The organism is Maledivibacter halophilus (assembly GCF_900167445.1).
GTDB classification, from domain to species: domain Bacteria; phylum Bacillota; class Clostridia; order Peptostreptococcales; family Caminicellaceae; genus Maledivibacter; species Maledivibacter halophilus.
In genome coordinates, this window is record NZ_FUZT01000011.1 from 1 (window position 1) to 115,343 (window position 115,343).

General features: G+C 30.0%; 103 protein-coding genes, 1 pseudogene and 1 riboswitch (1 of these 105 running past the window's edge). Of the genes and pseudogenes, 19 read left to right on the plus strand and 85 right to left on the minus strand.

Features of this window, described 5'->3' with window-relative positions; translation table 11 throughout:
- A partial coding sequence (locus B5X81_RS19285; RefSeq protein WP_170917516.1) for an IS256 family transposase occupies window positions 1–549 on the minus strand: 549 nt, incomplete at its 3' end.
- A 139-nt stretch (window positions 550–688) separates the two neighbouring features.
- Between B5X81_RS19285 and B5X81_RS19290 the strand changes: the two genes are divergently transcribed.
- Window positions 689–1,864: an ISL3 family transposase gene (locus B5X81_RS19290; protein WP_079494085.1), complete on the plus strand. Its 1,176-nt coding sequence runs from the start codon at window positions 689–691 to the stop codon at window positions 1,862–1,864.
- Window positions 1,865–2,216: 352 nt separating this feature from the next.
- Here the strand turns inward: B5X81_RS19290 and B5X81_RS19295 are convergent, their stop codons facing one another.
- From B5X81_RS19295 to B5X81_RS19330, 8 genes are all read right to left on the minus strand, one after another.
- Window positions 2,217–2,774 carry a DUF6648 family protein gene (locus B5X81_RS19295; protein ID WP_079494087.1) on the minus strand — a complete coding sequence of 186 codons (558 nt, stop codon included), beginning with the start codon at window positions 2,772–2,774 and terminating at the stop codon, window positions 2,217–2,219.
- Between the two features lie 83 nt (window positions 2,775–2,857).
- Entirely contained in the window at window positions 2,858–3,550 is a 693-nt protein-coding gene (locus B5X81_RS19300; protein WP_079494088.1) for a metallophosphoesterase, read from the minus strand.
- Between the two features lie 105 nt (window positions 3,551–3,655).
- A complete protein-coding gene (locus tag B5X81_RS19305) occupies window positions 3,656–4,462 on the minus strand; it encodes a GTP pyrophosphokinase (RefSeq protein ID WP_079494090.1) in 807 nt (268 codons plus the stop codon).
- 79 nt (window positions 4,463–4,541) lie between these two features.
- Window positions 4,542–5,231, minus strand: coding sequence for an HAD family hydrolase (locus tag B5X81_RS19310; RefSeq protein ID WP_170917502.1), 690 nt, complete (start codon window positions 5,229–5,231; stop codon window positions 4,542–4,544).
- 281 nt (window positions 5,232–5,512) lie between these two features.
- Window positions 5,513–6,520, minus strand: a complete 1,008-nt coding sequence (gene gap, locus B5X81_RS19315; protein ID WP_079494093.1) for a type I glyceraldehyde-3-phosphate dehydrogenase — start codon at window positions 6,518–6,520, stop codon at window positions 5,513–5,515.
- Window positions 6,521–6,782: 262 nt separating this feature from the next.
- Window positions 6,783–7,748: a TIGR01212 family radical SAM protein gene (locus B5X81_RS19320; protein ID WP_079494094.1), complete on the minus strand. Its 966-nt coding sequence runs from the start codon at window positions 7,746–7,748 to the stop codon at window positions 6,783–6,785.
- 132 nt (window positions 7,749–7,880) lie between these two features.
- Complete coding sequence (locus B5X81_RS19325; protein ID WP_079494096.1) at window positions 7,881–8,291, minus strand: universal stress protein; 411 nt, start codon at window positions 8,289–8,291, stop codon at window positions 7,881–7,883.
- Between the two features lie 137 nt (window positions 8,292–8,428).
- Window positions 8,429–9,700 carry a M14 family metallopeptidase gene (locus tag B5X81_RS19330; RefSeq protein ID WP_079494097.1) on the minus strand — a complete coding sequence of 424 codons (1,272 nt, stop codon included), beginning with the start codon at window positions 9,698–9,700 and terminating at the stop codon, window positions 8,429–8,431.
- A gap of 132 nt (window positions 9,701–9,832) precedes the next feature.
- Here B5X81_RS19330 and B5X81_RS19335 point away from each other — a divergent pair, with 132 nt between their 5' ends.
- Window positions 9,833–10,075 (plus strand): hypothetical protein, encoded by a 243-nt coding sequence (locus tag B5X81_RS19335; RefSeq protein ID WP_079494099.1) that lies wholly within the window; start codon window positions 9,833–9,835, stop codon window positions 10,073–10,075.
- Between the two features lie 60 nt (window positions 10,076–10,135).
- Here the strand turns inward: B5X81_RS19335 and B5X81_RS19340 are convergent, their stop codons facing one another.
- From B5X81_RS19340 to B5X81_RS19370, 7 genes are all read right to left on the minus strand, one after another.
- On the minus strand, window positions 10,136–10,546 hold the full coding sequence (locus tag B5X81_RS19340; RefSeq protein ID WP_079494100.1) for a hypothetical protein: 411 nt from the start codon (window positions 10,544–10,546) through the stop codon (window positions 10,136–10,138).
- A gap of 115 nt (window positions 10,547–10,661) precedes the next feature.
- Complete coding sequence (gene rlmN, locus B5X81_RS19345) at window positions 10,662–11,726, minus strand: 23S rRNA (adenine(2503)-C(2))-methyltransferase RlmN (RefSeq protein ID WP_079494341.1); 1,065 nt, start codon at window positions 11,724–11,726, stop codon at window positions 10,662–10,664.
- A gap of 353 nt (window positions 11,727–12,079) precedes the next feature.
- The gene (locus B5X81_RS19350) at window positions 12,080–12,985 is read right to left on the minus strand and encodes a DMT family transporter (protein WP_330397421.1); all 906 of its coding nucleotides are present in this window, start codon (window positions 12,983–12,985) and stop codon (window positions 12,080–12,082) included.
- 380 nt (window positions 12,986–13,365) lie between these two features.
- Window positions 13,366–14,103: an oxygen-insensitive NADPH nitroreductase gene (gene nfsA / locus B5X81_RS19355; RefSeq protein WP_079494102.1), complete on the minus strand. Its 738-nt coding sequence runs from the start codon at window positions 14,101–14,103 to the stop codon at window positions 13,366–13,368.
- Between the two features lie 70 nt (window positions 14,104–14,173).
- Window positions 14,174–14,923, minus strand: coding sequence for a phosphatase (locus B5X81_RS19360; RefSeq protein WP_079494103.1), 750 nt, complete (start codon window positions 14,921–14,923; stop codon window positions 14,174–14,176).
- Between the two features lie 57 nt (window positions 14,924–14,980).
- Window positions 14,981–15,922 carry a phosphoglycerate dehydrogenase gene (locus B5X81_RS19365; protein ID WP_079494105.1) on the minus strand — a complete coding sequence of 314 codons (942 nt, stop codon included), beginning with the start codon at window positions 15,920–15,922 and terminating at the stop codon, window positions 14,981–14,983.
- Window positions 15,923–16,008: 86 nt separating this feature from the next.
- Window positions 16,009–16,353, minus strand: coding sequence for a PilZ domain-containing protein (locus B5X81_RS19370; RefSeq protein ID WP_079494106.1), 345 nt, complete (start codon window positions 16,351–16,353; stop codon window positions 16,009–16,011).
- A gap of 419 nt (window positions 16,354–16,772) precedes the next feature.
- On the opposite strand from B5X81_RS19370, the gene B5X81_RS19375 reads away from it, so the two are divergent.
- Window positions 16,773–17,015: a hypothetical protein gene (locus tag B5X81_RS19375; RefSeq protein ID WP_079494108.1), complete on the plus strand. Its 243-nt coding sequence runs from the start codon at window positions 16,773–16,775 to the stop codon at window positions 17,013–17,015.
- Between the two features lie 24 nt (window positions 17,016–17,039).
- Here B5X81_RS19375 and B5X81_RS28630 read toward each other — a convergent pair whose 3' ends face one another.
- The 12 genes and pseudogenes from B5X81_RS28630 to B5X81_RS19425 all read right to left on the minus strand — a co-directional run bounded on the left by B5X81_RS28630 (window position 17,040) and on the right by B5X81_RS19425 (window position 27,473).
- Window positions 17,040–17,228 (minus strand): hypothetical protein, encoded by a 189-nt coding sequence (locus B5X81_RS28630; protein WP_330397432.1) that lies wholly within the window; start codon window positions 17,226–17,228, stop codon window positions 17,040–17,042.
- 27 nt (window positions 17,229–17,255) lie between these two features.
- A pseudogene (locus tag B5X81_RS28635) lies at window positions 17,256–17,612 on the minus strand (peptide-methionine (S)-S-oxide reductase); the annotation flags it as partial.
- A gap of 183 nt (window positions 17,613–17,795) precedes the next feature.
- Window positions 17,796–19,121 (minus strand): glutathionylspermidine synthase family protein, encoded by a 1,326-nt coding sequence (locus B5X81_RS19385; protein ID WP_079494111.1) that lies wholly within the window; start codon window positions 19,119–19,121, stop codon window positions 17,796–17,798.
- A gap of 5 nt (window positions 19,122–19,126) precedes the next feature.
- Window positions 19,127–20,440, minus strand: a complete 1,314-nt coding sequence (locus tag B5X81_RS19390; protein WP_079494112.1) for a glutamate--cysteine ligase — start codon at window positions 20,438–20,440, stop codon at window positions 19,127–19,129.
- Between the two features lie 22 nt (window positions 20,441–20,462).
- Window positions 20,463–21,161, minus strand: a complete 699-nt coding sequence (locus B5X81_RS19395; protein WP_079494114.1) for an MBL fold metallo-hydrolase — start codon at window positions 21,159–21,161, stop codon at window positions 20,463–20,465.
- Window positions 21,162–21,428: 267 nt separating this feature from the next.
- Window positions 21,429–21,806, minus strand: a complete 378-nt coding sequence (locus tag B5X81_RS19400) for a hypothetical protein (protein ID WP_079494115.1) — start codon at window positions 21,804–21,806, stop codon at window positions 21,429–21,431.
- Window positions 21,807–22,026: 220 nt separating this feature from the next.
- Window positions 22,027–23,991 (minus strand): methyl-accepting chemotaxis protein, encoded by a 1,965-nt coding sequence (locus B5X81_RS19405; protein ID WP_079494117.1) that lies wholly within the window; start codon window positions 23,989–23,991, stop codon window positions 22,027–22,029.
- A gap of 250 nt (window positions 23,992–24,241) precedes the next feature.
- The gene (gene larB, locus B5X81_RS19410; RefSeq protein WP_079494118.1) at window positions 24,242–24,988 is read right to left on the minus strand and encodes a nickel pincer cofactor biosynthesis protein LarB; all 747 of its coding nucleotides are present in this window, start codon (window positions 24,986–24,988) and stop codon (window positions 24,242–24,244) included.
- A gap of 30 nt (window positions 24,989–25,018) precedes the next feature.
- Window positions 25,019–25,822: an ATP-dependent sacrificial sulfur transferase LarE gene (gene larE / locus B5X81_RS19415; RefSeq protein ID WP_079494120.1), complete on the minus strand. Its 804-nt coding sequence runs from the start codon at window positions 25,820–25,822 to the stop codon at window positions 25,019–25,021.
- A gap of 1 nt (window position 25,823) precedes the next feature.
- Window positions 25,824–26,264, minus strand: a complete 441-nt coding sequence (gene larC2 / locus B5X81_RS28640) for a nickel pincer cofactor biosynthesis protein LarC2 (RefSeq protein WP_330397422.1) — start codon at window positions 26,262–26,264, stop codon at window positions 25,824–25,826.
- Between the two features lie 8 nt (window positions 26,265–26,272).
- Window positions 26,273–27,154, minus strand: coding sequence for a nickel pincer cofactor biosynthesis protein LarC (gene larC, locus B5X81_RS19420; RefSeq protein WP_330397423.1), 882 nt, complete (start codon window positions 27,152–27,154; stop codon window positions 26,273–26,275).
- Between the two features lie 139 nt (window positions 27,155–27,293).
- On the minus strand, window positions 27,294–27,473 hold the full coding sequence (locus tag B5X81_RS19425) for a hypothetical protein (RefSeq protein WP_079494121.1): 180 nt from the start codon (window positions 27,471–27,473) through the stop codon (window positions 27,294–27,296).
- Between the two features lie 285 nt (window positions 27,474–27,758).
- Between B5X81_RS19425 and B5X81_RS19430 the strand changes: the two genes are divergently transcribed.
- Window positions 27,759–28,913: an MFS transporter gene (locus B5X81_RS19430; RefSeq protein ID WP_079494123.1), complete on the plus strand. Its 1,155-nt coding sequence runs from the start codon at window positions 27,759–27,761 to the stop codon at window positions 28,911–28,913.
- Between the two features lie 155 nt (window positions 28,914–29,068).
- Here B5X81_RS19430 and B5X81_RS19435 read toward each other — a convergent pair whose 3' ends face one another.
- From B5X81_RS19435 to B5X81_RS19485, 11 genes are all read right to left on the minus strand, one after another.
- Window positions 29,069–29,815: a class I SAM-dependent methyltransferase gene (locus B5X81_RS19435; protein WP_079494125.1), complete on the minus strand. Its 747-nt coding sequence runs from the start codon at window positions 29,813–29,815 to the stop codon at window positions 29,069–29,071.
- Window positions 29,816–29,829: 14 nt separating this feature from the next.
- Window positions 29,830–30,690 carry a hypothetical protein gene (locus B5X81_RS19440; protein ID WP_079494126.1) on the minus strand — a complete coding sequence of 287 codons (861 nt, stop codon included), beginning with the start codon at window positions 30,688–30,690 and terminating at the stop codon, window positions 29,830–29,832.
- A gap of 17 nt (window positions 30,691–30,707) precedes the next feature.
- Window positions 30,708–32,720 carry a glycosyltransferase family 2 protein gene (locus B5X81_RS19445; RefSeq protein ID WP_139380397.1) on the minus strand — a complete coding sequence of 671 codons (2,013 nt, stop codon included), beginning with the start codon at window positions 32,718–32,720 and terminating at the stop codon, window positions 30,708–30,710.
- Between the two features lie 15 nt (window positions 32,721–32,735).
- On the minus strand, window positions 32,736–34,520 hold the full coding sequence (locus B5X81_RS19450; protein ID WP_079494128.1) for a glycosyltransferase family 2 protein: 1,785 nt from the start codon (window positions 34,518–34,520) through the stop codon (window positions 32,736–32,738).
- Between the two features lie 197 nt (window positions 34,521–34,717).
- Complete coding sequence (locus B5X81_RS19455) at window positions 34,718–35,458, minus strand: DUF6385 domain-containing protein (RefSeq protein WP_079494129.1); 741 nt, start codon at window positions 35,456–35,458, stop codon at window positions 34,718–34,720.
- 175 nt (window positions 35,459–35,633) lie between these two features.
- Window positions 35,634–36,494 carry a DUF6385 domain-containing protein gene (locus B5X81_RS19460; RefSeq protein WP_079494131.1) on the minus strand — a complete coding sequence of 287 codons (861 nt, stop codon included), beginning with the start codon at window positions 36,492–36,494 and terminating at the stop codon, window positions 35,634–35,636.
- 298 nt (window positions 36,495–36,792) lie between these two features.
- Window positions 36,793–38,169, minus strand: coding sequence for a SpoVR family protein (locus B5X81_RS19465; protein ID WP_330397424.1), 1,377 nt, complete (start codon window positions 38,167–38,169; stop codon window positions 36,793–36,795).
- Window positions 38,170–38,179: 10 nt separating this feature from the next.
- On the minus strand, window positions 38,180–39,361 hold the full coding sequence (yhbH, locus tag B5X81_RS19470; RefSeq protein WP_079494132.1) for a sporulation protein YhbH: 1,182 nt from the start codon (window positions 39,359–39,361) through the stop codon (window positions 38,180–38,182).
- Between the two features lie 29 nt (window positions 39,362–39,390).
- Entirely contained in the window at window positions 39,391–41,310 is a 1,920-nt protein-coding gene (locus B5X81_RS19475) for a PrkA family serine protein kinase (RefSeq protein WP_079494134.1), read from the minus strand.
- 291 nt (window positions 41,311–41,601) lie between these two features.
- Window positions 41,602–42,246 (minus strand): tRNA (guanosine(46)-N7)-methyltransferase TrmB, encoded by a 645-nt coding sequence (gene trmB, locus B5X81_RS19480; RefSeq protein ID WP_079494135.1) that lies wholly within the window; start codon window positions 42,244–42,246, stop codon window positions 41,602–41,604.
- Between the two features lie 37 nt (window positions 42,247–42,283).
- Window positions 42,284–43,900 (minus strand): putative manganese-dependent inorganic diphosphatase, encoded by a 1,617-nt coding sequence (locus tag B5X81_RS19485; protein WP_244282166.1) that lies wholly within the window; start codon window positions 43,898–43,900, stop codon window positions 42,284–42,286.
- A gap of 140 nt (window positions 43,901–44,040) precedes the next feature.
- Here B5X81_RS19485 and B5X81_RS19490 point away from each other — a divergent pair, with 140 nt between their 5' ends.
- A complete protein-coding gene (locus B5X81_RS19490; RefSeq protein ID WP_079494138.1) occupies window positions 44,041–44,454 on the plus strand; it encodes a C-GCAxxG-C-C family (seleno)protein in 414 nt (137 codons plus the stop codon).
- A 100-nt stretch (window positions 44,455–44,554) separates the two neighbouring features.
- Here the strand turns inward: B5X81_RS19490 and B5X81_RS19495 are convergent, their stop codons facing one another.
- The 4 genes from B5X81_RS19495 to B5X81_RS19510 all read right to left on the minus strand — a co-directional run bounded on the left by B5X81_RS19495 (window position 44,555) and on the right by B5X81_RS19510 (window position 54,346).
- Window positions 44,555–45,292 (minus strand): sulfite exporter TauE/SafE family protein, encoded by a 738-nt coding sequence (locus tag B5X81_RS19495; RefSeq protein WP_079494140.1) that lies wholly within the window; start codon window positions 45,290–45,292, stop codon window positions 44,555–44,557.
- A gap of 280 nt (window positions 45,293–45,572) precedes the next feature.
- Window positions 45,573–50,129: a glutamate synthase large subunit gene (gltB, locus tag B5X81_RS19500; RefSeq protein WP_330397425.1), complete on the minus strand. Its 4,557-nt coding sequence runs from the start codon at window positions 50,127–50,129 to the stop codon at window positions 45,573–45,575.
- 356 nt (window positions 50,130–50,485) lie between these two features.
- Complete coding sequence (locus B5X81_RS19505; RefSeq protein WP_079494143.1) at window positions 50,486–52,567, minus strand: ABC transporter ATP-binding protein; 2,082 nt, start codon at window positions 52,565–52,567, stop codon at window positions 50,486–50,488.
- A gap of 6 nt (window positions 52,568–52,573) precedes the next feature.
- A complete protein-coding gene (locus B5X81_RS19510; RefSeq protein ID WP_079494144.1) occupies window positions 52,574–54,346 on the minus strand; it encodes an ABC transporter ATP-binding protein in 1,773 nt (590 codons plus the stop codon).
- A gap of 765 nt (window positions 54,347–55,111) precedes the next feature.
- Between B5X81_RS19510 and B5X81_RS19515 the strand changes: the two genes are divergently transcribed.
- The 4 genes from B5X81_RS19515 to B5X81_RS19530 all read left to right on the plus strand — a co-directional run bounded on the left by B5X81_RS19515 (window position 55,112) and on the right by B5X81_RS19530 (window position 59,703).
- Window positions 55,112–56,278, plus strand: coding sequence for a quaternary amine ABC transporter ATP-binding protein (locus tag B5X81_RS19515; RefSeq protein WP_079494146.1), 1,167 nt, complete (start codon window positions 55,112–55,114; stop codon window positions 56,276–56,278).
- Between the two features lie 17 nt (window positions 56,279–56,295).
- The gene (locus B5X81_RS19520) at window positions 56,296–57,126 is read left to right on the plus strand and encodes an ABC transporter permease (protein ID WP_079494147.1); all 831 of its coding nucleotides are present in this window, start codon (window positions 56,296–56,298) and stop codon (window positions 57,124–57,126) included.
- A gap of 97 nt (window positions 57,127–57,223) precedes the next feature.
- The gene (locus B5X81_RS19525) at window positions 57,224–58,042 is read left to right on the plus strand and encodes a glycine betaine ABC transporter substrate-binding protein (protein WP_079494149.1); all 819 of its coding nucleotides are present in this window, start codon (window positions 57,224–57,226) and stop codon (window positions 58,040–58,042) included.
- 392 nt (window positions 58,043–58,434) lie between these two features.
- On the plus strand, window positions 58,435–59,703 hold the full coding sequence (locus B5X81_RS19530) for a [Fe-Fe] hydrogenase large subunit C-terminal domain-containing protein (protein WP_079494151.1): 1,269 nt from the start codon (window positions 58,435–58,437) through the stop codon (window positions 59,701–59,703).
- A 74-nt stretch (window positions 59,704–59,777) separates the two neighbouring features.
- Here the strand turns inward: B5X81_RS19530 and B5X81_RS19535 are convergent, their stop codons facing one another.
- Window positions 59,778–60,617: a CvfB family protein gene (locus tag B5X81_RS19535; RefSeq protein WP_079494152.1), complete on the minus strand. Its 840-nt coding sequence runs from the start codon at window positions 60,615–60,617 to the stop codon at window positions 59,778–59,780.
- 240 nt (window positions 60,618–60,857) lie between these two features.
- On the opposite strand from B5X81_RS19535, the gene B5X81_RS19540 reads away from it, so the two are divergent.
- Both B5X81_RS19540 and B5X81_RS19545 read left to right on the plus strand, forming a co-directional pair.
- A complete protein-coding gene (locus B5X81_RS19540; RefSeq protein WP_079494154.1) occupies window positions 60,858–61,556 on the plus strand; it encodes a YczE/YyaS/YitT family protein in 699 nt (232 codons plus the stop codon).
- A gap of 406 nt (window positions 61,557–61,962) precedes the next feature.
- The gene (locus B5X81_RS19545; protein WP_079494155.1) at window positions 61,963–62,967 is read left to right on the plus strand and encodes a calcium/sodium antiporter; all 1,005 of its coding nucleotides are present in this window, start codon (window positions 61,963–61,965) and stop codon (window positions 62,965–62,967) included.
- A 192-nt stretch (window positions 62,968–63,159) separates the two neighbouring features.
- Here B5X81_RS19545 and B5X81_RS19550 read toward each other — a convergent pair whose 3' ends face one another.
- From B5X81_RS19550 to B5X81_RS19570, 5 genes are all read right to left on the minus strand, one after another.
- Window positions 63,160–63,870: an SIS domain-containing protein gene (locus tag B5X81_RS19550; RefSeq protein ID WP_208985099.1), complete on the minus strand. Its 711-nt coding sequence runs from the start codon at window positions 63,868–63,870 to the stop codon at window positions 63,160–63,162.
- A gap of 229 nt (window positions 63,871–64,099) precedes the next feature.
- Window positions 64,100–65,377: a PTS ascorbate transporter subunit IIC gene (locus B5X81_RS19555; RefSeq protein ID WP_079494158.1), complete on the minus strand. Its 1,278-nt coding sequence runs from the start codon at window positions 65,375–65,377 to the stop codon at window positions 64,100–64,102.
- Between the two features lie 18 nt (window positions 65,378–65,395).
- Complete coding sequence (locus tag B5X81_RS19560; protein WP_079494160.1) at window positions 65,396–65,686, minus strand: PTS sugar transporter subunit IIB; 291 nt, start codon at window positions 65,684–65,686, stop codon at window positions 65,396–65,398.
- A gap of 17 nt (window positions 65,687–65,703) precedes the next feature.
- The gene (locus B5X81_RS19565) at window positions 65,704–66,147 is read right to left on the minus strand and encodes a PTS sugar transporter subunit IIA (RefSeq protein WP_079494161.1); all 444 of its coding nucleotides are present in this window, start codon (window positions 66,145–66,147) and stop codon (window positions 65,704–65,706) included.
- A 23-nt stretch (window positions 66,148–66,170) separates the two neighbouring features.
- Window positions 66,171–68,150 carry a BglG family transcription antiterminator gene (locus tag B5X81_RS19570; RefSeq protein ID WP_170917503.1) on the minus strand — a complete coding sequence of 660 codons (1,980 nt, stop codon included), beginning with the start codon at window positions 68,148–68,150 and terminating at the stop codon, window positions 66,171–66,173.
- Between the two features lie 493 nt (window positions 68,151–68,643).
- On the opposite strand from B5X81_RS19570, the gene B5X81_RS19575 reads away from it, so the two are divergent.
- Both B5X81_RS19575 and hydG read left to right on the plus strand, forming a co-directional pair.
- Entirely contained in the window at window positions 68,644–68,901 is a 258-nt protein-coding gene (locus tag B5X81_RS19575) for a TM1266 family iron-only hydrogenase system putative regulator (RefSeq protein ID WP_079494347.1), read from the plus strand.
- Between the two features lie 23 nt (window positions 68,902–68,924).
- Window positions 68,925–70,427, plus strand: a complete 1,503-nt coding sequence (gene hydG / locus B5X81_RS19580) for a [FeFe] hydrogenase H-cluster radical SAM maturase HydG (RefSeq protein WP_208985100.1) — start codon at window positions 68,925–68,927, stop codon at window positions 70,425–70,427.
- A 184-nt stretch (window positions 70,428–70,611) separates the two neighbouring features.
- Here the strand turns inward: hydG and B5X81_RS19585 are convergent, their stop codons facing one another.
- Window positions 70,612–71,634 carry an ornithine cyclodeaminase family protein gene (locus B5X81_RS19585; protein ID WP_079494164.1) on the minus strand — a complete coding sequence of 341 codons (1,023 nt, stop codon included), beginning with the start codon at window positions 71,632–71,634 and terminating at the stop codon, window positions 70,612–70,614.
- Between the two features lie 336 nt (window positions 71,635–71,970).
- Here B5X81_RS19585 and B5X81_RS19590 point away from each other — a divergent pair, with 336 nt between their 5' ends.
- On the plus strand, window positions 71,971–72,678 hold the full coding sequence (locus tag B5X81_RS19590; protein ID WP_079494166.1) for an AraC family transcriptional regulator: 708 nt from the start codon (window positions 71,971–71,973) through the stop codon (window positions 72,676–72,678).
- A gap of 118 nt (window positions 72,679–72,796) precedes the next feature.
- Complete coding sequence (locus tag B5X81_RS19595; protein WP_330397427.1) at window positions 72,797–74,035, plus strand: CD0519/CD1768 family membrane protein; 1,239 nt, start codon at window positions 72,797–72,799, stop codon at window positions 74,033–74,035.
- A 178-nt stretch (window positions 74,036–74,213) separates the two neighbouring features.
- Here the strand turns inward: B5X81_RS19595 and B5X81_RS19600 are convergent, their stop codons facing one another.
- From B5X81_RS19600 to B5X81_RS19615, 4 genes are all read right to left on the minus strand, one after another.
- Entirely contained in the window at window positions 74,214–75,362 is a 1,149-nt protein-coding gene (locus B5X81_RS19600) for a double-cubane-cluster-containing anaerobic reductase (protein WP_079494167.1), read from the minus strand.
- The gene (locus B5X81_RS19605) at window positions 75,363–76,151 is read right to left on the minus strand and encodes an ABC transporter ATP-binding protein (RefSeq protein ID WP_079494169.1); all 789 of its coding nucleotides are present in this window, start codon (window positions 76,149–76,151) and stop codon (window positions 75,363–75,365) included.
- Window positions 76,152–76,160: 9 nt separating this feature from the next.
- Window positions 76,161–76,994, minus strand: coding sequence for an ABC transporter permease (locus B5X81_RS19610; RefSeq protein ID WP_208985101.1), 834 nt, complete (start codon window positions 76,992–76,994; stop codon window positions 76,161–76,163).
- Between the two features lie 79 nt (window positions 76,995–77,073).
- A complete protein-coding gene (locus B5X81_RS19615; protein ID WP_170917504.1) occupies window positions 77,074–78,213 on the minus strand; it encodes an ABC transporter substrate-binding protein in 1,140 nt (379 codons plus the stop codon).
- 208 nt (window positions 78,214–78,421) lie between these two features.
- On the opposite strand from B5X81_RS19615, the gene B5X81_RS19620 reads away from it, so the two are divergent.
- A complete protein-coding gene (locus B5X81_RS19620) occupies window positions 78,422–79,543 on the plus strand; it encodes a threonine synthase (RefSeq protein ID WP_079494173.1) in 1,122 nt (373 codons plus the stop codon).
- Window positions 79,544–79,635: 92 nt separating this feature from the next.
- Here B5X81_RS19620 and bcp read toward each other — a convergent pair whose 3' ends face one another.
- Window positions 79,636–80,094 carry a thioredoxin-dependent thiol peroxidase gene (gene bcp / locus B5X81_RS19625; RefSeq protein WP_079494175.1) on the minus strand — a complete coding sequence of 153 codons (459 nt, stop codon included), beginning with the start codon at window positions 80,092–80,094 and terminating at the stop codon, window positions 79,636–79,638.
- 190 nt (window positions 80,095–80,284) lie between these two features.
- A complete protein-coding gene (locus B5X81_RS19630) occupies window positions 80,285–80,632 on the minus strand; it encodes a four-helix bundle copper-binding protein (RefSeq protein ID WP_079494176.1) in 348 nt (115 codons plus the stop codon).
- A gap of 301 nt (window positions 80,633–80,933) precedes the next feature.
- Between B5X81_RS19630 and B5X81_RS19635 the strand changes: the two genes are divergently transcribed.
- Complete coding sequence (locus tag B5X81_RS19635) at window positions 80,934–81,233, plus strand: Fe-Mn family superoxide dismutase (protein WP_330397428.1); 300 nt, start codon at window positions 80,934–80,936, stop codon at window positions 81,231–81,233.
- 71 nt (window positions 81,234–81,304) lie between these two features.
- Here B5X81_RS19635 and B5X81_RS19640 read toward each other — a convergent pair whose 3' ends face one another.
- From B5X81_RS19640 to B5X81_RS19660, 5 genes are all read right to left on the minus strand, one after another.
- Window positions 81,305–83,038, minus strand: coding sequence for a sigma-54 interaction domain-containing protein (locus B5X81_RS19640; protein ID WP_079494179.1), 1,734 nt, complete (start codon window positions 83,036–83,038; stop codon window positions 81,305–81,307).
- 225 nt (window positions 83,039–83,263) lie between these two features.
- Entirely contained in the window at window positions 83,264–84,358 is a 1,095-nt protein-coding gene (locus tag B5X81_RS19645) for an NAD/NADP octopine/nopaline dehydrogenase family protein (protein WP_208985102.1), read from the minus strand.
- Window positions 84,359–84,461: 103 nt separating this feature from the next.
- On the minus strand, window positions 84,462–85,841 hold the full coding sequence (locus tag B5X81_RS19650) for a YjiH family protein (protein WP_079494182.1): 1,380 nt from the start codon (window positions 85,839–85,841) through the stop codon (window positions 84,462–84,464).
- Window positions 85,842–86,250: 409 nt separating this feature from the next.
- Entirely contained in the window at window positions 86,251–87,171 is a 921-nt protein-coding gene (locus tag B5X81_RS19655) for a sirohydrochlorin cobaltochelatase (protein ID WP_244282167.1), read from the minus strand.
- A gap of 447 nt (window positions 87,172–87,618) precedes the next feature.
- Window positions 87,619–87,810, minus strand: a riboswitch (cobalamin riboswitch).
- Window positions 87,811–87,902: 92 nt separating this feature from the next.
- The gene (locus tag B5X81_RS19660) at window positions 87,903–88,886 is read right to left on the minus strand and encodes a lipoate--protein ligase (protein WP_079494184.1); all 984 of its coding nucleotides are present in this window, start codon (window positions 88,884–88,886) and stop codon (window positions 87,903–87,905) included.
- 506 nt (window positions 88,887–89,392) lie between these two features.
- On the opposite strand from B5X81_RS19660, the gene B5X81_RS19665 reads away from it, so the two are divergent.
- Entirely contained in the window at window positions 89,393–89,944 is a 552-nt protein-coding gene (locus B5X81_RS19665; protein WP_079494185.1) for a hypothetical protein, read from the plus strand.
- 154 nt (window positions 89,945–90,098) lie between these two features.
- Here the strand turns inward: B5X81_RS19665 and B5X81_RS19670 are convergent, their stop codons facing one another.
- The 18 genes from B5X81_RS19670 to B5X81_RS19750 all read right to left on the minus strand — a co-directional run bounded on the left by B5X81_RS19670 (window position 90,099) and on the right by B5X81_RS19750 (window position 108,040).
- Complete coding sequence (locus B5X81_RS19670) at window positions 90,099–92,576, minus strand: M56 family metallopeptidase (RefSeq protein ID WP_079494187.1); 2,478 nt, start codon at window positions 92,574–92,576, stop codon at window positions 90,099–90,101.
- Window positions 92,569–92,955 carry a BlaI/MecI/CopY family transcriptional regulator gene (locus B5X81_RS19675; protein ID WP_079494188.1) on the minus strand — a complete coding sequence of 129 codons (387 nt, stop codon included), beginning with the start codon at window positions 92,953–92,955 and terminating at the stop codon, window positions 92,569–92,571. The genes B5X81_RS19670 and B5X81_RS19675 overlap by 8 nt, the downstream gene beginning before the upstream one ends.
- Window positions 92,956–93,131: 176 nt before the next feature.
- Window positions 93,132–93,809: a fructose-6-phosphate aldolase gene (locus B5X81_RS19680; RefSeq protein ID WP_079494190.1), complete on the minus strand. Its 678-nt coding sequence runs from the start codon at window positions 93,807–93,809 to the stop codon at window positions 93,132–93,134.
- A gap of 69 nt (window positions 93,810–93,878) precedes the next feature.
- On the minus strand, window positions 93,879–94,646 hold the full coding sequence (gene srlD, locus B5X81_RS19685; protein ID WP_079494191.1) for a sorbitol-6-phosphate dehydrogenase: 768 nt from the start codon (window positions 94,644–94,646) through the stop codon (window positions 93,879–93,881).
- A 122-nt stretch (window positions 94,647–94,768) separates the two neighbouring features.
- A complete protein-coding gene (locus tag B5X81_RS19690) occupies window positions 94,769–95,128 on the minus strand; it encodes a PTS glucitol/sorbitol transporter subunit IIA (RefSeq protein WP_079494193.1) in 360 nt (119 codons plus the stop codon).
- A gap of 179 nt (window positions 95,129–95,307) precedes the next feature.
- Window positions 95,308–95,877, minus strand: a complete 570-nt coding sequence (locus B5X81_RS28645) for a PTS glucitol/sorbitol transporter subunit IIB (protein WP_170917505.1) — start codon at window positions 95,875–95,877, stop codon at window positions 95,308–95,310.
- 14 nt (window positions 95,878–95,891) lie between these two features.
- Window positions 95,892–96,260 carry a PTS sorbose transporter subunit IIB gene (locus B5X81_RS28650; protein WP_170917506.1) on the minus strand — a complete coding sequence of 123 codons (369 nt, stop codon included), beginning with the start codon at window positions 96,258–96,260 and terminating at the stop codon, window positions 95,892–95,894.
- Window positions 96,261–96,281: 21 nt separating this feature from the next.
- On the minus strand, window positions 96,282–96,842 hold the full coding sequence (gene srlA, locus B5X81_RS19700; protein ID WP_079494194.1) for a PTS glucitol/sorbitol transporter subunit IIC: 561 nt from the start codon (window positions 96,840–96,842) through the stop codon (window positions 96,282–96,284).
- Between the two features lie 39 nt (window positions 96,843–96,881).
- Entirely contained in the window at window positions 96,882–97,283 is a 402-nt protein-coding gene (locus B5X81_RS19705) for a transcriptional regulator GutM (protein WP_079494196.1), read from the minus strand.
- 18 nt (window positions 97,284–97,301) lie between these two features.
- Window positions 97,302–99,230, minus strand: coding sequence for a BglG family transcription antiterminator (locus tag B5X81_RS19710; RefSeq protein WP_079494197.1), 1,929 nt, complete (start codon window positions 99,228–99,230; stop codon window positions 97,302–97,304).
- 230 nt (window positions 99,231–99,460) lie between these two features.
- Entirely contained in the window at window positions 99,461–100,543 is a 1,083-nt protein-coding gene (locus B5X81_RS19715) for an FAD-binding protein (RefSeq protein WP_244282168.1), read from the minus strand.
- 311 nt (window positions 100,544–100,854) lie between these two features.
- A complete protein-coding gene (locus B5X81_RS19720; RefSeq protein ID WP_170917507.1) occupies window positions 100,855–101,088 on the minus strand; it encodes a DUF2442 domain-containing protein in 234 nt (77 codons plus the stop codon).
- Window positions 101,089–101,232: 144 nt separating this feature from the next.
- The gene (locus B5X81_RS28510) at window positions 101,233–103,713 is read right to left on the minus strand and encodes a LuxR C-terminal-related transcriptional regulator (RefSeq protein WP_079494200.1); all 2,481 of its coding nucleotides are present in this window, start codon (window positions 103,711–103,713) and stop codon (window positions 101,233–101,235) included.
- A 226-nt stretch (window positions 103,714–103,939) separates the two neighbouring features.
- Window positions 103,940–104,707: an SDR family NAD(P)-dependent oxidoreductase gene (locus B5X81_RS19730; protein WP_079494202.1), complete on the minus strand. Its 768-nt coding sequence runs from the start codon at window positions 104,705–104,707 to the stop codon at window positions 103,940–103,942.
- A 3-nt stretch (window positions 104,708–104,710) separates the two neighbouring features.
- Window positions 104,711–105,931: a UxaA family hydrolase gene (locus tag B5X81_RS19735; protein WP_079494203.1), complete on the minus strand. Its 1,221-nt coding sequence runs from the start codon at window positions 105,929–105,931 to the stop codon at window positions 104,711–104,713.
- Window positions 105,932–105,975: 44 nt separating this feature from the next.
- The gene (locus B5X81_RS19740; protein ID WP_079494205.1) at window positions 105,976–106,317 is read right to left on the minus strand and encodes a UxaA family hydrolase; all 342 of its coding nucleotides are present in this window, start codon (window positions 106,315–106,317) and stop codon (window positions 105,976–105,978) included.
- Window positions 106,317–106,982 carry an RraA family protein gene (locus B5X81_RS19745; protein ID WP_079494206.1) on the minus strand — a complete coding sequence of 222 codons (666 nt, stop codon included), beginning with the start codon at window positions 106,980–106,982 and terminating at the stop codon, window positions 106,317–106,319. Before B5X81_RS19745 ends, B5X81_RS19740 begins: the two co-directional genes overlap by 1 nt.
- A 44-nt stretch (window positions 106,983–107,026) precedes the next feature.
- Window positions 107,027–108,040, minus strand: a complete 1,014-nt coding sequence (locus B5X81_RS19750) for an alcohol dehydrogenase catalytic domain-containing protein (protein ID WP_079494208.1) — start codon at window positions 108,038–108,040, stop codon at window positions 107,027–107,029.
- A gap of 310 nt (window positions 108,041–108,350) precedes the next feature.
- Between B5X81_RS19750 and B5X81_RS19755 the strand changes: the two genes are divergently transcribed.
- On the plus strand, window positions 108,351–109,205 hold the full coding sequence (locus B5X81_RS19755; RefSeq protein ID WP_079494209.1) for a helix-turn-helix domain-containing protein: 855 nt from the start codon (window positions 108,351–108,353) through the stop codon (window positions 109,203–109,205).
- A 23-nt stretch (window positions 109,206–109,228) separates the two neighbouring features.
- Here the strand turns inward: B5X81_RS19755 and B5X81_RS19760 are convergent, their stop codons facing one another.
- The 6 genes from B5X81_RS19760 to B5X81_RS19785 all read right to left on the minus strand — a co-directional run.
- The gene (locus B5X81_RS19760; protein ID WP_079494211.1) at window positions 109,229–110,719 is read right to left on the minus strand and encodes a UxaA family hydrolase; all 1,491 of its coding nucleotides are present in this window, start codon (window positions 110,717–110,719) and stop codon (window positions 109,229–109,231) included.
- Window positions 110,719–112,164, minus strand: coding sequence for a tagaturonate reductase (locus tag B5X81_RS19765; RefSeq protein WP_079494212.1), 1,446 nt, complete (start codon window positions 112,162–112,164; stop codon window positions 110,719–110,721). Before B5X81_RS19765 ends, B5X81_RS19760 begins: the two co-directional genes overlap by 1 nt.
- Before the next feature lie 23 nt (window positions 112,165–112,187).
- Window positions 112,188–113,210: a zinc-binding alcohol dehydrogenase family protein gene (locus tag B5X81_RS19770; protein ID WP_330397429.1), complete on the minus strand. Its 1,023-nt coding sequence runs from the start codon at window positions 113,208–113,210 to the stop codon at window positions 112,188–112,190.
- Window positions 113,211–113,236: 26 nt separating this feature from the next.
- Window positions 113,237–113,878 (minus strand): GntR family transcriptional regulator, encoded by a 642-nt coding sequence (locus tag B5X81_RS19775; RefSeq protein WP_170917508.1) that lies wholly within the window; start codon window positions 113,876–113,878, stop codon window positions 113,237–113,239.
- A 112-nt stretch (window positions 113,879–113,990) separates the two neighbouring features.
- Window positions 113,991–115,280 carry a TRAP transporter large permease gene (locus tag B5X81_RS19780; RefSeq protein ID WP_079494215.1) on the minus strand — a complete coding sequence of 430 codons (1,290 nt, stop codon included), beginning with the start codon at window positions 115,278–115,280 and terminating at the stop codon, window positions 113,991–113,993.
- 2 nt (window positions 115,281–115,282) lie between these two features.
- A protein-coding gene (locus tag B5X81_RS19785; protein ID WP_079494217.1) for a TRAP transporter small permease crosses the window boundary here: on the minus strand, window positions 115,283–115,343 show its 3' portion. The gene runs 446 nt beyond the window's last position; only the last 61 of its 507 coding nucleotides appear in the window; its start codon lies off the right edge, out of view; it ends in the stop codon at window positions 115,283–115,285.

Consider the following 115,343-nt stretch of genomic DNA (forward strand, 5'->3'; position numbering starts at 1 on the left):
TGCTTTACTTACTACTCTATTTTCCTTTCTCACTTTAAAATGTATAGCATCCAGAAATACTATTGGATACACCCTTTCAAGTGGTCTAGATTGCCACTCTTGAATTTTGGGGATTATCTTATCGGTTATTTTACTAACCATTGTTGGTGACACATCTATTCCATAAATATCTTTCATGTGATCTTCAATATCTCTTGTAGACATTCCTTTTGCATACATTGCTATTATTTGATCTTCAATTCTATTAGTTGTTCTTTCATACTTTTCAATAATCTTAGGTTCGAATTCTCCGTTTCTATCCCTTGGAACCTTCAAATCAGTTTTACCAAAATTCGTTTGAATAACCTTTTTGCTATATCCATTCCTACTGTTACCTGAATTATTACCATTAGGATCATTTTTACTATAACCAAGATGATGCTCAAGCTCTCCTTCTAAGGCTTCCTGTATTGTTTCTCTAAATATTATCTTAATAGCTTCTTGTATTTCATCTACTGTTTTACAATTTTGTGCTAACTCTTTTACCGTTAAATTATTAAAGTTTTGCAGGTTCTATAATAAATGTTGGGGTGCATACAAACCTATGTACTTCAACATTTTTGTTTTTGAGCAAAAAAAAAGCACTTGCAGAATAAATCTGCTAAAATGTTAATTGGCAAAAAAACAAAGAAAGGAGATTTATTCACAAGTGCATAATAATTCTATCAATAAGTTACTAAATTTAAAAGGGGTAAAAGTAAAAAAAATTTCTCATGGAGATTCTTTTATTAAAATTTATCTTGAAACTAGACCAAGAGAACACACCTGTCCTTCTTGTGGCTCTTTAACTTCTAAGATTCATGATTATAGAGAGCAGGTAATTAAAGACTTGCCTTTTCACTTTAAGCATACATATTTAATACTTAAAAAAAGAAGATATGTCTGCTCATGTAGCAAGAGATTTTATGAATCCTATGACTTTCTTCCTCGATATCACAGAATGACTAATCGATTAGTACATTATATTTGTAAGGAGTTAACTAAGACCCTTAGTATGTCTGAGGTTGCTAGCTCTGCTAATGTATCTGTTTCTACAGTAATACGTATATTTAGCCTAATTAATTACAGCGCCCCTACTCTTCCAAAGGTTCTTTGTATTGATGAGTTTAAAGGAAATGCTGAAACTGGAAAGTATCAATGCATTCTTGTGGATGGCAAGAAAAATAGGGTGTTAGACATACTTCCTGACAGGTCTCAAAGTCATCTTATAAGCTACTTTAAAAAAGTTCCTCGTAAAGAAAGGCATAGTGTTAAATTTTTTATTTGTGATATGTGGCAGCCTTATGTAGATCTAGCAAAAGCCTTTTTCCCTAATTCTAAGATTATTATTGATAAGTACCATTTCATTAGACAAGTTACTTGGGCTATAGAAAAAGTTAGGAAGCGATTACAGAAGACTATGCCCTACGACCTTAGAAAGTATTATAAACGTAGCAGAAAACTAATTCTTACCCGCTACCATAAGCTTAAGGATGAAAATAAAAAAGCTGTTGACTTAATGTTATTATACAACGATGATCTTCGTGTTGCACATAAACTTAAAGAGTGGTTTTATCAAATCTGTCAGAGTGATAAATACTCTTATCAACGTAATGCTTTCAATGATTGGATTAAAGCTGCTCAAGACTCTGGTATACCAGAATTTCAAAAATGTGCTGCTACATATACAAGATGGTCTAAAGAAATAAAAAATGCTTTTAAATATGGCTATACCAACGGTCCAACTGAAGGTTTTAATAATAAAATTAAAGTCTTAAAAAGAGTGTCCTTCGGACTTAAAAACTTTCATAGATTCCGTAATAGGATTATTCATTGTACCAATTAAGTAATACGTAATTATTAATTAACTATCAATATAAAAGCCTACATTTTAGCTAGGTTTATTAAGTGCACCCAAAAACAAGTAGCTCCTTATCCTTACATTAAAACAGGCTCAAACGTAATAATGGAGCAGGATTACAAGAAATCCCACCCCAACTATTGACAAAGAGCCGTTTTGCATAAATAGTCATCTCCTTTTTATTCCTTATTATTGGAATTATTGACCATTTACACAAAACTTTATACATTCCCGACCAAAGGGGCTTGACCAATTTTGTGCTTCCTATTAAAGGTAAACAATTTTAAGTTTTAATAAATTTTAAATTATCAGCTTGGACACTTATATTAATAAAAGATTAATATTTTTGATTTATATAATCATCTATTAATGATTTCTTTATCTCTTCCTGGAAAACACCCTCATGTCTCAGTCTATTTAACATTGATACACTTTTTGAATGCAATATAACATCCTTAAAATCCTTTACTACTATTTCATAAAGCTTATTTTTTAGATTCTTAGATCTAACTTTAATAAAATAAGCTTCAACATTTTCAAACTTCAAATGTTCAAGTAATTTTAATGTTGACCAATCCTTCTGACTATAATAATATCCTGCTTTTTGCTTGTATTTCCATGCAACCTGAGGATGTTTCTCAATAAGTTTTCTATCCTTGGATTTCATATAGCAATACTTTGCAACCATATTATAATATTGATAATTATATATACCTTTTTCAAAAGAATCTATCCTATGCTTAAAGGGTTTTAAATTTAGTTTTTGTATAAAATAGTAATGTTCTTCAATAAATTCTCGTTTTGTAATATCACCATTGTTAAACTGTATAAATAATGAATTTCTATGCTGAAAAAATTTATCAAATACATCTTCAGGAACCTTACGTCTCAACATTATTACACCCAATCTAAATATGATTTTGTGGTATTTTCTAAATACCCTCTATGAATTAATAGTAAAAATTGTCAATAAATTAATCAATCTAATATCTTAACAGGGTTAAAATTAATATAGTCACCAGAAATTAGTATATATTCAATTTCTCTATGGATCCCTTTTAATCCTAATTTAAATGAATCTTCATCATGTAAATGCCCATAAATCACCTTTTCAACATTGAACTCCTCGTACATCTCCATAAATCTAGATTTTTCCATATCTTCATTGGTTGGAGGATAATGGGTCATAACAATATATTTTTTAAATCCATCATTTAAAGCTGCTTCTAAGGATAGTCTAAGTCTATGGAGTTCACGATCATATATCTTTTTATCATGCTCACTGAATTTTGTCTCATTAGGTGAAATCCATCCTCTTGTACCACATATAGCATAATCCCTGTATATATAATAATTATTCTGCAAAAAAAACATATTGTCAAATAAATTATTCATCTTTGATAAAGATGACCACCAATAATCATGATTTCCTCTAAGTAATATCTTTCTTCCTGGAAGAGAATCTATCCATTTTAAATCTGTCATAGCTTCCTTAAGCTTCATAGCCCATGATATATCTCCAGGAATTAAAATAGTGTCATTTTCTCTTATTTTATTAATCCAATTTCTTCTAATCTTCTCTTCATGATTTATCCATACATCACCAAATATATTCATGGGTTTATTGCTTTCAAAGCTCAAATGCAAATCTGCAATTCCATATAAAGCCATTCTATCACCATCAATCTCTTCCTTGTTTTAGTATATTTTCTATTTGATATTTGCATATTTATTCTCCAATATAAAAAAGCTTCTGTATCATTTTTCAGTTGTTTTCTAGTCAAAGGCGTGGTATTTTTGAATTGTAAATTTTATTGTTTCTGAAAGCTTTTGTAATTCTTCTAAGCTACCTGTTTTCCATATTTTATCAAACTTTTCCTGAAACTCCTTTGCTTCATCTTTATACCCAAATAAACTTAAAAGGTGTATATTATTTGCAATTTCATAAACGCTATTGGATTTCTCTTCAAATATTCTTTGGGCAGTAATTATCTCATTCCTGATCTTTAACATCTCCTTATCTAATTGATAAGCTGCCTCTGCTGCTTTTCTCAATCTTTCTCTAATATTCTCAGGAATATTCTTTTTATATTTATAGTTTAAAGAATGCTCAGCAGTTGCCCAAAAATTCATAGCTAATGTACGTATTTGTATCTCTGCCAGTATCTTCTTTTCCCCTAATGCAGTTTGTACAGGATATCTAATTATTACATGGTAACTTCTATATCCACTCTCTTTATTATTTTTAATATAATCCTTTTCATAAACAACTTCCAAGTCTTTACCACTTCTTTTTCTAATAAGCTTTACAACCCTATATATATCATCAACAAATTGACACATTATCCTTATTCCTGCTATATCTTCAATTTCTTCTTCTATTCTATCTTCAGGGATATTGCTTCTACTTGCTTTTTCCAATATACTGGATATTTTTTTCACTCTACCCGTTACAAATTCTATAGGAGAGTATTCATTCATATCTCTAAATTCATTTCTAATAGATTTTAACTTTACTTTAAGCTCCTCAACAGCTTGTTCGTAAGGCAACAATATCCTTTTCCATTCCCTTATTTTTTGCAATTATACCACCTCAATTGAAAACTCTAAATATGCAAATTTATATACCAAGAGTTTTAAAATACTTACAGCACTTTTTATTTTATTTTTCCAGTTTCCTTATTATTGACAGAAAATCTTCGAAAACTTCAAAGTTATAAAAAATATAATCTGGCTTACACCTGCTGAGTTCCTCATAGCTGTATCTACCTGTTGCCACAGCCACTGTTCTCACTCCTAAAATTTTTCCACACTCAACATCAAATGGTGTATCCCCTATGACATATATATTCTTTTTTTCAAAATCTATTTCATAAAAATCCTTAGCTTTCCCTATAGCTTTTTCAATGGCCTCCCATCTTTCAATATCTTCATCTCCAAAGCCTCCAATGTGGAAATATTTATCTAAACCTAAATGTGATAACTTTAGTCTTGCTCCTTTTTCACAATTACCGGTTCCTAAAATATGATATAAATTTTCTTCACTTGAAGTAATTTCTAATATTTCATCAATACCCGGTAAAATCCTTGAAGAAGTATTATCTTTAAGTTCCTCTTTTAACATTTCTTCGTATTTGTCAAAAAATCCAACAATATTATTATCTAGTATTTTATTTATCTCGAAGGCATTTTTTACTATTTGAAAATCCAATCTGCCTGCCATACTAACATCTTTAAATGCTTTTTCTTTTCTATAAAGATTTAAAAAAGCTTTGTCCATAGCTTTTCTTCCCAAACCTTTACAATCAATTAAAGTTCCATCTATATCCCAAATTAAAAGTATATTTTCCATGTTCCCTCCTATATTCCCCATTTTCCAATTATATTATAAACATTTTAAGGTATAAATTAAAGGGTTTGAGCTAATTTAGATGTAAAAAATCATATATTTAAATATTGCTGTTAAAATTTATTTCTTTTATATTCAACTATCTATACTATACCATATTTGAGTTTATCAATTCTATATAGAAATATTGGACTTTTTATTTTAAATCATTTTAAAAAAACTTCCTGTATTACCTACAGGAAGTCAAATTGTTTATAAACACAAAGAAGACAAAAGATTCAATTTTACATAAATTCCCCAATATAAGCAGCCAAATCAATAATTCTATTTGCATATCCCCATTCATTATCATACCATGAAATAACCTTTATAGTTTTTTCTCCAACTTGCATTGTAGATAAAGCGTCTACTATTGAAGAGTTTGAATTCTTTTTAAAATCAATGGAAACTAATGGTTCTTCACAATATTGTAATATTCCCTTTAGATATGATTCAGAGGCTTGTTTTAATTTTGAATTTACTTCTTCTACATCTACTTTACTATTCAAATTTGCTACTAAATCTACTACTGACACTACTGGAGTAGGTACCCTCATAGCCATACCATTTAATTTCCCCCTCATATCGGGAATAACCTTGGATATAGCCTTAGCTGCACCTGTTGTAGTTGGAATAATCGATTGAGCAGCTGCCCTAGCCCTTCTTAGATCCCTATGGGATAAATCAAGAATTCTTTGGTCAGAAGTATATGCATGAACTGTAGTCATCATACCATTCTCTATTTTAAATTCATCATTTAATACTTTGATAACAGGTGCTAAACAATTTGTTGTACATGAAGCATTAGATATAATATGATGCTTTTCAGGATTATATTCAAATTCATTTACTCCCATAACTATGGTTTTATCTTCATTTATTCCTGGTGCCGATATGATCACTTTTTTAGCCCCAGCCTCAATATGCTTTAAAGCCTTTTCTTTATTTCTAAATACTCCTGTTGACTCTATAACTATATCAACATTCATTTCTTTCCATGGTATCTCTGCAGGATCTCTAAAGGAAGTAAATTTTATTTCCTTTTCTCCAATTACAATGGCTTTTTCACTAGTTTCTACTTTTTCATTAAACACTCCATATAATGAATCGTATTTGAAGATATGGGCATGTATTTCAGGTCCACTAGTACTATTGATTGCTACTATTTCTATATCCTTATTCCCTTCAATCCACGCTTTTACCACATTTTTACCAATCCGTCCAAATCCATTGACCCCAACTTTTATAGTCATATTAATCCTCCTACACTTTATATAGTATGTTATATTTATTTATTTGTGATATTCCATTTATTATATTAACACATATATTACATGTTATTCAATATGAATTTTAATATATGATATATTAATATCCACAATATTTTTTAATATCAATGCAAAAAATAAGGGCATATGCCCTTATTTTTAAACTTTTTCTACATGAGTACTTCAAATGGAAAATCTACTCTATATGAAGCAAAAGTGGAATCCTCTACTTATATATTTTGCTATCTCAAAATCCGATAAATTTTTTTACGGATTTACCATTTAAATAATTATATTTTTTCCCTTGATATATATCTAATTTCTCTAATTTTTCTTCTATCATATCTTTAATTTTCCACCAGCTCATATTCCAATTGCAAAATAATGTATTCTCCTTAGGAGCTCTTCCTGCTATCCTCTGGATTACTATATCTGGATTCAGATAATTTATAAAACTTACAACTCTATCAACATAATCTTCAGCAGATATAATTTCTATTTCTCTTCTTTCAAACATTCTTCCCAGCTCTGTATTTTTTAATATATATAAAGAATGTAGTTTAATTTGATTTACTCCTAGGGCTGATACTATCTTTGAACCTTCAATAACATCTTCCATATCGTCCCAAGGAAGATTCAATATTAAGTGGCAGCAGCTTTCAAATCCATGATAATTAATATTTTTCATAGCATCAATAAATTCAGCAAGTGTATGTCCTCTTTTGATTTTTTTAAGGGTTTTATAGTTAACTGTTTGCAGTCCCAATTCTATAGTTATTTCTACTCCATACTTCTCCTTAAGCTTATCCAAAATCTGTAGATACTTTTCATGTATACAATCGGGCCTTGTGGAAATACATATTTCTACAATATTATCCATCTCAGCTGCCTCTTGAGCGTACTGCTTAAAAGTTTCAACAGCCATATATGTATTTGTAAAATTTTGAAAGTATGCAATAAACTTATTGGCTTTATATTTCTTACTTATATATTTTATATTTTTATTCAGTTGTTCTTTTACAGACAAGGAATTTTCTAAACTTTCAAAACCTGTTCCTATATCACCACAAAAAATACATCCTTCTTCTCCACATTCTCCATCTCTATTTGGACAGGTTACCGGAAGATTTACGGGAATCTTATAAACCTTTTCTCCATATTTTTCTTTAAGATAAGTTGAATATCTTCTATATCTCTCTTTTTTTGAATTCATGATTTCTTCCTTTCTCAATGATATACTAAAGAATATTATATTCTTTAGTATATCATTAATAAACATATCCAATTAAATTTTTATGCATTCAAAAATATTTAAGCAGGTGCAATATCTACACCTGCTTGTTTTTTAAACAGCTCTTTCATTAACTTCTTCTAAAGGTACAATTTCTAACATGATATTTCTATTTAATTTTTTCTTGAATCTTTCTATCATGTTTTGTTGTGCGGATTTTTCTAAAGATTCCCCCATTACTACTATTTGTATATTATTCTTGTCAGCAAAATCAATTAAAGTTTCTTCAATGTCTGGAGCCTTTATAACAGTTAAATCTGCTTCATAGGATTTTGATATATCAAATAAATATTCTAATGCATCAGATTCCTTTAACTTACCAAAATACTTCCATCCTTCTTTTACAACATGAATCACATGCAATTTACCATTAACCTTGTTTCTAACCTTAGCTCCCCTATTAATAAGCCTTTCACAAGACTTTTGCTGTGTAACACAAACCATTATATCTTTACTTTTCTTCATATCATACCCCTCTCGCGGTAGATTACTGTAAAATTAGGTTAAGTTAGTACTATTTATAAAAAATCTTCCTATATATATTATACTATAACTTTGATTCCTTTAAACACTTTTAAAAAATATTAATATATTGTTAATTTTCAGACTACAGAAGCCAATAATAACAGCTGCTCATTGTCATTATAAATATTATCAAATTGAGATATAGGTAAAGGATTTTTACCCCTACCTGCTTCTACAGTATATCCTGGTCTCCTATATTCTTGGATAAACCAATCCTTCATTCCTGCATAGGAGGCTATTCCATATACTTCCCCTAACCTATATCCACTTACCTCAGAAAATAACTCACCTATTCTCTTTGCTTCCGGAGGTTGTAAATCATTGAATCTCCAATATATTACTTCTCCCTGAGTATGATAGGCTAGAACTAATCTGAAATTATGATTCTTTACAAATTGAACTATTGCCTCTGTTTCTGGTTCTGATAAGGGAAATGGTCCTCCATATCTTGTTGGTCCTGGACCCAATATTCCAAGCTCTATTTCTGCTTCCCTTGATTCATCCCATTTAGCAGGATAATTATGATTCAAATCCACGCCCCTATTATTTGCCTGCCATACATTTGAAAAATCTGTACTACCATTATTCCATTTAATTAATTCTTCATAATAAGGATTCTCTCTATTAAGTCCATTTAGCACTAAATTGATGCCATCAGGATTAACCATAGGTATTATATATATACTGCTTTCCTTCCAAATTTTCTCCAAATTATATCCTCTTATGTTTCTCCCATCGGTATAACTTTTTAAGAAATTTTCAATGAATTTCATTAAAAGTGGAGAAGTTATCCATTCTAATGAATGGTGTGCGCCATTATAAAACACTTGATTTGGGCCAGTTCCTAGCCTAATATAGTATAATTTCCTCCCAAGAACACTCTCACCTGCAGAACCTACTTCAATAAATGGATATCTAGCTTTTAATCCCTCAATATCCCTTTCCATTATTTCATAGGTGTAATCAATATTTGTATCTACTACATCAATTCCATAGGGTACAATTATTTCCTGACCAATCTGTAGCTCATAGGGATTAATACCCGGATTAGCTGTGACTATTCTGTTAACCGTTGTATAGTAGTTTTTAGCTATTTCCCACAATGTATCTCCAGGTTGAATATAGTAGGTATCATATCCTCTTAACAAAACATTTATAATTTTATAAGTTTGAGGACCTATTATGCCATCAGCAGTTAAATCATTATCTTTTTGAAAGGCTATCACAGCATCCCTTGTTCCTGTTCCATAATAACCATCAATAGGGCCAGGACTATATCCTATTTTCTTAAGCAAGGCTTGTATTTCCATCACATCTGTTCCCTTAGCCCCTAGTTTTAAAACTCTCAAATAAATTCCCTCCTTAATTATCCCATCTTTTATACCATCATATACATTTAAAAAACATTATGTGCCATAAATGATTTTAAATGAAATTTATATGGTATACTAATGTATATGCATATAAATTGGAGGTATTATATGGAAAGATATACTAAGGTCATCGAACTTTTGGGATCATATTATACAAGGGAATACAAAAAAAAGAAAAATCATAAAAATAAAATAAGAGAAGTGAAAGAAAGTACTGTAGAAAAATTTTTTCTTCAGGGCAAAGCTGAAGTATTGGTTATAATGGAAGAACAAAATAAAGAAATACTCCTTGACATATATAGTGATAGAAAAGATATAAAGAAATACTTAGGAGAATCATTTCTCCCATAAACAATTTAACTTATGAAAAAGAGTAAAGAAATCACAAAATTTCTTTACTCTTTTAAAGTTTTATACTAAATATTTATGTAAATCTTCATGGAGATCATTTTTTAAACAGCTAATGGTCATGAAGAAATCGATTTCATACTTATTAGAGAGTTTTTCAAGCTTATTAACTAATTTAGGAATTTCATCACAAGTTGTATCCATTACTTTTAATAATCCATCAATATAAATTTTATCGATATCATGGTCATGGGATATTATTCCACATAAGAATCCAAAAAATTCATCCATATTTTTGGTTGGATACTCATCCATACTTATGAACCTTAACCTATGCTTAAGATCATAAATATGCCTTTTATCGTCATCTACAAATACTATATTCCCCTTTGCTTTTTCCACATCCTCATTTGCTAAATCAATTATCTTCTTTGTTTTCCCAGTCCCCTTTGAACTTGCCAATATACTTATCATCTTGATCTCCTCCCTTAAATTTGATAGAGAAAATATATAACATTAAAGAATATTCGAAATATTCTTTAGTAACTACTTCTATGACTTTCCTTATAATCCTTCAAAAACATTTATTTTATTTTAATTCACAATATTCGTTATTTTTTGCCCTCTCAATATAGCTTTTTCTTAATTGTCCACAAGCTGCATCTATATCACTGCCCATTTCTCTCCTGACTGTTGCATCAATACCATTTTTCTTTAATATCCTTTGAAACTCATAGGCTCTTTCTCTTGTAGAACCTTTTAGATTCCTCTCATTAACTTCATTTAATGGTATAATATTTACATGACAAAGCATTCCATTTAGTTTTTGTGAAAGCTCTAAAGCATTATCTAAACTATCATTAAAACCTCTTATTAAAGAATATTCAAAAGTTACTCTTCGATTAGTCTTTTTTATATATTTTTCACATGAATCTAAAAGTTTTTTAATATTGTACACTTTATTTATGGGCATAATTTTATTTCTCATCTCATCATTTGGAGCATGAAGAGATACAGCTAAAGTGATTTGAAGTTTCTTTTGGGCTAAATCTATTATCTTCGGTACTATTCCACATGTCGATAAGGTTATATTTCTCATTCCTATATTTAATCCTAAGGGATCATTAATAATTTCTAAAAATTTTATAACTCCTTCATAGTTGTCAAGGGGTTCACCACTACCCATAAGCACTACATTAGATATCCTCTCCCCGATGTCTTTTTGAATCGACAACACCTGACCTACTATTTCCCCTGAAGTTAAGTTTCTTACAACCCCATCGATTGTAGATGCACAGAATCCACATCCCATTTTACAACCTACCTGGGTAGATACACAAACCGTATTTCCGTGTTTATACTTCATCATAACACTTTCTATAATATTTCCATCTCTAAGGGCCATTAAATATTTTCTTGTTCCGTCCAACTTAGATTCCAATACTTTTAATATGTCCATATCGTTAGCATATGATACCTTTTTTAGTTTATTTTTGAAATTTTTGGATAAATTAGTCATTTCATCAATATCTTCAATTCCCTTTTGTATCCATTCAAAAATCTGTTTGCCTCTAAATTTCTTTTCTCCCAACTGAACTGATAACTTTTCTAGTTCTTCTATACTACAATTTCTAAGATCAATTGAATCACTCATAAAAGATTTCACACCTATCCTTCTCCTAAACAAATTATAAGAAATATAAAAATTTTTAATTTTTCCTATAAAAAAACCTAGGATTAATTATTTATTACCCCTTTTTTCTCTTTTTAATCTACATAAAATATATTTAGTAAAACTTAATTTATATATATCCAAATTTTAGGCAATTGTTAGAGTTTTTGATGTATATAAATTTAAAGTTTTTACTTGAGGAAATTGCATAATTCTAACTTGGCAAAATTGCATAATATATGTGGTTTATCTTTGTAGATTCTAAAGCTATATAGTAGATAGTTTTTACTGAAGGTAATTATGCAATTTGCTCACTTAAATTCTTATATAATTTTTTAAGCTGAAGCTTTTATTTCAATTTTCAATCTTGAATTTAAATATACCCCTGTAATTATTATTGCTACACTAAAAATTTTTATAATCGTAACTTCCTCTTTCAAAATAAGAAAAGAAAGAATAACAGAAAATACAGGAACTAAATTTATAAATACATTAGTTTTGCTTGGACCTATTTTCTTAATAGAAATTTGCTGAACAAGATATCCTATAACCGATGCAAAAACTGACATATATAAAACTGAAACCCATCCCTTCCACGTAACATTGGGAAGATATGTTAAAGGCTTTTCAATAAAAACAAAGGGAATAAGTGTTACTAAACATATTAGAAAGCTATAGGCAGTTATTATTAGTGGTGAGTACTTTGGCATAACTTTTTTGCTTATTACACTATATACTACCCAGCATATTACAGCAAAAAGCATAATTATATCCCCAATATTGAAGCTAATATCTTTTATAACCCCTATCTGACCATTGGTTATTGTTAATACTACGCCTGAAAAAGCTATCAATATTGTACCTATCCTTTTAATACCTAATCTCTCTTTTATCAATAATGAAGCCAATATAGATGTTAACATAGGATTAGTAGCAGCTATCATAGAAGAGTTAATAGCTGTTGTATATTTTAAAGCTGTAAAGAATAAAACATGATATCCAAACATCCCTACTATACCTAAAACAAGTAAAACAGGCAAATCACTTTTCTTTAATTTCCAATTTTTATCTTCATGTCTTATCATCATTGGGAAAACAATGATTGTGGAAAATAGGAATCTAAAAAATGCTAAAGAAAATGGAGGAAATTCATTCACACCTATCTTCCCTGCCACAAAGGCACCAGCCCAAAATAATGCACACATAACCATAGAAAAATAAATCTTTTTTTCACTCTTCAAAATAATCCCTCCAAATATAAATAAAGATGTTATTATAATTTAATTAACACCTTTAATTATACTACATAATATAGATATGTAATATTAAGAAATTTTGCTTGTTCCAGTATTCTCTGAGAATCCTTTTAGCCATGCTAATCAGGTTATTTAGTTATTGTAATTTAAAAGATTTTAATATTTCATTTGAGTAATTTTTATAACACATAGGAAATTATAATCTTACCAAATTATAAATAAATATAATTTTCGTCATGTGTTTCAAAAAAGTTTACCTTTAAAAGCTTTATAAAAGACTTTTTATAAACCTGTTTTTTCCTTCAAGTTTATATAAATTTTAAAGCCAGATCTGAGAAAAATAACTTTCAAATCTGGCTGCTTAATCATTTCATTTCAAAACCTTTATTTCTCAAAAATTCCTTCATATGGGGTCTTAATTCCTTCTCCATTTTTTCTGCCATTTGCTTAGACCATGTATCGTCTCTTTTCCCCTTTGTTCTTTTTAGATAATATTCTCTAGCTAATTTATCGTACTCTTTTATCCTATCCTCATCGCCACTAGTACTATATTTATCTTTTTTAAAAACAACATCTAAAGGTAATCGAGGCTTTATATCCGGATTATGGTTAGGATAGCCCAAGCACATTCCAAAAACAGGGTATACATTCCTAGGGATTTCTAACAAATCACATATTTCATCTGGATTGTTCCTAATTCCTCCAACATATACTCCTCCAAGTCCCATAGATTCAGCAGCTATCATTGCATTTTGAGCTACTAAGGCAGTATCTACAGTAGCTATTATAAAGCTTTCAGTAAAACCTTCCTTCATCTTTGAGCCTTCAATTTTACAAGCTAAGTCCAATCTGTTTAGATCAGCACAGAATACTAAAAAAACAGGGCATTGTTCTACATAAGGTTGATCACCACTTAATTTAGCAATTTTCTTTCTTACTTGCATATCGTCGACTTTAATAATAGTATAGGCTTGAACAAAGCTTGAAGTTGAAGCACATTGTGCCGCCTCAATAATAGCTTTTAACTTATCATCGTCAATTTTAGTTTCTTTAAACTTTCTAATAGATTTATGGTTTTTTAAAAGTTCTATAACTTTATTCATATCTTTTCCTCCCATCTGCTAGCTTATCTAAAAACTACAAAATATTGTAATAAAACTTGTAAAATAAAAGCTATTTTATAGGTACAATAGATTTATCTTCAAATTTTCTGCCCTTTGCCTTTAAATATTTTTTAAGCTTTTCCTTAGATGTATTCATTATAAGCTCCTCTGGCATTTCTACTAATTCAAATATTTCAATAGATTTCTCAAAATTGCCAACATCAAAAGATATATGGGCATCGCTTCCAGCAACAACAAATACACCTAATTCTTTTGCTTTTCTAGCAATTAATATACAATTTTCTTTGCTTCCACTTCTACTATCGTTTAAAAAAGTACTATTGTTTATTTCAATTATTTTATTTTTTTCTTTTGCTGACAACACAAATTTATCAATATCTATGGCAAATCTTGGATTTCCTGGATGAGCAATTATATCTACATATTCATTATCCATAACTTTTGTAATAGCTCTGGTATTTTCTTCCCTTGTACCCGATTCAATACAAACATCGTGCAAACTTGCAAGAACTAAATCCAATCTTTCAAGATACTTTTTAGGTATATCTATATTTCCTTCATAATCAATTATATTTGCTTCAACTCCCCTTAAAACCTCAACGCCCTCTATTTCCCTTGGTATTACTCTTTGATTGCCTATATGAAAAATATCGGGACCTCCAGGCATTTTGGGGCCATGATCCGTAAATGCCACTAACTTCAATCCCTTTTCCTTTGCTATTTTTATATAATCATGTATTGTGCTATATGCATGTCCGCTGGCAATAGTATGTGTATGGGTATCCAATACAAACTTCATTTCTTTTCCCTCCATATATTTTTTCATTATTAAAACATTTTCTGCAATTTTTTACCCTTAATAGCCTTTATTTAAATCAACCACATTAACGAGTTCTTCATGGTTTTTATACCTCAACATATTCTCATATATAGTCCTAAATCTTCTCTCGTTCCGCATTTCCGATATCCATGAATTATGAGGAGTTATATAGACATTGTCGAAATCCCATAAAGGACTATTCACTGATAAAGGTTCATTTTCAAATACATCTAAAGCAACTCCTCTAAACTTCTTTTCCTGGGTCTTTTTTATTAAAGCTCTTTCATCAATAATACTCCCTCTAGATACATTAACAAGTACAGACCCTTCTTTCATTTTACTTAGCCTTTCTTCATTTAATAGATGATGGGTCTCATTGGTATAAGGTATAGCAGATACTAATACATCACAAATTGGCAAGAATTTATTTATATCATCTATAGAGTAGCATTTATCAAAATATTTTTCATTCCTTCCCTTGGTGTTTAATCCAATTACATTTACTCCAAATCCCTGAAGCCGTTTTGCTCCTTCCTTTGCTATTGTTCCTGTTCCTAAAAACCCAACTGTTTTACCATATAGTTCCAAAAGATTCGTATTGATCTTCCATTCTTTTTCCTTTTGTTTTTCATAAAAATACTTACTACTTTTATATATCTCCAATATTTTTAATACTATCCATTCTCCCATAGGTATGCTATATCCACCTTTATTATTAGCTAATATAATGCCTTTTCCCTTTATATAATCCAATGGGACCTGGTCAATTCCTATACTTGACAATTGAATGAATTTTAAATCCTTTAGCCCTTTTATATCAAGATTGTCAAAGGGATTATAACAAACTAAAATATCTATATCTTCAATTACTTTACAATTAGAGATTTTTCTTTCACTTATGTATACAACTTCATATCCTAAATCACTAACCGCTTTCATCTTTTCTTCTCCATAGTGATGAGTAAATAATACCTTCATAATATCCCACTCCTTCTTTTAAAGAACTATTTTCTCCACAATATATCAATTCTTTAAAATAAGAAAGCTACTGGAATACAGTAACTTTATTTTATGATTTCTTTTTCATATTCATCAATATTATTACTAAGCACATTAGCTAATCCAACAAATTCACAACCAATAATATATCCTTCATTGATCTTCTGATTTCTTACAATTCTAAGGACGCTATAAAACATTTTTTCTTCATCAATAATGATCTTTGCATTAAAAAAATATCCTATAGGCAATTCTGTTTCACTGATAAAGCCTATACCTGTTTTAGAAAGATTTATAACCGTTACTTCATTGTCAACATCTTTAAGAGTTTCATCTCCCGATTTATATAAAGAATTAATTTTTATCTTTATATTTACAGGCAGTCTTTTACTTTTTCTTTTATTCTCCATATTAAATCCTCCTTACTATAGTTTAAACTTATATTAAATAATAAATAATTTTAAAGTATTATAAATTTCACAGAAAATACATAGGAGCATTTATTTCTCTCTATAAAATTAATATTGGTCTTTAATGTTCCTATCCATAGATAAAAGAACTTTCTATTACATATATAAAGATATTATATCATATGTACTCTATTAGATAAGTCATTAATTCTATTTATTAGACTATTAAAATTACATAAATTTACTTTCAAATTATTTCACTATATATTTACTATTTTGAATACTATTGTCAATAAAATATGTTTTGTCATAAACTATAGTAAAGAAATTAACTCTCCTACTTGCATCCATATTAAATATATCTAAGTTTTAAGCTATGTTTTCATTTCATATTTTTGTACAAGAAAAGAGGTAGTCTAATGAGAGATAATTCAAAAGAATTTTTTAGCATATTGAAATCTGAGATTTTTACAAATTTATTAAATACAGATAAGATAAAAATTGCTCAGTTAAATACAGCAATAGCCTTACTTATTAAATGTGACATTAGCTTTGATTTAGAATTCACCTCTGGTACTGAAAGGCTTCTTCCCCAAGCATTACTTACAGTTTTTATCAATCGTAAAACAAGCCTCCAATTCACTTTCTATTTTGATTGTTGATTATTTTACTAATTCATACATAGTTTATCGTCCATAACCTTTAACAATTTCAATCAATCTATTATTTGACTTCTCAGATAAACCCAAATCTTCTATTTCCTCCATCAACATTTTTATAGAGCCGCACCCCTTGATATATCCATTTACATGAGCAGCTGAAGTTGAATTTATAAAATCATTAAAATTTGAATACATAGAGCTGAATTCCTTCATTAATTCTCTAACTAATTGAAGATAGTACTTTTGATGATAATTTTCTGCTGGGAAAAACTTTATAAGTGGCAAAACTTCAGTACATAATTTTAAGTTTCCAGACTCTTCTTCTTTCTTTTTAGATTCATAAGCCTTTTTCTTTTCCTCTTCATTATTGTAAAAGATTATTGACATATATTGTCTCAGTGGTGGTTTATACTCTGGACTATGGCTTTTCCAAAAAATATCAAGAAGTTCTTCATATGAAATTATATCTGAATCATAATCTATTTGAACAGCTTCTGAATGGTCTCCTAAATCATGATAAGAAGGATTTTCCTTAGCTCCCCCTGAATAACCAACTCTTGTGCTAACTACACCTCTTGTAATCCCAAACTGGGCATCAGGACCCCAAAATCATCCCATTGCAAAGGTTGCTGTTTTAATATTTTGCCGTCTATTTAGATCTATAATAGGTAAATTGTTCATATATTATCTTCTCCTTAATTTTTTATATTATATATTATTTTACCCATACATAGATAATCAACACTATCACTTAAAATAAATTTCAGATAAAATAATAATTTAATTTTCTTTTACAATAAAAGTAGGTAAAGTATAGCAATCATGGAGTCCAGAAATGATAGGATTTTTCCCTACCCTTGAATAGAGACCATATAACTTTTCATTATACATGTAAATTCCTGTAATATTATTAAATTTACTTATCTTCACTTTACCATCAACAAATTCAACTAGATCACTTTGTCCAGGTGGATAATATTCTTGTATTAAATAATCCTTCCCGTCACACTGTAAAAGCTTTTTTTCCCATTCTTCATCATTGAAATCTCTTCCAGAGTATACTCCTCTAGAAGCGTATAAATCACTTGGCTTTAGAATGTAACTTTCTTTATTTTTTACTAGCTCTTTAATATCAAAATTTTCTTTTTTAAATTTAGCTGTAAATGGTATGTGTTCTTTTACAAAATTTCTTTCATCATCAGTAAGAAATTCCAAGGTATAATTATCATGTAAAATCTCAAAGATAATCTTATTATGAATAATTTGGGATTTAATTGGCCCAATTATACAAACTTTTCCTTCTTTTGCAGCCTCTATAAAATCAGGAATTTCATCTGCTCTTTCTAGTAAATCTCTTGTAACAAGTCTTCTATAGACAATATCAATTTTTATATCATCTATGTAAAGCTTTCCATCTAAGTATTTTAAATCTCTAGGATCAACTATTCTTGCATTATATCCCTTACTCTCAAACCTCTCCTTAAAAATCTTAAACTCATTTGGACTAGCTTTATCAATAAAGTCAACAATTGCCACATTGGGGTTTTGTATGTTTTTATTAAACTCTTTAAAAATACTTATAGATTCATTAACCCATGTATCAAAAAGCTCAAAGGATTTAATATCATATTCCTTTTCCATATCTTTAAAGGCTATAGATTCAGATAATATTCCTGTAAGCTCTCTATCCTCATTCATGGCCGATGATCCATCTGCATTCAACTCACAAAACTTAAAACTGCCATCTTCCTTATAAAAAATATCTATTCTAGCCATAGGAACTTTAGCATTATAACCATGTTCAATTAGAATTAAATCTTCTAGCTGTTTTGAAAAACCAAATTTTTCTCTGAAATTAGGATCTTCTATATATCTATCTATAATTTTTCTAAGAATTTTCATCAAAGTAGAACTGATTCTTTTAAATACTTGAAGGTCCTCTTCCGTATAAAATTTAGGCATATACAAAAACGGAACTGGCTGTCCTTTATACCTGGCCGTAGAGTTTTTTACTTTCTTTATAGCTTCTAAGTAATCTTTATAGCATATTTCTTCTTTTTCTTTAATAATATCAATATATTGTTTATCTAAATCTAATCGGTTCAAAACTTTCACTTCCTTAATAATATATTATTTAAAATACACTTTTCTAAAGCCAATTTTTTTCCTAAATGAAGATTATTTTTTATTTGAAGAGATAGGGTGATTTCATTATAAAGGAACTCTTTAAGGGGAAGAAGATATTTACTTTCTTTATCCTCTAGTCCTTTTTCTGCAATATAGATAATTTCCTTACAAATACTAATTAAACTTTGATTTCCTATTATTGCATCCTTTCCCATTTCAATAATATCCTTTTTAATATCTTTAACCTTATCATTAGTTAAAAAACTAAATTTTTCATATAAGTAATTTAAATTTTCTTCATCATATAAAAGACCCTTCCAAAGTGCTATTGCCGCAATATTTAGAGGATATGGCAGAGAATCAGCCATCCTAATCTCAATGAAATTTTTTGTTCTTACATCTGGGAAATACATTGTCATAACATGTTCTAGTTCTTCCCTTGAAAAATCATCGGGATAATAAAGCTCTTTAAACAATTTATCTTTGGTAAATTCAAATTCATTATTTCTTTTTATAAATATTGGCGGTGCGTTTAAAATATAATTTGCATAATCTTCATACCCAAAGACTTTATCTAAGGAATTTGGAACTAGCATAGATCTGTCATCGTCACAATTATTCCATATATGCACTCTTAATATGTTTTTATCCCAAATATCTCCTTCAAAGAAAGGTGCATTATCAAACATATAGGAAATAATGGGTGATAATGTATTAGCAACTCTAAACTTCTTGATATAATCTTCTTCATCTTTATAGTCAACTGTTACCTGCAGGGAAGCTGTTCCCTTCATCATATTATGGGCAAGCTTACCCCTTGTTTTGAAATACTCTGACATGTATTTATATCTATTTTTAGGAATAAAAGGAATCTCTTTTATCTTGCTTTGAGGATGATATCCAAGGGCTATTATTAGTTGATTTTTAGCATCTAAAATGGGAATTACATCATCTAAAAAATTTAAATATTCATTTTCAATCTCTTCAATATTTTTACAGGGTCTCGTACTAAGCTCTATTTGGGCTCCAGGTTCAAGGGTAATATTACTGCCATTTTTAGTCAAACCCATTAAATGATTTTCTTCATACTTGCCTTCCCATCCTTTGCTCAAAAGCTCTTTTAATGTAGATTCAACTCCTTTGTCACCATAATAAGATATAGTTTCTAATGTTTCTTTATTTACAATAAAATGCTCAAACTCACTACCTATTTTAAATTTTTCTCTATTTTTTTCACTTTCTCTAAAATAACTTACAATTTTATCTTTTTGATAATTTAATTCATTATCATTATTCAATTATATTCCTCCTCTATCTTTATCAGATTATATGTTTAGAATCAATATTAAACTCTTGCCCTTTTCTATTAATTTCTAATATCTTTGTATCATAAGAATTAAGTTTATCTTTAATTTTCTCGGTAATATAAAAGTCATGTCCAAAATGCATAGGTATCAAAATCTTTGGATTTACTCTTTGAACAAAGTACTTAGCAGAAAGATAATAATACTCATCAAGTCTTGGGTCAACAGGCACAAAGGCTATATTAATCTGTTGTCCTATTAATTTATCCACTTCAAACTTAAAATCTCTTTCTTCCTTTTTCTGTTCTTCTATTGAATCATTTTTCCAATGCCACCAATTCAAATCGCCAGCATGAAAAACATTAATTCCATTAATATTAACAAGAAAAGATATTCCACTATCGGTTGATCCAAAACTTTGAATTTTCAAATTATCAACCTTCAAAGTTTTATATTTATCCATAAAATTATAATTATGCTTAATTTTTTTTACCTTTATATCATTGCCAAGGAAATATTGTATACCAGGATTTGTTTTTTCCCAATCAAAAATGCAGGTAGAAAAGTGATCCGAATGACTATGACTCACAAATACATAAACATTGTCCTCCACAGAAAAATATTTATCTGTATCGTGATCTATGGAATCAAATACTAAAACAGTGTCATCAAGTCTTATTATAAACCCGCTATGAAAAATGTGAATAATTTTCAATTTAAATTCCTCCTTTAAAGTTTATCTATATTTGAAATTAACTATAAGTAAGATGGAAATTCATATTAAGCATATATAGATATTCTAGTAAAATAGTTAATTTAAGATAGTTGTATAAAGTAATTATGTAATTTCTTAAATCAAATATTTTGTCTTCTCTCATTTATATTTATTTTATTATATAACTATACCCTTTTTTTCTTTTTTTTATCTTATATATTGATATTTAAGCAAAAAAAAAGTGCCTTAAAGACACTTTGATTATATTTATTGACAAATAAAAGATTCAATATTTCTAAGATCTGTCCCAAAGTAAACCCACCTAAATCCTATCCATCTAAATCCAGAAACTGATCTGCGTCCTACATAGGTTAAATATGACCAAAATTCCTGACCATTTTCCAACCATAAATAAGTATATCTATATCTGCATCGTCTTATGGCTCCTGGATCCACAGCTCTAATCCCTGGAGCCCTCTCGGGAGTATACGACGGTGGTCTGCCAGGGGGCATTGATGCATCTGAAGGCCCTCCCGGTCCAACTGGTGGCATTCCTGGTCCTCCAATAGGTGGTCTAAAAGTAGGTCCCGGTTGAAATAAAAATGGTGGTCCACCAAAGGGTGGCCTAGGAAATCTATATAACATTCTACAATCACCTCATCTAAAGATAACTAATATTAGAATTTATAATGTCTAAATTTAGTTATCTTTAATTAAATATTATGTTCAAAACCCGTATTACATAATATTCTCAAAAGAAGGAAATTGTGAATAGTATTATTTATATTATTTCTAAAGTTTAAAACAGTTTATTAAACACTATATAGAATATATGGTTTTATCAGAAGGTAATTATGTAATTTGCTTAAATATTAAATTTTTGAATTGAGTTTTGTAATTCAATTGATATATCAGCAAGTTGTTCAGCAGATGCAGCAAGCTGCTGTAGTGCAGCTGTTTGTTCTTCAGTAGAAGCCGCCACTTCTTCAGTTGCAGCAGCATTTTCTTGCGTAATACTAGAAATATTTTCAATATTTTCTCCAACTGAAAGGGAGCTTTTATTTAAGATTTCGCAGGCCTCAGCTGCTTGTTTTGTATCCTTTGTAATAGTTTCTACTGCCTTTAATACATTATTAAATACCTCAGCTGTTTGTTCAACTGCCTTTTCCTGATCCATTACAATATTCTCCGTATTCTTCATTTCTTTAACAACCTTGTCTACATCCACCTGTATTTCATTTATAAGTTCACTAATATTTGAGCTTGCTTTACCTGATTCTTCGGCTAATTTTCTCACTTCATCAGCAACTACTGCAAAACCTCTACCTTGATCTCCTGCTCTAGCTGCTTCAATAGCTGCATTAAGTGCAAGCAAATTAGTTTGTTCTGCAATATTACTTATTAATTCTACTATCTGACCTATTTGTCCTGATTTATTTGACAATTCCAAAACTTCATTTCCAACGTTTATTGTGGCTTCTTTACTTTCCAACATTTTATTTTTTTGATATTCAATTATTTTGATTCCTTCATCAACTGTCTCCTTTGCTTTAATTGTAAGATTTTGAGAATTGTTTGCACCATCCCGCACCTGTCCTATGCCTTGAATTAATTCATTTACCATATTACTTCCCTTTGCAGTAGATTGAGCTTGTTCTGTAGCACCCTTTGCCACTTCAGAAATAGTTTGGGCCACTTGTTCAGATACTTTACTAGCCTCTTCTGTTGAAGCTTTCATCTGCTGAGAAGTAGATGCCACACTAATTCCCATCTCATTCACATTTTCTAACAGTTTTTTCATATTTTCAATCATATTATTAAAATTTTTAGCAAGTGTGCCTATTTCATCATTACTTTTTAAATCTACTTTAACTTTAAGATTACCTGCAGCTACTTTCTTAGTAATATTAGCCATTTCTACAATAGGTTTAATACTTTTACTAACAATAAAAAATATCATTCCACCAATTAAAATTACAGCCACAAAGCCTATTAACATTACTATATACCTTAATATAGTTACATTGTGAGTTATTTCCTTATAATCTGCTATCATTGCTATAGACCAGTTTATAGAATGAAGAGGGGCATAAACAGCTATTTTCCTCTCTTTTCCTTCCTCATAATTATCTTTCCCAGCTTCACCTTCTATCATTTTCTTTGTTATATCTACTAAACCCTGATTATCACTTTTTGTGAAATTTTCATTTAAAATATAATCCTTGTTTTTATGGGCTATAATTGTACCATTTTTATCAATCATATAGGCATATCCATTATCTCCTAATTTTTCTGAATTTATAGTATCTGTTATATTCGATAAATTTATTGTTGCTGCCATCAACCCAACAATACTGTTATTCTCTTTAATAGGTGCTGCAACTACTATTACTGGATTCCCACTTGATTTTGATATTACAGGCTCTGAGACTACAACTCTATCCATCATTGCCTTAGAAAAATAATCTCTATCCTTTACATTACCTTTCTCTCCATTGATTCCATGATAATTTCCATTTAAATCCGAAATAAAAGCTAATTCAAAATCTTGAAACAATTCTTTTTTCTGGGAAGCTAGTTCTTCAAAACTGCTATAATCCAGTGTTCTTGCTTCTTCCATTAAAGCAAATAATTTCACCTTTTCCTCCCATTCATGAATCTTTTCATCTGAAAAATTTACAAGTTTACTAACCTTGCTTTCTGCTATTTTCTCAACATCGTCAAGAATTATTCTTTTAGCTTGAAAATATGTTGTTCCAGCAATACCTAATATTCCAATTACAGCAAATATTAATACAGGTATCATTATTTTGTACTTTAAACTTTTCAAAATTTAACCCCCTCAATAAAATATGTATTAGTAAAAATACTACTAAATATATTTTCGACAAATTTCGATGTTTTCCTTAACGTTTTGTCGAATTTTTTAAAAATTAACAATATATTAATATTTCCTTTAATATATTCTACCTTTATATATTACAAGAGGTTAATTTATCAAAAAATAAGAAAATAGCCTTTGAAATACTTTAAGACTATTTTCCTGTTCTAATAATTTATTATTTTTAAACTCCGTATATTTAAAGCTTATTTATAATGCTAGCACTGTATGCGGCTCCAAATCCATTGTCTATATTTACCACACTTACTCCGCTTGCACAGCTATTGAGCATAGTTAGAAGTGATGATAAACCTCCAAAATTGGCACCATACCCTACACTTGTAGGTACTGCAATAATAGGTTTATCTACTAATCCACCTAGAACACTGGCCAGAGCTCCTTCCATTCCTGCCACAACTATTATAACCTTTGCTCCCCTAATCAGATCAAGCTTAGCTAATAATCTATGTATCCCCGCAACTCCAACATCTACAATCTTTATTACCTTATTCCCCATAGCACGTGCAGTTTCATATGCTTCTTCTACTACAGGTAGATCCGATGTTCCAGCAGACACTATTGCAATATAGCTTTCAGTATATTTTTCTTTTTCTTTTTTGATAGTAATAATTCTCCCTAATTCATTATAATTTGCATCTTCACATATACTTTTTACAGCTCTATACATTTCTTTATTAGCACGGGTAGCAATTATATTCTTTTCTTTAGTCAACATGAACTCCACTATTCCTTTTACTTGTTCAACAGTTTTTCCTTCACAATATATGACTTCAGGATGGCCTACCCTCAGTTCTCTATGATTATCTATTGTGGCAAATCCCAGTTCTCTAAAGGGAAGATCTTTAAGCTTTTTAAGGGCTTTATCTATTCCTACCTCTCCAGACTTAACGCCTTCTAATAGCTTTTTCATATCTTCAGAATTCATTGGAGTTCCTCCTCGCAGTTTATCATTTGTTTATTTCTCTATTGTCTCATTGAAGCTCCCTGTTCTATAGCCTTCCATGTCTAAGGATACATACTTAAACCCAAGCTCCTTAAGGCTTTTTGAAATATTATCCATAAGTTTTTCATCAAATAATTTTTTTCTTTCTTCTTTTTTCACTTCTATTCTAGCCAAATCCCCATGGGTTCTTACCCTCACAGCTCTAAATCCTATACTCATTAAATACTTTTCGGCCTTCTCAATTTTTTCAAATTCCTGGGTCTTTAGTTCCTCTCCATAGGGTATCCTAGTAAGAAGACATGCATATGCTGGTTTATCCCATGTTTTCAATTTAAGCTTTTTTGAAAGCTCCCTTATTTCCTTTTTAGTCAATTTACATTCCATTAAAGGACTTTCAATATTAAGTTCATTTAAAGCCACCAGTCCAGGTCTATAATCCTTTGTATCATCAAAGTTTGAACCATCAATTACATGTTTATATCCTTCCTTTAGGGCAATATCCTTAATTCTGGTAAAAATAAATTTTTTACATAAATAGCATCTATTCTGGGGGTTATTTCTTATTTCCAGGCTTATTGGTACTTCTATAATATCATGATTAACACCAATTTCATTTGCAAGCTCCCTTGCTTCCTTTATTTCCCACTTAGGTATATATGGTGAAGCTATTGTAATAGCCTTCATATTATTACCTAATGCCTCTTTAGCAGCCGCAAGTAAAAATGTACTATCAACTCCCCCTGAAAAGGCAATCAAAACACTTTCAAGATTCTTAAGATATCGTATGAGGTTAGAATATTTAGTATTAATGTTCATTTTAACAACCCCTTATTTTATCATTTATTTCATTGTATACTTCATTTATGGAAATATTGTTTTCCTTTGCAATTCTCTTGCAGTCTTCATATTCGGGCTTTGATTTAATTATTTTTTCACCATAATATGAAGTTTTTACTGTAACATCCCCATATTTTGTTCTAAATTTTGAAAAATCTCTGCTGAGCATAGTCTTATTAACTTTATATTTTCTAATTCCAATTGATGTTGTTTCCTTAAATACGACTTCTTCTATTGAACTTGTATTATGAACTTTAGTTAATATACTCAATTTTATTGCAGGTCTACCCTTTTTCATTATTATTGATGTCTTATATACGTCCAAAGCTCCTGCCTCAAAGAGTTTCTCCTCTATATAGTCGTATAATTCAGGATTCATATCATCTATATTTGTCTCTACTATATACTGCTCATCTTCCAATTCTCTATTTATTGTTTTTTTTTACCTTGCCTTGCAATATATACCCTAAGAACATTGGGAATATCCAACTCTCTTGTTCCTAATCCATATCCAATTTTCTCTATTATAAAATTAATTTTGTCTTCATATTCATCTACATTTGCTGCTAATATTGCAGCCCCAGTAGGGGTTGTTGTTTCAAAGGGTACTATACCAGATCTAATAGGAACACCCTTTAGTATCTCTACTGTGGCCGGTGCTGGTACAGGAATAAGTCCATGGGCACATCTTACAAAGCCTCCTCCAACTTCAACCTGGGATGCCACTATTCTATCGGGCTTTAAATAATCTATACAGATAGCCGCTCCAACAATATCTATTATAGAATCAATTGCTCCAACTTCATGGAAATGAACATCATATAAATCTTTACCATGAACCTTTGCTTCAGCCTTTGCCACCTCCATAAACATATCTAAGCTGAGCCTTTTAACTTTATCATTTAATTCACTCGAATTAATTATTGTTTCTATATCCTTTAAGTTTCTATGAATATGCTCATGGCCTTGTTTATGGTTGTGGTGATGATGTTTATGTTCATGGCAATTATTGTCATCATGGTCATGATTATGATGGTCACTATGCTGATGTATATGGTCGTGAGAATTTGATTCATGCTCATGATGATTTTCCTGATTATCTAAATCACCATCATTTAATATTACATCCACCTTTGTTCCCTGAATTCCACTTTTATTTCTTTTCTCTACTCTTATTTTATATTCACTATCTATTTTTAGCTTCGCTAATTCATTTATAAGGTATTCCTTATCCACCCCTAAATCAATCATAGCTCCTAAGTTCATATCTCCACTTATACCGGCAAAACAATCATAATATAATATTTTCAATGATTATCACTCCTAAGTTTTTATAATTGTATTTATTAGTCTATAACTCTCCACAAAAACTATATATAGAAACAAGTTTATATCATGAACGAAAAGCAAATATTAATACTCCCTAAGCTATATTTTAAAACAAAAAATTTTATTTACTAGCACAACAAGTTAAATTATGTAAAGTATAAACATCTATACAGTCAAAATTAAGTCTTTTAATTTCTTCATAAATCTCAAGATTTTTTCCATTTATAGTTGGAAATCTCATTGTTCCAAAGCCTAAAAGAGATGTTTCAAAATTTTCTTTCCCAAATTTTCTATATTTCATAATCGAACCTCCTAGTTAAAACTATTTAGCTTATATTTTAACACATTTCTTTAATTGAGGAAATTGCATAACTCTAACTTGGCAAAATTGCATATGCGAATATTATCCTTAATTTAATTATTTACAATAAAATATATTTTGATGGTATAGCTTCGAAGATTTTAAAACAATATATAGTAGTTAGTTTTTTGGAAAGGTAATTATGCAATTTGCTCAATTGAATAAATGAAGTCAATTTATAAAATACTTTAGATTAGTGATAATAATATATGGGGTGAATTATAAATGAAAAATTTAACTAAACCAGCTATTCTTTCTATTTCTTTACTTATTATAATGACTGGAAATGCTGTATCTCCTGTTCTTGGTGAAATAAGTGAAGCTTTTCCCAACGCTGATACTTCTTTAATAAAGATGGTACTTACACTTCCATCCTTTATTATTATACCCTTTAGTCTTATATCTGGAAAAATATCTGCTTTTTTTAAAAAAAGAAAGATAATAATCACAGGACTAATTATTTATATTATTGCTGGCTTAGGATCAGGATTTTCTAAAAATATATATGAGCTTTTAATTTTTAGAGGGTTATTAGGAGCTGGTATGGGATTGATTATTCCCTTTACCACATCTTTGATAGCTGATTTTTATGAGGAAACTGAAAGAACAGTTATGATGGGATTATCCAATGCAATAGCAAATTTAGGTGGCATTATAGCTACACTTGCAGCCGGAGTACTTGCAATTTATAATTGGCGTTATATTTTTCTAATATATTCAATAGCAATAGTTATACTATTTTTAGTTATATTTCAATTACCAGAGCCGCAAAAAAGAAATTTTAGCAAAAAAAAATTTTCTTTTGATAACAGAATATTATTAATATCTTTTTTAGCTTTCTTTTTAAATATAGTATTTTATTCTGTCATTACAAATATGTCCTTGTTTATTAAAAACGAAAATATTGGTAATTCAGGATATTCAGGTATTACACTGTCATTTATCACTTTGGCTGGTTTTTTAAGTAGCATACTTTTAAGACAGATATCAAAACTCTTTAAAAGAATAAGAGTACCCTTTGCTATTAGTATTATGAGCTTTGGTTTTTTACAATTAAGTAGATCATATAACCTATCTTCTGTACTAGTTTCAGCATTTATGATAGGCTTTGGATTAGGTATTTTAAAACCCATTTTGTTTTTAAAAGTATCTGAATTTGTTCCAAGAAATTCAAATGCATTTGCAATATCCTTGGTTAGTAATTCTATATTATTTGGCAAATTCATATCTCCATTTTTCATTAATTTGTGGGTAAAACTTTTTAATAATACTGATTTTAGATTCATCTTTTTATCAATGGGAATATCTCTAGGTTTAGCTGGTGTTATATCTTTGTTAGTTATTTTATATTGTATGAAAGCTCTTAATCCAAGATGTTGAAATGAAAGAATCTAATGAAATTTTTATAATTTTAATTAGTAAATCGTAACTCTTTTGGTAACTTTAAAAATAAATTCCTATAAATAATATCTATATTATTTTATCTTTAGGTCAAAAAAAACTCTCTATAATTATAGAGAGAAAAATAGCTATACTTAATTCTTTAATCCCTTTGAATATAATAAATATCCTCCTAGCTGCTCGAGAGTTTCTTTTCTCTCTTCTTCATTTAAATTTTCTAAATATATCTTTATTCCCTGCGCCACATCATTACCCCCCTTAAGAAACACCAAAAAATCAAGGGAAATAACATGTGCAACAGAGTATTCCCTTTGAAGTATAAATCCAGATCTTTCAAATATATTTTTCATGGTTGTTACTGGATGCTCAACTCCATATGGCCAGTTCTTTGTCATTTCTGCAGTCCACTTTCCTAATCTATAAAAGAAACTTTTTGTATAGGGATTAAATGTATGAAATTCTTTAGCTATTCTAAAAATTTCTCTAGAAATAGAAATTTGTTCTTGCAAATCAAAATGCTCCATAACACCTCCATTCCAAACAATATCAAAAAAATCATCTTTAAAGGGTAGCTTCTTTGTAAGGTCTGCTTTTATAAATTCACCTTCACAATTATATCTTTCAAAATATTTTTTTGATACTTCAAGAGCTTTATCTGAATAATCCAACAAATAAACATGTGCTCCATCAAGTGCAAGTTTTAGTGATATGCGACCAGAGCCTGATCCTGCCTCTAATATTTTTTTACCTTTAATATCTCCTATTTCTCTTTTCAAAGTTAAATATATTTCTTTAGATAGATTGTCATTAAATACCCATTTTGAATTACTATTTAATCTTTCTAGCTCATTTTGCCATATCTTATCCCATTCTTCCCCCATAAATCTCAACCTCTCTATAATTGCTTTAACACATTTTCAAAAAGTTTTTGAAAGCTATCATCATTTTTATGAAGTTTAGATAAAAATTTAAATCCATATCCTCCATATTGATAAAATAATCCTCTAAGATTTAAATTGAAATCTTCTTCTTTTCCTTGTAAAGTCATGCGTTGTGCCATTGAAGCATGATATACATAGGATTTTAAATAAGCCTTTGGTTTCCAATTTGTGCGCGTCCCCATATAATATAGATAACCTAGTAGTATACTGTCATCCTCATATCCCTGTTTCCCTTTAAGAAAATGATAATCATATCCGCCAATTTCTTGTAATATATTAGATTTGTGTATAACAGGGTGCACAAATCCTTCCCATATTTCCTCTTTAATTACTCTATTTAAAAGAATTTCTAATTTCTTATATTCCATAGGTACCTTTCCAATAGATACTCCTTTGTTTATTGGATGTAATTCCCCATTTGAGGTTATAATTCCTGGAGATACCATAGGTTCATCGGAAACTTTAAGAAAGTCAACTAATGGTATATGCCAGTTTTTCGTAAATACCATATCAAGATGTATTTCACATATAAAGGGAACCTCTGAGTAATTCTCCCAAATATACTCAAAGCAAAGTTGCCTCGCCTTTGCAATACCTATATTTTCACCATTTCCAATCATTATTGTCCTAATCCTATAATTGGATAAAAAATCTTCTATTTCATCATTGGTTAAGCATCCTTGATTATATAATACTACTAGTACATCATCGGAAAGCTGCAAGCTTGAAAAACATCTATGGGCTAAATCCAGATCGTATGAACAATATTTTTCATCATTTCTTATGAAAAAAGGTAATGTATATATCATTTCCATAGCTTAATCTCCCCATTTTAAATTTCCTTCCATTTTATAAGACTTGGATTCTTATCAAGTATTGTTTCATACTGATTTATATTTCCATATACTCCTTCAGGATCTAAATCCATATATCTCCTATATTTCTCTTTTCTTAATGCCTCATTAGACCATCCGTAGTGCTTTAATCTTATATTACACTGGCATCCATCAAGTTTGGTAATATTATTAGGAAACCGTCCACAGTGCTGTGGTGCTTCATTCCAAGTATAGTAAAAATTAGGCTGATACCTAATCAAAAATATTCTATAATACTTATGAGCCATCCAATAGGTATCCTCTCTATAATAGGATTCATCCCACATATCAAAGAGCCTAAAGCTATAATAATCAAATGAAGATTGATTTATTAAGTCCCTTATATAATTAATAATATTATTTTCAAAGACTTCATCGGCATCAAGACATAAAATCCAATCGGGATTTGTTTTTAATGTCATTTCCCAGAGCTGCTTTCGTAAATAAATTTCATTTTTAAAATTAGAAGATTTATTTGTAACAATATTTTCTAATTTGTCTTTTAATATTCTTTTGCATACTCCTACTGTGTTATCTTCACTTGCATCATCTAAAATCACTGCATTATCTATATATTTAAATGAATGTGACAACACTCTGCTTAAAAACTTATTTTCTTCATTTCTAACTAACATCATAAGTGTTAATTTATTATTTTCTGATTTAGCTACTCTTTCTTTAGCCTTTAAAAGATTATCCAGGGAAAAACCCAATATATTTTTGTTTTCACTATTTCTTAAAGAGATAAAATCTATTAGCCACAATGAATCCTTATATTTTTTTAAATGTAAGCTGCATGAAAAATATTTCTGATTTTCTGTATTAGCTTCCTTAGATGATATAGAAAACCTGACTTCAGCTTCTACTACCTCTTTATGGATCTTCTCTGTATTTATATTTAAATCTATTATATCTGCTGTACATATTGTTTTATGACTTGTCAAATAACCTATTATTGTATCTTGGCTTTGACTTAATTTTTCAATATAATGAGGTGATAAATATCTATATCCTTCAAACCCTGTTACAACTCTATAATCACAGGAATAAAAATTTTTTATGAAATTTTTAACTATACTGCTAATATTAGATTTAATTGAAATCTCTTTAGAATAATCAAAATCTGATTTTTCACCTTCTAGACATTTTTCTTTATAGTCCCTAACACCATCAAGATCACTTTTTCTATATATATGATAGGCTGGGTAAGTGGTATCAACATAAAGTTTAAAACCTAAAACAGCAGCCCTTATGGAAAAATGTCTATCTTCCCCCCAAAAAGATATATTATATATTTCATCATAATTTACACCTTTGTTTAATGCTTTTTTACTAATTAAAGTACATGCTCCTAGCCCTCCGACTTCATAGATTCCAGGCTCTTTTAATTTTTCTATAAAATTATTTAATCTATGACTGGTTTCCCTTTGGGATAGTTTTTCTTCTCTTCCTTTTTCTATCATTGAATATTGATCATAAAGCCATACCTGAGGAAGTAAAGAAGAGTCCTGTCGCCATTTTGTCCAAAAGATTTCTGAAATGATATCCTTTTTAGTTGAAATCAAATGGTTAAGTGTTTTGGGATGCAAAACTATATCGGAATCTATTAGAAATAAATAATCATAATTATTTTTTTTACAATAATCGATTATTCTATTCTTATATTTTGCAACCTTCCATATCAATTTTTCATTCCAATGATGGGTATCTTCATTGCAGATATAACTATCCACTGCATTTTCCTTTTGAATTATAATTTTTTCCTTTGCTCTTGATTTAAAATCTTTAAGTAAGTCTCTAGATGAGCTTTCCTCATTATCATCGATAAAATAGTAATTTACTAAAATATTGTTTTTTTCCAGATTATCTAAAGAATCAAGAAAATGTTTTAATGTATCTGCTTCTTGACGTATAGAACTTCCTATCAATATTTTTAACTTTCTTTTAAAGCCTTTATTATTACTGCTCATCGCCACTACTCCTATTCATATTTCCTTATATAATATTTCTACCCCTCTATAATCAATAGTATCTAACTCCTTAATAGACCTTAAAACTTCCTTTACAGCCATTTCTTTAAATCCATTCTTATAATATATTTGTGCAAGTTCTAAAAGTACTCTATCAGACTCTAAATAATTTAACACATACAACAATTTCTCAAACAATTGAAATTCCTGTATTTTTAATACTTCCTCTAATATCTTCATTATCATATTTAATGATTTATCGTCATCTTCTTTTTTCAAAACAGCTTCATTTTTACCTAAAAAAACATTATAAAGCTGATGATAAACTCTATACCTATAATTCTCATTATCCTCTTTTATATGATCAAGAACTGATTTGGAATATTCCAGGTCAGTAATGAAACCACAAATAAATATATATTTTAATCTTTCCTTGTATTCATTACCTTTAGAAGATAATTCATTAAATCCCTTTATTGCCTCGAAATATTTTTTTTGATAAAATAGTGTTCTATTTATTTGAAATTTTACTTGATAATTATTTTCTTCTATCTCTCTAGCTTTTTCTAAATACCCCATTGCCAAATCATATAGTCCTTCAGTTATTAGTACATCCGAAATTAGTAAGAGATTAGGTACATATTCTAAATTAAAGTATTGAGACAATTTAAAGGAAACATATCTTTTATTGTCATGTATTTTGTTCAGTATTGCACCGATTTTATAAACTGGACTTTGTATTGATGGATTAAATTTTAAAACATTTTCAAAACATTCAAAGGCCTTGCTAAAATCCTCAAATTCAAAATATATTTCACCTAATGCCTGATAGGGTCTGAAGGTTCCACATCCATTTAAAAATTCAAGCTGACTAGGAGGTTTCCCTAAATCTAGACACCTGTTAAAGCTATCTATAGCTATAGTATATTTTTTGGTTTTTAAATATATCCATCCTCTTATTAATTCCAAATCTGTAAACTTCGGATATATTTTTAAGCCTTCTTCTATAGCATTTAATGCTCTTTTATATTGGCCCAATTCATCTAAGCACATAATTCGCCTAATAACTAATTTTGATGCAAAACCATCATTAAAGTCTAATTCTCCATAGACTAAGCTAAAAAAATCCAATGCCTTTTCTTTATTACCCATTGCAAAATACTCGTTTCCCAGATTAAATAAATGAAAATGATTTTTGGGATCTTTTTTCAATTCTTCTTCAATAATAGAAATATTTCTATTGCGCTTATTTTTTTCCTCTACCACATCATTTAAATATCCATAATGGAAAATATGAATTTCTTCTGTAGAAAAATTTTTATAATCCATTTTATTATCTACACAAGTAATTTGTTCATGAATAGCCCCTACGAACTTATATTTCTTATTATTTCTAAGTAAACGAAGATTAAGATTGGAAACTATATCATTACCTGGCATATTTCCAACAAAACTCTGGGTTTTAAAATAATGGCCATCCTTTATTGATGTATTTATTAATTGGATAAATTCATCATGATCCTCATAGTAAAACTCATCATCCCCATCCATTAGTAAAATCCAGTCTTTACTTGCATACTGTATTGAAAAATTCCTTGCGTTGCTAAAATTATTATCCCATTCATAATAAAAAACTTTTGCATCAAAACTCTTTGCAATTTCAACAGTATCATCTGTTGACCCAGTATCCACAATAATCATTTCATCAACTAAATCCTTTACACTACTTAAACACCTTTCCAGATGTTTTGCTTCATTTTTTACAATCATACATAAACTAACTGTTTTATTTCCTTTCATTATTACTCCCCCCTTCAATATAGATAACCAACCTTAAAATTTATAATACTTTAGAGTTGATTATCTATATTTCTTCAATTTCAATAGTCTATGATTTAAATTTAACATTGCTTTGCTATATAAAAGGTTAGGAAAAACTCCTATGCAAAATCTAAAGTTTTTCCTAACCATGAAAGTCAATTGTTATCTATTAAAAATTAAACTTGTGCATTATAATGAACATTAAAGGAACATGCTTCTCCACCAGTATCATAGAACAATCTTGTATATTTCAAGAATCTACCGGCCACAAGGGTAACTTTATCACCCGATTCCAAACCTACAGCGCCACTTGGATCATCCATGAAATAGCTATCGGTACTTATTGGACTAATTTGTAGCTGAACAGTTAGTGTATTTGAACCAGTATTAAATACATAGAAGGAATATTCACTTTGCTCTCCTGTATTTTGTACAAATGTAGCCGTTGCAACAGTTACATCTTCAAATGCGAGACTATCCTCTGTCAATAATCTTGAAGATAATTGTATACTGTCTGTTGCACCTGATAGTGGTCTTATGTCAAAGTTTTCTGCTGTAACTGATACCGTTTCTCTGATTACAACGCTATCTGTTACTCCAGATAACTGTCTTATGTCAAAATTCTCCGCTGTAACTGATACAGTTTCTCTAATTACAACGCTGTCCGTTACTCCAGATAACTGTCTTATGTCAAAATTCTCTGCTGTAACTGATACGGTTTCTCTAATTACAACGCTGTCCGTTACTCCAGATAATGGTCTTATGTCAAAGTTTTCTGCTGTAACTGTCACTGTTCCCAATTGGATTTGACCATCAGAATCTGTTCTAATAGGTCTAACATTACCATCGGCATCTACACCATTTATAAGGGTTTGAAGTTGTTCTGCAACTCCATTGAATACTAAATTATTTGGCATTTATCTAACCTCCTTTCTACAAAGGATCCTTTACTCAGATTAATTTATATTAGTTAAATGTAAATTACTTATTTCTTTTTATCCAATCATTTCTGAGCAAGGAGGGATGCTTATCCCAGTTCTATATTATGTTCCTATCATAGATTTGTGTCTATTTAATATATTTTTTAAAAAATTATTTTTGACCTTGATACCATATTCTAACCCTAGATATTTCATTATTATTTATATTTTTTACTCTTAACCTTGTGAATTTTGCAAAAACATAGGGGATAAGGACCACTACTTCATTCTTTTTAATTACTTTTACTCCTTTATCTTCAACAAAATTTACCCCATCTGGACTAATTTGCAGATTTGCAGTAACTGAACTTTCTCCTAAGTTCTCAATAAAATAAGTTACTGTTTTTGTTAAAGAAGTGTCTCTAGTTTTTGAAAACTTATAATCTCCATTGGTATCAAATTCTTCTATTCCTTCAATAAATTTAGTTGGAATTACCTTACATACACATTCTGATTTTAATTGATAAATTATATTAATATTTGGTCCATAGGACTTATTTATATCTGTTATCAATCTTGCATATGTATTATCCTTTATTTCATCACTTTTCAGAATAATACCATGATTAGGAATTTGATTATCATACCATTTACGAACTATAGAAGTAATATCAAATTCATTTTCTATTCCTCTACCTACGGCTGCACTTTCTCCTCTTATTTCTTCATTAAAAGGTGGCTGATTATTCCAATTGACTGTATCTACTGACCAATTTTCTATTAAAGCATAGGGGGTAATTTTTTTGGGAAGCGTTGCAATATTATTAGAAAAGCTCGTTATGTTAAATGTGGCTTCTATTATCATTGCATCTTCTGGCAGCGAAGTTATAGGAAACTTAAATAATATTCTGCAAATACAATTAGGAGTATACCTTCCTAAAAACATAGCAGGAATATATCCAAAATTTTCAGATGGCTTATTTGAAATAATTTGTGCAATATTTATATTAGGTTTTATATGAAATGGTTCCAAACTATCTCCCCCCTTTACTACATATTAGGAATATTTACCTTGCTTAAACATAATTTTTCCTACTTTATCATATGTTTATCGTTAATATATATATACAATTTTTTATAAATTGAGATAATTATATAATTCGAATTTAGGTCAATCCCATATTCAAATATTATTTTTAATTTAACCTGTTGTGCTAATAGATTTAATTAAAGCAAAAACCCTATATAAATTTCTTTTCTATGAAAAACTAATATATCTTCGCAAGAAAAGGTCTATAGGGTTTTTTATTAATTTATAGATAAAACTTATATTATACTCCTGTCATTGTAATAGTCTTATCTTCATTGCAAACAATAAGCTTCTTAGAATTATTAATAACAGTCTTTAATATTACCTTTTTGCCCCAAAGAGTAGTAATATATTTTAATGTTTCATATGCATAGTTAAGTTCAAGTTCTCTACCATCAAATTCATGGGTTAGTATAAGTGAATTATCTTTTTTTAGTACTTCTGAAACATTAATATAAGGTATTCCTCCTATTCCTACTGTACCCGCAAGAATATCTCTGATTTTTTTCCAACCTTCTTTATCTGGAACTTCATCTATTACATAATTATTTCCTTTTTTATTATAGCTAAAAATATTTAGTTCCTCAGCCAATTCTTTTGTTAGATATTTTTTGATAAAAGACTGATCTCTATCTAACTTTCTAACTTCAAATAATTTTTCTTTTCCATATTTTTTCTCAATATCTTCAAATATTTTAAAGCCCATATAATAAGGGTTAATACTACCATAAAAAGGTCTTATAATTTGGTTGTGCCTGTTCAAAAACTCCATATGCATGCCCTGGTCAAGGTCTAACTCATTTATTATTTTATAGTGCCAATGACTTGCCCAGCCTTCGTTCATAATCTTAGTTTCAATTTGAGGTATAAAATATTTTGTTTCTTCCTTTACAATCAGAAGTATATCCTTCTCCCATTCTTCTAAATTACTATGGTCAATTAAAAACTCCATTATATCATCTGTAGGTTCCAAAGGTATCTTATTTATATTAGGAAATGGAATATCCTTTTTAATATCTAAAGGACTATCAGTTTTAATATCATCATAATATTTTTTTAATATCCTTTTCCTTTTTTCTTCTTCAGACAATGTATTTAATCCTATAAACCTAGTAGTGTGGTATTTTATCGCATGGGCTGCATCTAATATTCGTTCTACCTTTTCATAGCCAATTGTCGGATCCTCTATATATGATTTTATTCTATTAGAATGGTTTTTGAACATTTCAATAGTATTTTTTGCCCTTGTTCCATCAACAAATAATCTATTATTCTTAAAAAAATCATTATGTCCATATACATGTGCCATAGTAAGTATCTGTAAAAGTAAGCTGTTATCCTTCATGAGATAAGCAATACATGGGTCGGAGTTAATAACCATTTCATAGGGTAATCCTTCTAAATTATATCTATAAAGGGTTTTCTTTCGCTCATAGGTTTTCCCATAACTCCAATGATGATAGTGGGAAGGCATCCCTACATATGCCTCATAACATATCATATCCTCATAATCACATATTTCAAACTCTTGATCATAACAATCTAGCCCTTGTGATTTTACAATATCAATAATCCTACTATCCCATTCTTTGAGCTGGCCAATAGTATATTCCATCATAGGTAAATCATCATTCCATGAGCCCTTCTTCTTTCTTTAACAATTTTCTAAGGGCTGGAATAATATCCTCCTTTCTTGAAATAGTAGCAACAGAAAAGTTTGGATATTCAACGCTTTTAATAAATTCTGATTTTATTGAACTTGTTGGTATATATCCGCCAACAACAATCTGTCCATATCCAAAAAGATTACATGTTTCACATAGCTTTTTAGCTTCCTTGACAGCTTCTTCATTATCTTCTCTCCAATTGTCTCCATCACTACAATGAAATGCATATATGTTCCAAACATTTGGATTATATCTTTTCTCTACGATTTCTAAGGCTTTTTTATAGCCACTACTTATATATGTTCCGCCGGACTGTCCTTTATGGAAGAATTCATCTTCATTTACCTCCTTAGCAACAGTTGAATGGGAAACAAAAACCACTTGTACATTTACATATTTTAATCTAACAAACTGATATAAAAGAAAAAAGAAGCTTCTAGCTATATATTTCTTTGTAATATTCATAGATCCAGAAGTATCCATAATGCAAATAACCACTGCATTACTCTCTCTTTTAACATCTTTTCTCAGATGGTAATATCTTAAATCCTCTTCTTTAAAAGGAAATCTTTCTTTATCATTATCTTCCTTACTTATTTCCTGCCCTTTTCCTCTCTTAGAGGCTTTCTCTCTTTTAATTTTTTCAATAACAGATTTCTTTTTAGCTAGTCGAGGTTTTATTCCTTTTCTCTGATATCCTAATTTCTTATATTTTTTCTCCGATTCTACTTCATGAAACTTTTTTCTTTCCAAATAGGGTAAATCTAAATCATCGAATAAATACTGAATTAACTCTTCAATAGTAATCTCTGTTTCATATATATCTTCTCCCTCATTATTTCCTGCTTCTCCATCACCATTACCCTGTTCTATTTGATCACTACCTATTATATCTCCCCTTTTTTCATTTCCACTACCTGAACCTACACCAGGTTTATTTTTTCCATATATAAATTTATATTCCTTTATTCCTTTAATAGGTATCTTAATTTTCTTATCTTTGTTTTTCCCTATAATACTTTCTTCAGCAATAATATCCCCTATGTTTTTTTTAATTGAATCTTCAATCAATTTTCGATGTCTTAGTCTGTCCTCGGCTGAACGATCTTTTCCTCTACCGTCGAAGTCTCTAAATATAGCCAATTTTCCACCTCCTTGACAATATTTATCTATTAGTCCTTCCAAAGATTATTAGCTGCATATTTTAAAATCACATTACAACAATGTTGACAATATCCATTTTTCTTCATCTCTTCTACCATGGCGTCATACTTTTTCCTTTGTTGCCTGTCTCTTACCTTTGTACGTGTAATAACTCTGCTGAGCTCTCTAACAGATGCTGCAAGCTTATTTTCTATGGCTTCCTTTAAAGGTTGATAGCATGTATAATCAATTTTCCCACCATTTCTTATGGTGTAAAACATATATGATGTTACATCTTGCCTAAATCCCTTTGCTGAAGAACCAGTTATTTTTATTTGCTCTTCAATTGATCTTAAAAACTCTTCATCGGGTTCCAATTCTTCACCTGTACTTTCATCCTTAATCTTTGTTTTATTAACAAAGGCCTCTGCATGGTCTAAATAATTATTAAACAAGTCCTCCGCTTGCTCTTTATATCCATGTATAAAGGCTTTAGTAACCTCACCTTCTAATAATTTATGATATTCCTTTTTAATTGTATTCTGAAGAAAACTCAAATATTGTTTTTTCGTATCTTCTCCAATCGACAGTTCCTTTACTGATTTTGCTAAGGTTTCAAGAACTGATATAGGATTAATACAATTATTTTCCGATTCAGCTATTGAATGGTCCAATGCCTTCATTATGAATCTCGGTGATATTCCTGTCATTCCTTCTCTTACTGCCTCTTCCTTTAGCTCTATTATGTCTATTTTTTTTGTAGCTCCCTTTTCAACAATCTCTTCGCCATTGTAAATCTTCAATTTAGTAAGGGGATTCACCTTAGATGAAGGTATGAGCCTAGTAAGAATTGCAAACATTGACGCAACTTCAATTGTATGGGGTGCTATATGAGCATTAAAATTACTTCTTTTTAAAATCTTATTGTATATTTTAATTTCTTCATCTAACTTTAAGCAGTATGGAACTTCAATTTTAACTATCCTGTCTAAAATAGCTTCATTGGTATGGTCAGATTTAAATTTATTCCATTCGCCTTCATTTGAATGGGCTAAAATAATTCCATCGAAATAAATCATTGAAGATTTTCCTGGGGAAGGAATACTTTTTTCTTGAGTTGCAGTAATCATTGTATGGAGATATTCAATCTCATTTTTGAATACTTCTATAAATTCAACTATACCTCTATTCCCTACATTAAAGGCTCCGTTTAAAGATAATACCCTTGGATCATCTTCAGGGTATAAATCTATTTTTGATATATCTACAGACCCTATTAATACCGATGTGTCCTGATTATTAGGATCTACAGGAGGAACAACCCCTATACCTTTTCGAGATCTGATACTAAAATCCACTGCTTCTACTGGAAATTTTTCAAATTCATTATTATAGTCATGCTTTAATCTATATCTACAAATAGGGCATAGGTCACCTTCAATCTTTACATTTAACAATTTTTCAAATTCTTCTCTAAGATGACTAGGAATAAGATGAAGGGGCTCTTCCCTCATGGGACATCCCTTAATTGTATAAATAGGATTGCTTTTCTCAAGTCCTTTTTTTAAAGCTTCCATTATTGAGGATTTTCCTGCTCCAACTGGACCTACAAGGTACAATACCTGTCTTGATTCCTCCCCTTTCATAGCTGCAGTCTTGAAATAGTTGACAATTTTCATTAAAATTTTATCAATACCATAAAATTCTTTAAAAAAGTTATATTTTTTAATAATATCATTTCCATAAATTCTTCTTAGTCTAGCATTTTCTACAGTATTTATAGTCTCTTCTCCATCATTAATTATAATTTCATACATTCTCTGATGTGCCAGCATAGATAAAGAAGGATCATTCTTTAAAATTTCCAGATATTCCAAGAATGTACCTTCAAAATGCTTCTTTTCTCTTTCTTCTCTATCTTTACTTATTAGATCAATAAACTTTACCATAAATTTATAAGCCTCCTTTTATGAAATTTCCATGGGTATAGAATTTGTAATACTTTAAAGTTAATTATCCTTATACATGTTTATGTGTTTTTTTACGATTTTAAAACTAAAAAATGCTCTCATGCATCTTTGTTGACATTATATGCTTGTATGTCTTAAATAGGGATTAATTATAGAAAATTTAATAAATAAAAATAGAGTAGATTAGAAAACTCCATTTGAAAAGAAAAAAGGGATAAAAGTTCTGTCAATTCACAAACTTTTATCCCTTATAATTTATATTTTATAAGATTATTTTCTCCGTGCAATGGCTATAAGTTTATTTATAGCTTGTCCTCTTTTTACAAATTTTTCTTCATATTCAGTCATAACATTTTCTTCCAAGTATTCACTATTATGCAAATCCCTAGTCATCATGTAAATCTTCCAGCCCCTTTCATTCAATTCTTCTATTGAAAAATCAAACAAACCTGTATTGTCGGTTTTAAAATGGAGCTGCCCCTGTGGAATCAATATCTTTTCATAAAGCTTTAAAAAACTTCTATAGGTAAGCCTTCTTTTTGAATGCCTCTTTTTAGGCCACGGATCAGAAAAATTAAGATAAATTCTCTCTATTTCATTTTCATGGAATATATCTTCGATTTTTTTTATATCAGAACGAACAAAATAAAAATTCTCATCTGGATTTTCTGAAAGCTTATTGATCCCCCTTATAATGACCTTTGAATTTCTTTCAAAGGCTAGATAATTTATATTTTTATTTTTCTCTGCCATTCCTACGATAAATCCGCCTCTACCACAACCAAACTCCACATGTATTGGATTACTATTATTGAACAATTTACTCCACTTTCCCTTATATTCCTCTGGTCTTGTAATTACTTTATTATGATTTTCAAGTCTTTCATGGCCACCTTCTACATATCTTAAACGCATTTAATTCATCCTTCCATGTTATTTATATAAATAAATTCTATCCTATTATATTTATTGCTTCTGTCAGTTTAGGTATAACCTGTTTTTTTCTGGATACCATATCTCTTACAAAAATCCCTTGTAGAGGCTGTACATCAAAGGCTTTAGCAATAACTCCTTTATTATTACTTCTAAATAAAATATATGATCCCTTTTTTAATATATCAGTTATTAACAGCAGAGTTACAAAATTGTCTTTATCTTTATGAATGTTATTAATAAATTCTAAGAATTCTTCTTTTCTACTTAAAACATCTTTAATATCTAAGGTAAAAACTTGTCCTACGCCTACTTTATTACCATGTATACGAAACTCTTTAAAGTCTTTATAAAATATTTCTGATATACTTTGTCCCTCTAAAGATGTACCAGCTCTAAACATCTCCATAGCAAAATTATCTACGTCCATTTTTAATATGGAGTTGAGTTCATTTACTGCATGCTTATCAAAATAAGTAGTTGTTGGTGATTTTAATAGAAGGGTATCAGATATAATTCCTGACATAAGAACTCCAGCCATTTTTCTATCTATAGGTATATTATATTCCTTATACATTTGAAACACTATTGTACAGGTACTGCCTAGGGGCATATTTCTAAAAGTTATAGGCATTGATGTGGAAATATCACCTATTTTATGGTGATCCACAATTTCTAATATCTCAGCTTCATCAAGGCCATCAGCACTTTGAGAATACTCATTATGATCTACTAATATCACTTTTTTTCTATTTGGATTTAATATATGCCTTCGACTAATAAATCCTAAAAATTCATTTTTATCTGTAACTATGGGATAGTTAGAATGCTTATTATTAATTAATTCTTCTTTTATATCATCTAAATATTCATTTTGATTGAATTTCACTATGTCGCTATCTATCATTATTGACGAAAGATAATTACACTGACTAATAAGTTTTGATGTAGTATAAGTATCTGTCTTAACCAAAATAAGATTTACATTTTTTCTTTTTGCCTTATCAATATATTTATCAGGTAACTTTTTCCCCCCTGTTATAATTAAAAGCTCAATTCCACATTCTAAAGCATAATCGATTATATCATATCTGTCTCCTACTATAACAATGCTATTTTTACTTAAAATTTCTTCTTTTTTCAAAGTATCCCCATAGTAGGATATTATATTTATTTTTCCCTCTACTTCATTATTATTGGCTACTAAAACTTTTCCTCCTAAATCCTTAGCAATATTTTCAAGACTAGCTTTAAGATGATAAAAATCACCTTTAATTAATCCCATAGCTATATCCTTCATAGTAATTATTCCTATTAATTTATTATTTTTATCTATAATAGGTAATGTTCTTATTCTCTTTTCTTCCATTAATTTATAAGCATAGAGTATTGAATGATTAGAACTAATTCCTTCCACCCTATCATAATTCAAGTCTTTTATCTGTGTCTTAATATTCTCCAAAGGTTTTGGACTATCTACATTAAAATATTCTAGTACATACTTTGTTTCTTTGTTTTCTTTACCTAATATATATGGTATTGATTTACAGTCCAATTTGTTTTTTAAATTTGATAGGGCTATGGCAGAGGTCACGGAATCTGTATCAGGATTCTTGTGCCCAAAAACATAAATCATTATTAAAACCTCCATTAATATTATACTTAATTTAGCTATTTAGAATCGAATATATTTTGTATAAGTATTATTCACTTGAAAAATTGTTTTTTCCATGTCATAATAAAAATTAAATTCTATAAATACTGAGGAGGATAAATATGTTAAAACAATTAATTGAAAATGGTTTTGGTAAGGATGAAGATCTTAATTGTGCAGAAAAAATCCTATATGGAGCTAATGAAGTATACAAGCTGGGATTAGATAAAGAAGCTTTAAAATTGGCTGCTGGTTTTGGAGGAGGAATGGCAATCGAAGGCACCTGTGGAGCACTAACGGGGTCAATTATGGTTCTAAGTAAATTATTTGTCAAAAACGTTGCCCATGAAAGTGATAGAATTAAAAAACTAACAACTGAATTATTAAATGCATATGAATCTGAAATGGGGAATATCAACTGCAAACCTCTAAAAGAAAATTATCGCTCACCATCTTTCGGATGCCATAAAGTGATCTTAAAAGCTGCAGAAGCCCTAGATAAAATTGTTCAAAGAGAGCTGGAAATACAAAATTAAAAACATCAAATATAATTTTTGCGTGGAATGTGCAGAGTGCAATATAGGATTTAAATTTCTTTACCCCCCTAGCACTTCGCACCTCTCACCAATAATTTATCTATTTTATTCCAGATACTATTGAAAGTATACCCATTATAATAATCAAGATAGTAGTTAGCTTTTCAAAGGTTTCTTCTTTAACTTTATTACCAAAATTAATTCCTATAAAAACTCCACCAATTAGTGCAGGCAATAAATAGCCTGTAAATTTTAGGACCTGAACATTAATCAGCTTTTTACTCAAAAATATTATTATTGTCATAATATTTAATACCCAGAAAAAGCCAGTTAAAGTCGCTCTAAAAACTTGTTTCTCTACACTTTGATTAGTTAAGAATAATATTACTGGAGGGCCGCTAATGCTAATACTTCCATTTAATAGCCCACTAACAAGGCCCACTGGAATATAAGCTAATTTTTCATTCTTTATCTTAACTTTATATCCAAAATAGAAAGACACTGCTGATATTGTTACTATTATACCCACCATAATCTTTAAAATACTTTCATCTAAATTTATAAGCATATTTGCTCCTATAGGCGTGGTAACAACTGCAGCTATAATCAATAAAGATATTCTTTTTAGTTCCAAATGCTCTCTTATTTTATAAAGTATTATAGAATTAATTATAAAACTATATATGATTAACATTGGCACTATTATTTTAAGAGGCATAAATGCTCCTAAAAGTGGAACTGACAATAGGGAAAATCCAAAGCTAGTTGCTCCCTGCACAAGTCCAGCAGAAAATATCACAATAAACCCCAAGGCTAATACTACTATTTCACTTTCCATATTTTCCTCCCGATTTCTTCATAATTCTTTCACATAATATATAGTATATAAAATTTGTGAAGAATTGTCATCAAGTCTGATTAGGTATTTTTAAAATTTGTTTTTATCATAAAAGGGTTTAAGCTAATTTATAAATTAACCTAAACCCTTCTATTTTTTATTAACTGAGCAAATTGCATAATTACTTTATCAAAAACTAACTAAATACGTATTATTTTAAAAACTTTAATGCTATACCATATATTATACATTTTTGGCAAATTAGAATTATAAAATTTCTTTAACTTATTGACTCTAATTTCTTCTGATAGATAGAAGAAATTATTTTTAAGAATTTATTTTCAAAATGATTCCAATTATCAAGTATTTTTTTTGCCTTTGGACTATTTGTATAGATATAATGATTATTAACAAGTCTTTTAACTTCTTTTATGTCATGGGAACTAGCTAAAGATTGAACTGAAACCATTTCTTTATTACATTTGTTTTCAAATTCACCACCTTCGTCTAGTACATAAGCTATACCACCTGTCATTCCAGCACCAAAGTTTTTGCCAGTTGTTCCAAGTATAACAACAGTTCCACCAGTCATATATTCACATCCATGATCTCCTACACCTTCTACTACAGCTATCCCCCCACTATTTCTAACACAAAATCTTTGACCAACTCTTCCTAAAATATAAGCTTCACCTGAGGTGGCACCATAAAGCAAAGTATTTCCTGCAATGATATTCTCATGGGAATTAAATGAAGAATTTTTAAATGGCTTCAAAATTATTTTACCGCCTGATAGACCTTTTCCAAGATAATCATTAGCTTCACCTTCAAGAATCAAGGTAACTCCTCTTACTGCAAAAGCACCAAAGCTTTGGCCAGCCGAGCCCACTGCATTTACTACAATAGTATCGTCACTTAGACCTAGGTCTCCATATCGTTTTGCAATTTTACCGCTTAACATTGCTCCAAAGGCACGGTCAGTATTTTTAATGTCTAATGTATGTTCAACATTTATTTCATTCTCAATCGCTATTTCTGAGTTCTTTATTAATTTTCTATCTAAAACATTATCTATTTTATGATCCTGTGAAATTGTACATTTTTCTACTATGCGAGATGGTAATTCCGGCTTATATAATATTGAAGATAAGTCACATTTTTTGATTTTCTCCTTTTCGCTTTCTAAGGCTTCTAACACATCAACTCTTCCAATCATCTCCCTAACTGTTCTAAAGCCAAGCTTAGCCATTATCTCCCGTATTTCTTTTGCAACAAATGTAAGATAATTAATTAAATGCTCTGGACTGCCTTTAAATTTTTTACGCAGATTATAATCTTGTGTTGCAATTCCCGATGGGCATTTATTATGATGGCATTGTCTACACATTATACATCCACAGGCTATTAAAATAGAGGTGGCAAATCCATATTCCTCTGCCCCCAATAGTGTAGCAATAACCACGTCTCTTCCTGTCCTCATCTTACCATCGACCTGAAGAGTAATTCTACTTCTCAAATCATTTAATAATAATGTCTGTTGAGTTTCAGCAAGACCTAATTCCCAAGGCAATCCAACATATTTCATTGAACTAATAGGAGAAGCCCCTGTACCTCCATCATGTCCACTAATTAGAACAGTATCAGCATGACCTTTAGCAAGTCCTGCTGCAACTGTACCTACACCTATCTGTGAAACTAATTTTACACCTATTTTAGCCCTTGGATTGACATTTTTTAAATCAAAAATTAATTGGGATATATCTTCTATTGAATAAATATCGTGATGAGGCGGAGGAGATATCAAATCAATTCCTGGAGCTGAATGACGAACCTTTGCAATTTCTGAAGTGATTTTATTTCCTGGCAAATGACCTCCTTCACCGGGTTTGGCCCCTTGAGCTATTTTAATTTCTATCCCATCACAATTCACAAGATAATTGGCAGTTACTCCAAACCTTCCCGATGCTACCTGCTTGGTGGCACTTTTAAGATTTCTCCCATCTAACCTTAGTTTATAACGGCTGGGATCTTCTCCACCTTCACCTGAATTACTCTTCCCTCCAATCCTATTCATGGCAATTGCTATGGTTTCATGGACTTCCTTACTCAATGAACCAAATGACATTCCAGAAGCAGTAAATCTCTTCAAAATATCTTCAACTGGTTCAACTTCTTCTATTGCAATACTTTTTCTTTTCTTAAACTTTAGCAAACCTCTAATAGTTGTATTTTTACTATTTTCTTCATTTATTTCATTACTATACTCCTTGTATATATTATAATTATTTTCAACACATGCTTTCCTAAGTCTGGTAACTACATTTGGATTGAAAATATGACGCTCTCCCTTTGGATTCCAAAGTATTTCTCCTCCCACATCCAAAGAGCTAAGCTGATGATATGCCATGTTATGTCTAATCAGCACTTCCTTAGAAATAAGATCTAATCCAATACCAGATAGTACTGCAGGCGTATCGGGAAAATATTCCTTAATTACATCTTCATTTATTCCTACAGCTTCAAAAATCTGAGCCCCACAATAACTTTGTAGTGTTGAAATACCTATCCTAGAAATAATCTTTAAAAGGCCTGAGCAAATTGCAGAAATATAATTTTCAATAGCCTCATGGGCATTTTTAACATTTTTAATGTTTTTTTTGTTTTCAACCATATATGATATTGATTCAAAGGCCATGTATGGATTGATGGCTTTAGCCCCAAAGCCTACTAATAGTGCTATATGCATAACATCTCTGGCATCTCCCGCTTCCACAATTATATCAGCAGCTGTTCTTAATTTTCTCCTAACCAGATGATGATGTACAGCACTTAAGGCCAAAAGGCTTGGAATAGGTGCATTATACATATCTGATTTTCTATCACTTAAAACTACTATATTATATCCAAGATTAATACTTTCTTCTACCCTCTTACATAAATAGTCCAATGCCTCCTTAAGTCCATTTCCTTCATAGTCAGCCTGAAATACTGTGGGAATTGTAATTGCCTTGAAATCCCTAGAATCAAGCTTACATATATTTTCTAATTCACTATTCTTTAGAATAGGATGATTTAGTCTTATAAATTTATTTTCTTTTTCCGTTTCTATCTCGTCTAATAATTTTCCATGGGCCCCCATAAATTGTACCAAAGACATTATCATTTCTTCCCGAATAGGATCTATAGCAGGATTAGTTACTTGAGCAAATTTTTGTTTGAAATAATTAAATAGAAGTTGTGGACGATCAGACAAGACTGCTAGTGGTGTATCTATTCCCATTGATCCAATAGGTTCTTTCCCTTTTTCACACATAAATTCAATAACTTTATTTAATTCTTCCTTTGTAAATCCAAAAACTAATTGCTTTCTATGCAAATTTTCACTACTCATTTTTCTCACTTCAACCGGCTGTCTAATATCCTTAAGTGTTACTCGATTTCGTTCAATCCAACGGGCAAAGGGCTTTCTTTTAGATACAGTAGTTTTAATTTCATCGTCGTATAGAATCCTTCCCTCTTCTGTATTAATCAATAGCATTTTTCCAGGTTCTATACTTCCCTTTTCGATTATTTTTTCTGGATCTATATCTACTACTCCTGCTTCTGATGCCATTATTACTAAATCATCATTTGTAACTAAATATCGGGCAGGTCTTAATCCATTTCTATCTGCTTTTACTCCTACCTTTACTCCATCTGTAAATGCAATAGTTGCAGGCCCATCCCAAGACTCCATCATTCTTGCATGGTACTCGTAAAATCCTCTTCTCTCTTTATCCATCCCTTTATCTCTTTGCCAAGCCTCTGGTATAAGCATCATCATTATGTTTTCAAGAGGATGAGCATTTGCTGCAAATATTTCTAAGGCATTATCCAAGGATGCTGAATCACTTCCACCTGGTTCAATTATTGGTAAAATCTTTTTAAAATCTTCTCCAAACAATTTCGAACGCATTACACCTTCCCTTGCATTCATCCAATTTATATTTCCTCTGATGGTATTAATTTCACCATTATGGGCAATATAGCGAAAGGGCTGGGCAAGCTTCCATGAAGGAAAAGTATTTGTACTATATCTTTCATGTACTATTACTATTGATGTTGTAATCATTTCATCAAGTAAATCTAAGTAAAATTCCTGTAGTTTATATCCTAATATCTGTCCTTTATATATTATTGTTTTACTAGACATACTACAAATATAGAAGCTCTCAGTATAAGGTTTTTTTGTACATCTAATTAATTTTTCAACCTGCTTTCTAACTAATAGAAGTTTTCTTTCGAAAACATCATCGTTTTGATCAGCTTTGTCAATAAAGACTTGCATAACCACTGGTCTAGTTGCCCTTGCACATTCTCCGCAGGCTTCTTCATTTACCGGTACTTCTCTCCATCCAATTAATCTTTGATCTTCCTTTTTAAGGATTTTTTCAAATACCCCTTCACAATATAATCGGGCATTAGGTTGTCTAGGTAGAAAAAGCATACCTACAGCATAATTGCCATCCTTAGGTAAATCAATATTCATTTTTTTAGTCTCTCTCTTTAAAAATTCATGGGGTATTTGAAACATTATACCTGAGCCATCACCAGTACTCTCATCGGCACCTACAGCTCCACGATGCTTTAAACTTCTTAGTATTTGCAATCCTTGCTGCAGTATATAATTGGATTTATTTCCTTTTACGTTTGCTATAAACCCTACACCACAGCTATCTTTTTCCATGTCTGGAGAATAAAGTCCCTGCTTTTTGGGTAGTCCATAGATATTCATTTTGACCATTCTTCCTTTCACTTCTAATTCATAAATTGCAATATTTAGAATTATAAAGTTCATTTTTTTGAAAATTCTGTTGAGAGTGATTATATCATATTTATTCATTACATTCAATGCTTTTAAAATTATTTTTTATTGCAAAACCCGCTATTTTACTAATTTATGTAGGAAAACGTTATCTCTATCACTTCAAGTTCAGATACCATGATTTATATTTTTTATTCATCAGTCAGTATATTAATTCTTTTTTGAAAACTCTTTTTTATGCAAATTTATTATATGTTAAAATCATTTTAAAATTCTTTACATGTATTATGCAATTTCCTCATTTATAAAAATAAATGTACCCCTGCAAATCAAAATTTACAAGAGCACATCTATAAAAGCAAATCTCAAATTATTCAATTTTAATTATATCATAGCTCCATATTGGAATATTGAAGCTGTACTAAATTATAATAAAGACCCTTCTTATTCAAGAGCTCCTGATGGGAGCCTATTTCTTTCACCCTGCCTTTATGCATGACTATTATTTTATCTGAATGCTGAATAGTTGATAATCTATGGGCAACTGCCAGGGTAGTTCTACCTTTCATAATTTTATACAATGCATCTTGAATAAGTTTTTCTGTTTCTGTATCAATATTGGCTGTAGCTTCATCTAAAATCAATATTGACGGTTTTCTAGCCAGTGTTCGAGCAAAGGAAAGGAGTTGTCTTTGACCTGATGATAAAGTTGCTCCCCTTTCAAAAACCCTTTCTTTATATTTATTGGGAAGCTTTTCAATAAAGCTATGGGAATTAACATATTTTGAAGCTTCTAGCATATCTTCATCTGATATATTTTTATCCCTTAGCTTTATATTACTTTCGATATTACCAGTAAATAAAAATACATCCTGTAGCATTTGTCCTATATGCTTTCTTAAAGACCTAGTATCAATGTCTTCTATATTGATACCATCAATTTTAATTTCACCTTTTTGAATCCCATAATATTTTCCTATAAGATTGAGTATCGTTGTCTTTCCTGCACCGGTGGCCCCTACAAATGCTGCTGTTTCTCCGGCATTAACCTTAAAGGATACATCCTTTAATATCCACTCATCTTTCTTATATGCAAACCAGACATTTTTAAACTCTATTTCTCCTTTTATTTTATCTAATTTTATTGCATTTTCTTTGTCTTCTAAATTAGGCTTTGTATCAAGTAATCCAAAAATCCTTTCAGCTGACGCCATAGCAGCTTGAAAAACATTAAATTGTTCTGCCAGCTGCTGAACCGGTTGAAAAAACCTTGATATGTACTGGGTAAAGGCAATTAATGTACCTATTGTTATAATCCCTGTCAAAACATACTTTCCACCAAAAAATATTATTATTGCCGTAGCAGCAATTTTTAAAAAGTAAATTGATGGACCATATATACTAAAGGCCTTTATTTGATTTTTATTGGCTCTATTTAACTTATTGTTTACTTTATAAAATTCATCAAATTTTTCTTCTTCATTTGCGAAGATTTGAATTATCTTCATTCCTGATATATGTTCAGATAAAAAAGCATTTACCCTTGAAATATTCTCCCGAACTTTCCTGAACATAAGCTTTGAATACTTCCTAAAAATCAATGTAGAAACAATGAGAACAGGTATAACTGTATATGTTAATAATGACAGCTTCAAATTAAAACTTACCATTGCTATTACAATACCAATTAATAAGAAAATGTTCTTTACCGAATTAATTATTACACTAGTGTACATTTCATTAATTGATTCAGTATCATTTGTAACCCTTGTAACAAGCTTTCCAATAGGTCGTGAATTAAAAAATTCTATATCCATTTTTTCAATATGTGAAAATACATCCAGTCTTATTTCATAAATAATTTTTTGACCTGTATATTGAAGGAGTAGAGATTGTATATACTGTACAATACTTCCTATGATTATTATAGATAAGAATAATATTCCAAATTTTACTAAATTATTAAAATCTTCTTTTCTAAGGAGTTTTATCTCATCTTCCGTTAGCTTTTCCACATTAAATCTCTTATTTTCAACTTCAATATAATTGTCTTCTAGTAATGATATCTCCTTTTCTTTTTTCAAAATATCTATCTCAAACTTTGTAAGACCCTCTATAAAATAATATCTATTATTAATTAGTAATATTCTTGCCTTCAAATTATCTTCATATTTATTTGCAGGGTCTTTGATAATTCTCTTTCCCTTAAATAAAACAGCATTATCCAACAAATTACTATCTTCTTCCGTTAAAATCGAATAGGTAATATCATATTTTGTTATTATACTATCGATGCTCTTTGCAATTAGAACCGGCTGAACAAGTTCAACCCCCACTACTATTGCAAGCAATAAAAATGAAATTATTATATGTACCATATAAGGCTTTGCATATTTCATTAGCCGTTTAAACAAATATATATCTTCCTTGTTTTTCTTATCTTTTTTAAAAATATATCCAATACTTTTCATATTAAATTACCGCCCTTTTGTTGATTTTTCATCATATACTTCAAATGTTGCTGCCAACTGCTGTTTTTTCACAATAGAGTTATATTGTCCATCAATTGCCACCAACTCTTCATGGGTTCCTTCTTCTACTATTTTCCCTTCATCTAAAAATATAATATGGTCAGCATGCTTTATTGTAGAAATCCTGTGAGCAATAATTATGGTCGTTTTATTTTTCCTTTCTTCTTTTAATGCTGCTAATATTTTTTCTTCTGTATCGGTGTCTACTGCCGATACTGCGTCATCAAGTATTAATATAGGAGCTTTTTTAATCAAAGCTCTAGCTATGGATATCCTTTGTTTTTGTCCACCTGAAAGGGCAATGCCCCTCTCTCCTGTAACAGTGTTGTATCCCTCTTTAAATTCTATAATGTTATCATGAACATTTGCAAGTTTAGCATTTTTTATAATTTCATCCATATTTATCTCATTAACACCAAAGGCAATGTTTCGTGTAATGGTATCTGAAAAAAGAAAATTATCTTGGGGGACACAACCTATGTTTCTTCTTAACATCTTAAGGGGCAATTTCATAATATCCTTTCCATCAATTAATATTTTACCCTCTGGAATATTATATAATCTCAGGAGCAAATTAATTAAAGTTGTCTTCCCAGCTCCTGTTCTACCTATAATACCAATTGTTTGACCTCTTTTAATATGAAGATTAATATTTCTAATTGCATATTCATCTGAATCTGGATACTTAAAGGATAAATCATTTATCTTTACACTTCCATTTATGTCCCTTACCTCAATTACTGATTTAGAATCAAATATCTCAGGCTTTGCATCAAGAATTTTTTCTATCCTGTCAAGGGAAGCCTTACCCTGGGCAATAACATTTAGAACCATTCCAATTGCCATCATAGGCCACACCAACATACTTAAAAAATTAATAAAAGCAACTAGATTTCCAAGTGAAATTTCTCCAATCATAGTCAATCTACCGCCATATATTATTGTAAGTATTAAGCTTAATCCAACTACCCCTCTAATGATTGGGTCAATTGCAGATCTAAGCTTAGCTAGCCTAATATTCTTATCAAAGTTGTTTTTATTAGTTTTGGCAAAGGCCTCTATTTCTTTCCTTTCCTGAATAAAAGCCTTAATAACTCTTATTCCAGAAAAACTCTCTTGAACCATATCAGTCATACTTGCAAAGGCCTCTTGTTTTTCTCTAAATCTCTTCTTCATAAATTTACTTATAACAAATCCTTGAAATATAATTAACGGGAAGGGAATAATGGCTATTAAAGTAAGTTTCACATTTACAATATATGCCATATTGTAAAGAACCATGGTTATAAGTACTATAGCATCTACCATCATTAAAAGTCCTGGACCGATTGCCATCCTTACTGCATTAATATCATTTGTGGCATGGGCCATTAAATCCCCGGTCTTATGTTCATTGAAATATCTTTGAGATAATTTTTCAAGATGCTTAAATATATCATTTCTAAGATGAAACTCTATATTTCTCGATGTACCAAAAATCAAATTTCTCCATATAAACCTACCTAAAGCAATGGATATGCCAAATAGTAAAAGGTACAGCCCTTTATTCAATAAGTATGATTCTTCTACTTTTCCAGTCATAATTCCATCGGTAATATTTCCTATTATTATGGGAACCCTTATTTGTAATAAATCTACTGTAATCAAAGCAATAATTCCTATTAAGAATCTAAAAAAATATTTCCTATAATATTCATTTAAATATTTTCCAAAAATCATTTTTTACTCTCCTCATAACGAATAATTATAAACATATATTTCTAATTTTTCAGTTTTATTCATAAAAAATAAATATTCATGAATACTTATACATTATTGTTATTATTTAGTATCATCTAGATATTTTACCACATAGAAAAAAATATAACAACGATTGTAAGTTCCTAATAAAATAATTATTAATCTATACTTTAAATAAAACTTTTAGGTTATACAGAACTATAAAATGCATTAATTTTAATTCTTCCATAAAAAGTTATTTTTAAACTTGACATCTTATTGTATTGATGTTAATATGCTTAATGAAATACTTTGAGAAATACAATATATTTTATGTGAATTATATATTGGTAGTAGAAATTTAGTGAGACAAATCATGGGAGATTAATATAATAACTTGTAGGATTTGCACAAGCTAAAACCATAACTTCGAAACCAATATGGAAAAACACCTGTAGAACTGGGGTTTATCTAAGATCTTGAAAGATAAAAATGGTCTTGGGTTAGGCTATATGTAAATATGGTTTAAAGTGAGCCGTAAAGGCGAAACTTAAGCACTCTAACTCTGCGTATTTAATAATACACAGTAGTTATAGAGTGCTTTTTTATGTTAAAAATTATTTAGAAGGAGCGATAAATAAAAGTGATTGACACATTTCATCACACTTGACAAAAAAATTATTATAAAACACCATATCAATTTATAGATAAAATGTTTAAAACAATAATAGTACTTTTATATAAATACCCAGGAGGATAGTATAAATGGAAAAAATTGAAGTTCAAAACCTTTCTAAGGTTTTTGGTCACAATCCAAAACGTGGGATTAAAATGATCAAAGACGGTTATTCCAAAAAAGAAATATTAGAAAAGACTGGTTTAACCGTTGGAGTTAATAATGTAAATTTTGATATTAAACAAAATGAAATATTCGTTATTATGGGCTTGTCGGGAAGTGGAAAATCAACATTACTCAGGTGTTTAAATAGACTAATACAACCTACATCGGGTAAAGTCATTATAGATAATACTAATATTACCAGCCTTGACAAAAACTCATTAAGGGAAATAAGAAAGAAAAAATTTGCTATGGTTTTTCAAAATTTTGGACTTTTGCCTTATAAAACTGTTTTAGAAAACGCAGAATTTGGATTAGAAGTTCAAGAAGTTTCCAAAGATGATAAAATCAATAGAGCAAGAGAAGCCTTAAAAAAAGTGGGACTTGAGAGCTGGGAAGATAAATATCCCGATGAATTAAGTGGAGGAATGCAGCAAAGAGTTGGTTTAGCTAGAGCCCTAGCCGTTGATCCTGATATACTTTTAATGGATGAACCCTTTAGTGCTTTAGATCCACTGATTAAGCGGGAAATGCAAGATCTCTTATTGGATATATATGAAGGGTTAAATAAAACTATAGTATTTATAACCCACGATTTGGATGAAGCTTTAAAGCTTGGAGATAGAATTGCAATTATGAAGGACGGAGAAATTGTTCAATTAGGTACCCCTGAAGAAATTCTAATTAATTCTAAAAATGAATATGTAGAAGAGTTTGTTAAAAATGTAAATAGATCAATAGTTTTAACAGCAGGAGATATAATGGTCAAACCCGTTGCTTTATTATATGAAAACGACGGTTTAGAAATGGCAAAATATAAAATGAGCCGTAATAAAATCTCAAGTATATTTGCAGTTAGTGAAAAAAGAAAATATAGAGGAATAGTTCATTTTAAGGATGTCTATGAAGCTATAGGAAAAGGAAAAAATGATATATCCAAATTAATCAAAAATACCAAAATAGCTAGACCTGATGATACTATTAATGACTTATCTTCAGACATTGCTACTTCTAATGTTCCCCTGCCAATAGTTGATGAAGATAATAATCTTCTTGGAATAATAGTAAAAGGTACTATTCTAGCTAATATTTAAATTTTGGAGGTGTTAAAATGAATATCCCTATTGGATTATTTGTTGAAAAGTTTATAGATTTCTTGTTAAATAATTTCCAGCCGGTTTTTTCTAGTATATCAAAAACAATTGAAGGCTTTATGTCTAGTGTAGAAGGTGCATTACTTTATCTACCGCCTCTTATATTCATGGTAATCTTGGCTCTATTTGCATGGTTTTTAGCGAATAGAAATATAGCAATATTTACTATTCTTAGTCTCTTATTGGTTTTTGGTATGGGTCTATGGGTATCCTTTGTCCAAACCTTTGTTCTCGTTATAGTTTCTGGAATATTCTCATTAATTATTGGTATACCTATGGGAATTTTAAGTAGCAGCTATAGAACACTCGATAGAGTAACTACACCTATTTTAGATCTTATGCAAACCATGCCGCCTTTTGTTTATCTGATACCAGCAGTTATGTTTTTTGGAATTGGTCAAGTACCAGGAGTTATATCTACGGTTATCTTTGCAATGCCTCCTGCTATTAGATTAACAAAACTAGGACTTAAGCAGGTCCCAGATGAATTAGAGGAAGTAGGTCATTCCTTTGGTCTAAAACCAATGGAAATGCTGTTTAAAATAAAGCTTCCTATGGCACTACCTTCTATAATGGCAGGTATTAATCAATCTATTATGCTTTCACTATCTATGGTGGTTATTGCTTCTATGATTGGAGCTTCAGGTCTTGGAAGCAAAGTTCTCAATGGTATTCAAAGAATGGAAATTGGTATAGGCTTTGAAGCCGGATTAAGTGTTGTTATTCTTGCTATTATACTAGATAGAATTACTGGAAATATTAAATTTAATAGAAAAAAAAGTGTTTAATTTTATTAAGGAGGAGTTACTTATCAATACTTTTAGAAAAATCACTTTAATAATTATGTCATTAGTTTTAGTTCTAAGTATTACAGGATGTGCATTAATGGAAGGTCAAAAACCTGAGAACAATACTGGCAATAAAGGAACTGTTACAATTGGTTATGTACAATGGGCTTCTGCAGAAGCTTCTACCCATATAGTGAAAAAAGTACTTGAAGATATGGGATATAACGTTAAGACCCCTGTCCTTCAAACAGGTGCTATGTATCAAGCAGCTGCTTCCGGTGAAATAGACGCATTTGTTTGTTCATGGCTTCCAGATACCGATAGGAACTATTGGGAAAAATATGGAGATCAATTAGTTGAGCTTAACAACAATTATACTTCTGCACAAATTGGTATCGTTGTTCCTGAATATGTAGAAATTGATAGCTTAGCTGAAATGAAGAATTATAAAGATAAATTTCAAGGGAGAATCGTGGGTATCGACCCAGGTGCTGCTCAAATGATAGTAGTAAAAAATGATGTTATGCCCCATTATGGATTAGATGATTGGGAACTGACTGAAAGTAGTGGTCCAGCCATGACAGCAGAGCTTGGTAGAAGTATAGATAAAGGTGAATGGGTTGCTGTAACCGGATGGAAGCCCCATTGGAAATGGTCTAAATGGGATCTTAAATTCTTAAAAGATCCTGACCTTAAAATGGGCGAAGGTGAATATATAAAGAGTATGGGGCGCCCTGGTATAAAGGAAGATATTCCTGAGGTTGCAAATTTCCTGCAAAACTATAGAATAACTACTGATCAGCTTGGCTCTGTAATGCTTAAAATACAAGATGGAATGTCTCCTAAGAAAGCTGCTGCTGAGTTTGTAGAAAACAATCAAGATCTTGTAGATAATTGGACGTCAAGAAATAAGTAATATTTTGTACAAAGACTTCCCTAAAACAATCGGGAGTCTTTTATTTTTTTTACTTGAAAATATTTCCTAAAAAATAGTATACTAGCTACATAACAAAATAAATATATGAAAACTTTTGAATGTTTTAAAAAAATCAATAATAGTGTTACAATAGTAGATATGGAATATATAATATAGCATAAAAGTTATAATTGAGAAAATTTCATATACGAATATTGTCTTTAATTTAATTATCTAAAATAGAATATACCTAAATTGTATTAATTTGAATATCTTAAAATCCTATGTAGTAATTATTTTATCAAACAATTCAATTATGAATTTGCTCAATTATTGAAAACATAAACTAAATTAGATATGTTTTAAAACATGTCTTAAACGGAGGGATTATTATGTTTAGCTCATTTCACTCTGTAATTCTTAAAGAAGATCTTTGTATTGGATGTACTAATTGCATAAAAAGATGTCCAACCGAAGCTATTAGAGTTAGAAATGAAAAAGCTAATATTATTGAAAGCAGGTGTATTGATTGTGGCGAATGTATCAGACGCTGCCAAGAGCATGCTAAAGATAGTGTCTCTGATCCAATTGATGATATTAAATCTTTTAAATACAAGATTGCTCTACCTGCACCAAGTCTTTATTCACAGTTTGGTGAAAATGAAGATCCCGGTAAAATCCTAGCAGCTTTAAAAGCTATAGGTTTTGATGAAATATTTGAAGTATCAAGGGCTGCAGATATTGTTTCAGAATATACAAAAAAAATAGTTGCTGAATCCAATGTTAAGCCTTTGTTATCATCTTCATGCCCTGCTGTAGTAAGATTAATACAAATAAGATTTCCAAATTTGATTGATAATATATTACCTATAGAGGCACCTGTTGAAATAGCCGGTACAATTGCTAGGAAAAAAGCTGCACAAAAACTAAATATAGATGACTCTGACATAGGAACATTTTTTATTAGTCCATGTCCAGCAAAGGTTACTAGCGTAAAGAACCCTATTGGTTCAAAAAAATCTTCTGTCGATCGTGTAATATCCTTTAAAGAGATTCATCCTTTTATTGTTAGAAACCTTAAGACTTGCGGCAAACCTTTACCTTTTTATCTATCGGGAAAGGGCATTGGATGGGCTAGATCCGGTGGTGAAACCAATTCCCTTGGAATTAGTGATTATATTTGTGTTGACGGTATTGAAAATGTGATTAATATCCTAGATGATATAGAAGATGAACGTTTGACAGGAATCAGATTTGCTGAACTTCTTTCCTGCACAAATGGATGTGTAGGTGGGGTATTAGCAATAGAAAACTCCTTCATTGCCAGAAATAGAATAAGACGATTATCTGAAAAATATAATTCTAAAAAATATAATTTCAAAGATGAATTTAAAAAATATAATTTATCGGACGAAGATGTTTATTTACAAGAAAAAATTAAACCTAAAAAAATTAATGTGTTTGGCGATAATTTTGTTGAAGCTATGCAAAAAATGTCTAAATGTATAGAAATAAAGGAACAGTTACCTAGTCTAGACTGTGGTGCATGTGGTTCTCCAACATGTCAGGTTATGGCTGAAGATATCGTTTTGGGGCATACAACTTTAGATGATTGTATGGTTTTATTTAAGAAAAAATATGAGAATAGGTCAGATAAATAGAAAGTAAAATAGAAAAATGTATAGAGCATAGTTACCTAAAATGTAGCTATGCTTTATACATTTCCTAATACCTTTTATAAAATTCTTTCAATTCCTTTTTCAGTAAACTTAATTTTTCTTTCCTTTAATAATCTTCCTACGGCTCTTTTGAATGCACGCTTACTCATATTCAGCTCTTTTTCTATCTTTTCAGGTGAGCTTTTATCATTTAGTGCTAATTTTCCATCATTCTTCATTAATTTATGTAAAATTAAATCTGAATCATAATTCATCTGTTTATATGCTTTTTTTCTTAAACTCAAATCTAATTTACCATCTTCTTTTACATTGGTTATTCTAACCTCTACCTCATCTCCCAGTTTATAATCACCATACAATTCCTTCTTCGGTATCAAGCCTCTATATCTATCATCAACTGCAACAAAAGCTCCTATATCTTGAGATATACCATAAATTTTGCCTTTAACTCTGTCATTTTCTTTATATGGCGACTCATTACTCAATTGTTTATTAATATTCATTGTTGCACACAATCTTTCGCTTTTATCAATATAAATACTAACTAAATATTTTTTGCCTTTTTTTACTTTACAGGTTTGTTCTTTAAAGGGCAAAAACAAATCCTTTTCTAGTCCCCAATCTAAAAAGGCTCCAATTTCACTTGTTTCAACTACTTCTAAAGATGCCAATTCTCCAATTTTTATCTTGGGCCTTTTAGTTGTTGCTATCATCCTATCCTTAGAATCTCTATAAACAAATACTTCTATTTCTTCTCCTTCTTTAATTCCCTTTGGCAACTGTTTTTGAGGTAATAAAATATCCTCATCGCTTTTATCTTTTTCTGAATTTAAATAAGCCCCTATTTGTGTAAATCTAACAATCTCCAATTTCTGTTGTTTTCCCAATTCAATCATTTGCTATTTTCCTCCTTTCCTTTTTAGATTGCAATGCAATATTATCATGTTTATACAATATTAACAAGTTAAATTGTAAATCTACAGTTCTAAAGATCCAGCATATTTATCATGATACTTTATAGATAGTATAATTCAATTTTTTTAATATAGTCACTGTTTTAATGTAGTAAAATTTGTAATTTACTTATACCTATGATAATATTAATAATAATTTACATATATGAAAGAGGTATATTAATGAAAATAAATAGAGATTTATTAGTTGAAGATATAAAAAAATTTCCAGGTCTAATTTTGGCTTTTATGGTTTGTGCTTATGGCATTGCACAAATGAAAAATTTAAATATTGGTATGAATTCATGGACTACACTTAATTTAGGACTATCTCTTAAAGTAGGAATTGACTTTGGAAAGATTTCTCAATTAATGGGACTTATAATAATTCTTTTTTCTTTGGCTTTAAAAATTTATCCTGGAATTGGAACGATACTAAATATGTATTTTATAGGTTTCTTTATTGATATTATTGATAAATATAATCTAACTCTAATTTCTGAGAATTATTTTTTAAAGATAATAATATTATTTTGGGGCCTTGCGGTATTCAGTTATGGAATATATTTTTACATGAGCTTTGAATTAGGAGCAGGCCCTAGGGATGGACTATTGGTTGGGCTTGTAAAAATCACTGGAATTAGTGTTACATACATGAAGCCTTTCATTGAAATAACTGTATTAATATTAGGATTTTTACTTGGTGGTACTGTTGGTATTGGAACAATTATAGTAACCTTTTGCGGAGGATATATTTTAGATAAAATTTTTTTATGGAAAAACTTTAATCCTAAAGAAACTCATCAGAGAAAATTTACCGACTATATAATAGTAGATATAGATAACAAAGATGAAAAAAATAAAGAGAAAACACAGGTTTAATCTAAATTGATTATCTAAGCAAATTAAATATAATATTTTCATATACAATTTCCTTATCTACATAAAAAAGATTGACAAAACCCTTTTATTTATTTATAATTTATACATTAGAGGGAGTAACTAACCTTTTTGAGGGATCAAAGTCGTCATTTCGGAAAATTTTCCCGGCTTTGATGGCAATACTGTCTAGTGAGACTCTACAATTAACTTTAGTTAGTTGTGGAGTCTTTTTATTTTGGACTGGTTACATCCTTAAGTAAAATTATTTTATCTTAAATATTATTATATAGATATTCCAGTAAAACAGTTGATTTGTACACATCAAAACTCCCTAGAAGCGTCGGATATTTTGATATGCATGAATTAAGTTTTACTAGAGGAAATCTATAAGAAAGGAAGAATTATAATGGACGTACTTATTCACGGTTATTTAACATCATTTTCAACATTAATTTTAGTAATTATTGTGGCTATTATGCTTTATGTTCTAAGTAAAGGGGCAGATATACTAGTCGATCAAGCTGTCAGTCTTTCTTTACATTGGGGAATCCCTAAAATGATCATTGGAGCAACTATTGTCTCTTTAGGGACAACTCTTCCAGAAGCAACAGTTTCTGTATTGGCTGCTATCAATGGAAACCCTGATTTGGCTTTAGGTAATGCAATAGGGTCAATTATTGCTGATACTGGCCTTATAATCGGCTTAGCAGCTCTCATTGGTCATTTACCAGTAGATCAGATGGTTACTGATAGACAAGGAAAAATACAATTTTTATCAGGAATTTTGCTTGCAGTTGTAAGTCTACCTTTTTTATCCCATGGAAAAACTGGAAACATAAGTCAATGGATGGGCTGGATTTTTATTATATTATTAATAATTTATATCTATGTTTCGATGAAATGGGCAAAAAAATCTAATTCCTCTGAAGATAATTTTACAAAAGAAAAAAGTCCTATAATTATCCAGATATTAAAACTATTTTTAGGTATATTTCTTGTTATTGGATCATCAAAAATTCTTATACCAGCTGTAGAAATAACGGCAATTAGAGTAGGAATTCCCCAAAGTATTATAGCTGCTACTTTAGTGGCTTTCGGCACTAGTCTTCCTGAACTAGTAACTGCAATTACTGCCGTAAGAAAAGGCCATGGGGAACTGGCAATAGGTAATGTAGTAGGTGCAGATATTCTTAATGTGCTCTTTGTAGTTGGTAGTGCTGCTTCTGTAACAAAGGGTGGATTAGATGTTCCTGCTAACTTTTATAAAATTCAATTTCCAACAATGCTTATAATACTTTGCGCTTTTAGATTTTTTACTAAAAATCGGAAGGACGAAATTACTAAAACTGAAGGTCTTACATTATTTGGTATTTATATTATTTATTTGATTTTAAACTATGCATTAATATAAATTTGCTTTGGATGCCCTTCTTTCGTATAAAAATATTAACAAAAAAGCAAAAGGTTAAAGATTTTCTCATTGGCCTTTTGCTTTTTTAAGTGAAAAATTTGCTATTGTACTATTTAGTTTATACATATTCTAATAAAAATTTTAATATGTATAAATTAATTGTTTTGCTGGAATATCTATAGTTAACATTTTTTATAAATGCTTTACTTTTCCCATATATTTTTCTAGTATATTTCTATTATGTTCACTTCCTCCATCGACATTTCCACTAATCAATATTGGTGGAATCATGCCACTTTTCTTCACTTTTTCTATAACATCTGCAATAACTGAATTAATAATAAATGAACCTGCAATAGTAGAGCCTGGTACAGCTTCAAAATTACCATAATCTAATAAGGCATCTCCATAGCCAATACAATTATCTATAACTACATCACATACATCACATAGATGTTTACCAGAAGAATGCCTGGATTTACTTTTTTCTGAATACTCTACTGATGTTACTCCTATTACTTTCAAACCTTTTTCCTTACAACTAAGTGCTGCATCTATAGGAACCGGATTTCTACCTGATGTTGAAAATATTGTTATTACTTCTCTCTTTTTTAACTCATATCTATCTAACACCCACTTTACATACCCTTCTTGTTTTTCAACCATAGAGCTTTTAATTGCACCATGTTGAACCATCAATGCCGTATCGAATATTGGATTTACACATGCTAATCCTCCAGCCCTATAAAAAACCTCTTCACAAAGCATTAATGAATGACCACATCCAAAAAAATGAAGCATATTATTATCTTTTACTGCCTTAGCCATTAAATTTGAAGCTTCTTTAATATTGCTTTTCTGGGTTTCTTTAATCCTTTTTAAAATACTATCTATTGTATTCATATATTCATTGGATTTTATAATAATCATCCTTTCTTTTTCTATTTAAATTATTTTATCTAACATTTGTGTATAAATCATGATTGAGCAAATTGCATAATCCTAATTTGGATGGGTTGCATAATATATAACTTTAATAATAATTCTATATTTTGTAAATTCAAAACTGCTTCCATATTCGCAAGCAGCTTTGAATTTATTACACTTATTTAGAAAAATTTATCTATTATCCTTACATTCCAAATAATTTTCCTATTGTTCCTGATATAATAGCCCATAGTGAAAAATCATTTCCACCAAATATCACAATCCAATCAGATACTGTACTTTGTAAAAAGGGGATAGAAAATCCAACTAATAATATCATTATTATTCCTGCAACCCCGGAGCCAATAATAGCTCCTCTTGTTCCTCCTGTACCATTTCCTATAACTGCAGCAGTACCAATTTCAAAAAAACATGTAATAGTTAAAGGTAAAATAGCATATGGGAAAATCCCTGATCTTCCAATTATTATTATTGTAATAACAGATGTAATCATTGAAACTATGAAACCAATTAATACTGCATTGGGAGCATAGGAAAATATAATAGGACAATCTAATGCAGGAATAGCATTTGGTATTAGTTTATCTGAAACACCTTTAAAAGCCGGTATAATTTCTGCTAACATCATTCTTACTCCTGATAAAAGAACTGTTAGTCCTGCTCCAAATAATACACCCTGCATTAAAGCATATACAAATAATGTCTTATCAGTTCCAAATACTTCTGCTGTTTTACCTCCAAGTAATAACCCGACAACTACATATACTATAAACATTACTATAGACGATGTAATTGTAATTTCCCTAAGAAAATCAAATTTTTCAGATATTTGTAAGTCTTCAGTAGAATGATCCTTATTCCCAAAAACCTTTCCAACTAATCCGGAAATTAAAGATAATATAACTGTAGGATGGCCTAAAGTAAAAGAATCATCACCTATTACATTCTTCACATAGGGCCTGATTATTGCAGGAGCAAATATTATATAAATTGAAAGAAAAATTGTACTGAAGATTATTAAGCCAGTACCATGCAATCCACTTTCTAAACCTACAGCCACAAATATAAAAGCAAACCAAAAGAGATGATGCCCTGTTAAAAATATATTTTTAATTCTTGTAAACTTGGCAACAACTACATTTATTAAAAAAGCAAGCAGCATTGCTATTCCAATTTGTGATCCAAATTCTGAAATGATTTTATCAGAACCCATGGGATTTAATGCTGCCTCGCCACTAATCCTATACAAACTATTAAAACCGTTACTTAATGGCGTCATTGATTGTACTAAAATATTTACTCCCTGAGTCAATATTACAACACCTATTACAGTTTTTATAGTGCCCTTTATTACATCTGAAGCTGATTTTTTTTGAAGCAAAAGACCTACTAATGCAATGATTCCTAAAAATAAAGACGCTTCTCTAAATATTTCATTAATAAAGAACGATATAATTTTCATTCCCATCCTCCTCCATAATTATTTTATTACTTTCTTTAAAATTTCAAGACCTTTTTCTTCTATTTCTTTTTTGTTTATGAAGTTTTTAATTGCTATAACTGGTACATTGACTTTGTCTTTAATAGATTTTTCTAATTCCTTCGATGTAAATATTATGTCACATTTTGTAGAAGCAGCTGAACCAACATCAGTTGTAAAAACATCTGCAATTAATCCATTTGATTTCAAAATTTCATCTATTTTCATCTTCAGTATCATAGATGAGCCTACACCAAATCCACAAACTACTAAAACTTTAGCCTTTGCCATTTTAATCACCCCTTTCCTTATAATTTATTAATAAGCTTATAAACATATTCTCTATCCTTTGCTTGTCTTATTTCCTCTATTATGCTTTCATTTTCAATTATTTTTGCTAATCCCTTTAACTCCTCCAAATGAATATCTTTAGATTTAGCACCAAAGCTAAAGACAATATCAACAGGGTCGTTGGCTTCATTTCCAAATTTTACAGGATTCAATAGGGTAATCATACTAATCCCTTCTTTTAACACATTTTCACTTGGTCTGGAATGAGCAATTGCTATATGCGGAACTATAACAATATATGGTCCCAACTTCTTTACATTTTCAATCATATTATCAACATAATTCTCATTTACATAGCCAGTTTTAATTAACAAATTTCCTGCATTTCTTATTGCTTCCTTCCAGTCTTCGCAATACACATTTAGTTCAATATTATCCTTCTTAATCAGTTCTTTTGTCATATTTACACTCCTTTGTCAATGATCTAATTTGATAAATCCATTATTTCTTCATAATTTCCTGCTTCATAAATTTTTTTAATATTTTCTTTCTTTTCCAATACTTTTATTAAATCAGTAAGAATCTTAAAATATTTATTTGATTTGTTAGTTCCGAAAACTATTATCATTTTTACAGATTCTGAATCTTTATCTCCAAAGTCTATGGTTTCCTTTAAAGTAAGGAGACTAAGACAATCCTTTAGCACTCCTTTCTCTGCCAAGGCATGGTTTAAGGCTATCCCTGGTATAATAACCATATAAGGACCCATTTTTTCAACGGCTTCTATCATAGCCCTTATATAGTCCTCAATAATATAGCCTTTTTTTAATAAAGGATCAGCTGCCGCAAATATTGCTTCTCTCCAATTTTTACAGTCGTATTTTAGAGTCACGAAATCCTTTTTTAACATATCCTTTAAAAATACTTTCTTCTCTTGGGTTTCATATATATTTTGCTTTGATAAATACATAAGCTGTTTTCTTTTTATATTTTTAAATATTAAAGTCTTGATCTTGTTTAAATCCTCATTTTCTAATAAAGGGTTAACTATGATAACCTTTGTATTTTCAATATCTGTTTCTCGGGTAGAAATAACAAAATCTATATTTTCATTTTCAATTATTTTTTTAGACTCATTTACTCCCACTGGTCCAACTAATTTTATTTCTGGCATCATAATGTTTAATCTGGTTTTAAGTAAATTAGATGTGGCTAAACCCATGCCACATACAAGTAATGCCTTTGGCATAAAACCATTTTGCTTATGTCTTTCAAAGGCAGCACCAATATGCATTGCAACGTATGCAATTTCATCATCTGGAAAGGATTTACCAATCAACTTTTCATACTCACTTAAAATCTTCTTCGAAGCTTCAAATACAAAAGGGTTTCTATATTTTATATTTTCTGTTAAAGGGTTAGTAATTTCCAAATTGTTTTTCAGTCTATATACAGCTATTTGCAAATGAAGCCTAAGGGCATTTATAAACTCAATATCATTACTTAAATCGACTCCCAAGGTCTTTTGAATATCAAGTACCACTCCTTCAATAATACTCATAACTTCAAAATCAACCTTTTCATATGAATCTTTATACTTAATATTACTTCTTCTCTTTGCTCCTAAGAAAATCTTCATAAGATAAATTATTTCCCCTTCAGTAAAAGTAATTTCATACTTTTCTTCTAATTTAACTACTAAATCCTTTACTATATTAAATTCAACTTTACTCCTGTATTCATCGATCATTTCTTTTGAATAATAGATCTTTTTTCCCATTGCTATTCTGTTTACTGCAATCAGTAGATAAATAAGAAGCTCTTTTTTGCTTTCTTCTATATATTGGGTTCCTATTTTTATTTCATGCTCTTTAATGGTATTTATAGTATCTTTAAATTTTGATTCATCGAATAATTTGTAAAATCCATAATTACCTAGAAAATCTTTTTGAAAATCACTTTTAACTAAATTAACAAAATAGTTTCTCAGCTTTTCTTCTTCTCCATCTAAACACATTCCATAGCGAGGCCTTTTATGTAATATAATCCCATTAACTTCAAACAAATTGTCTATATAGTCAATATCATTGGCTATAGTATTTTTACTAACATATAGTCTATCAGCCAATTCTTGCAATGTAATATAATTTTTAGTCAAAAATAGTTTCAACATGATAAATAATCTTCTCTCTTGAATAGACAAAATTCTATCTTCAAAACTTGACAGGGCTTCACGGATTTTTTCTTTATTGGCATTGATATTACTAATTTTTATACCTTTTTTCGGCTTTCTTATAAAATTTATATTTAAGTCTTTCATCCATTCTTCAATATAATCTAAGTCATATCTAATAGTACGATTACTAACTTTAAATATTTCAGAAAGCTTTTTTATGGTACAATAATTCTCTTGATTCATTAGATGCAATATTATATTCGACTGTCTTCTAGTTAATAAAATCATATTATTAGCTCCTCGACTAGAAATTTTTTTCACCTTCATTATATATCATTATAAATTTAGCCATAATACCAAATCATTTCTAGGTTATGTGGCAAGATTTTATATATATATTTCAAATCAATAAAAATATTTTTATTGATTTGAAATATTATATGTTATATAATTAACACAAATAGGAAATTTAAATTTATATTAATACTAATATTTGACTTCAGATTTTATGAGATTAGTCTTATAAAATTTGTTGTACAAAAAGTAGCCCTTCCGAAAAAGAGTAATCTGATTCGAAAAGGAACTACGGCATATATTGTGACACATATAGTGAAGCATTCTTAATACTTTATTTATAGATTCGTTTCATTATAATATAATTTATATAATAAAAAAGTCATTTGATAATTTTTATTATATATGTCATGAAATACTACAGCCGAGCTTTCCTTTTGGGAAAGCTTTTTTATTGCTTATATTATAAAAAAGGGAGATGATTAAAATTACTAAAATAGCTGTTATAGGTGCTGTATTAGATAATCCTAAAGAGTGTCAATCTCAATTTAACGATATAGTTTCAAGTTATAAAAAAATAGTAAAGGGACGAATGGGTATTCCTTTTGATACAGAAGGTGTATCAGTAATTTCAATAATTGTATCGGGATCATTAGATGAAATAAACAGTTTAACAGGTAAACTTGGCAATATAAAAGGTGTAAATATTAAAACGTCATTTTCTAAGAAAAACATTGAAAAATAAAAAATTTTGAAAGGATGATTTAAATGGCAACAATGTCAGTAAGCAAATGGTCAAATCAGGTAATTAAGCAAAATCAAATCGATAAATTTCTTATTAACGGTAAAGATTTTATTGATGAAGAAAAAATATCTGAAAAACTTAAATCCTGCAAAACAAATGATAAAAACCACATAAGAAATATTATTGAAAAATCCAAATCTATTCAAACCCTTACTCCCGATGAAGTTGCTTCACTCCTCAATGTGGAAGACGAAGAGCTATGGGAAGAAATGTACGAAGCAGGAGCAGAAATAAAACGTAAAGTATATGATAATAGAATTGTTTTCTTTGCTCCTTTATATTGTAGTAATCTTTGTGTAAATGGCTGTAGGTATTGTGGATTTAGAACTAATAATAAAGAAGAAAAAAGAAGAAGATTAACTATGAAAGAAGTAAAAAAGGAAACTGAAGTTATAGTTGATCAGGGACATAAAAGAGTAATTGTTGTTTATGGAGAACATCCCCTTTCCGATGTTGATTATATGTGTGACTCTATAAAAGCAGTTTATGATGTCAGGAAAAAATCCCCTAATGGTAATGGATATGGAAATATTAGAAGGGTTAACGTAAATGCCGCTCCAATGTCAACTGAAGATTTAGTTAAACTAAAAAACGTTGGAATTGGTACATATCAAGTATTTCAGGAAACTTATAATAGAAATTTATATGAATATCTACATCCTTTCGGTCCAAAATCAGATTACAGATGGAGACTTTACTCACTCCATAGAGCAATGGATGCTGGTATTGATGACTTAGCCATTGGTGCCCTTTTTGGTCTCTACGACTGGAAATTTGAAGTTATGGGATTAATCTATCATGCCTTAGACCTTGAGAAGCAATTTGGAATAGGACCTCATACAATTTCATTTCCAAGAATTATGCCTGCATCTGGAACAACAACTTTTTCAGATTCAAAATATATAGTAAACGATGCTGATTTTAAAAAGCTTGTTACTGTATTAAGACTTGCAGTACCTTATACTGGTTTAATTATTACTGCAAGAGAATCACCTAAGGTTAGAGATGACGTTATTAATGTAGGATGTACCCAAATGGATGCTTCCTCTATAATAGAAATTGGAGGATATAGTCAAAGTAATGGTATGCAAAATAAGGAAAAACAACAGTTTATGCTTGGAGATACAAGAAGCTTAGATGAAGTAATTAAACTTCTTGCACAAAATGATACTATTACTTCCTTCTGTACTGCAGGATATCGTTGTGGAAGAACTGGAGATAAGATAATGGGACTTCTTAAAGGATGTATAGAAGGCAAATTCTGTAAACTTAACGCTGTACTAACCTTTAAGGAATACTTAGATGATTATGCTTCTTTAGAAACTAAAGTGGCCGGTGAAAGGGTTATACAAAAAGAAATTGAGGAAATAGGTAATATTCCATATTTTAAGGAACATGGCCTATATAAACAGCTGATGGATTCCTATGATAAAATTGCTAAAGGTGAAAGGGATATTTATTTATAGGATTTTCCACTTCATCAACCATAAATATCTTATTTTTGTTAATGAGATAAATCTCATCTGGTGTTCTTCCCAGGATATGTACTTAATTGAAATTGCCAATAATTAAAACCTTAGAGATTATATCATGACATGATATAACCTCTAAGGTTTTTTAAAATTTCTTTATGTATAAAGATAATAAATTTTAAAGGGGTAAAATTGTACCAATATCATTTTCCAAGGCTATGTCAAAAATTTCTCTCCCTACTACAACATCACATACAGACATACCTATATTGCTGCAAACAATTAACTGATCCTTTGCTGTTCTTCCCTGCTGTAGACCTGCTATTACTTCTCCAGTTTCACAATCTATATTAGGTAGTCCATCGGGAAAGTATCCCATATTATTAAACAATTCATGTTCTTCAATACTATCAACTATGTATTTATCTGCTCTTTTTGATATATCAGGATCCCAAAATGTATTCAAATCGCAAGGTAAAATAGTTTGTCCTTTGGATATCCACTCATCTTTAACTACCGATAATGTATCTTTTATAATTATTGTTGCTGAACTCATAACTTCACACTTTTCTGCTAATTCTCTAGGGGATTTTCCCTTTATAATTTCAACATCTATCTCCGGTTGAACTATTTTTATCAAATTATCCATCGCATCCTCTACAATATCATAAATATATATTTTCTTTAGCTTCTGCAAAGTTTTAACTATAAATCTAACATGCTCTATTCCCTGAACTCCACAGCCAAACATGCCGAAGGTTTCTGCATCTGAATGAAGGGCAGCAGCAGCTAAAACTGTCACTGCAGGAGTTCTCATGGCAGTGAGCCAGGTACTATCCATAATAGCAATAGGACATCCTGAAAGAATATCATTAAGTACTAAAAGACCTGTTGTTTGAGGAAGATTAAATTTTTTAGGGTTATTCGGATAACATTCTATCCATTTTACTCCTACTGCTTTTTTTGATGGAAGATAAGCAGGCATTGCATGGTAAAAAACCTCTTCTAAAGGATGAACACCTATTTTAGCAGGCATCTCATATTCCTTTTTACCATGGGCTATAAGTACCTCCTCTATTAATTTCAGAATCCTCTGCCTAGTAATTCCAATATTTTCACATTGTGGTTTGGTTAAATATAATAATTCCTTTCCAATACTAAGCTTTTCCGATATAACTTCTCTGTCCTTGATAAAATTCATACTATATCCCCCCGTTTTGAAATCATGCTAAAAAGCAATTGTATAATGGCTTTTAGTATATTATACCTTAAATATCATAATATAGAAATTAATAAAATTCTAAAAATTCAAACTAGAGTTCTTTTGTAATAATCTATAGCCTTTTTAAGGAAAGAGAATGATTTCAGATAAATTGTATGAATTTAATCAATTGTATATAATAGTAATATAAATACTAAATCAATAATAAACATCTTTAAGATTTGATAAATTTGAAATAAAAATGTAGAAACCTTCATTATTTCCTTTAAAATTTATTTTAAATCTTGGTCTTGTTTATCTATAATAGGTGATCTAATGAATAAAATAAATATTAATATTGTAGAAATTTCAAAAAAAATAAATAGTCATAATCATCCCTATGCTCAAATAGTCATCCCTCTGGAATCATACGTTTATATACAAACAAATGATGAGGATTTTAGAATTGACAATAAGTCTCTAGGATTTATAGCACCTAATTGTTATCATAGGTATAGAAGTAAATCCGGAAAAAAATCATTAGTTATTAACATACCCAACAATATGATAAAAAAAGCTGATATGGATAAATTAAAATCTAGTAGTAAAATTTTAATTGATGAAAGAATATCTTTGCTAATTAAAATTATAAGCCAAGAAATTGAGGAAAATCCAGATTCAGAGTCAGTAAAATATCTATTCTTTTATTTGTACGATAAAATTATTGAAAGAAAAAAATCAAAGTCAATTGAATATATAAATAAATATTATAATCAAGATATCAACATAACTCAACTAGCAAATATCGAACATTACAACGTCAACTATTACTCAGAATGGTTTAAAAAGCAAACTGGAATGCGTCCAAGGGATTATATTCAAAAGCTGAGGATTGAAAAAGCAAAAGAACTTTTAATAACTACAAATTACAGTATCACGGAAATATCAAATCAAGTAGGATATGATCATAGCTCTTCTTTTTGCAGAGTTTTCAAACTACTAGAAACCATGAGCCCTACTGATTATAGAAATCTAAACCATTAATATTCAGAATATTTATTCTGCGATTCAGCTAATGACTTCCTTAATTACTGTATAGAGAAATTAGCCTCCTTATTATATAATTATTTATATTTATTATTATATGTTTGGAGGTGCTTTTATGAAAAAAAATGGAATAGCTTTCCATAGTTCAAATATAGAGACTTCTGCTAAAAACTTTACTCCAAATAGGACAATAGAACATGATTCTACACCTAGAAAAACTAATGTATTAAAATCTAACAAACTAAGAGAAATACTATATACAATAATATTTCTATCCATGGTAGGTCTCTTCATAGGTTACTTAGGTATTAATATGGGTATATCTAATGTTTTTTCATCACTTATGCAAACAGCATATGCGCTTTTAATGGAAACAGCTTTTTATATATTGGCAATCTCTGTAGTCATGGGAGCCATAGGAAGTCTTGCTTCAGAATTTGGTGTTGTTAAATTATTTAACAGGATTTTTTCACCACTAATGAAACCTCTATATAATCTTCCAGGAGCATCTTTTTTAGGAATTATTACAACTTACTTATCAGATAATCCAGCAATCATTACCCTTGCCAATGATGAAGCATATCTCCAATATTTTAATGAAGACGAAGTACCCTGTCTTTGTAACCTTGGTACATCCTTTGGTATGGGACTAATACTTACTACTTTTATGATGGGATTTGGCTTTATTAAAGAAGCATTGATAGGAAACTTAGGTGCAATAATTGGCAGTATTTTTAGTGTTAGGATAATGTCCTATAAAATTCGATATAAATCTCCTTTGTCAAGACGGAAAAAACAAAGTTCTAAAAAAATTATTGATTTGCCTAAAAACAATTCTAACGACTCATTTTTTATAAGATTTATGACTGCAATGCTTGAAGGCGGTAAAAGTGGAGTAGAAATGGGTGTGGCAATTATTCCTGGAGTGTTATTTGTATGTACTATAGTTATGACTTTAACTTTTGGCCCTAAAGAGCCAAGTATAGGATATCAAGGAGTTGCCTTTGAAGGTGTGGCATTATTACCTAAGCTTGGAGATTTTATAGCCCCAATTATTAAACCTTTATTTGGATTCTCTAGTCCAGAAGCTATAGCCTTCCCAATTACATCTCTCGGAGCTGTTGGAGCTGCAATTAGTCTAGTACCTAAATTCTTGGATTTAGGACTAATATCAGGGAATGATATCGCGGTATTCACAGCTATGGGAATGTGCTGGAGTGGTTATTTGAGCACACATGTGGCAATGATGGATGCACTTAAGCATAGAGAGCTCATATCAACAGCTTTAACAAGTCATACCATTGGTGGTTTAATTGGCGGAATATCTGCACATTTTATATACTTACTATTCTAATGTGAATAGAATTAAATTAACTTGTCATGCTATTATAATCAAATAATTTGTTTTAAATACAATTTAGAGAGTTTTAATATTTCATATGAGTGGTTTTAAGGAAATATTAAAACTCCCTATATGGGAAATCTATGTCTATAATCTATTCTAAGTTTCAATTTTGTTGATTTATACTTTTTTAAATCATTTCCAAAAAAGCACTTATTCTTGTTGAAAGCTGTCCTATATCATTTTGTGAATAGTCGGTTTCTATATTCATATAAGGAATATTCTTCTCTTTCTTTATAAACTCCTTAACTAAAAAAGTCTCAACATTATATGTATGACATGCCTGGAGTATTACATCTACTACCCCATCAACTTTATATTCATCTATAAGACTTGATAAAAGCTTTAATCTACTGTCATTAGGACTCATACATGAACATGGTATATTTAAATACTTCTCAGCAATTGCATCTATAGGATTCTTATTTTCATCTACTAATTCCTCCTTTTCCTTAACACCGCTACAATTTTCAAAGCAAACTACTACTCCATCATTTTCCTCAATTATTTTAATAATTTTTTCAACAGCTCCACCCATAGGACATCCTGTTATTAGAATTCTTGGCCTATGCTTTTCTACTCTTCTTTCACCATTTTCATAGGATTTTCTTATCTTATCAGTTATATTTCTAATTTTTTTAATTGCCTTTGGCTTATCAAAGCTAGTTTTAATAGTATTTAATAAAAGCTGTATTTCTTCACCATAGATTGGCGGCGGATCTAATTTAGCCAAACTATAAAATTCCTTTAATGCTTTTCTTTCCTTATTTTTTAATTTGATTTCACTAAGAATCTTTTCTTCAGTTATTTTTACATTAAATTCTTTTTCTAATCTTTTCTTTAGATATATTATTTCGCTTTTCCACATATCTAAATCTTCATTTCTATAGGAAGATTGGGGAAGCTGCATAACATGCATTGGTTTCATTCTCTTTAAAAGTTCATACATTTTTTTCTTTCCATCACATGTGGTTTCTGCCACAATCAAATCAGAAAAATAGAAATATGGGCATTTGTCGGTCATTGCATATCCATAACTGGATTTTATAAGGGGACAAAGATTTCTTGGAAGATGTTTTTCTGCATCAGAAATAGTTTCATCATTTTTACTACACAGGGAGGCTGGTATAGCTCCAGCCGCCGATATTACTTCATAAGGAGTAAATACACAATAAGTCCCTACAACTTTTTTCCCCTCCTCCTTAGCCCTTTTTATTTCCATTACACCTTTTCTTTTATTTTCCATAAGCTCCTGAAATATACCATCAATTTCATTCATTTATATCACCCTTCCTTTCCCTATTTCCTTACCTTCACTAACTTCATTCATTAAATCCATTATAACTTTAAAATAGCTCCCAAATTCTTCATTCCAACGATTTCTAGGATAATCTAAGTCTATATTATCATCAGCAATTATCTCCCCTGGTCTAGGACTCATAATAATAACCCTCGTTCCCAGAAAAACAGCTTCTTCTACACTATGGGTTACAAAAACTATAGTCCTTTTTTCCTTTAACCAAAATTCAATCAAATCTTTTTGCATTTGAAATCTTGTATAAGCATCTAATGCTCCAAAGGGTTCATCCATATAAAGTATTTTAGGATATGTTGCTATAGCTCTTGCTATTGCAGCTCTTTGCTTCATGCCTCCAGATAGCTCGTAGGGAAAACTTCTTGTAAAATCTTTAAGGCCAAATTTTATTAAAATATCTTCAGCTATTTTATACCTCTCTATTTTAGAATATTTTCTGAGTTCCAATCCAAATGCCACATTATCAATTATATTCCTCCAGGGCATTAAGGAATATTCTTGAAACACAAAACCAGATTCTAAAATAGGCCTGGTAATGGCTTTTCCCATTACATTTATTGATCCTGTTGTCGGCTTTATAAGTCCTGCCATTAATCTAAGTAGTGTCGATTTCCCCGAGCCACTTGGACCCAATATGCAAATAAATTCTTGGTCTTTTATATTCAAATTTATATTTCTTAAAGCGTTAACTTCTTGTTTTTTCTCAGTTATAAATCTTTTGTTGAGTCCTTTTATTTCTATAATATTTTCCATAATATTCACCTACTTTTCCATGCTCTGCCATTTAAAAAATTTTATTTCTATTTTTTGAAATACATAATCAAATAGTCCACCTACAAAGCTTATTGAAATCATACCTGCTATAACTATATCAGTTCTTGCCACCGTATAGGCATGAGTTATTAAATATCCTATACCTGCTAAACTTCCCGGAAGCATTTCAGCAGAAACCAAACACATCCAAGCAACTCCAAGCCCTACCCTAAGGCCTGTAATAACCGATGGCAAAGAGGCTGGCAAAAGAACCTTTATAAATATGTCTTTTTTATTGGCTCCCATAGTAAGTGCAGAATCTATTAAGGTTTCCCTCACACTTTTAACACCATAGATACTATTAGTTAAAATAGGGAAAAACGCACCTATAAATATTATAAATAACATAGAAGCCTTTATATTGCTAAAAAGAGTATAAAAACTTCCTTGTTCTATTTTTAAGATTGAAGCTAAACTTGTAACACCAAACCAAGCCAGTACTAAAGGAACCCATGCTAAGGGAGCAATTGGTCTAAATAAATTTAGAAATGGCATAAGAAATTCTTCAATCCTTTTTGAATAGCCTATAAACATTCCTAAAGGTATTGCTAAAAACATTGCAGCTGTATAGCCTATTCCAACCCTTAAAATGCTTATAAGTGTGTTTCTAATTAATGAGCCTAAACTTAAAAGACTCATATTAGGTTTAATTAAAATTTCAAATACCCTATCAACTCTTGGAAGAATTATAGGATTATTTATTTCAATTGAATAAAACTGCCAAAACACTAAAAAAAACATAGGAAGAATTATTGGAGAAATATATCTTATAACTTTATTCAATTTACTTACCTCCATACTTATATTCTCAAATACCAATAGCAGGGTAGTTATACCCTGCTAATAATTACAATCCTTTCTTTTATTTCCCTAAAGCCTTGTTAACAAAGCTAAAATCATATATTTCTTCTTTTATACTTTCATAATCCCTATCTACAAAATCATCACTTAATTTATTAGCTTTTTTCAAGGCTTCAAAAATCAATCCAACATTTTCCACCCATATTTTTGAAGGATCAGTTGTATATTTAATTGTGGCCATTTTAGCTGCTTCTTCAGATACACCAGTAAAATCAGATGTAATTTTTGCAGCTTCATCCTTATGTTTTTCCGAATAATCTGCTGCTGAAGTTAGTAGTTTAGAAAATGCTTCAACTACCTCTGGATTCTTTTCTATTACAGCTTCTGTGGCTGATGTCACACAACAGGGAAAATCATGCCATTTGCCCTCTGGAGGCAGATGTTTCATATCTAAAACTATTTTTCCAACACCTTCAGTTACTGATAGCTCTGGATAAGGTGAAGGTCCTACCCATGCATCTACTTGATTACTTGTTAATGCTGGTATGAGATTATTTGTTCCCTTTAAATCAACAAATAAAATGTCTGCATCCATATTATCTGGATCATATGTTCCAGTTAAATTTGAATCACTAAGAGCTGCCTCAAATAAAATAACTGGTGCACTAGTCGGTGAGTGATATCCTACCTTAATAGGAGAATCGCTTTCCTGTGCAGCCTTTTTAAAATCATCCCAATCATTAATAGAAGATTCTTTACTTGTAACAAGTCCAATTCCTTCTGTATGTACTGGATTTAAAATTTTAATTTTTGTTCCTTTATCAATTGCTGTTATACAAGCTGCACTTGAAGCAAGTCCCATATCAATATGCCCTTGACCCATCATTGTCATGGTTTCTGATCCACTTTTAGTTACTACTAATTCAATATTTGCTAATGTCTTATCATTTTCTATTAAAGCATATTTTTGACGCTCTGCAATTTCTTTAAGATAAACACCATTTTCCTTAAATTCCTCTCCCTTTTTTGCTGCAACCATTAAAGGTGTTTGATGATTTGTAAAAATATAACCTACTTTTAACGTAGGAATTTCATTTTTACTATCACCATCGACAGCTTCCTTATCATTGCTGCATCCTATTAAAATAATAGAAAGAATAAGAAGTCCTAAAAATATAATTGTAAATTTTTTGCATCTCAATTCCAATCACTCCTAGTTAAAATATTGTCATTAACATTATAACTAGGAAAGAATACCATTGTCTAATTGAAATTATTAATAGTCTATCACTAGTATATTTATAAATTTTATAAATATATTAGTTTAAAAAATAACAATAAAATTAGAACTATCTTTTTTTGTGTTTTCTATATAATAATATAAAATATATAGAGAGGAGGTTATTATCATGTCAATAAAGTATATATGCTGTAAATGCAATAAAAAGTATGATCCTAAAACACTGGTTTTTAGATGTGATTGTGGAGGGCTATTAGATATTGATGAATTTGATTTTTCATTTTCAAAAAAGGATATTTTAAGTAATGAATGGAGTTTATTTAGATATCTAAAAGCTCTTCCCTTTGATAATAATTCTAATTCATGGAAAGACATTACTATGGGAGAAGGGCTAACCCCTATAGTGCCCCTTGATAAAGCCTATCCTAATATCCTTGTAAAGGTTGATTACCTAATGCCTACTCTTTCCTTTAAAGACAGAGGTGCCGTCATTTTAATTTCTAAGGCTAAGGAAATGGGAATAAGAAAAGTCATTCAAGATAGCAGTGGAAATGCTGGAAATTCTATAGCAGCTTATGCAAGTAGAGCAGGAATAGACTGTGATATTTACGTTCCAGAGGGGACTTCCTCTAAGAAGATTAGGCAAATTTCTTCCCATGGTGCAAAGGTCCATATAGTTAAAGGCACTAGAGAAGATACTGCAATAGAAGCCTTAAATGCAGTAGAAAATGGAGAAGGTTTTTATGCCAGCCATGTTTATAATCCTTTTTTCTATCAAGGTACAAAAACCTATGCATATGAAATCTATGAACAGTTAAATGGAAAAATACCCGAGTCAGTAGTAATACCTGTGGGAAATGGTACTTTATTATTAGGCTGTTACTACGGATTTAAAGAATTATTTAATTTGAAACTAATAGAAAAAATACCAAAAATCATAGCAGTTCAAGCTGAAAGATGCTCTCCTATATATAACGCTTTTAAAGAAGGCAAGGATTTTGTTAGTGAGACTACTAACACCGGTACTTTAGCTGAAGGAATTGCCATTGCTAAACCAATGAGAGGAAAGCAAATATTAGAAGCTGTCAGAATTACAAAAGGTAAGATTATTACAGCTCCTGAAAGCAAAATTAATCAAACACGAGAATACTTAGCTAAAAAGGGCTTTTATGTAGAACCCACTACGGCAGCAACCTTTGCAGGATTTTTAGATTATTTTAATGAAAAAAATCATAATTTATCTGGCAAAGTAATTATTCCTTTATGTGGCGCTGGATTGAAGAAAGATTAGGTCATAATGTATAAGAATTGAAAACAAGGGGTCAGTTACCTCCCCTTGTCTTATATATATATAAATCAGTAAATTTTTTTGATCTTCTATTTTTATATATTTAATGCTTTTAGTATTTCTTCACCATGCTCATTTGGCTTAACCTTTGGATATACTTTTTCTATTATTCCATCTTTATCAATAATAAATGTAGAACGCACTATGCCCATATATACTTTTCCAAACATCTTCTTTTCTTGCCATACTCCATAGGATTCAATAACCTCATGTTCTGGATCACTTAACAAATAAAATGGAAGCTCATATTTATCCTTAAATTTTTTATGAGCCTTGACACTATCTTTACTGATTCCAATTACTACAGCTCCAGCTTCCAATATATCATCATATACATCTCTAAAGCTACATGCCTCCTTTGTACAGCCGGGGGTATTGTCCTTTGGATAGAAATATAAAACTACTTTTTTACCTTTAAAATCACTTAATGCTATATCTTGATTTTCTTCATTTTTTAATGTGAAATCAGGTGCTTTATCACCTATTTTTAACATATTATCACTCCTTAAAGGCTACCTTAGAATTAATTAAGATATACCCTTTATTCTATTTAATTAAACATCCTTGAAAATTGTAATTAAGGAAATTACATAATATATCATGAAGAAAAATTCCTACAATAATATTGTAGGAATTTTTCTTCAGCTTTTATATAGCTTTATAAATTTATTTCACTTCTATTAATCACATACTAGCCATCTTCCTGCATTCTTCACTACACACACGACAGATTTCTGCACATTTCTGACAATGATCATCTTTAAACATATCACACTCTTGTGCACATTTTTCACAGATACTTGCACATAATTTACAATGCTGTTTAGAAAATTGTCCATCCATTGACATCATCGCCACAGACATCTGACACATCATAGCACATTCAACCAATATACTCAAGCAGTTTTTTCTAGCATTAAGATCCGGCTCATTTAAGCATTCACTAAAGCACTCATAACAAGCTTGCATACATTTTTTACATGCATCTATACATGCTTGAAATTTATTGGTCTTATTTGTTACAACACCCATATTAGCACTCCTTTCATCTGATTCTTTTAAAATTTCTTTTCTCTTATTTTTACAATTGAATAACCCTGATTTAACTTTACTACACAATATATAGTATTATTCCAAATATAAATTTTCATTCATTAATCTATCCCTATATTAATATGATATTAATATAGGGATATAATCTAAAAATCTAATTTATATGTTTTAAAATATAAATTTTTTTAAGATTTTTTAAGATATAAATCAACCTTTGAAATTATTTCATTATATATAAGTCATATTTAAAATAAGGAGGACTAAAATTATGGAATATAATATGATACCCCCAGGACGACATAAACTTCCCCCATTACCATATCCCTACAATGCATTAGAACCAGTAATCGGTGATAAAACCCTAAGAATCCACCATAATAAGCATCATAAGTCCTATGTTGATGGACTCAACAAAGCAGAAATCAACTTAGTAGAGGTACGCAAAACTAATGCATATTATCTCGATTATCAGAATAAAAGACAGGAATATATTAATGGTTGGTGGAATTTAATCAATTGGTACGAAGTTGAAAGAAGACTTCTTTTAGCAATAAACGGTCAAGTGCCACTAACTTTGTAGATAAAAATAAAAGTATACAATGGGGAGATTCTGACATGTCTTTTGGGAAGGGATACAGTAGAACCATCCCCTTATATATTATATTCTTTCATTTTACGATATAATGTTGCCATAGAAATTCCTAATGCCATTGCTGCTTTTTCTTTTCCTATAGTTGTATCACCATAATTTTTTAATGCCTCAGCAATTAATTGCTTTGTATGATAATCAATATTTAAATTACCTTTCTTTAATCGATTCAAATGTAATATATCTTTTGGTAAATTATTTACTGTAATTATATTATTATTTGTCATATTAACTGAGAATTCAACAACATTTTTGAGTTCTCTTACATTTCCATACCAAGGATATTTGATTAACACTTTCAATGCATCACTTGAAAAGCTATTTATCTTTTTGTCCATTCTCATGGAATATATCTTAAGAAAATGATTAAGAAGCAGTTCTACATCTCCTAGCCTTTCTCTTAAAGGTGGAATTGTAAGTGGAATGACTTTCAGTCGATAGTATAAATCTTCTCTAAATTTCCCTTCCAAAACTAAATCTTCCAGTTTTTTGTTTGTTGCAGAAATGATTCTTACATCAATACTATTTGATTCCAATCCACCTATTTTTGTTATACATTTTTCCTGTAATACTCGTAATAATTTTGATTGTAAATGCAATGCCATTTCACCAATTTCATCGAGAAAAATAGTTCCTCCATCTGCCAATTGAAACTTTCCAATCTTACCGCCCTTTCTAGCTCCCGAAAAAGCTCCTTCTTCATAACCGAAAAGCTCTGATTCCATAAGTTCTTCTGGAATTGCTGAACAATTAATAGCAACAAAAGGCTTATCCTTACGCTTACTTGTATTGTGAATAAGTCTTGCAACAACCTCTTTTCCAGTACCTGTTTCTCCATTAATCAGCACTGTAGAATTACTGCCTGATATTTGTTTTATTTTTTCTTTAAGTTCCTTTATTTCATAGCTTCGGCCAATTAAATCATCAAATTCTACATCCATACTAGGGGTATATAAATCATTCATTTCCTTTGTTATATCTTCAATGGATCTAAAATTCAAAACAGCTCCTTGACTCTTATTATGCAATATAACCGGTTTACTACTTAATAGAAAATCATATTTTTTATTAATTCTAATTTCTTTATATTTAATTTCTCTCTTTTCAACAAGTATTTTTTTTACCAGTTCTTGTTCTAGAATATCATTAATATTATTGGGTAATTTACTTTTAAATATCTTTTTAAAATTTGAATTACTATTAAGAATTTTTCCATCATTCGATATTAAAACTAAAAACTGATCAATTGAATCCAAAACTACTTCAATACGTTTTGAAAAAAGAGAAATCTCCTTTAATTCCTTTTCCTCTACTAATTTGTTGATAATCAATTCAATCATGCGATTGATAAACTTTAAATAATTTTTCTTATTTTTAAGGATTTTTTCTTTGTCTTGATTATTATTCCCAATAACACCAACACTTCCAATAATATGCTCTTCAAATAGTAATGGTATCCCTATAATCATAGTTACAGGACAATTATTAATGTTTTTGCATGTCAGACAACCTTTGTGATCCAGTTTTGAATTAAGGACAATCAGCTTACCTGTATCCATAACCTTGGTTAAAATAGAGTTTTTGCTTATACATTCTTCTTGAGAAACTTCTTCTAAATCACTATCTCCTAAAATTCTAAGTTTATCATCGACTATTAGCACATCAAGCTCAAGTACTCCACCAATTATATTTGCTGTTTGCTCTATATAGCCAGCAATATCTTTTAAGGATACCATTCCTATTCCTCCCACTTTGTAGCTTCATATATAGATGAGTAATTTGCATAATACATGTGAAGAATTTTATAATTAATAATATTAATTATGCAAGTTTCTCAGATAAATAATATTAGAAATTAAAATAAATTTCAAAGAAAATAATGAGTCCCTTTCCATTTTTCTTTGAAATTTATTAATCTTTAAATCTTTTAATTTTTTCATCTATATAATAATTATAACATATTATTGATTGACATATTCCAGAATCTCTTCTTTGCTCATTCCTTTTAACCCCATTTTTTTTAATGTTCTTCCAGTTTCAAAATAATTTTCATCATTATATGCAGAAGAAATTCTGATTGCAGATTCAATAATTGGAACTTCCAATGAGAGTAATTTGGCAAATTCATAACATGGAACTAATATATATGGAACGTCTTCAGTAATATATCTGCTTTTAGAAGAATTTGGAGCAGAATGGATTTTTCCATGGGCCACTGATGTCTTATTAAATTCATACACTGACTTTGCATTTGTGTTATATAATGCGTTCATCATTTCTAATTCTGATCTTAACTTTAATCCTAATTCTTTTCCAATTTGAATACGCTCCTCTTCCATTTTAGCAGAAGCCCTTGCTGTTGCTGGAGAAACACAATCAGAATAATAATTGAATTTGCCTTCAAAATTTTCTAATAATCCTATATTAATAGTAGTAATTAAAGGGTGCCCACCAAAATTAATGTTTTCAAGACCTGCTTCTATTACATTTTCTAAGGGTCTAACTTCAATTGGAAAAAAGGAATTAAGATTTGCTAAAGCTTTTTTCCTATTTTCTCTTGGAAATACTCCACCATATATAAATTCTTTTAATCCCATAATACCAATATGTGCTGGCTCAAAAATTCTACATGCCCAGGGGATTGAAATAATATCCACGTAAGTCAAATTTAAAGATTCATATCCCATTTCCTTTTTAACTGTATCCATAACTAAACTGGCATAGTTACCTGGCATAAATACAAGAGTATGCTGATTTGTTAAATATGGCAACATTTTTTTAAATATCACTTTCTGGGCAAAAGAAGGTACAATAATCACTAATATCTCAGCAAATTCAACAGCTTCCTCTATACAGGTAGTTGCTTTTTTTACTGCCTGAAATCCTGGAATCATCATCTTCACTTCCGAAGCCTCTGCTAGTGCACGAATACCATTATTTTTATTAATAGCTTTAATTTGAGTATCAAATTCTTTTTGATCATAAATACAAACTTCATGTCCAAGTTTTGAGAAATGATAGGCTGCTGTAACGCCTCCATTACCTGCACCTAACACAGATATCCTCCTCATATCTAAATCATCCCCTTTTTTATCACTTGAAATAATTGCATAATTACTTTTATAAAAATAACTACTTCATATTGTTTTAAAATATAATCTATTGAATTCCTAACAGATTTGTAAATAGTACAATTAATGGTAATGCAATTAGTGTCTTTTCTATGAAAAGAATAGCTAAATGCTTAACATTTATTGGTATTTGAGAACCTATTAATACTGCACCCATTTCTGATAAATAAATGATTTGAACTAAGGATAAAATACCTATTATAAATTTTGTTTTTACTGATGCAATTGAGCTGGCAACAATAGCTGGTAAAAACATATCCGCAAATCCAATAATTGTTGCAGGGGCAGCTTCAAAGGCTTCTGGAACACCGAGCATATTTAAATAATAGCCCATTGGCTTAGAAATCCACGTGAAAATTGGTGTATATTCTGAAATTACAAGTGCTGTAATAGCAATTGTTAAAATAGTCGGTGCTAAAGTTAAAAATAAATCAACATACATTTTTGTTCCATTGGTAATAATATCAATAAGATTGCCGCCTTCTTTAGCTTTATTTATAGATCTTTTTAATGCCCACTTATATTTATTAATACCTTCTGGAGCAATTTCATTTGTTTGATATTCCTGATTTTTATAGGTTGAATTGTCAAAAACGGATAAAGGGGGAATTCTAACTATAATAATAGTTGAAATTATACCAACAATAGCTAATATCCCATAAAATTGTATAAATAAATCTCCTACACCTAGTGTGTTGGCAATTACTAAACAAAAGGGCAGGGAAACAACTGAAAACATTGTTGAAATAATAGCTGCTTCTCTAGCATTATAATAACCACCCACATATTGTCTGATTGTTATTAAAATGCCCGTACTATTACCTCCAATCCATGATGTAACTAAATCCACAGTTGATCTACCGGGTATAGTAAATAAGGGATAGGTAAATCCTCTAAATATAGTTCCTGTAAAATCCATAATCCCATAATCCGAAATCAATGGTATTGTATAGCAAGTTATAAAAAATGTAACAAAAATAGTAAACATTAAGCTCATTGCTAATTCACCGGTATTTGCATTTATAATCATGTTAAAAACTCTACCTTCTGGTCTAAAAACTAATGAAAAAGTAAAAAATAATGCAATTGTTCTAATAAAAAATCCAATTATACCAACTTTAAATATGTTTTCCCAAAATTTGTTTTCTTCTATAAATTTAAACTTAAAAATCCTATGGAGAATTGTAATAATAGCAGAAACAAAAACAACACCATAAATGATCTGCATCCCTACAGGTTTTAGAAACGTTTTCACAAAGTCAATCATATACCCCAATGGTATATTAACTGCACCATCTTTGAATATAGGAAATAAGAAAAGAAATACACCTATAGCTGAAGGAATTAGAAATTTGCTAAAATCTTTAAAGCTAATCTTTTCATTTAATTTAGGGTCTTTCATACTCATCAATAATGCCTCCTTAGAGTAAAATAATTAACATCGATGTTATTTTTAATATTATTGCAATATCAATGCCAAAGCATTCAGTAGGTAATTTACCTATCTATAGCATATTAATATATTAAATTTTTTCTCAATTTGAGAAAAATTCTCAATATTATAATTTTTAAAAATTAATTTAACTTATTTTCTTAATTATTTTGGGTAAAAAATATAGGTGTGACAAGTAATTATTCCTTGCCACACCTATATAATAAGAAAACCAAAATATATTCCCCTTAAACCAAGAGCTAAAATATATTCCAGTATAAATAAATACATTTATAATCAACAGTACTATAACAAAAACAAATTTATAAGCATAGCCTTTACAAATGTAAAAACTATGCTTAATTTATTTTCATAGATATTTTAATTATTTCTCTTGATTTTCTTGATCTTTTTCAACATTACCCTCAATTAATTGACGTGCATGCTCTACATATATTTTTTGTATTCCCTTATTTTCACCTAGTCCATGGAGATATATTTCTACTTTGTATCCAGCCTTTTTAAGGACAGTTTTCCAAGAATCGTCTTCATCTCCAGCCATATCATTTGAAGCATGATCTCCTGCCACTAACATAAAAGGCATCAAGGTAACCTTCTTTATGTTATTTTCTTCAAGCCTATTCATAACTTGATCAAGTCCTGGATACCCTTCTACAGTTCCTACAAATACATTTTTATGTCCTAAATCATGAAGTGCATATTCTAAAGCTGAATATGTAGAATTTGCAAAATGATGAGTTCCATGGCCCATGAATACTACTGCTTCATTATCCTCTAGCTCTGGTAACTGAGTTTCTAATGCAGCTATTGTATCAAAATAATCCTGGGTTGAAGTAAGCAACGGACTTCCTATCTTAAGATCATCGAAAGCATCTACAAACTCTGAAGCTTCAGCTGCAAGCTCATCGTATTCTGCACCATTCATAATATGAAGGGGTTGAATTATTACTTGGGAATATTTTTCATCTTTCAAGTGATTTAATGCTTCCTTAACATTATATACTTTAATATTGTCTCTCTTTTGTAATATGTTTATTATCATCTGTGAAGTAAAGGCTCTAACCACATCATAATCTTTAAACTCTTCTTTAAATCTATTCTCTGTAGCTTCAATAGTAATCTTTCTTGTATCAGCATAGCTGGTACCAAAGCTAACCACTAAAATAGCCTTCTTATTAGGATCACCAATTGCACTTGCTTCATCAGCATTTACTTCAGTTGAAAATCCAGTAAAAACTCCTAGGCATAAAACTAAAGCCATAAATACTAATGCTACTTTTTTCATATAAAAACTCTCCTTTTTTTAAAATTATTCAAAAACTTTGCCTCAAACTATTCTAATATCAATATTAAATACTTCTTTAATCAACTTCTCATTTAAAATTTCAAATTTAATAATACTACAACGTTGAACAAAACAGATTTTTCTCACTAAACCCATAGGCTAAATTTGGATCATTCATACTGGCTATTACCACTATTGCTTTTTTATAATTACTTTCTTTAATTAAAAGATTTGTTTTTATATGCTATGTCCATAGCTGAAAAGGCCTTATCTGAAAATAATATCTCCGGAGTTTATGATAAAGCCTTTACAATCATAATTTTTTTCTGTTTAGCAACTTATAAATTCAATTTAATAACTAAGTAATTCAAATAAAAAGAATACACCCAGAGATTATAAGTGTATTCTTTGATAACCAACGTAAAAAATCCACACTTCCCTCCGAAGTAGTTACTAAAATCTATGGCAGGTCTCCTGACTCGTAGCTTCATCTTACTCTCTTCACCTTCCCAGTATTCTCCAGTGGTATATTGAAGATTTCATATCTACTTACAGTAGCGGGGGCTGTAGAGGATTTCCACCTCTTTCCCTTTCAAGAATTAACTAATTAGTTAATTCACCATAAATCTCTATATTAACTTTAAAGCTTGATTAAAAACCTTTTCTTAGTCAATTATACATAATATAATTATTAATTTCAATAGTTTTGCTAATTATTATAACTTTTTATATTACACAGTTAAAAACTCTGCAAATTCTTCTACATTAAGTCCATTAAAATAGTCTGATAAATTAATATTTTTCATGTCTCTTTTAATAATGTCTCTTTCATAAACTTTACCATGTAGGAATTCTTCTAATTCTTCTATATTTCTCCTTGTAAAAAAATCTCCATATATTTTACAGTCTTTAATTTTACCGTCTTTAATATTTAATCTTATGTCAATTAAGCCACATGGAAATTTATTAATTTTTTGAATTTCATATTCCGGAGAATTTCCCCAATTCCAATCCCATGTACTAAATCTATCCTCGGCGGCTTTATTAATTTTCTTTAATTCATCTTCACTTAAAACATATTCATCAATCTCAGTATTTTTAGCTATATAATTTAAAATATAATTTTTCAGATGAAATATTGACATATCATTTTCCATATAGTCCTTAATATTTGCAACCCTACTTCTAACTGATTTAATTCCTTTGGATTTGATTTTGAGATCTTTAACTTTTAATGCTTTGGATAGATTACTCATATCGGCGTTAAACAGCAAAGTACCATGACTTAATATTCTTCCCTTTTTATAGTATTGTGCATTTCCCGATATTTTTTTCCCTTCAACTAATATATCATTTCTCCCCGAAAGTTCAGCTTTTACTCCCAATTCCTTAAGTGCATTTATTATAGGGCGTGTAAATTTTTCAAAATTATTTACATCGGATTTTTCTGCCCTTTGTACAAAGGAAAAATTAAGATTGCCTTCATCATGATATACTGCTCCACCACCTGATAATCTCCTAGCCACAATAATATCATTATCATCAACAAATTCTTTATTAATTTCTTCTATGGTATTCTGATGCTTTCCAACAATGATAGAAGGTTTATGTACATAAAAGAAAATATAACTGTCCTCCTTTGCTTCAGACATAAGATATTCTTCAAGGGCAAAATTATAATATGGTATGCTCCAATCGGTTTTTACATATTTCATTTTCTCTTCCTCCTTAGTAAAAATGATATATAATGGTGAAATTATTCAATCATCTTAGCTAGCTTATTATTAGTGATTATATATTTTCGTTTCCCTGCAACATATTAATATTATTTATATATTACTATAAAAATACTAACATAAAAAGAGCTTTAATATACTTTTACTTATCATTTAAAACTTAATGATACAATATTTATTAGCCAAAGTCCTAAATTATATTCGTTGCTCTTAAACACTATTTTTATCTGTGAAGTAAACTCCTTCTGTTAAAGCAGAACAGCAAAGCTTCAGATGGAAATCTTACTCCACCTGAAGAAAATTCTTGCTCTCACTTATAGAATTGGGAATTTTATAAAAAGGATAAAATGTTCTTTCATTATATAGGAATTTCGACCTATTTTATAATTTCGAAGTGAATTTTGGTATATTTTGTATACAATTGCTCCAAAAAGTAGTATAATTCAGTAGTTGAAAATTATAATAATGTAGAAGGAGATGCAAAAATGAAATCAAGAATCAAAAAACTAGTATTCAGTATTACAGTTCTATTGTGTATTGCTCTACTATTTGGCTGTTCAAATAGTACATCTACAACTCCTGCTAAGGATTACAGTAATGAGTTGAACACTTTTAAAGTTTCTGTTCCAGGAGAATGGATCGTAAATAAAATTGGAAATGAAAATAATATTACCTTGGATAACGAAGATAAAAGCTTGACTGTTACCATTCAAGCATTTCCAAAGAGCTTTCCAGCTATGGAACAAATAAAAGATATTGATTCATTTATTAATTTAAACCAGCAAACAGTATTAGCAAAACTTATAGAAATGGGAGAAATATCTTCCCTAGAAAATGTTGCAATTGATGAAGTAAAGGCTGCTAAAGCCAATGAAATTGTAGCAAGTCAAGATGGGGTAGTTGCTAAAGCATATATTACATATATTGAAACTGAAAAATCCTTTTATTCTGCAACCATTACTGGAGTAGAAAAACAGTATGATAAAAACATCGATTCCTTAAAAGAAGCAATAAAAACCTTTAAAGAAATTGAATAAATTTTTATCTGTTAAAATCAAGAAAGAGTTTAAAAGATAATGTAAATAAATCAGGGAGTAGTTAATTTAATTACTCCCTCTTTAATTAATTAGTTATACATAAAGTTTTGATTTTACTCTGTCCATTTGTTTTTCAATTATATTTTGTGTTTTTTTAAGTAAGAGGTATTAGCTCAACGGGTTCTTTATAATGTTCTTGATATAAAGAAATTCCATATTGATTATTTGCTTTTAAATGCTTTATTAAATTCTTACGTTCTAGTTTCATAATATCTTCATAATCCCCATAGTGATCAAGAATTTTATCAGCAAGATCTTTTATTTCTTTCCCAGACACAGGCATTGTACAAAATTCTTTTATTGAACTGGCAAAGTCAGATCCATCCATAGCTTCTTTATATTCTTCCAATGAATATTTTCCATCAGAATTTTTCACATAGGTTATTGCCGCTGGAATAACGCTTCCTCCTTCTTGTGAAAGAACTTTACCATATAGTCTATAGTGAGAACTGAATGTTGTTACAAAGACCTTTAGTTTATTGTCTTCTTCATAGCTTCCAAAAATATGAGGAGCAATTATAGTGAAACCTTCCCTACTGGTTTTATGCTTTTCAATTTCTGTATCATAAACCAGCTTTTCAACATCATCAGTCCCATTATAAGAAAAATTTCCAAGCTTTATTTCTTTACTTATATCAAAATAATCTATTTCAGATTCTTTTACAATTACTTTTTTTGTCAAAGCATCTTCTAGTAAAGCTAAATTATCTACTAGCTCTGATAAATCACCATATTCCTTTTCAAATGTAGACCTTTGAAATGTAAAAGCAGTATTATATTTTGATTCTTCTAATTCTCCCTCAGATTTTGAATTGCGAAATGTGAAGGTTACTTTATCAAGATTATCTATCATAGAAAATACCACCAGGGCATTTTTTCTTGAATTCATCTCAACAATAGAATTTGAGCTAGTTATTGGCCACTTTCCTTTATATTTTTTATCTGATGCTAGTTCATAATATATTGTAAGACCATATGGCTTATTGCCAGTTTCCATTGATATATAACGTTGAGTAAAATATCTATTTGGAACTGGAAGAAGACTAGCAATATTACTGACCTTGCTGTTATCACCAACATATGGTGTTTTGTACTTTGAAATCTCTTCCAAATCATAGGATAACATGTCAACCCTTACAACAAATCCATAACTAACGGTTCCCTTATCCTTAAAATTAAGTCTCAAAACATAAATATATTCTCCTGGATCATGTGGTGTATTGATGTATAGCTCTCCATCCATAAAATTTGATTCTATATCTTCAAATTTTATTAGTTTTCCATCTTTATAAACATCAATCTCTTCAACTTCAAAGTCATATTTTTTATCTTCTTTTAATTTTTGAGTATCAATAATTAATTTATCCTTTCTTGAAGCAGAAACTATGTTGTTTGATTTATATTGAAATTTAATAGGGTGATCTGAATCAGCTTGAATATGCTCACCATCATTTTCCCATGAATAACTACCCACCATTGCATTTTTTATTTCTTCTCCTTCTATATTTATATATATATTAGGAGGAATATTCTCTTTCTTTCCTATTCCCGCGCCTAAATATAGTCCTCCATAGATAATCAGTCCCAATAGAATTATTGAAACTACCATTATAGTCTTTGATTTTTTGTTATGCTTCATTATGGCCACCAATCTTTCCTTTAAAGTCTTTTTTTCTTCACACATAGTTGCCCCTAATACGGAAGTAGAATATCTATTCTCTGCTATAACAGATATTAATGTTTCTCCATAGGCTTGTTTTTCTGCTGAGCTTAGATTTTTAATAACTGCTTCATCACAAGCCAATTCACAAGCATTATTTATTTCCTTTTTTATAAAATACATAAATGGGTTATACCAGTGGATTGAAGCAGCTATCATTGTCATCCATTTTATACCTATATCAAAATGTCTAAGATGTGAAATCTCGTGTAACAAAATATTTTTAAGCTGTTTTTTGCTAAAGTCAATATCGGGAATTATAATGCAGGGCCTCATGATTCCAATGAGCATCGGTGTAGGGACGAATCGGTTACGAAGAAGTTTTACATTCTTTCTTCCATCTAGCAACGTTTCTAATATTCTATTTTCCTCATCAGTAGCTGGCCTATATCCCTTCTTCAGATGCTTTAAAAACCTTACGTACCCAGCTAAGTTAACTGTAAGGGCTATAATTAATCCAATTAGCCAAATGTATAAACCAGCTTCATTCAATATATCTTTAAAATATCTGTTGTGATTAACATCATTATTATATGCTCCAATGATTATATTTTCTTCAGCCCTTGGTGTCCCTGATGAATCAATTGTATTATCTGTCGTTCCTTCAAAGGAATCAACAATAATTTGTTTATTTATATTCTGAGGACTATTGTTATTATAAAACAAATTATTCATTATACTGTCCTCAAAGGAGAAAGGAATTATAAGTCTCAACAACACCACAATCCATATGTAATATTGTATAGTTTTTGATAATCTGTACCTTATGAAGGGTTTGATGGCAAAAAGTAATATTCCAAGTATAGTTCCAGATAAAGAAAGTGATAGTAATAACCTAATTGTTTCATTCATCTTTATCTTCACCTACCTTAAATAAAGTACGAAGCTCTTCAATATCATTATCATTTAATTTCTTATTTCCCACTAAGGAGGCCACAAGTTTTTTTGCGCTTCCACAATATAAACGATCAATTAAGCTTTGGGTAATATATTCATTATATTCTTCTTTACTAACCATAGGTTTATAATAAAAAACTTCCTTTTTAGTGGCTAAAACTACGCCTTTTTTGGAAAGCCTTCTAAGCAAAGTTTTTATAGTCGATGTTTCCCAGTTACTCCTTTCTTCAAGGGTTTTTCTAATATCGGCAAATGGCAGCTGATGACCTGCTTCCCATAAGACATTCATAACTTCAGCCTCTGAATCTGTTATTTTAGAAACTAGTTTACTCACATAAATTCCTCCTTCTAGGTTACAAGCGTAACCTATGTACAGTTTACACTTGTAACCTAGAAATGTCAATATAAATATAAACATTCACATCAACAACTATATAATTTTCTATAAATAAAAAAGGATGGTTAAAATTAACTCTCCATCCTTAAAATATATATATTTATATTTTCATTTTAAAGCATATCCTTAATTTTTTGTTTTCCATAGACTTCTTCCCAATCATTTAAAAACTGCTCAATACTTGAATCAGTATGGGAATGGGAATAAATTCTTTCAAATAGGTCTTCATTTACTGTTACTGCATGGGCTCCATGAAGGGCCACATTATGTACTTGTTGAAGATTTTTAAATGATGCAGCAATAACTTTTGCCTTTATATTATATTCTTTAAATTCCTTTATAATATTTCCTACAACAGTTGCTCCATCAAAGGACAAATTATCAATTCTATTAACATAGGGAGCAACATAGGATGCCCCAGCCTTTGCTGCTATAAGAGCCTGTTGTGAAGTATATATAGCTGTTGCCGTTACCTTTATCCCCTGGGAGCTCAAAATTTTTATTGCCTTTATTCCTTCCTTATTTACTGGAATCTTTACACAGGTGTTTTCTCCAAAATTTTTTACAATCTTCTTACCTTCTTCTACTATATCCTCTGAATTAGTTGAAACTACTTGAATATGAAGGAGCATATTTTCCCCTATTACTTTCCTTATCTCCTTTATAGTCTCAACAAAGTCTTTCTTTTCCTTGGCTATTATGCTGGGATTTGTAGTTATACCTCCAATGGGAAAATATTCTATAGCTTTCCTTATATATTCTACATTTCCTGTGTCTAACATATACTCCATAAAATTTCCTCCAATTTAAAATTATTTTATAAAACCCTACTAAAAGATTTTAGAAGGGTTTTTAGCTTTCTAGTGCATTACTTGTCCACCAGTTATATTTACTGATTGTCCTGTAAGATAGGATGCTTTATCTGATGCATAAAATGTTATTGTATTTGCAACATCTTCAAATGTGCAACCTCTCTTTAATGGAACTTTATCTATATATACCTGTTTGACTTCTGATTCCTTTATTCCAAGTTTCTTTGCATACTGTGGTATAAGACTCTCAAACATTTGAGAATCAAGAAGATTTCCAAGCATCATTGAGTTTACTCTAATATTATGCTCTGCAAGGTCTAAAGCTAAACTTTGAGTAAGTCCAACTCCTCCAAATTTTGCTGCTGAATATCCAGAATTATGTTTACTCCCTACTTTGCCCGACTTTGAATTAATCTGAATTATACATCCTTTAATACCTTTTTCTATCATAACTTTTGCCACTTCCCTGGCACAAAGAAAATATCCTATTAAATTTATATTAAGTGACCATTTAAATGTATTAAGCTCAAAATCTGTTATTTTACTTGATTTTGCAACTCCAGCATTATATATCAATAAATCTATTCTACCATATTTATCAACTACTTTTCCTATCATTTTTTTTACTTCTTCTTCATTAGTTGCATCTACCTTTACTGCAAAGGCTTTATCTTCTCCAATTTCACTTGCTACCTTTAATGCATTTTCAAAATTTATATCTGCAACTGCCACACAATATCCTATTTCGGCCATATGCTTAGAAAGATATTCTCCTAAGCTTCTTCCTCCTCCAACTACTAATGCTATTTTTTTCATTCTTATTTCCCCCTATTGATTAATTTGTTATATGAATTTATAATGGAGGTAAGAATGGATATGAGAATTTTCTATTTCACCTTTGCCTAGGGGTAAATATTTTATATTCTTTTTCCATTCTTTTATCTCCAAATTTCTATTATTTTATTAATTGTTATTTTAGGAATATCTTTTTTTTCCAAATTTATACTGCCTCCAAGGGTTTCTTTTTCTCCATCAAATCTGAAGGTTATATGCCCTAGCCTTTTCAAATTTTCATTCACCACAGAACCCACACCTATTATTCTAAATTTATCTTCTCCTATTTTTAACAAATCATTTTCTTTTATATCCTTTAATAAATTATTTTCTTTATGAATTATACAAAATTCTTTTAGTTCCTCAGGTGCATCGTCTTTAAATATTACAAACATACCTTCATCAATAAATTCCATAGCTCGTTTACCGATTCCTATTACAACGGTTCTGTAAATAAGCTCCATAGATTCACCTCCTCTTTATTAATTGAGCAAATTGCATAATTACCTTCTGCAAAACCATCTACTATATATAGTTTGAAAATCTTCAGAGACATACCATATATATTATGCAATTTTGCCAGATCACAGTTATGAAATTTCCTCAACTATTCTCATTTCTAAAAAATCAACTATTAAAATAATTATTTAGAATAAAGTCCAAAACTTGCAAGCCATGCTATAATAACCGTTGGAGCACCTGTTAAAAACCTTGAATAAAGTACAGATGGAACACCTACTTGAACGGTTTCAGGTTCTGCTTCAGCAAGTCCAAGTCCTACTGGTATAAAATCTGCTGAAGCCTGAGCATTTATAGCAAATAATGCCGGCAGAGAAAGCTGTGGCGGAATATTTCCTTTTCCTATTTCAACACCTATCAAAACGCCTATAATCTGAGCTATTACAGCTCCAGGTCCAAGAAATGGTGATAGTAGTGGAAATGAACAAATTAAAGACAAAATAACTAGTCCTCCAACGCTACCAGCTAAAGGTTTCATAAGTGTTGCAAACCAGTTCCCTATACCGGAAGCATTTATTATTCCTATTAAGGTGGCAACAAAGGCCATAAATGGAAGTATAGTATGTAATACTGTATCTATAGTTTCTCTTCCTGCCTGAAAGAAGGTACTTGTTATATTCCCTATACCTATACCTATTTTAGCTATAATTCCTTGACTTTGCTCACTAATTTTTTTATCATCAGAATAATTCATAATAACACTCCTCCCTATATTAATTCTATGTTTTGAATTTTTACACCAGATACATAGATATCTTCTTTTATAAATTTTGCAAGGGGACCACTTCTTCCCGTATTCATTATATTAATAGTAGGTATTTTCTTTTGAGGATATATACCACATCTTAAAGTCCCTCCGCAGTTTATTATTACACAAGCTATTTCACTATCTTTTACTCCTTTTCTAAACCCATCTACCAGTTCTCCACCAGTAAGCTCTGCAATTTTCTCAGCAACATCAGGCTTAGCTCCGCTAGTTAAATATACTATTTTATTTTTTTTATCATCTAAATTTACAATTATTGGGCCTCCCCATCCCCCTGATCCTTTTGATATCTTTACTGATTTGTAATTCATTTTATCCCTCCTCATCCTTAATTAATTAAGTTCAAAACTATCCTTAAGTTTCACATTTTGTTGCTTTTCAACTATTTTTGTAGTAAAATCTGTTATCCAGCCTCTAAAAAAGTTTGTTACAATACCTACAATAAGATATCTAACAGCAAGGTCAGCAGTCGAAAGTCCAAGTTCAGTTATTCCATTGGCTATTCCTAAGAAGACAAATAGTTCTCCCGGATTAACATGAGGAAAAAGGCCATTCATACTGTGACAAGCATAACTAGATGAAGCATAATAGCTAGGCTTATACTTTTCTGGAAGAAATTTACCCAAAGAAAGAGTCATTGGATTAGCAAATACAAAGGTACCAATTGTTGGAAGAATAAGATATCTTGTTATTGGGTTTTTAGCACTTCCTTTAGCTAGTTTTTCAATTTTATCTGTACCCATAAATTTTATTAATGCGTTCATTACAACCATCAATGCAATTAATAATGGAACTATCCCAGTAACAAATGAAACAAATACATCTCCCCCAGCTCTAAAAAGGTTCATAAAAGACTCTGCACCCTTTGCAAGGATATCAAAAAAATTACTCATAAAAATTACTCCCTTCCTATTTTTTTATTTTCTAATTGATCAAACTGCATAATTGTTTTTTTCTTCACCTCCCATATAAGCTTCATAATTTTTCACTGCTTTAAATATAGCTTTTTTAATTAATTTATTTAGATCTTTCAAATCTTTTTCCTCAAGATTTAAAAGATTTTTGCCATTAAGATATGTCATTTTCTTAAATCTTGCTAGAACTGTAACTCCACTCATGTATCTTACTTCTTCGATATTTATATTTTCATTTATTCTTATTAAAACTACTACTCCTGAAAAGAAAAAGCCTTTATTAAAACCTATAGTAACTCTTCCTTTTTCTCTCATTTCCTTAAAATTATTTTTGAAATTTTTCATTTGAAAGAATCCAAATAATGATTGAAGTCCCCATATTGAAATTCCTATAATTATTACAAGCAATGTGATTTCCATTTATAAAACCTCCCTATTTTAAAATAAAGATATCAATTCTTTAAAATTTTTCACTTTTGCCATTTTTTGAAGAAGCTTTGTATTTTGACCTACCTTCAAAATGTCTTCATAAACTCTTATAAAGAGGTTTACATCTTCAACTATTTCATGGGGAACCAAAACCATGAATACAATTCTTACAGGATTTTTATCCCATTTTACAGTTTTTCTCAGGATTCCTAATGCTATTTTTATTTCATCGCTTTTATAGTTTATAGCATGGGGAAGGGCTACTAAATTATCAAAGGATGTTGGTGAAAGTCTTTCCCTTTCTAAAAGTCTCTTTTCAAAATCTTCATCTGCCACTCCCCGGCTTATACATTTTCTAGCCATATATTTTATTATTTCTTCAGGATCTTCTAAATTTATTTTGAAAAATAATTCTTCATGAAAAAGCATCTTTAGCACATAGGAATCATTTTGAGATATTTTCTCTTTTATTTTCCTATATGCTATTTTATTTTGAAGATCCCTTTCATCAAAGAGTACATTCAATTTTATTATTGGAGTAGATACATTTATATCCAAATCTATAGTCGTAAATATTATGTCAAATTCTTCAAGGACCTCTGGTTCAAGATATGACGAAGAAAAAGTTTTTATATTCTCAAGCTCCCCCAAAACATTCTTTATCTTTATAAGCATTAGCTGTGCTGTTCCAAGGCCTGTCCCACATATAAGGGCAACTCTTTTAATATCCTTGTATTTGAAATTATTTCTTTCAATATATCCTACTACATGCATAGCTAAATAAGATATTTCGTGTTCATCCACCTTTACATTTAGTTCTTTTTCTATGGCTGAAGCTCCTATTGCAGCTAATTCATATTCAAAGGGAAATTTTTTCTTTACTTCTTTAAATAAGGGGTTTCTTATATTCATATTAAACATTATTCTATTTAACACAAAGTTAATATGAATTTCAAGTCCCCATATGAACTCCTTGTCATCCTTCATAAAAAAACCTGTATATTTGTAGATTTCATCTAAAACCTTTAAAACAATTTTTTTTGCTAAAGGTTTTATTTCTATTCCATTTTCGGATTCAATCATTTCTTTTACAGGCTTTCTTCCTAAAAGATGTAAACATATGTACATAAGCTCTTGTTTTGGCAGATTCAAATTAATTTCTTTTTCTATTTCTTCTCCTATTAAAGAGCTTATTTTATATTCCTTTGTAATATTTGCATTTTTTACCTTTTCACTTATTTCCCTTATTTCATTTCCACTTTTAAATCTTTCTATAGCTATTGATATATGAATTATAAGATTTTTAAAGTTTTCTTCGGATAATTTAAAATTTGTCTTTTTAAATATACGTTTTAAAATTTTTTCTATTATTTCCCAGTGCTTAATAAATTTCTTTAGTTCTATTCCTATTTCAGTTCCTTCATTTTCTCTTTTATATAAAATTTCAGAAATACAAAACCTTATATTCATTTCATTTCCAACAGCCTTTATGCCACCATTGGGCTTACCCTTAAGTTCTATTTCATAATTTTTTAGTATTTTTGAAACTTTTTTTAAATCCTTTATCAAAGTAGTTCTACTTATATAGAATCTTTCTGCCAGATCTTCTATTTGTATCAATTGCTTTTCTAAGATCAGCACTTTAATTATTTCTCTTATTCTTTCCTCTGGAATAGAAATATCGTTTTCAAGAGAAGTATCCATAATTTTTTGAAATTTTTCAGTATCTATTTTTCTCATAATATATTTTCTATCTTTCCTGAATCTTATTTCAACCACTTCTTTTCCCATAAGTCCATTAATATTTTTTATGTAGTTTAAAACAGTTCTAGATGTAACATTCATGTATCTAGCAATTTCTTTTGCAGTAGCTGCTTTTTTCTTATCTAGTATCTTTATTACTTTAAGCTCTTTAGCACCTATAGGATAATTCTTCATTTTTTCCTCCCACCTATACTGTATTTTTAATATATCATCTTTATTTATAACATTTAATACACTTTTTTTCTAACTACAACTGGAAAACGAAGAAAACATTTTCTTGTATTTAACTCCTAAAATTTTGCAATAAAAAAACCATTACTTTGTTATTCTGAAAAAGTAATGGATTAAAAGAAAATAACAGTGGCTACCTTGGTTTCTAAAGTTTTATGATCATACATCTAAAGTTAATTTTTTTTATCAACCTCCATACTCAAGACCCCTGTTTTCATTATTAAATTTCTAGTAAATTTATTGTACATTAATATTGATTTTAAATTCTTTAAAAATATATTCATTCTCAATTTAAAGGTTTTATTCTTGTAATATAATCCATATTTCTCAATAGAACGATTAATGGACTCTGCTAAAATAGCTCCACTTCTTAGGGCATAACTAATACCTTCGGCAGAGCTAGGACTAATAAATCCTGCTGCTTCACCAGTTAAAGCCACATTCTCTTTAAAAAGATTTATCTGTTTTAAATTTCTAGGCCTCATAATCCAAGCACCTTCACTTTTAACGCATTTTCCAAATTTATAACCTCTTAATCTTAATTTATCAATTAGTTTTTCAAATTTTTCATTTCCATCGTGGGAATCAAATATTGCTGAGCCAACAATAGCATAGTTTTCCTTTTGAATTATCCAAGAATAAAAATCTGTTACTTCATCATCAAATATTGAAACAAAATGGGGCAGTTCCCTTGATAGCTCGTACCATTTTTGTATGGAAATATATAAATCCGGCTCTTTATAATCTTCAACAATCATTCGTCTTACCTTCGAAGCTCCACCATCAGCTCCTATGAGTAATCTCGTATATATTTTTTCTGTAACACCATTATTGTATATTTCTACTTCAATTTTATCTTCAATTTCTTTATAATCTTTGAAGATACAAGAAGTCTTGATTTCAACATTATCTCTTATTAAAGTTAAAGATAAAAGCCATCTATCGAATTTTTCACGATCTACATTAATATAATGTCTTTGATAATATTTTTGTATTTCATTATCAAAATCTATAGCCCTAACACTAAACATCTGGGGACCTACTATAACTTCCTTAGGTAATCCTAATCTAAATTGTGCTAAAACCTTTTGGGCATCCGGTGCCAATAATCCTCCACAGCATTTGGGACTTTTAAATTCTTCCTTATCCTTTAAATTCCTTTTATCTATAAGTAGAACTTTATATTTTTTATCAAGAATTCTTGCTAAAGTTGATCCCGATGGACCTGCTCCAATTATTACAATATCATAAATCATGTATCTCCTCCTATAAGTATAATCTCATTTTTTTCGATTTTTACGAAATTTTTAAGTGTTTTTATTTATAACTAAATCAATTATATTTTTCAATTGAGTAAATTCCATAATACTTCTTAGAATCTTTACTATTATATCATATTAATTATCTTATATTTAAAGTCTTTAGAATTTAACATTTCTGAAAAAAACTTAAAAATTGGTTATGGATAACTCCCTAAATAATTTCGCAACGGTCTATAAATCATGGTTTTTAAAATTAAGTCTTTATTGCCATATAACTAATGATTTATTATGTCCTAAGCCTTACCTTATTTTTCAACCATACTAATAATCTCATCAATTGTCATCTGACATAGCCTGTCCCATACAATGGTATTTGCATTTTCTAATCTCAAAGCTTTAAATTTATTTATATCAGTAAGTCCACAGAATCTTACCGTCTTTAGTCTAGGTTTCATATCGTAAATTATTATATGATTATTCTTTAGCCTTATTTCTAAGGTGTAGTCATCATTTGGAATAACTTTTACAATTTTAGACACATATAATACCTCCATTTTAAATTTAACTCAATCAAGCAACTCCTATGATTATACAATTTTCTCAATTAAAAAACTCCACTATAAATTCAGCATAGCAGAGTTTTCTAAAAAATATATTATCCTAAAGGATACTTTTTTGAAATATTAAACAATTTTTAATTCTATAGCCTTTCTCACAGCCGATGCTCTACTCCTTACCTTTAATTTTCCATAAATTGCAGTAATATTTTTTTTGACTGTAACCTGAGCTATAAAAAGCTTTGAAGCAATTTCTTTATTGGTTTTACCTTCTACAATAAGCTGAAGTATTTCCTTTTCACGATTTGTAAGGGACAAAATACCGAAATTTATATTCTCAAAATTCTTAAGGTTAGAATAGTATTTAGACGTGTATTTCACAAGCTTTTCCAAATATTCATCATCTGTAGTCTCCCTTTGCAATTCTTCCAGTATATCTTTAATATATAAACTGTATTCAGCAAAGGGGATTATTATATTATCTTTCCTTCCAATTTCCAAGGCTGCTTTCATTGTATTTTTTGCTCTATTCATATCATAAATCCTATATTTAGCAATTGAACTTAATATATATGTATGTACAAAACCTATTAGATTATTAAACTTTGAAAAAATTCCCATCATTTCTTCACATAGCACATCTAATTTTATATAGTTTTTCTCAAGTAATACCCATCTGCTATAAACAATATAATTAAAACCCATACCCTGATACAATACCTGACTTTGTTCAATATTTCCAGCCATAAGCCACTGGGCAAAGCTTTCATCACTGTTTATTATACCACCTATATATCCCATACATAATTCATAGGCACTGTTTAAAATAGGGCTATTATAAGCTTCTACCTCCACATATAAATTTCTCATAAGCTCTACTGCCTCGTTAAATTTGCCCTGGGCTCCACGAAGCCTTGCAAGGGTAAAACTTGCACATATTATAATGTCAATTTGTTTCATAGTTTTGGCCTTATAAATGGCTTTATAGACATAAATCTCAGCCTCCTGGAAATCTCCGGTTTCCAGAGAGTATTCTGCCCTGACCTGATATTCAAAGCCTGCACCACAACCATTTGATAGTTCTTCATAATAACAGTATATTTTTTCAAGAAACTCTACCAGCCAAAGCATTTTCTTCTTTTCCCTATAATAGGTATATAAAATATGAGGACAGCCATAGGTGCAAATTTTATCTTTATTTGCTATTACTGAATTTCCATCTAAAAGTCTATATGCTTTTAAATGTCCCTGATGCATTTTTTCTGCATCATTGAATTCAGTAAAGCTCCTTATCAATTCTATTTCTCCAAAAACACGGTTTTTTACAGCTTGAGGTGTATTATTATCGTCTTTATAATATTGTTCTATAGATGATAAAAGACATTTACCGCCTACTCTATCCACATTGGTAACATAGAAACTGGCATAGTTAATATATCCAATGGGATACTTATATTTTATTTCATCGGGGATATTCTGGAATAATTCTAAAATAAATTTGGGATTATTATCTATAACTTTGGTTATGCTTTCTTTTTCAAACTCATTTAAAATTAAAGCATATTCCTTAACCTTTAGTAAATACTTTAGTCCTGCAATAATATCTCCATTATTAATATACCACTTACCCGAGCGCCTATAGATATCCCTTATCTCTATATCTGAAAACTGTCTATACAATAGTTTTTTTAGATAATTGTTAAAAATATTATGAATCCTATAAACTTCATTTTGTTCATCATACCGTATAAAGGAATTATCTCTCCTTAAGCTTTGAATAATATCTTCGGCTTCCCTGTAATTTGATACATATACAGCCTGTTTTGAAGTAAAACTATCTAATATAGAAAGTGATACTAGTATACTTTTTTCAATAGCTGTATATCTTGACATTATTCCTTTTTCTATAAGTCTTTCAATATTTTCTCCCGGCTTTAATTTGCCAGCTCTAATATAACGCTGCATTAATAAATATACAGCCGATATCCATCCTTCTGAAAGCTCATAAACATTTCTTACCATATCTTTAGAAATATTGATATCATACAGCTTAAAATACTCCTTGATTTCTTCCTCTGTTAATTCAAACAGATTACTCTTAATTAAATAACAATATTCTTTAAGCTTTAATTCTTCAATATTAATATCGGGTCTTGTCCTTGTTATTATAATTATATTAAACCCCTTTATATCTGACCTTACAAGCAGTTCAATAAATTTGTCCATTTCTTTGGAATGGGCAAAATGATAGTCGTCTATTACAAGTAGGAAGTTATTCTCATAGGCATATTCTTGAATCAGATTAAATATACGATTTCTTTGAGGTGCATCATTTGGGAATCCCAATTCATTAAGTTTTTTTCCAATATCAGGATTAACTCTAGTAAGCTGTCTTGTAAAGGAGTCCCAAATATACTGAGGAGAGGTTTCATCATTTTCTATGAACAACCAAATATAATCTATATTAATCTCTTTAAGAAAGTCCATAACCGTTATGGTTTTTCCATATCCCATGGCAGCTACTATAACTGTCAGTGGATAATTAAATACCTTTTTAAGTTCTTCTCTTATACTCTGTCGCTTTAAAATATGTTGTTGTGTTAGCATAAACCAATCACCCTATTTGAATAGAATACATTATATTATATCTATTTTGATTATATCATAAATATTTACTGCATTTATCCATATAGGGTTTATATAGTAAATTTTAGTTCATACATGAATTTTAATTTTTAGAATTAAATTATGAAAAGATAGCATTTCCACATAAAATTTGAAAAACTCGTTAAGAAAATTTTCTTAACGAGTTTCAATTATTAATATTTTAATTTTAAAATCCTATACTTGCCCCTCCATCAACAGGTAATAATACTCCATTTACAAATTTTGCTGCTGTTGAACATAAATATACAGCTGCCCAGCCAATATCCTTTGGATCTCCAAATTTATCCATAGGTGTACGACCTAATATCTTATTTTTCCTTACTTCATCACCATCTAAGGCCTTATGAAGCATTGGAGTTTCAATCCATCCTGGGGCAATTGCATTTACACGAATACCCTCTGGAGAAATTTCCGTTGCCAAGGAACGAACCATACCCAAATAAGCTGATTTTGCAGCTGCATAGGATACTACATAGGGTTGTCCTAGTATAGATGTCATAGAAGCAGTAAATAATATATTGCCTTTCTTTGATTTTTTCATGAAAGGAACTACTGCTCTAGTAAGTGCAAAGGCTCCTACTACATGTACATCTAATGTCCCCTTAAAATCTTCATCAGTCATATCCTCTATAGGCTTTTTAACATGAACTCCCGCATTATTCACAAGAATTGTTATTTCTCCAATATTTTCAGTAATTTCCTCTATCAGTGCATTTGCTTTTTTTGTATTAGTTACATCATATTGACGATAATTGGCTTTTTCTCCTAATTTTTCACAAGCAGCCTTTAAATTTTTTTCATTTCTTCCTACAATAATAATCTCTGCTCCTGCTGCAATGAAACACTCTGCCATTGCAAAGCCAAGACCAGTAGCTCCTCCTGTAATAAGTGCTCTTTCACCCTCTAAACTAAATTCTTTTTTATAATCTAGCATATTTTACCTCCTGCATGGTCTTTTTCTATTTTCATCCTGGTATTTATAAGAAATATAATATTCTTTATGACCTAATTTCTCCCCTTTACTTAGTTCTCCAGAACAAGTTTTTGCAATAAGTCTCAAGAGATTATCTGTTAATTCCTCTAAAGTACATTCTCCATTTAATACTTTTCCTGCATTAAAATCCATATCATCCTCAAGATTTTTAAAGGTTTCGGAGTTTCCAGTGATTTTAATGGTTGGTGATACTGCACTTCCAATAACATTTCCTCTTCCCGTCACCAAAAATACTAATTGGGAACCACAAGAAATCAGGTCCATTAATCCTTCACTATCATTTGGATTGGTATAGCCAAAATTCATCCAGTGGGGATCCGGTACGCTATCCAATAACCACAAGCCTTTATTGGGAGGGTTTTGAGATACTTTAATGACCCCCTCAATAGGTCGGCTGCCGCTTTTAATTACAGCCCCCATACTTTTTTCTTCTATAGTAGTTAACCCCCCTGCAAAATTTCCTGGAGAAACTGAATATTGACGAACTGCTTTACAATACTCCAAAGCCTTGTCATAGGTTGCTTCTATTTCTATGTAGGCCTTTTCATTTGCTGCCCTTTCAAGGAGAATTTTTTTGAGCCCAATAGCCTCTACTATCTCTTCAAAAATTGCTTTACCACCCATGTCTACTAAGCGATCAAATAACCTTCCAACTACCACATTTCCCGCTAATCCTGATGTAAAGTCAGATCCACCACATTCACATCCAATAGTTAAGTCTTCAAAGCTCATATCTACTATCTTTGTTTCTTCTTTCAGCCTTTTAATAAATTCAGATAGAATTTTCTTTCCTTTTTCAATAGTCTTAGAGGTTCCTCCGCAATCTTGAATAAACAACCAGTCTGCTAATCTTCCTGACTCAGCAGCAATATCTGCAATTTTACTTGGCTGAGTATATTCGCACCCTAATCCTACTGCTAGAACAGCTCCAATATTAGGATGTCTTGCAAGGGCTAGGAGCATTCTCACCACATACTCATTATCATAGCATCCAGTAAATCCAATTACATCTACATCTTCATTTGGAAAGGCACTTGCAATAGATTTTGCAACATGAGAAGAACATTCTACTGTATAAATTACTAATACTTTATTTCGAATACCCTTACTACCATCCTTACGTAAATATCCCTTCCAGCTTAAAGTATTTATTTTACTTTCCATCTTTATCACCTTCTTTCCATGGAACAATTGTATGAATAAAAGCTTTAAATATATTCTGTATCGCTTGGTGCTCCAGTTTCTAAATTCAAAGTAGATGAACGTGCATCATAAAGACTTGCACAATTGTGCAAATGTACCCAGTCTCCTTTTTTAATATGCTTTGTTGCTTTTCCAATTACAACATTATATTTGATAATAAATTCATCTATATCAATATCTTTTAAAGCAACCTTATGGCCTCTTTTTATTTCTTCATTAAAAACAATTTTTTCTTCCTTTGATTCTCCAGTAATTATACCAACATCTTTTTCTGCATCGTTTAATAAGGTAGCTACATTATCTTTTATATGAATTTGAAAACAAGTTTGTTTTAACTCATCTTTCATTATAAAATACCATACCTTTCAAAAACTTCAGTACTGGACATGCCATCTTCAATGGCTTTTCTAACTACCTTTTCTTCTCTTGCTTTTTTAAGGGCCTTTGTAATTACTTCTTCCTCTAATTCCTTTGGTATAATCAATACGCCATCTAAATCTGCAAATACTAAATCCCCTGGATTAATCCATACATTTCCTACTTCAATAGGACATCTATAATTCACTACCTGAGTTCTTACTGAGGAATCTTGTGCATAACGTCCTCTAGAAAAGGTAGGAAAATTTTGTTCCAATACCATAGGGGTATCTCTATGATATCCATTTACAATAGCACCCACTGCTCCTCTACTTTTAGCTGTGGCAGTCAAAAGCTCTCCCCAATAAGCACATCTCATGTCTCCACCACTGGCAATATACACTTCTCCTGGTCTAAGCTGATCTAGGGCTTCTGTCAATAATCCAAAGGGCTTTTCTTGAGGTCCATATACATCAATCATCAGTGCTGGCATAGCCCTTCCTGCAATAACCATATCTTCTAACATTGGTTGTATAAGTTGGGGTAAAATTTGATGATATCTTCCAAGCTCATCTAATATATCTCCTACCACAGGAGTATATAAATATTTTTTCATCAATTCAAAAAGTTCTTTATCATTTTTCCATTCAGTCACAATAAATCCTCCCTTGAATAATAATTTTTTGTTTAATACAAATTTTAATTTATCTCTGCAATAACTTTTAAATAATCATTTGGATTTTTAGATATTTTTTTAAAGTATTCAGGCATTTCTTCAAAGCCAATAACATTGGTAATAATAGGCTTTACATTCACCTTTCCTTCATAAATCAATTGAATTGCTTCTGGGAATTTTTTTACACAATTTCTAGCCCCTTTAATATCTAATTCCTTTTTTGTAATTAAAAAGGTAGGCAGTGGTATTTCTTCATTTGGATATCCTACAAGAGAAATACGTCCAGTATAGGAAACATAGTCAATGGAGCTTTTAACTGCTGCCACGGCTCCAGAAGCTTCTATAACTACTTCAGCCATTTTTTTATTTGTAATCCTTGAAATTTTTTCTACTACATCTTCATTTACTGGATCAAAGACATAATCCATTCCTAATTCTTTAGCTATCTCTAATCTTTTAACTGCTGGATCTACAACAATAGGTACTGACCCTAGATACTTTACATATAAGGCTGCTAATAATCCAATGGTTCCAGCTCCAGTAATTACAACATGTTCTCCTTTTTTAACTAAAACCCTGTCCACAGCCTGCATAGAAATAGTCAAGGGCTCTACCATTGCAGCGTGTATAGGAGACATATCTTCTGGTACTTTATGGACTAAATGAATATCATGGTTTATATATTCCATGTATCCACCATTTTCATGGACTCCTATAACTCTCATATTCTCACAGGAATTTGTTCTTCCAATACTACATGGATAGCATTTTCCACAATATTGATATGGTTCTACTGCAACTTTATCTCCTGCCTTCAATCCTTTATCATTCTTTGGTACACTAACAATCTCTCCTGCTATTTCGTGTCCTAAAACCCTTGGTAGAGTTCCTAAAGGAAGTACTCCCTTGTAGGCAGAAATATCAGAGCCACAAATACCCATTGTCTTTACTTTTATGGTTACTTTATTCTGTTCTTCCTTCATAGGTATGTCTTTCATTTTAAATACTTTAGTATCTTCTAAAAATAATGCTTTCATTACTATTCCTCCTAAGCATATTAATAAATTATTCTCTAGGTTTAATTTTTTATAGAAATTATGTTTTTTTGAGATATATAAATTAATTATTTATATATTTTTTGATAACTTATTTTATAATTCTATTTTTTAACCTTTAAATTTTTTCTTGAAATTTTTCATTAAAATATACATAAAATACTTTATTTAAGCTTTTTTAATTCTTGCTTTCATATTACCATTTAAGCTTATTTTTATCTTCTATTGACTTGACCTATTTTTTATGGTATTTTGATTTTAAATTATTTGTTTTTTAAGGGAGGATTATTTTATGTACTATCATAAACAATTTGCTGAACAAATTATCAATCCTGAAGCTGAAATATATTATGAAATGCAGCCTTCCTATGAGCATACAATTTTTCCTCATTTCCATGATTTTTATGAATTTTGTCTTATAATCAAGGGAAAACAATTGTTTTCACTAAATGAAAAAGAGCTGATACTTAAAGAAGGTTCCCTTGTTTTTGTTCGTCCTAAGGATATTCACTCGAAAAAATATATTGAAGAAGGTGAACATATTACAATTGCATTTTCAAAAAAAACATTGGATGCTCTTTTTAATTATCTAGGAGAAGATTTTACAAAAGACAAACTATTAAATCCAGAAAATCCTCCTTTCATTACACTTTTAAGTGCAGAAAGAAATGTAATTAAACATCAAATAAAAAAACTACTTCTCAGCCAAATTTATAATAAAAAAAATATAAAAGTCCAATTAAAAATTATATTAATTCATTTATTTTCTAAGTATTTCACTGAAATACAAGAAAGCGATCAAATACAACTACCTTCCTGGCTTGAAGAAGTTTTAATAGAAATGAAAAGAAAAGATAATTTCGTAAAGGGACTGCCCGCTTTCCTTCATTTATCAGGAATCAGTCATGAGCATCTTTGCCGCATAATAAAAAAATCTTTAAATATTACACCTACAGGATTTATTAATGAACAAAGGTTAAATTATGCTGTAAAACTGTTGATTTACACAGATATGGATATTACCTCCATATGCTTTGAATCAGGATTTGGCAATTTAAGTCATTTTTATGACCTTTTTAAAAAAAATTTCCATACAACCCCTGCTAAATTTAGAAAAGAAAAAGCAAACCCCGATGCTTATTTGTAGGCACCCGGGCTTTATTATCATTTTTAGAGAGTAACTCCAGTTTTAAAAATAGCTATTTCTCTAAAATCATTTTTTTCATTATTTACAAAGGCTCCATTTGCTACTCTAATTATATATTCTACAAAATCCTTTAGCACCTCATCCATAGACATACCTTCTAGTAAAGTTCCTCCATTATAGTCAATCCAATGGGGTTTTTGGTTGTAAATTCGGGAATTTGTAGCTATCTTCATTGTTGGTACAAAACTGCCAAAGGGTGTTCCCCTCCCGGTTGTAAAAAGTACTATATGACAGCCCGATGCAGCAAGGGCTGTGGCTGCAACCAAATCATTACCTGGAGCACTGAGTAGATTAAGTCCCTTTGTTTTTAAAATTTCTCCATACTCCAATACGTCTACAATAGGAGCATTTCCTCCTTTTTGAGTACATCCTAAGGATTTATCTTCAAGGGTTGTAATTCCACCTGCTTTATTTCCCGGCGATGGATTCTCATATACCGGCTGATTATACTTTATAAAATATTCCTTAAAATCATTAATTAATTTTACAGTTTTATTGAAAACTTCTTCATTTATGCATCTGCTCATCAGTATTCTTTCTGCACCAAACATTTCCGGTACCTCTGTAAGTATTGTGCTGCCTCCTTGTGCAATCAGGAAGTCTGAGAAAGCTCCAAGAAGAGGATTGGCAGTAATTCCTGAAAATCCATCGCTTCCACCACATTTAAGTCCTATTTTTAGTTCTGATAGAAGAATTCTTTCTCTCTTGTCATTTTTCATCTGCTGGTATAATTCTTTTAAAAGCTTAACCCCTGCTTCTATTTCGTCATCTATTTCCTGGGCCACTAAAAATCTTATTCTCTTATCATTATATTCTCCTAAGCTTTCTTTAAAACTATCTATATAATTATTTTCACAGCCAAGACCCAATACCAAAACTCCACCTGCATTAGGATGTTTAACAACATTACCTAAGATTTTTTGAGTGTTTTTATGATCGTCTCCAAGCTGAGAGCATCCATAATTGTGTTTAAATACTTCTATCCCATCAATATCTTCTAATTTTACTTCTTCTTTAAACTTCTTAATAATCAGTTCACCAATTCCATTTACACATCCAACAGTTGGCACAATCCACAATTCATTTCTAATTCCTACATTGCCATCTTCTCTTTTATATCCATTAAAAGTTAGATCCTTATTTTCTATATTAGCAGGACTTATCCTTTGATTAAAAGTATATTCTTCAATTCCCTCTAAGTTTGTTTTCACATTATGGGTATGAATCCAATCACCCTTATAAATATCACTGGTTGCATATCCTATAGGGTAACCATACTTTATAATATTAGAACCTTTCTTTATATCCTCCAAAGCAATTTTATGTCCACTTTTTATATTTTCTTTCAACTTAATTTCCTGGTTTTCTATTACAATAGTTTGACTCTTATCCATATCTTCCAATGCCACGATAACATTATCTTTTTCATTAATCTTTATATATGATTTCTTCATTACATCACCTCGTGAATGGCTTTATTCATTCCTAAGGTTTCAATTTGTATTAAATAGTTACTAACTTTATCAGCAAGGCCTTCAACTTTATTTAAATCCATTTTCCAAATTTTTTCTTGGCTGAGGACTTCCTTCACAATATTCTTTAATCCCTCTTTTGTACCATCATAATTTTCCCAAAGTTTTTTATACATTTCTAAAATCTCTGGATTATCTTTCAGCTCCACTGTCTCTTCATTTATTTTTCCTTTAAATAGCTCGATCAAAGCTGCTAATGAAAAGACTAGCTTCTTAGGAAGCTCTTTTTTTCTATTCTTATATTCAAGAACAGATGGTAATACCCTTGTTTCATATTTAGAATTAGAATTTAAAGAAATACTCATTAGAAAATGCTTAATAAATGGATTCTTGAAGCGATCTAGCACAGCACCAGCAAAATAGTCTAATTCTTCCTTTGGCAAATCAAGGGTTGGCACTATTTCATCATAAATTGCTTCCTTTACAAAACGCCCCATTACCTCATCTTCAACTGTTTCTCTTACAGTTTTCAATCCATATAATAATGATACTGGAACCATACTTGTATGGGCACCATTAAGTATTCTTACCTTTCTCGTTCTATATGGTGTTAAATCATCAGTGAAAATTACATTCAATCCACATTTTTCTGCTGGCAGCTCTTCCTTTATCCACATTGGACCTTCGATGACCCACAAATGAAATTGTTCTCCTTCCACCACTAGTTTATCTTCATATCCCAATTTTTTAGTGATTTCATCCATTTTATCCTTGGGATATCCTGGTACAATTCTATCTACTAAACTATTGTAAAAAGTATTGGCCTTTTCAAACCATTCTATAAAATCTTCTTCAAGATTCCAAAGCTTTATATATTTTAATATGATTTCCTTTAATTTATCTCCGTTTTTATCAATCAACTCACAGGGAATTATTATAAGGCCCTTGTTTTCATCTCCATTAAAGGCTTTATATCTTTCATACAAAAAAACTGTTAGCTTTCCTGGAAAACTATTTTGAGGTTTGTCTTCTAATTTATCATTTTCATCAAAGGCAATTCCAGCTTCCGTTGTATTTGATAAAATAAATCTTAACTCAGGATTTTTTGCCACTTCCAAATAATCATCATATTCATTATATGGATTTATACCTCTACTTATAGATTCAATAACTGTATCTTCACTAACTACTTTTTTATCCTTTATTCCATTTAAATATAAAGTATACAATCCATCCTGCTTATTTAATTTGTCTACAAGACCTTCCTTTAAGGGCTGCACAACCACAACACTGCTATTAAAATCTACTTCTTTATTCATTTTATCTATCATCCAGTCTGTAAAGGCCCTTAAAAAATTACCTTCTCCAAATTGTAATATTCTTTCTGGATATTTTTTATGATTTTTTATTTCATTAATAGGCTTCATGATTTTTCCTCCTTCCTTATGTATTAATCAAACTTTACAATTACCTTTAATTTGGAACCATCGTTATTTATTAAAGTTTCAAAGGCTTCTGTTACTTTTTCTAATTCAAATTCATCTGTAATAATTTCATCAATCTCTACTTTTCCATTGGCAACTAAGTCAATTAATGGTCTAAACTCATTACAGCTATTTCTAGAACCATAAACATCAAGCTCTTTTTTTAGGAGAATAGAATGATTAAAAGTAGTTTCTTTCTTTCCATTACCTATCAATATCACCTTTGCACCAAAAGCAGCACAGTCAATGGAATTTAAGAAAGTTTCCGGACGACCAACAGCTTCTATGCATACATCCATGCCATTACCACCTGTTATTTCCTTTACTTTTTCTTCCAAGTTTTCCTCACTTACATTAATAACACCATCTGCACCTAATCTTTTTGCTTTTTTTAGTCTTCCATCAAAAACATCTGAAATATAAACATTAGCGCCCCTCAATTTGGCAGATATCATTGCAAACATACCAATAGCTCCTGCACCGATAACCAAAACATTATCTCCCTTTTGAACATTTCCTCTATTTACAGCATGATAGCTAATGGAGAAGGGCTCGATTAATGCCAATGTTTTTGGTGATAATCCCTTACCATCACGAATTCTATCAATAGGCATAGTAATATATTCAGCAAATGAACCATCTCTTTGAACACCCATTGTTTCATTGCTCTCACAACAATTTACTTTTCCTCTTTCACAAGAATAGCATTTACCACAATTAAAATATGGATTTGCTGTTACAATCATCCCTGGTTTTAATCCCAAGGTATTTTCTTCAATTTCTACAATCTCTGCTGAAAATTCATGTCCCGGTATTCTTGGATAAGTTGCAAAGGGTTGATTTCCTGTATAAGTTGCAATATCTGATCCACAAATACCACAATATTTTATTTTAAGAAGAGCTTCACCGGCCTGAGGCTTTGGAATAGGCATTTTCACCAACTCTATTTTCCCTGATTCCTTTATTTCAACTACATTCATTTGCTTCATAATGATCTTCCTTTCTCTTAAGGATATTAAAGAATTTTTAGTGCTCCTTTTTTGGAATTCTTTATATGTTCACGTAAATATTTTTCTACTTTTTCCTCATTTTTTTCTAAAAAAGCATTAATAATATCTAAATGCTCTTTTTTATTACGCTTTCTTTCTTCTTCAAACATGCTTGTAGTCAGTACTCTAATTCTATAATCCTTATCATAAATTTTATTAATAAATTCAATTAAATATTGATTATCATTACTTGTAACAATAAATTTGTGAAATTTCAAATCCAGTTCAAAAAAATCCCTGTATGAAATAAGATTTCCTTCCTCATCCATTTTGTCAAATTGTTCTTTAAAATATAATAATTTTTCTTTTGAAATAGACTTACAAACAATTTTTGCAACTTGCACTTCAACAATTTCACGAATTTGAAAAATTTCCTGAATGTCATTTAAAGTAATAGGGGCTACGAAGCTTCCCTTTCTTGGATAAATATTTACGAGTTTTTCTTGTTCTAATCTAAGAATAGCTTCCCTTACAGGAGTACGACTAATTCCTAGCTCTAGTGCTAATTCATCCTCTTCAATGTCAGAACCCGGCATTAATTCACAAGTAATAATTTTATTTTTAATAAACTCATAGGCTTTTTCTTTAAGAGATAATCTTTTACTCACCATAAATCACCCCATTTCTATTTTTTATATAAATTTTCATTAGCAGTTCTATGGATATATATTGTTCATATTCATAAATCCATTAATAACAAATAATGCAGTATTCTTCATCTTAGTAGAAAAGATCTACAATTCCTGTTGAAAAAACCGGTACAAATGTTAAAAGCATTAAACATATAAAGAGAAGTAGATAAAATGGCAGTGCTTCCTTTATAAATCTATTGATTTTACATTTTGTAATACCGCAAGTTACAAACATCAAAGTTCCCATAGGCGGTGTAATACATCCAATTGCACTATTAAATATAAAGATCATCGCAAACTGAATTTCATTGATTCCATAGGCCTTAGCAACTGGTGCTAATAATGGTACTAATACAATCATTGATGCATTTCCTTCAATAAACATACCCACAAAAATCAAAAATATATTTACGATTATAAGAAATACATATTTATTTGAGATCATATTAATAATTAACTCTGTTATTTCCTGGGGAATACGTTCCTTGGTAAGAATCCAGGCAAAGGCAGATGCAGCACCAACTATCAACATTATTGAAGCCGTACTATTAATTGTCTCCTTTAGTCCACTGATAATATCTTTAAATGTCATTTCTTTATATATAATTCCAAGCATCAAAGAATATACAATTGCAACGGCTCCGGCTTCCGTTGGAGTAAATATTCCAAGACGAATCCCTCCTATAATTATAACAGGTAAACATAGAGGAAGTGCAGCTTCTTTTAATGCCACCCAAAATTCCTTTGGTTCTATAAATTTCTCTCTAACAGGTTTATATCCACGTTTTTTTGAAATGATAGATACCAACACCATCATAGATCCACATAGTAATATTCCTGGTCCTATTCCTGCTATAAATAGCTTACCAATAGATACATTTGCAATAGATCCATAAATAATCATCGCAATACCTGGTGGAATCAGTGGTGTAATCATTGCAGAAGAAGCTGTAACAACCGATGAAAATTCTTTAGAAAAACCCTTTCTCTCCATCTCAGGAACCAGCATTTTCGCCTGCATTGCAGCATCAGCAAGATTTGAACCAGATAGGCCTCCCATAAGTGTAGATAATAATACATTTACCTGTCCAAGTCCACCAGCCATATGTCCAGTTAAAGCTTCAGCAAAGTTCATAACCCTCTTTGTAACACCAGAATAGTTCATATAAACCCCGGCACAAATAAAAAAAGGAACGGCTAAAAGAGGTATGCTTTCAATTCCAGCAATTACACGCTGAGCAATAATTTTTGTAGGTACATTCGGGGAAAGAATAAAATACACAACGGAACCTGAAAGAACAGATGTAAAAACAGGAACTTTCAAAAATAAAAATACTAACATAACAATAGCTGCTATTCCAACAACATTCATCTCCATCTTTATTCACCACCTTCTACGTTCAATTCTTTATTGGTTAACTCTTTTATCATAACCATAGTG

Excerpts from the sequence above, each read along its gene's own strand:
- B5X81_RS19295 (WP_079494087.1), bottom strand. The coding sequence starts at position 2,774 with ATGTTGAGACGTAAGGTTCCTGAAGATGTATTTGATAAATTTTTTCAG.
- B5X81_RS19300 (WP_079494088.1), bottom strand. The coding sequence starts at position 3,550 with ATGGCTTTATATGGAATTGCAGATTTGCATTTGAGCTTTGAAAGCAAT.
- B5X81_RS19310 (WP_170917502.1), bottom strand. The coding sequence starts at position 5,231 with ATGGAAAATATACTTTTAATTTGGGATATAGATGGAACTTTAATTGAT.
- gap (WP_079494093.1), bottom strand. The coding sequence starts at position 6,520 with ATGACTATAAAAGTTGGGGTCAATGGATTTGGACGGATTGGTAAAAAT.
- B5X81_RS19320 (WP_079494094.1), bottom strand. The coding sequence starts at position 7,748 with ATGAATTCAAAAAAAGAGAGATATAGAAGATATTCAACTTATCTTAAA.
- B5X81_RS19325 (WP_079494096.1), bottom strand. The coding sequence starts at position 8,291 with ATGAAGAAAAGTAAAGATATAATGGTTTGTGTTACACAGCAAAAGTCT.
- B5X81_RS19335 (WP_079494099.1), top strand. The coding sequence starts at position 9,833 with ATGGAAAGATATACTAAGGTCATCGAACTTTTGGGATCATATTATACA.
- B5X81_RS19340 (WP_079494100.1), bottom strand. The coding sequence starts at position 10,546 with ATGATAAGTATATTGGCAAGTTCAAAGGGGACTGGGAAAACAAAGAAG.
- rlmN (WP_079494341.1), bottom strand. The coding sequence starts at position 11,726 with ATGAGTGATTCAATTGATCTTAGAAATTGTAGTATAGAAGAACTAGAA.
- nfsA (WP_079494102.1), bottom strand. The coding sequence starts at position 14,103 with ATGAATAAAGTTATAGAACTTTTAAAAAACCATAAATCTATTAGAAAG.
- B5X81_RS19360 (WP_079494103.1), bottom strand. The coding sequence starts at position 14,923 with ATGAAGTTTGTATTGGATACCCATACACATACTATTGCCAGCGGACAT.
- B5X81_RS19365 (WP_079494105.1), bottom strand. The coding sequence starts at position 15,922 with ATGAAGGTATTATTTACTCATCACTATGGAGAAGAAAAGATGAAAGCG.
- B5X81_RS19370 (WP_079494106.1), bottom strand. The coding sequence starts at position 16,353 with ATGGAGAATAAAAGAAAAAGTAAAAGACTGCCTGTAAATATAAAGATA.
- B5X81_RS19375 (WP_079494108.1), top strand. The coding sequence starts at position 16,773 with ATGAGAGATAATTCAAAAGAATTTTTTAGCATATTGAAATCTGAGATT.
- B5X81_RS28630 (WP_330397432.1), bottom strand. The coding sequence starts at position 17,228 with ATGAAGGAATTCAGCTCTATGTATTCAAATTTTAATGATTTTATAAAT.
- B5X81_RS19400 (WP_079494115.1), bottom strand. The coding sequence starts at position 21,806 with ATGTTATATAGATTTCCTAGGCCACCCTTTGGTGGACCACCATTTTTA.
- larB (WP_079494118.1), bottom strand. The coding sequence starts at position 24,988 with ATGAATTCTGAAGATATGAAAAAGCTATTAGAAGGCGTTAAGTCTGGA.
- larE (WP_079494120.1), bottom strand. The coding sequence starts at position 25,822 with ATGAACATTAATACTAAATATTCTAACCTCATACGATATCTTAAGAAT.
- B5X81_RS19425 (WP_079494121.1), bottom strand. The coding sequence starts at position 27,473 with ATGAAATATAGAAAATTTGGGAAAGAAAATTTTGAAACATCTCTTTTA.
- B5X81_RS19430 (WP_079494123.1), top strand. The coding sequence starts at position 27,759 with ATGAAAAATTTAACTAAACCAGCTATTCTTTCTATTTCTTTACTTATT.
- B5X81_RS19435 (WP_079494125.1), bottom strand. The coding sequence starts at position 29,815 with ATGGGGGAAGAATGGGATAAGATATGGCAAAATGAGCTAGAAAGATTA.
- B5X81_RS19440 (WP_079494126.1), bottom strand. The coding sequence starts at position 30,690 with ATGGAAATGATATATACATTACCTTTTTTCATAAGAAATGATGAAAAA.
- B5X81_RS19445 (WP_139380397.1), bottom strand. The coding sequence starts at position 32,720 with ATGAGCAGTAATAATAAAGGCTTTAAAAGAAAGTTAAAAATATTGATA.
- B5X81_RS19450 (WP_079494128.1), bottom strand. The coding sequence starts at position 34,520 with ATGAAAGGAAATAAAACAGTTAGTTTATGTATGATTGTAAAAAATGAA.
- B5X81_RS19455 (WP_079494129.1), bottom strand. The coding sequence starts at position 35,458 with ATGCCAAATAATTTAGTATTCAATGGAGTTGCAGAACAACTTCAAACC.
- B5X81_RS19465 (WP_330397424.1), bottom strand. The coding sequence starts at position 38,169 with ATGATGGAATATACTATTGGCCAGCTCAAAGAATGGGATAGTAGGATT.
- B5X81_RS19475 (WP_079494134.1), bottom strand. The coding sequence starts at position 41,310 with ATGGTAAAGTTTATTGATCTAATAAGTAAAGATAGAGAAGAAAGAGAA.
- trmB (WP_079494135.1), bottom strand. The coding sequence starts at position 42,246 with ATGCGTTTAAGATATGTAGAAGGTGGCCATGAAAGACTTGAAAATCAT.
- B5X81_RS19485 (WP_244282166.1), bottom strand. The coding sequence starts at position 43,900 with ATGATTTATGTTTTTGGGCACAAGAATCCTGATACAGATTCCGTGACC.
- B5X81_RS19490 (WP_079494138.1), top strand. The coding sequence starts at position 44,041 with ATGTTAAAACAATTAATTGAAAATGGTTTTGGTAAGGATGAAGATCTT.
- B5X81_RS19495 (WP_079494140.1), bottom strand. The coding sequence starts at position 45,292 with ATGGAAAGTGAAATAGTAGTATTAGCCTTGGGGTTTATTGTGATATTT.
- gltB (WP_330397425.1), bottom strand. The coding sequence starts at position 50,129 with ATGAACTTTATAATTCTAAATATTGCAATTTATGAATTAGAAGTGAAA.
- B5X81_RS19505 (WP_079494143.1), bottom strand. The coding sequence starts at position 52,567 with ATGAAAAGTATTGGATATATTTTTAAAAAAGATAAGAAAAACAAGGAA.
- B5X81_RS19510 (WP_079494144.1), bottom strand. The coding sequence starts at position 54,346 with ATGATTTTTGGAAAATATTTAAATGAATATTATAGGAAATATTTTTTT.
- B5X81_RS19515 (WP_079494146.1), top strand. The coding sequence starts at position 55,112 with ATGGAAAAAATTGAAGTTCAAAACCTTTCTAAGGTTTTTGGTCACAAT.
- B5X81_RS19520 (WP_079494147.1), top strand. The coding sequence starts at position 56,296 with ATGAATATCCCTATTGGATTATTTGTTGAAAAGTTTATAGATTTCTTG.
- B5X81_RS19525 (WP_079494149.1), top strand. The coding sequence starts at position 57,224 with ATGGAAGGTCAAAAACCTGAGAACAATACTGGCAATAAAGGAACTGTT.
- B5X81_RS19530 (WP_079494151.1), top strand. The coding sequence starts at position 58,435 with ATGTTTAGCTCATTTCACTCTGTAATTCTTAAAGAAGATCTTTGTATT.
- B5X81_RS19535 (WP_079494152.1), bottom strand. The coding sequence starts at position 60,617 with ATGATTGAATTGGGAAAACAACAGAAATTGGAGATTGTTAGATTTACA.
- B5X81_RS19540 (WP_079494154.1), top strand. The coding sequence starts at position 60,858 with ATGAAAATAAATAGAGATTTATTAGTTGAAGATATAAAAAAATTTCCA.
- B5X81_RS19545 (WP_079494155.1), top strand. The coding sequence starts at position 61,963 with ATGGACGTACTTATTCACGGTTATTTAACATCATTTTCAACATTAATT.
- B5X81_RS19550 (WP_208985099.1), bottom strand. The coding sequence starts at position 63,870 with ATGAATACAATAGATAGTATTTTAAAAAGGATTAAAGAAACCCAGAAA.
- B5X81_RS19555 (WP_079494158.1), bottom strand. The coding sequence starts at position 65,377 with ATGAAAATTATATCGTTCTTTATTAATGAAATATTTAGAGAAGCGTCT.
- B5X81_RS19560 (WP_079494160.1), bottom strand. The coding sequence starts at position 65,686 with ATGGCAAAGGCTAAAGTTTTAGTAGTTTGTGGATTTGGTGTAGGCTCA.
- B5X81_RS19565 (WP_079494161.1), bottom strand. The coding sequence starts at position 66,147 with ATGACAAAAGAACTGATTAAGAAGGATAATATTGAACTAAATGTGTAT.
- B5X81_RS19570 (WP_170917503.1), bottom strand. The coding sequence starts at position 68,150 with ATGATTTTATTAACTAGAAGACAGTCGAATATAATATTGCATCTAATG.
- hydG (WP_208985100.1), top strand. The coding sequence starts at position 68,925 with ATGGCAACAATGTCAGTAAGCAAATGGTCAAATCAGGTAATTAAGCAA.
- B5X81_RS19585 (WP_079494164.1), bottom strand. The coding sequence starts at position 71,634 with ATGAATTTTATCAAGGACAGAGAAGTTATATCGGAAAAGCTTAGTATT.
- B5X81_RS19590 (WP_079494166.1), top strand. The coding sequence starts at position 71,971 with ATGAATAAAATAAATATTAATATTGTAGAAATTTCAAAAAAAATAAAT.
- B5X81_RS19595 (WP_330397427.1), top strand. The coding sequence starts at position 72,797 with ATGAAAAAAAATGGAATAGCTTTCCATAGTTCAAATATAGAGACTTCT.
- B5X81_RS19600 (WP_079494167.1), bottom strand. The coding sequence starts at position 75,362 with ATGAATGAAATTGATGGTATATTTCAGGAGCTTATGGAAAATAAAAGA.
- B5X81_RS19605 (WP_079494169.1), bottom strand. The coding sequence starts at position 76,151 with ATGGAAAATATTATAGAAATAAAAGGACTCAACAAAAGATTTATAACT.
- B5X81_RS19620 (WP_079494173.1), top strand. The coding sequence starts at position 78,422 with ATGTCAATAAAGTATATATGCTGTAAATGCAATAAAAAGTATGATCCT.
- bcp (WP_079494175.1), bottom strand. The coding sequence starts at position 80,094 with ATGTTAAAAATAGGTGATAAAGCACCTGATTTCACATTAAAAAATGAA.
- B5X81_RS19630 (WP_079494176.1), bottom strand. The coding sequence starts at position 80,632 with ATGGGTGTTGTAACAAATAAGACCAATAAATTTCAAGCATGTATAGAT.
- B5X81_RS19635 (WP_330397428.1), top strand. The coding sequence starts at position 80,934 with ATGATACCCCCAGGACGACATAAACTTCCCCCATTACCATATCCCTAC.
- B5X81_RS19640 (WP_079494179.1), bottom strand. The coding sequence starts at position 83,038 with ATGGTATCCTTAAAAGATATTGCTGGCTATATAGAGCAAACAGCAAAT.
- B5X81_RS19650 (WP_079494182.1), bottom strand. The coding sequence starts at position 85,841 with ATGAGTATGAAAGACCCTAAATTAAATGAAAAGATTAGCTTTAAAGAT.
- B5X81_RS19655 (WP_244282167.1), bottom strand. The coding sequence starts at position 87,171 with ATGAAAAAAGTAGCATTAGTATTTATGGCTTTAGTTTTATGCCTAGGA.
- B5X81_RS19660 (WP_079494184.1), bottom strand. The coding sequence starts at position 88,886 with ATGAAATATGTAAAAACCGATTGGAGCATACCATATTATAATTTTGCC.
- B5X81_RS19665 (WP_079494185.1), top strand. The coding sequence starts at position 89,393 with ATGAAATCAAGAATCAAAAAACTAGTATTCAGTATTACAGTTCTATTG.
- B5X81_RS19670 (WP_079494187.1), bottom strand. The coding sequence starts at position 92,576 with ATGAATGAAACAATTAGGTTATTACTATCACTTTCTTTATCTGGAACT.
- B5X81_RS19680 (WP_079494190.1), bottom strand. The coding sequence starts at position 93,809 with ATGGAGTATATGTTAGACACAGGAAATGTAGAATATATAAGGAAAGCT.
- srlD (WP_079494191.1), bottom strand. The coding sequence starts at position 94,646 with ATGAAAAAAATAGCATTAGTAGTTGGAGGAGGAAGAAGCTTAGGAGAA.
- B5X81_RS19690 (WP_079494193.1), bottom strand. The coding sequence starts at position 95,128 with ATGGAGCTTATTTACAGAACCGTTGTAATAGGAATCGGTAAACGAGCT.
- B5X81_RS28645 (WP_170917505.1), bottom strand. The coding sequence starts at position 95,877 with ATGAATTATTCTGATGATAAAAAAATTAGTGAGCAAAGTCAAGGAATT.
- B5X81_RS28650 (WP_170917506.1), bottom strand. The coding sequence starts at position 96,260 with ATGAATTACAAATCAGTAAAGATATCAAAAGGATCAGGGGGATGGGGA.
- srlA (WP_079494194.1), bottom strand. The coding sequence starts at position 96,842 with ATGAGTAATTTTTTTGATATCCTTGCAAAGGGTGCAGAGTCTTTTATG.
- B5X81_RS19705 (WP_079494196.1), bottom strand. The coding sequence starts at position 97,283 with ATGGAAATCACATTGCTTGTAATAATTATAGGAATTTCAATATGGGGA.
- B5X81_RS19710 (WP_079494197.1), bottom strand. The coding sequence starts at position 99,230 with ATGAAGAATTATCCTATAGGTGCTAAAGAGCTTAAAGTAATAAAGATA.
- B5X81_RS19715 (WP_244282168.1), bottom strand. The coding sequence starts at position 100,543 with ATGATTTATGATATTGTAATAATTGGAGCAGGTCCATCGGGATCAACT.
- B5X81_RS28510 (WP_079494200.1), bottom strand. The coding sequence starts at position 103,713 with ATGCTAACACAACAACATATTTTAAAGCGACAGAGTATAAGAGAAGAA.
- B5X81_RS19730 (WP_079494202.1), bottom strand. The coding sequence starts at position 104,707 with ATGCTAGATTATAAAAAAGAATTTAGTTTAGAGGGTGAAAGAGCACTT.
- B5X81_RS19735 (WP_079494203.1), bottom strand. The coding sequence starts at position 105,931 with ATGGAAAGTAAAATAAATACTTTAAGCTGGAAGGGATATTTACGTAAG.
- B5X81_RS19740 (WP_079494205.1), bottom strand. The coding sequence starts at position 106,317 with ATGAAAGATGAGTTAAAACAAACTTGTTTTCAAATTCATATAAAAGAT.
- B5X81_RS19750 (WP_079494208.1), bottom strand. The coding sequence starts at position 108,040 with ATGAAAGCATTATTTTTAGAAGATACTAAAGTATTTAAAATGAAAGAC.
- B5X81_RS19755 (WP_079494209.1), top strand. The coding sequence starts at position 108,351 with ATGTACTATCATAAACAATTTGCTGAACAAATTATCAATCCTGAAGCT.
- B5X81_RS19760 (WP_079494211.1), bottom strand. The coding sequence starts at position 110,719 with ATGAAGAAATCATATATAAAGATTAATGAAAAAGATAATGTTATCGTG.
- B5X81_RS19765 (WP_079494212.1), bottom strand. The coding sequence starts at position 112,164 with ATGAAGCCTATTAATGAAATAAAAAATCATAAAAAATATCCAGAAAGA.
- B5X81_RS19770 (WP_330397429.1), bottom strand. The coding sequence starts at position 113,210 with ATGAAGCAAATGAATGTAGTTGAAATAAAGGAATCAGGGAAAATAGAG.
- B5X81_RS19780 (WP_079494215.1), bottom strand. The coding sequence starts at position 115,280 with ATGGAGATGAATGTTGTTGGAATAGCAGCTATTGTTATGTTAGTATTT.